Origin of the sequence: Actinomadura terrae (assembly GCF_022751215.1) — a bacterium.
GTDB lineage: Bacteria > Actinomycetota > Actinomycetes > Streptosporangiales > Streptosporangiaceae > Spirillospora > Spirillospora terrae.
Genome location: NZ_JAICDG010000001.1, coordinates 1,889,350 through 2,004,692 on the forward strand (window position 1 = coordinate 1,889,350; position 115,343 = coordinate 2,004,692).

Sequence of the window (115,343 nt, forward strand, 5' to 3'; positions counted from 1 at the left end):
CCAGGAGGTGGTTGCCCGAGATGCGCTCCAGCGCCCGCCGGACCTCGGCGGGCGTGGCGTAGAAGAACTCCCGCCTCAGGTTCACCTGGTTGACGCGCTGCTCGGCGAACGCCTGGTGGAGGCTGTTCTCCAGGCCGACCGCGTCGTCGCTGAAGATGAGCGCGTGCACGTCGAACCGGAACGGCACCGACGCGTCGCCGAGTTCGCGGACCCGGTCCATCGGCTCCAGCCGCCGCGTCATCCCGATCTTCACCATGTGCTCGCCGAACGCGCCGATGTTGGAGATGACGTACACATACCCCGCGCGGACGTTGGCGGCGCGCCCGTCGACGTCGCTGATGGCCGACTCCACGTCGGCCAGCTTGGAGCGCAGGTCCGCCGCGCCGCTCAGGTCTCCCTTCGCCTCCAGGCGGGCCAGGGCCGACTCCACGTGCGAGCGCTCCTTGAGCAGGCGTGACTTCTCCCGCTCGATCTCCTTGCGGACCTTCTCCTCCTCCCGCTGGCGTTCGCGTTCGGCCCGGATCCGCTCCTTCTCCTCCTCGGCCTTGGCGAGGTGGTCGGCGGTGAGGCGCAGTTCCCGCAGGCGGATCTCCCGGTACTTCGGGCTCACGCGGATGTCCATCGTCTTGCCCAGCCGCTCGATCGTCTGCGCGCTCTTGTCCAGCCGCTCTATGGCCGACGCCAGCTTGTAGGGGCGCATCGTCCGGACGAGGTTGTCGGCCTCGGCGTTGTAGGCGCGCAGCATCAGGCGGGAGAAGTCGCGGACCATCCTCCCGCCCTGCGCGGCCGAGCCGTTCACGGTCCAGTTCGTCGCCCCGACGACAGCCGTGCCGTTGCGGGCCATGGTCTTGATGCCGTCCTTCACGCGCGCCAGTTCGGCCTTGTAGGCGACGACGTCCGCGAGCGGATGCTGGTACTCGTACACGCCGGCCTCCTGGAGGAGTTCCAACTCCCGCGTCTCGACGACGCCCTGCCGCAGGCGCTCCAGTTCGGCGCGCGTCTCGTCCCGCTTGCGGCGCGCCTCGTCCGTCTCGGCGCGGAGCCGCTCGATCTCCTCGGCCAACCGGGGCGCCTCCAGGGCGCCGAGGCGTTCGAGCCAGTCGCGCAGTTTCGCGTTCTCGGCCTCCAGCTCCTCGATGCGCTGCTTCCTGCCGAACGCCGGGACGCCGCGGCTCCCCGTGGCCGGTGGCCGTGCCGGAGGCGGGACGTCCGGGATCCAGAAGCGCCAGCCGGGCGGTGCGGGCGGCCAGCCCGGGTCCGGCTGCCAGCCCATCGGAGGCGCCCAGCCCGGCGGTGGCGGCGGCCATGTGGGCGGCGGGTTGTAGCGCCAGCCGGACGGCTCCGGAGCCCACGTGAAGGGCTGCGGCGGCGCGGGTGCGGGTGCGGGTCGGCCGGGCGCCTGCCGGGGCGGCTCCGGCCGGCTGGGCGCGGGCCGGCTCGGGCCGGGCACGCCTGTTTCGGGTGGCGCGGGCGCGCGTGCCTCGGGTGGCGCGGGACGGGCGTGGCGCTCGATGAGGCGCCGGATGACCGGTGCGTCCCGGTCGTGCAGGTCGCCGAAGTCGGTCTCCGCCCCCGTCCCGTCCTGGACGACGAGGAACCAGCGCTCCTTGTAGGACTTGCGGGTCTCGACGGACGCGACGTCCGTCAGGAGGACCTCCTGCCGGGGGCCTTCCTTGGCGAGTTCTGCGGCCGCGAAGCCGAAAATCCTCCGGTCGGTTACGGCGACATGTGTGAGGGTCGGAAGGGCCTTGACCGTCGTCGCCAGCGCCAGGACCGTCTCCCCGTTCTTGAGGAAGAGACTCGTCAGGCGCAGAATTCGCCCGGAGTCTCCCGGATCCACCTCGGCCCCGACGTAATCCGGGTGCGTGTTCTGTGAGGTCATCGTTCCTCGCAGCGTCCCAGGCAGAACAGACCCGGCGTCCGCGTGCCGGGGCTCCGTTCCGCAGCCGACTGTGCGTGTCGAGGGGAGCACCCGACGTGCCTAGGACGGCTCGCGTGAAGCGGAGGTTTACGCGAGGTCGACGGAGAGTCGGCGGCGGGTTACAGGAGCGCGTCGCTGCCGCCGGACTCCTCCTCGCCGTCGCTGGACTGCTCCGTGGCGAGGTACTCGTCGTCGGGCCAGAGCTCGTCGGCGAGGCAGGCGAGGTACTCCTCGTCGCCGGGATCGAGTTCGGCGGTCATCGACTCGGGATGGACGGCGGGGAGGTCGGTGGACCGCGGCCCGGGCACGGGGCCGGGAGGGAGGTCGGGCGTGGGTTCAAGGACGGGGCCGGAATCGGACACTGTTCCGGGGTCAGCCGAAACGTACGGCTCGGAGGCCGGGTGCGGGTCGGGCATCGGGTACGGGTCGGTCGCCGGGCACGGGTCGGACGCGGAGGGCGCCATCGGGCGGAACAGGTTGGGCAGGCACAGGCCGAACAGGGCGACCAGTGATACGAGGACCAGGACTGTGATCACACCACCCCGTCCTTTCGCGGTCGAGTTCCACATGATTCTTGCGTAAGTAGCAAAACAGTTGAACGCTACCTGGGTGATCTGCCGTTTGGGAGCCCGACATGCGGACCGATCGGCACGATCGGCCCCCCGGCCCCCGGGGGCCGTGGCCCTCTCCAAGGCTGAACGTGATCCCCGCGCGCGGGGGCCACGACACGCGGGTGCGGCATAATCGGCCCCATGGCGCAAGCGTCCACTTACTGCCGGATCTGCGAGCCGCTGTGCGGGCTCGACGTCACCGTCGAGGACGGCGCGGTCGCCCGGATCCGCCCGGACGCGGCGCATCCGCTGTCCCGGGGGTTCGCCTGCCCCAAGGGCATCGCCATGGCGGAGGTGCAGAACGACCCCGACCGCGTCCTGTATCCGCTGCGGCGGCGTTCGGACGGCGCGTTCGAGCGCGTCGGCTGGGACGAGGCGCTCACCGACATAGCGCGCAGGCTGAACGCTCTGCGCGCGAAGCACGGCGGAGAGTCCATCGGCTGGTACTTCGGCAATCCGGCGACGTTCTCCTACAGCCATCCGGTGTGGATGCACGGGTTCATGTCCGCGCTGGGCTCGCCGCACCTGTACTCCGCCGGGTCGCAGGACGTGAACAACCGGTTCGCCGCGAGTGCGCTGCTGTACGGGGCGCCGGTGCTGGTGCCCATTCCCGACCTCAAGCGCACAGAGCTGCTGCTGATGCTGGGCGCGAACCCCCTGGTGTCGCATGGCAGCGTCCTCACCGCGCCGCGCATACGCGACGACCTCTCGGCGATCGTCCGGAGGGGCGGGCGCGTGGTGGTCGCCGATCCGCGCCGCACCGAGACGGCGCGGGCCTACGAGCACCTCCCGGTTCTGCCGGACGGGGACGCGTGGCTGCTGCTGTCCCTCCTGCACGTCATCTTCGCCGAGGGCCTGGAGGACGCCGCGTCCTGCGCCCGGCAGGCCCAGGGCGTCGGCGAGCTGCGGAGGCTGGCGGAGGCCTTCCCGCCCGAGGAGACAGCTGCCCGCAGCGGTGTCCCCGCCACGACCGTCCGGGACCTCGCGCGGGACCTCGCCACCGCCGGAAGCGCCGTCGTCTACGGCCGGACGGGCACCTGCCTCGGCCGCCACGGCACCCTCACCGCGTTCCTGATCGACGCGGTCACGCTGGTCACCGGCAACCTCGACCGGCCGGGCGGCGCGGTGTTCGGCGCGTCCCCGCTGCGGACGGAGGAGATCCTGCGGCTGTCGGGCCTCGCGTCCTACGGAAAGAACCGGTCACGCGTGGGCGGCTACCCGGATGTGCTCGGCACGTTCCCCGCCGGGGTGATGGCGGAGGAGATCACCACACCGGGCCGCGGACGGCTGCGGGCTCTGATCGTCTCGGCGGGCAACCCGCTGTCGAGCGTCCCGGGCGCCGCAGCGCTCGGCGCCGCGCTGGACGATCTGGACCTGCTCGTCTGCATCGACCTCTACGTCAGCGACACCGGCCGCAAGGCCGACTACGTCCTGCCCGCCACCACGTTCCTGGAGCGCGAGGACTTCCCCCTGCCGTTCCTGCAAACCCACCTCACCCCGTACGTGACGTGGACGGAGCGGGTCGTCCCGCCGCGCGGCGAGGCCCGCCAGGAATGGGAGATCATCGAGGCGCTCGCCCGGCGGATGGGCCTCGGCCTCGGCGCGTTCCGCGCGCAGCGGTTCGCGCACCGCCTGGGCGTCCGCCCGTCCCCCCGCTTCCTGGTGGACGTGCTGCTCCGCACCGGGCCGTCCGGCGACTGGTACGGGCTGCGGCGCGGTGGCCTGAGCCTGCGCAGGCTGAGAGGCGCGCCGCAGGGAATCGTGTTCCGGGAGCACCACCGGACGGGCACGCTGCGGCGCCGCGTCCTGCACAAGGACAAGCGGGTGCACCTCGCTCCGCAGGAGATCGTCGAAGAGGTGGCGCGGCTGAGGGAGACCCCTGGGCCGCCCGACGGCTTCCCCCTGCGGCTGATCGGTCTACGCGAGATCCGCTCGCACAACTCGTGGATGCACAACGCGCCCGCGCTCATGCGAGGCGGACGCGCGCACACGGCCCGCATCAGCCCGCCGGACGCGGCGCGGTACGGCATCCAGGACGGGACGCTGTGCCGGATCACCTCGCCGCACGGGTCGATCGAGATCCCCGCGCGGGTCACCGGCGAGATGACGGCGGGCGTGGTCGCCGTCCCGCATGGCTGGGGACATCAGGGCGGGTGGCGCACGGCCAACGCGGCCGGGGGCGCGAACGTGAACCTGCTGGCCTCGCCGGACCCGGCGGACCTGGAGCGGCTGGCGGGCATGGCATGGCTGAACGGCGTACCGATCAGCATCGCCCCGGCTCCGGGAAGAGGGGAGTCCTAGGCGGCGGTGGTCGGACGGTGCGGCGCGATCACGCGGCCGTCCGGGAGGAGCTCGCCCGTGTCCTCGAACACGACGATGCCGTTGCAGAGCAGGCTCCACCCCTGCTCGGGGTGGTTGGCGACGGTGCGGGCGGCCTCGCGGTCCAGCGCGTCCGGCGTCGGGCAGGGCGGCTGGTGCGTGCAGTCGGGGCTGGGTTGGACGGTCACGGCTTCCTCCACGTGTCCCTAGTGATTAAGGACATAGTTGAAGCCTGCCGTCGCTCGTCCGAAATATGCAAGTAGATGGGGAATTCTTTACCCTCGCTCCCGTGTGAAAGCCCACAAGATCGGGCATTCGGGGACGTTCAGTGCAGGAGTCCGCCGTCCGGTTCGTCGCCGTGGTCGACGTCCAGCCCGACGACCGATCGGCAGCCCGTGCAGATCCACTCCGCGATGACCGCCTCCGGATTGGCCGCGTGGGTGCGGTACGGGCGCTCCACGCGCCTGCGCCGCATCCCGTGCCCGCATGAGGAGTGCAGCAGCCTTCCGCATCGCGGACAGGGCCACACGTCCTCGCGGCGGAGGTTGCACTGGGGGCACAGCGGGGTCTCGTAGCGCTCGGCCGGCTCGTCCAGCTCCAGCTCAGCGAGCCACTCGTGCTCCATGTCGAGGTACTCGTCGCTGGGCCAGTGGTGGTCGGCCAGCCAGGCGAGGTACTCCTCGTCGCCGGGATCGAGGACGGCCGTCAGCGACTCGGGGTGCTCGTTCGCGGAGCGGTGTCGGCGGCGTCCGCGCCCCGCCGAGGCCAGCAGCGTCAGCAGGCCGAGGAGCGCGGCCGCGGCCAGGCCAGTCGCCAGGGGCATCGCGGCGTCCTTACATGATCTTGTGGCGGGAATGTCCGATCATGAATTCACTTCACAAAACGCTGCGAACGCTACAAGAAAGGCTCTTAACGGAAAAGTCGATCAGAAAAGATTCTTTGCCTTGATCATGGCAGGGCCGGTGACCGAAACCCTACCGCACCATGGTCCCGAACCCCCTGCGGCCAGGGCGATTTCAGCCGCGACCGCCTCGCGACCATCAAACGGCGGCGCCCTCCGATTTCACTCAGCGCTGAATCCCCTGCGTGCCGCGGGCGCGCGCGGCGGATGCTCGACCGGCGTTGGGCACCCCTTCACCCGTCCGCCACGACCCCGACACGCGGGGATGGGGGAATGTCCGCATGCGCGAGGAGATCGCCCCGCACGACGAGGTGCTCGCCCGGTTCACCGGCGCCCGGCTGTACGAGCGCGGCGACCACGGGCTCGCCTACCTCGCCGAACGCGCCGGGGTCCCGTACCTGCTGGTGCGGCCCGGCCCCGATGCGCCCGACATGCTCGTCCTCGCCTTCGAGGACGAACTGGAACGCGCCTCCTACCTGGCCACCCGCGGCCGCCCCGTCCCAGAGCCGCGCCCGCCCCTCCCACACGCACACCCCACCCCCACCCACTAGCCTCACCGCCCTCGGCGGTCCAGCGCTTCGGGACGCCTGCGCGCCGTGTCGGCATCGCGGCGCGGGGGCTGAACGCTTGGAGGCCGTTCCCCGGCGTCCTGCTGCGGCCACGGCTCGGAGTCGGTCGGCCCGTCGCAGTCGACGTCGAGCTCGGCCTCGCCGTGAGCTGGGGGTTTGCGGTCGACGCCAGGGGAGGGGGTGTGGTTTTCCGCAGGGTGGGGGTGCGGCGCGCGGCCGGTCAGGTTGGCGGTGCGCTCCATGGTGGCCGGGGCCCCGGCTTTCTAGCGTCGTACACATGATCGAGATGACGTACGTGCTGGCGTCCGGCGCGGCCGGGAACGAGCCCAGCGGGGGCATCACCGGGTGGGCGACCGACCTGATGGACCGGCTGGGCGCGCCCGGCGCCGGGCTGGCGATCGCGCTGGAGAACCTGTTCCCGCCGCTGCCGAGCGAGGTGATCCTGCCGCTGGCCGGGTTCACCGCCGCGCAGGGGCGGATGAACCTGGTCGCGGCGCTGGTGTGGACGACGCTGGGGTCGGTCGTCGGCGCGCTCGCCCTCTACGGGATCGGCGCGCTGATCGGCCGCGACCGGATCCGCCGCCTGGTGGCCCGGCTGCCCCTGGTGAAGCTCTCCGACCTCGACCGGACGGAGGCGTGGTTCGCGCGGCACGGCGGCAAGGCCGTGTTCTTCGGCCGGATGATCCCGATCTTCCGCAGCCTGATCTCGGTCCCCGCCGGGGTGGAGCGGATGCGGATGACGACGTTCCTGATCTACACGACCCTCGGCAGCCTGCTGTGGAACACGGCGTTCGTGATGGCCGGGTACGAGCTCGGCGACAACTGGCGGACGGTGGAGGAGTACGTCGGGGTCTACTCCAAGGTCGTCCTGGTGCTGGCCGTGCTGGGTGTGCTCGTGTTCCTCGGGCTCCGTATCGTGAAGGCCAGGCGGACGGGCGGCGAGCCCGGGACGCACCGGGCCGAGACAAGAGACTTCGAACGTGATCGCATTTTCTGAGGGCGTGGCCGCGCCTCCCCCGAGGCGCGGTCCGCGCGCCGCCCCCCGCGCGCTGGTGGGCCTCACCCTGGGCCTGTTCAGCGCGGGCGTCGAGATGATGCTGCTCGCCGTCGCCGCGCTGATCATGGCTCCCGCGCTGGCCCTCTCGCGCGGCCCGAGGGCGGTGCCGGGGATCGTCGCGCACGGCGCGAACCGGCTGACCGAGCTGGAGCGGCGCCGGCTCGCGACGTTCTTCGCCGAGGACGGGGCGGTCGACGTCGGCCCGCTGCGGGCGCTGTCCTACCTCCTCCTGCGGGTGCCGGTCGGGCTGCTCGGCGGCATCATTCTGCTGCTGATCGGCTACGGCGGCGCCAGCGCGATCGGGCTGCTGTGGAGCTGGTGGGTGACCGGCGAGTACCTGGACGGCATCCCGCCGAGCCCGCTGATCGTCGTCTACACGGCCGTGTTCGGCGCGGTGCTGCTGTTCGTCGCCGTCCAGGGCCTGATCGGGGTCGTGGCGCTGGAGCGCGCGGTGGCGCGGCGCTGCCTCGGCCCGAGCCCGCTGGAGGAGTACCAGCGCCGCATCGCCCAGCTGTCGGTCACCCGCGCGCAGGTGGTGGACGCGGTCGACGACGAGCGCCGCCGCATCGAACGCGACCTGCACGACGGCGTCCAGCAGCGGCTCGTCGCCCTCGGCATGCTGATCGGCCGGGCCCGCCGCGCCGGGGACGCGGCCCGCTCGACCGAACTGCTGCGGCAGGCGCACGAGGAGTCGCGCCGCGCGCTGGAGGACCTGCGGGAGGTCACCTGGCGCGTCTACCCGGCCGCGCTGGACGGCGAGGGCCTGCGGACGGCGCTGGAGACGGTCGCCGAGCGGTCCGCGGTGCCGGTGACGATCGGCTACGACGTCCCGGAGCGTCCGCCCCACGCGGTGGAGACCGCCGCGTACTTCGTGATCTGCGAGGCCGTCACCAACGCCGCCAAGCACTCGGGGGCGCGGCACGTCCGGGTGCGGGTCGCGGCGCGCGACGCGCTGATCGCCGTGCGCATCGAGGACGACGGCACCGGCGGGGCCGACCCGGCGGGCGGCGGGCTGGCCGGGCTGGCCCGCAGGGTCGCCGCGCTGGACGGCACCTTCGGCGTGGACAGTCCCCCCGGCGGCCCCACCGTGATCAGCGCGGACCTGCCATGCGGGTGATGCTCGCGGAGGACTCCACCCTCCTGCGCGAGGGCCTGATGCGCCTGCTCGCCGAGGAGGGCCACGAGGTGGCCGCCGCCGTCGGCGACGGCGACGCCCTCGTCGCGGCCGTCGCCGCGGCGCCGCCCGACGTCGTCGTCGTGGACGTCCGGATGCCGCCGACGCACACCGACGAGGGCCTGCGCGCCGCCCTGGAGATCCGCCGCCGCTGGCCGGGCGTCGGCGTCCTCGTCCTGTCGCAGTACGTGGAGAAGCGCTACGCCACCGAGTTGATCACCGCCGACACCACCGGCGTCGGCTACCTCCTGAAGGACCGCGTCGCGCAGGTCGACGAGTTCCTGGACGCGCTGGAGCGGGTCGGCGGCGGGGGCGCCGCGTTCGACCCGGAGGTGGTGCGCCAGCTCCTCGTCCGCAGCGTCCACGTCGATCCGCTGAGCCGCCTCTCCCCGCGCGAGCGGGACGTCCTCGACCTCATGGCCCAGGGCCACATCAACGCCTCGGTCGCCGCGCACCTGCACATCTCGCAGAGCGCCGTGGAGAAGCACGTCAACGCGATCTTCGACAAGCTGGACCTGGCCGACGCCGTCGGCCGCAGCCGCCGCGTCCTCGCCGTGCTGCGCTACCTGGGCTCGTGACCCCCGCCCGGCGTGGCATGGTGGGGCGCGGGAGAACGAGGGGAGAACCATGGTCGGCACACTCGACTGGACGTCCGCGGCCGCCCGCCCGGACCTGCTCGCGGAACCGGTGGCCGCCGCGATCGGCGCCGTTCCGGAGGGCGAGGTCGCCGAGATCGATCCCGAGCTGGCCGACACGGCGGCGTTCTGCGAGCGCTACGAGGTCCCGCTGGAGGTCAGCGCGAACTGCGTGGTCGTCGCGGCCAAGCGCGGCGGCGAGGTCGCCTACGCGGCCTGCATGGTGCTCGCCACCGACCGCGCGGACGTGAACGGCGTCGTCCGCAAGCACCTGGGCGCGCGCAAGGTCTCGTTCGCGCCGATGGCGGACGCGACGGCCCGCACCGGCATGGAGTACGGCGGCATCACCCCCGTCGGTCTTCCCGGCGGCTGGCCGATCCTGGTGGACGAGGCGGTCGCCGCCGCCCCGCACGTCGTCATCGGCAGCGGCCTGCGCAGGTCCAAGCTGCTGGTGCCCGGCAAGGCGCTCGTGTCGCTGCCGGACGCGCAGGTCCTAGCCCTGGCCCAGTGACGCGGCGCCGCCAGACCGCCGAGCGGGGACCGAGTCGACCGCGTAACGGGTGCCGCCGACCGCTTCGGCACGCGCGAGCAGGGCGCGGTTGCCCTCCAGCATCTCCGCCACCGGCGCGCAGCCCGGCGACGCGGTCCGCAACAGGCTGAACAGGACGGGGTCCGCGGGCGCGGCGAGCATCGGGACGTCCCCGATCCGCAGCGCCTTGACCAGCACGACCCCGCTGAGCCCGAGGTCGGCGGGAGCCATCGACGCGAGCGTCTCCTCGATCACCGCGGCGGCCCACGCACCCGGCAGGAAGACTATCCCCCACGGATGCGGCAGCGCCCACTCGCCGAGCGCGGCCAACTCCGCCACGTCGGGCCGGAGCCGGTCGGCGAACTCCAAGAAGGACAGCTCCTCAACCTCGCTGGCCCCCACCGGCACCTCACCCGCACAAGAAACACCCCCAACACCCCAGCCAGCACCCGCACGCGGGGCGACACCCCCTCGTGGGCTGGCACCCGTAGGCGAGCCAGCGCCTGCTTGTGAGCCAGCGCCTGCTTGTGAGGCGGTGCCTGCTTGTGAGCCAGCGCCTGCTTGTGAGCCAGCGCCTGCTTGTGAGCCAGCGCCTGCTTGTGGGGTGGTGCCTGCTTGTGGGCTGGCGCCCGCGTGTGAGGCGGCACTCGCTTGTGGGGCGGCGGCCGTGTGTGAGGCGGCGTCCGTGTGCGGGGTGGCAACCGCTCGTGGGATGGCGCCCGCGGGTGAGCCCGCGCCTGCATGTGGGGCGGCGTCCGTGCGCGAGTCGGCGCCCGTGTGCGGAGTGGTCCCCGTGTGCGGAGTGGTCCCCGTGCGTGGGGTGACACCCGCTTGCGGGGTGGTACTGGCTTGTGGGGTGGCGGCCGTGGGCGAACCGGTGTCCGCATGTGGGGCGGTGCCCGTTTGGGGGGCGGCGTCCGGGCGCGAGCTGGAGCCTGCGTGTGGGGCGGTGCCCGTGCGAGAAGGGGCGCCCGCGTGTGAGGCGGTGTCCGTGTGCGGGGTGGCACCTGCCTGTGGGATGGCGCCCGTGTGTGGGGTGGTGCCCGTGTGTGGGGTGGTGCCCGCTCGTGGGGTGGCGCCCGCGTGTGAGGCGGTGTTTGGGGGTGGGTTGGTGTCTCTGGGTGAGGACGTGCCTGCGTGTTGGACGGGAGTGGTGTGTTTGTGGGGGTTCAGGTGGAGGACGGCTTTGGCCTCGTAAGTCCAGCCTTCGGCGGACGGTTTGGCTTGGCCGGAGAGGTGGTCGGCGTGCACCTCGCGCTGGACGCGCAGCAGGTCCGCCGCATCCCGGCAGGGGATCGTGCAGGAGAGCACCCGGTCGGGCGCGGGGACGAGGCGCAGCGTCGCGGCGGTGATGATGCCGTGCCCGCCGAGTCCCGCCCGGACGGCGTCGAACACCTCCGGACGGACGCCGGGGGAGCAGCGCATCGGACGCCCGTCCACCACCACCTCTAGGGCGAGGACGTTCGCCGCCTGCGTGCCGTGCAGGTGCGAGGAGCCGCCGACGCCGCCCGAGGAGAGCGTCCCGCCGACGGTCACGTCAAGGAAGTCGGTCAGGACCGGTGGGGTGAGGCCGTGCGGCAGCGTCGCGTCGAGCACCTCGCGCCAGGTGGTCCCCGCGCCGACGACGGCGTGGCCCGGGCCGATCTCGTGGACGCCCGCGAGCCCGCGCATGTCGAGGCAGACGCCGCCGGTGAGGGACTGTCCGTAGGTCGAGTGGCCCGCGCCGCGCGGCACGATCTCCAGGCCCGCCGCGGCGGCCTCGCGCACGGCGGCGGCGACCTCCTCCGCGGACCCCGGACGGACGACCCGCGCCGGCGTCCGCTCGACCACGCCGCCGAAGTCGCGCACGCCTAGCGGGCTCGCAGCCGGTCGGCCACGCGGCTGAGCGCGTCCCCGAGCAGGTCGATCTCCTCCGGCGACAGCACCTCGATCAATGTCTCGCGGACGAGCTGCCGGTGCCCCGGGCGGACCCGGTCCAGCCGCTCGATGCCCTCGGGGGTCAGCTCGGCCCACACCGAGCGGCGGTCGGACTCGCAGCCCGTCCGCTTGACCAGCCCGGCCCGTTCCAGCTGCGTGACCTGGTAGGTCAGGCGGCTCTTGGAGACCATCGCCTCGCGCGCCAGGTGGGACATGCGCAGCCGGTTGCCATCGGCCATCCGCAGCCGCACGAGCACCTCGAACTCGGGGTGGGAGAGGTCGGCCTCGCGCTTGAGCTGGCGCTCGATCTCGTGGTCGATCAGGTGGCCGGCGGCCAGGAAGGCCATCCAGGCGCGCAGCTCGCGGGGGTCGAGTGGCCCTCCGGCATCGGTCATGCCGTGAATTCTAGTTGGCGGGGACACGGGTTGAACTTTCGAGATGGTCTGGATTCGCGTCACTCTGCTAACGTAGAGTTAGTTCATATTTGAACTGAACCTTCAACCAGAGGAGAGACTATGCTCCCCGCCCGCCGGTACCCACAGCTCGCCGACACGGGCCTGCTCATCGGCAGGCTGGCGCTCGGCGTGGTGTTCGTCGCGCACGGCTGGCAGAAGCTGAACGACCTTGGGCACTCCGGGGTGACGAAGATGTTCGACGGCCTCGGCATTCCGATGCCCGGCGCGGCCGCCGCCTTCGCGACCTGGGTCGAGCTCGCCGGAGGCGTCGCGCTGATCGTCGGGGCCCTGCTCCCCCTGGTGGGCCTGCTGCTCGCCGCCGACATGGCGGGCGCCTTCTGGTACGTCCATAAGGACCACGGCCTGTTCGCCGACAAGGGCGGCTACGAGCTCGTCCTGATCCTCGGCGCCCTGGCGCTCGTGCTCGCCCTGACCGGTGGGGGCCGCTTCTCGGTGGACGCGCTCATCTGGGGACGCCGCCGCGACGAGGACGCCCCCGCCCGGGAGCCCGTGAACGCCTGACCCCTCGGCCCCGCTCGGCCTCCGGCGCGGTCCACCCCGCGCGCCGGGGGCCGTTTTTCCTGTTCACAGGCGTACTCTTGACGTGAGGACCAGCCGCTGGAACGGCCGCCGGGCAGCCGCGCCACGCCCGCGCCAACGAGTGTGACGAAAGTAACTTTTCCGACAGATCGGATCGAAGGTGACGAGTTGGTAAACATCGGTCACCTGGCTCGAAAGGGATATGGCCCGCTCCAATCCCCATCCACGGACATCCCGACTTCCTGACACACGGCCTTTCCGCCACCTGGTCTTTACGTCGAAGTGACAAGATGTTCTCGATGACCGTTTCTGGGCATGGTGATCGGCAAGTGTTCCTGGAGAGGCGGTTCGCGGTGTCGCGCGGTAGTGAATTCGTGGTAGTGGCCAACAGGTTGCCGGTGGACCGGATCGTCGGACCGAACGGGGAGCCCGCGTGGCGGCGCAGCCCCGGCGGGCTGGTCAGCGCCATCGCGCCGGTGATGCGGCGCAGGCACGGTACGTGGATCGGCTGGACCGGCGCCCCCGACGAGCGGCTGGACCCGTTCGAGGAGGACGGCATGTCGCTCGTCCCCATCGAGCAGTCAGCCCGCGAGGTCGAGCTGTACTACGAGGGGTTCTCCAACGCGACGCTGTGGCCGCTGTACCACGACGTCGTCGCCCCGCCCGTCTACGACAGGGCGATGTGGGACGCCTACGTCCGGGTCAACGAGCGGTTCGCCGAGGCCGCCGCGCGCGTCGCGAGCGAGGGCGCGATCGTCTGGGTGCAGGACTACCAGCTCCAGCTCGTCCCGGCCATGCTGCGCAAACTGCGCCCTGACCTGCGCATCGGGTTCTTCCTGCACATCCCGTTCCCGCCGCTGGAGCTGTTCTGGCAGATGCCCTGGCGCCGCCAGATCCTCGAAGGGCTCCTCGGGGCCGACCTGGTCGGCTTCCAGCTACCGGGCGCGGCGGCCAACTTCGTCCGGCTGTGCCGGCGGCTGCTGGACGCGCGCTACGTCAAGCAGGATGTGGACTGGGACGGCCGCGTCGTCCGCGCCCGTGCCTTCCCCATCTCGGTGGACGTGGGCGAGCTGAACGATCTGGTCTCACGCGAGGACGTGGTGGAGCGCGCGCAGGAGATCCGCGCCGACCTCGGCGACGCGACCGTCCTGCTCGGCGTCGATCGCCTCGACTACACCAAGGGGATCACGCAGCGGCTCCAGGCGTTCGGCGAGCTGTTCGAGGACGGCGACCTCAAGCCCGGCCAGGCCGTGTTCGTGCAGATCGCCACGCCGAGCCGCGAGCGCGTCGAGCAGTACCAGCTGCTCCGGGAGGAGATCGAGCAGCAGGTCGGGCGGATCAACGGGGAGTACGGCGAGATCGGCTTCCCGGTCGTCCACTACCTGCACAGCTCCTACGACCGCGCCGAGCTGACCGCCCTCTACCTCGCCGCCGACGTGATGGTCGTCACACCGCTGCGGGACGGCATGAACCTGGTCGCCAAGGAGTACGTCGCCTGCCGCCGCGACATGCGCGGGGCGCTCGTGCTGAGCGAGTTCGCCGGTGCCGCCGCCGAGCTGAAGCGGGGCGCCTTCCAGGTCAACCCCTACGACATCGACGGGCTCAAGGGAACGCTGCTGGCCGCGCTGGACGCCGAGCCCGCCGAGCAGGCACGCCGGATGCGCTCGATGCGCAGGCGCGTCATCGAGCACGACGTGGACCGCTGGGCCCGGGAGTTCCTCAGCGAACTGGAGAACCCGGCGCGTCCAGAAGCGGTGCCGCAGGCGCTGGACGCCTGACCTTCAGGTCGAAGGCCGCCCAGACGGCCTTCCCACCGGTCGCGAGCCGCGCCCAGCCCCACGAGTCGCTGACCGCGCCGACGACGAGGAGGCCCCGGCCGCCGTCGCCGAACCAGTCCGGGTCGCACGCGACAGCCTCGGGGATGCGGCGGCCCGGGTCGGTCACCACGACGACCAGGCGCCGCGGGTGGCCGAGCAGCACGACCTGGATGGGACACAGCGGCAGCGGCTGGGGCAGCCCCTCCATGCCGTGCCGCAGCGCGTTGGTGGCGAGCTCGGAGACCGCGACGACGACGTCCTCGCGGTCTCCGGCGACGTCCCATTCCCGCAGCGTGGCCTGGGCGAATTCGCGCGCCGCCTTGGGCGCGGTGATCTCCGCGGGCAGGACGCGGCGCGCGGTGCGCGGCGCGCCCGAGTGAGGGGTCGGCCAGAGCCCGGCGAGGCCCGGCGAGGGCACCGGTCTGGCCGCCGCGGCGGGGACCGTGTGCTGGCGCGCGGGCGCGTGCGCTGGGGAGTCCGGCCAGGGCGTGTGGACGGCCGCGGCGTGCCGCGCCCGCCTGCCTCCCATGGCGGTCGGAGCTGCGACGTCGTCTGCCTGGTCAACGGTCATTGTCAAACCTCAGAGGCGAGCGGATGGGTCACCGGCGATGGTTCGCTATCTTGCTCCCCAAGTCGTGCAGATGCAAGACCGTCTGCATGAACGTATGCAAGAACGAATGCACGTGCATCTCGTACCATTGTGTGGGGTGGGGCGAGAGCGCGGCCTCCCGGCGGGAGGCCGAGACGCCTTTGAGGGGGCAAAGATGGACGGCCACCAGTTGCCGGACGTCCGACGCAACGCGCTCGTCTGGCAGAAGAGCCGGCGGAGCAACCCGAGCGGTAACTGCGTCGAGATGGCCGAACTCCCCACAGGGGAGATCGCCGTGCGCAACTCCCGTGACCCCGAGGGTGCGATCCTCGTCTACACACGCGAGGAGGTGGAGGCCTTCGTGGGCGGAGCCAAGGACGGCGACTTCGACCACATGCTCGTCTAGGACGAGCCTGGCCACGGCCACAGCCGACCCCGGCCACAGCCCAACCCGACATCGGTTCGGGCTGTGCCGAGGCAACCCGGGCTGTGCCGCGGCGATTCGCCAGGTCACCGGCCCCAGTCCAACCTGGTGGCTCGGGCCGTGACCGCCCCGCCCCCGCCCGCCCAGCATGGGCGGCGTTCCCGAGGTTCTAGCGAACGTTCCTTGCTTGGTGGCTGGGGGTGTGGTGGCGGTGCGTTGGTGCGCGCCAGCGCGAGTGACGTTCCCGGCGCCGCCACCCCCATGTCCCCGGCCCGCCGGGGACATGGGGGCCCGCGTGAGGGTGTCTGGCGGGCGTAGTGATGTGCGCGGAGCTCTTGCCTGCGGTCCTTGCCTGGTGGGGGGCGCTTTCTGTGCCGTCTCGCGGGGCTGGTGGCATGCGCCTGTGCGTTGGCCGGGGTCGGCTTGCCGGACGGGGGCTCTGATCTCGTTTCGTACGGCTCAGGGCGCGACGTGCGCGGTCCTGGCGTCCCTGGGCACGTGGTATGAGCCTCGGCGGGCCTCATCGGGGCCCAGGACGGCGAAATCCCGCTCGGGTACCCCGCGGGTTCCGAGCCCGGACCTGGAACGCGCCAGCGTCCTCCTGAGCCGCCCACCTTCGGGGCCGTCGACCACCCAACCTCCGCGCTACAACACCCGCGCGCGACGTCACGACACCGCAGCCTCCGGGCCACCCCGTTCCCGCACCACGCCGACATAAATGTGTGCCGACGCAGAGCTGATGAAGTGGCGCTGAGCTACCCCGTGCGGTGGGGTGCCGTCCTGGCGACACTCCGGTGTCGTGACCGTCATAGCGGCGTGCTGGGTGACACATGGCTGCGCCATCGTCGACTTCGAGCACGCCTCGATCTTTCCCAGCCGTTCCGTCGCGCCTATGGCATCTCCGCTCGCGGCTACCGAGAGAGCACTCACGGTTAAGCGTTGTTCACTGTGTGTCATGCGAACCGGGTCCCGGAAACAGCAGGGTTGGTTCCAGCGGGAAACGGGTCGGCGCCGCACGGCACATCGGGGGCGCGCCGTTCACCCGAACAGATTCCCAGATGACCAGACCCGCCATTGCGGCCGCGAACCTCGGCATCTACCGCCCCGCAGCGGCATCAGGAAAGGACACGGTGAACGACATGAATCCGACCAACCTCATGAGGGCAGGGAGCTCAGCCGTGCTGGCGGCGGCGCCGCTGGTGGCCGCCACCAGCGCTGTCGCAGCCACTCCGGTCGGTCACACCGTCGCCACCAAGGCGCTCTGCCCGGCGGGGAACGTGTGCGTCTATCCCCACAACGACTCCAGCGGAATCCCGACCAAGTACTACCGCTACGGCACCTACAACCTCAGGAACCAGACCGGGTGCGCCTGGGCGTCGACAACCAGACCGGCGGCGCGGCCCTGCGGCTCTGCCGCGGCTACAACGGCCGGCAGTGCGGCCCCCGCCTCGGCCGCGGCAGTTACCACCCGAACCTGACGCCCATCAACTCCATCGTCCTTGAGCGTTAGCGCGACAGGTCTTTCCCAGGCCCGGACTCGTGAGTCCGGGCCTGGGAGGCTGGTCGGTTACGGCAGTTGCCAGAACGGGCCGGTGAGGCCGCATTCGTTGAGGAGCCGCTGGTTGTGCTCCCGGGTGTGCGGTTGGAATGTGGGGTCCAGGCGGTCGCCGTACCAGGGGTCGGCCAGACGCCACACGGTCGCCGCCTCGGCGATGTAGCCGGTGCCCGGCGCGTTGTCCGCCGTCCATTGCTCGGCATGAGCACGGTCGCAGAACGTCCGGATCATCGTGCAGGTGCTGACCACGTCGTTCCACCACTGGTCGGCGGGCCAGGGGAACCGGACGGCGAGGTCCGCAGGGGGCGGCAGTTGCGGGCCCGTCTGGTAGCTGATCGGCGTGCCGCACTGCGGGCATGCGGTGTCGATGCGGACGTCGAGCTTAAGGGCGGCGCTGATGCCGAAGGAGTCCCACGCGCATCCGCCCCACCACCGTCGGTCGTCGTGCCCGTCCAACGGTGTCACCACGAACGCCATTGGCGCCGACGTGAAGGGATGGGCCATCCGCACCGCGTCCCCGTCGGCCGTCAGGACCAGGGCATGGACTTCCGCCAGGTCATGCAGGATCTTCTGTGTCTCTTCGATCGAGTTCCGTGTTGCGCGTGCCAGCTCCGCCACCGACGGTGCGCACCCTTCCGACGCGAACGTCTCGTAGACGAGATCCCGCACTTTCCGTGACTCCGGTGTCTTCACAGATACCTTCCTTGCGTCCGGGCTTTCACCCTATTCGCAAGAGGATCATGGTCTCCCGACGTCCCCGATAAGCGTCGCCGCGCACGTGGCGTCGGCGCTGGGGGGTCAGACGATTTCGGCCAGGACGCCGGACTCGATGACGATGAGACCGCCGATGGCGATGAAGACGGCGGGGACGAGCCACTGGCCGTAGCGTTCGACGATCGCGATGACCTTCCTGTGCGAGCCGAGCCAGGACCCGGCCAGACACCACAGCGCGACTCCGATGGCGAACACGCCGACGGTGACGATGGTCGGGGCCGTGCCGACGGTACGGAAGACGGGCGTGTACACCGAAATGTTGTCGGCTCCGTTGGCGATCGTGACTCCGGCGACCGGAAGCAGGCCGGTCGCGACGGCGGGCGGGGTGTCGTCTTCGCCATTGTGAGTGCGAATGGCGGCGACCAGCCCTTTGATGCCGAGTGCGAGGGGGACGAGCCCGAGAAGTCCGATCCAGTCGTCGGGCACGATCGTCAGGCCGAGCGCGGCGACTACGGACACGAGCACGAGGACCGCGACCCCCGCGTACTGACCGACCCAGATCTGCCACGGGTGGGGCCGACCGGTGGCGCGCGAGGACAGGAACAGCACCGTCAACACGATGATGTCGTCCACGTTCGTCCCAGCGAACATGCCCGCCGTCGTCGCGATGGTGCCCACGATCCCGTCCACGGCCAGGAACGTACCGGAACAACTCACCGCGAACGGCACGGTCATCTGGTGCTGCACTCGCCGACGTTCGCCTCGACGTCGCGGGCTTGCCAGAATCGGCGAATGCTGAAAGTCGGTTCGGTCGTGCTGGGTGTCTGGGACGTGCGGCGCGCGGCTGCGTTCTGGACGCAGGCCCTGGGATACGTTCCGCGCGAGGAGATGGAAGACGACTGGGTGGTGCTGGTGCCGGCGGAAGGGGCGGGGGTGCAGTTGTCGCTCGGTCTCAGCGAGACGCCGGTGCAGGAGCGTCCGCGCATCCACCTGGACCTGTACGCCGGGGACGCGGCCGACCAGGCCGCCGAAGTCGAACGATTGGTGTCCCTGGGGGCCCAGCGCGTCGACTGGAATGATTATCCGGACGACCCCGACTTCGTCGTCCTCGCCGATACCGAAGGCAACCTCTTCTGCGTCATCGACACGGGTCATCATCAGTGATCGTCACGTTGGCCTGGCATTGATATTCCCAGGCCAACGGCAGGGACATCGTCTCGGGCCGGTGCCGGTGCCGGTGCCGGTGCCGATTCCGGAGGAGGAGTGATGATGACGCCGGTGCGCTGCTCGGCGGCGGAGTAATCGATGCCCGCGCCCCAGGAGTCGCAGAAATGCCAGAGCTCGCGCCGCCAGACCACGTCGTCCACGAGCCGGGTCTCCGTTCCGAGGAGCTGTTTGATCTGGCGGAGGAAGACGCTGGTCTCCAGTTCGTGGGTGAGCTGGGCGAACTCCGCACGCTGTTCAGGGGACGCCCTGTCGAGGTGGTCCCGCAGCGTCGCGTCCCATTTTCGCTGCTCGCGCTCGTTGCGTATGATCCGCCCCCGTTCGAGCCTGGAGTTTTCCCTTTTGAACGCGTGCGCCAGATCCTGCCGTTCACGACCATGCAGTCGAGCCAGCTCTTCCTGCTGTTCTTTCGCCTGCTCCCCGAGCATGGCTTGGTCCTCGCGGTCTTGTTCCTCGACCCGCGATGTTCGTTGCCGGATCATTTCGTCCAAGCCCGTCAAGAACCCCCCGAGCGCGGTGAACCGCTCGGGGTCGTGGGAGGACGGACTGCCCCCCAGCAGGTCGGCTATGCCGTAAAGCTGATCGACGTCCGCGGGCCCGATCGGGGCGGCTCCGTCGAGCTTGGCGGGCGGCTTGAGATAAGGGACCGGATTCCAGGCGCTGAGCACCTGGTGGTCGATCTCGTCGCGGGTCCACAGATGGTCGCTGTAGGAGTCCATGGCCAGGCCGCCGCGCATCAGCGGCCGGGCGGCCCTCCGGGCCGGGACGCGATGGTGGTCGGCGGCGATGAGGATCAGCTCCCAGACATCTTCCCCGGCAGCGCGGCGGCCGAGTTCACGCGTCAGCAGCGCGCGGCGTTCGTCGCTCCAGCCGTCGAAGACCGCCTCCCCGCGGCGGACCGCGGCGGCGAGGACCGGGGCGTCGCGCCGGGAGGTGCGCAGGACCTCGTACACCTCGGCCAGGCCGCAGGCCCCTTCCAGCAGTTGGATCCGAGCCTGATTATCAGTTGTTTGATTGAGTTGTTCGATCTTTCGCAACGTCTCAGCCTCGGAGACGGCAGGAAAGACATGCACGACCAGGGTGTGCAGACGCAGGTAACGGTCACGATCTTCTGCCATTGGTGGGAGCGGGAGAGTGCACCATGCCGCGCGCGAGGTGGATATGAGCAACTCGCGCAGATCCGGGCCCGGTTCGATGCTCACGGAAGCCTCCAAGTGCTGCGTCCGTTCGACGGTCGGCAAGAGGGGGGCATCGCGGGCCTTCGCCCGCGGCGACCCTCTTCCAGCGGCCTCATCGTCCACCGCGAAAGGCGAGAGGGGTCCCTGACGGAGTTGACGTGCGCCGCCGCCCGCTCAGCGCCGCGCTCCGTGTCGGCTACGGCGTCGCGGCGTTCTGCGTGAAGCGGCCTACCGGCGCGTCGTCTCAGGGGCCGCATTCCTGTTGGCTTTGGCGTTGCGCGGCCCTGAGAGAGAGGTGTGCCGCAGTTGAGCAAGAGTGGGGGAATGACGCGGCCCTGTAACTCTGGGAGTTACAGGGCCGTGGTGTATTCGGTTCTCGCGCGGCGGGCGCACGGTTTTCGGGTTGGGCTAGTGGATGGGCATGGGGGCGTCGGCGGACGGGGTGTCCGGCTTCTTGCGCGGCAGCAGCAGGGCCGGGAGGAAGGCGAAGATCAGCAGGCCCGCCGCGTACCAGTAGGTGTGCTGGAACGCGTCCGCCATCGGCTTGGCGATCTTGTCCATGACCGCGGCAGGGATCTTCTCCGTCGAGCCGATCTCGCCGCCGCCGGAGGCGCCGAGGTTGGAGGCGAGGCGGTTGGCGAGCAGCACCGAGATCATCGCCGTGCCGAGCGAGGCCGACACCTGCTGGATGATGTTCAGCATCGTGCTCGCGCGCGGCACCTCGTCGTGGGCGAGCGTCTGGATCGCGGCCGCCATGGTGGGCATCATCGTCATGCCCATGCCGAGGCCCGTCACGAACAGGACCGAGCCGAGCACCCAGTAGGACGTGTCGGCCTCCAGGACGGAGGCGAAGCCCGCCATCGACGCGACGACGATGACCATGCCGACCAGCACGACGCGTCCGGGGCCGATGCGGTCGGTCAGCTTGCCGCCGATCGGCATCGTGATCATCGCGCCGAGGCCCTGCGGGGCCATCAGCAGGCCGGAGTGCAGCGCGCCCTGCTGGCGGACGGTCTGGTAGTACAGCGGCAGCAGCAGCATCGCGCCCATGAACGCGGCCATGAACAGCACCATCGTGCCGGACGCGGCGGCGACCGAGGGGCGCTTGAGCAGCCGCAGGTCGATCAGGGGGCTGCGGGCGGTCAGCGCGCGGGCGACGAACCCGATGACCAGCACCGCGCCGACCGCGGTGTAGATCGCCGACTCGGGCTTCAGGAAGTCCTTCAGCTCGGCGCCCTTGGCCAGGCCGTAGATCAGCGAGGCGAGGCCGGGGGAGAGCAGGAGGAGTCCGATGATGTCCAGCCGCTCGGTCCGCTGCGGCTTGTCACGCTTGAGGATCTTGGCGGCCATCAGCAGCGCCACGACGCCGATCGGCAGGTTGATGAAGAAGATCCAGCGCCACGACACGTCATCGACGAGGTAGCCGCCGAGGATCGGGCCGAGGATCGGGCCGAGCAGCATCGGGATACCGACGACGCTCATGACCTGGCCGATGCGCTGCGGCCCGGCCGCCTGGGCGAGGATCGTCATGCCCGCGGGCATGATCATGCCGCCGCCGAGGCCCTGGAGGACGCGGAAGGCGATCAGCGACTCCGCCGACCACGCCGAGCCCGCCAGCATCGAGCCGATCACGAACAGCGCGATCGAGATCATGTAGAGGCGCTTGGTGCCGAACCGGGCGGACGCCCATCCGGTGATGGGGATCACGGTGGCCAGGGCCAGGGTGTAGCCGGTGGCGACCCACTGGATCGTGGACAGGGGAGTCTCGAACTCCCGGGCGAGATCGTTGATGGCGACGTTGACGACGGTCACGTCCAGGATGGACATGATCGCGCCGAGGACGACGACCATGGCCGCCGCGAGCACGCCGCGGTCGAGACCTCCACCGGAGGCCGGGGCCTCCACCGGGCCGTCCGCCGCCTTGGGGGACGCGGGAGCGGTCAACTCACTTCCAATCGTCAAGGTCCCGGGCAGGGCATGCCGGGGCCGGGGGTCGTTGTCGGGGGATGCCGCAGCAAAATACTGCAGAGACTGACACTTTCGCGAACGATTAAACCGTGCCGCCTGCTGGAGTATTCCGTCGGGGGCTGACATTTCGCTGTCACCCCGGGCACCAGCGTCAGACCTCAACCATGGACGAGGTCAAGCGGGTGTGACGCACCCGACACGTCGCCGCAGGTCAGACGGTGAACGCCGCCTCGAGGAGGGCGAGGAAACCGGTCGTCGCCGGGGCCGGGACGTCGGTGCCCGACAGGAGCCGGTCGAGCCACCGCCGGTCGATCAGCCCGGTCGCGGCGACCGGCTCCAGCAGGCCCGGCTCGGACCGCCAGTGCGTCACGAGCGCGCGCGCCAGCGCGGAGGTGGCCGTGGCGGAGTCACCGCGCCGCGACAACCTCTGACGTGTCTTGTGGACGACCTTCGTCCCCTGGTCCCGAGCCGTCCGCACCAGCGTGAGCGGACGCGGCGCCATGAGCGCGGACGGCCGCACCCCCGTGTCCATCGGCAGCGCGGCCAGTTCGGGGTCGAGCGCCGCGACCAGCCGCGCGTTGAACCGGGAGCCGCGCTTGACGTCCGGCGGCAACGCCTCGGCGATCGCGACGAAACGCGGGTGCAGCAGCGGGTTCAGGCAGGTGTGCTCCGTGCACGAGCTCGTGATGACCGCGCCGACGGCACGGTGGTAGCGCTGCCGGTAGTAGTAGGTGTCCGTGGCGGACAGCCAGTCCCCGCCTATGCCGGTGAAGATGTCGCGCAGGCGGCGTATGGCCGCGGCTTCGGATTCACGCGCGAACTCCGGGTCCAGGCATGCGGAATCGACCGGGTCCAGGCTGAAGATGCGCCACCTCGCCAGCCGGTCGACCAGCTTGGGCGTGACGCGGGGACGCTCGCGCTGCATCGCGTAGTACATCCCGCGCGCCAGCTCGCCACCGAGACCGCTGATGCGCGGCGCGTCCCCCGTCTGCCCCTCGACCCACTCCAGCAGGCTCAGGTGCAGCGGGTTGAGGACCTGCTCGCGGCGGCGCGCCGCGTCCAGGACCAGGCGGTGCACCTCCGGGGGCTCCAGCCGCTGGATCCCGGAGGTGTCGATCACCTCGTGCCGCATCCGGTACCGCTCGGCGAGCATCGCGGCCGTGGCGGCGTCGCCGCTGTCCTCGGCGCTCAGCGTCAGCGTCTGGAGCCCGGCGCGGCGGGACGGCGGGATCGCCGCCAGCACGAGACGCGTGTCCAACCCGCCGGACAGTTGCAGGATCGCGTCAGGGTGCTCGTCCAGGCACTGCCGCATGGTCGCGCGCAACAAGTCGGCCAGCTCCCGCACCGCCTCCTCGACACGCGGCGCGTGTCCGGTACGGAAGTCGCCCGGATCGATCTCCGTTTCGGTCAGCCGACCGTCCGCGAGCGTCCAGCCGTGCCCGGCGCGGAGCGTGCGCACGCCGTCGAACGCGGTGTCCTGGTCCAGGAAATGGCCGACAAGGCGGTAGACGCCGAGGGCCTCAAGGTCCGGGCCGCGCCCGGCGAACCGGGCCAGTTCCCGTGCGGACGTCCCCGCCGCCGCCCATCCGTCCCCTCGGACGCCGTAGAGCTGCCGCATGCCGAGCCAGTCGGACGCCACCCGCACGGTGCCGTTCTCTGCGGCGGCACCGGCGAAAGGCGCGGCCAGATCCGCCAATCCCTTTCCGGTGAGGATCCGCTCGCGTAGCGTCGATGCGTCCTGGATGGCGAACGTGTGGTCGTGCGGTCGCAGGACGAGAGCGGTGGTTCCGGCCGGGCCCAGATCCGTCACCGCCTCGTCCGGTACGGGCGCCGTTTGGCCGGACGCGGCCGAAACCGCCAGCAGTCGCGAGGAAGTGCGCATGGACCATCCCGGTGGTAATGGCGGGAAGCAGTCGAAGCCTAGCTTTTCCGCACTGGACGCGACAGAAGTGGATTTTCCACATTCGGCCGCGAAATAGGGGTTATCCCCGCATTGACAGCGGTGTTTGACGCTCGGACGTTCCGGCTGGCCGGGACCGGACGTCATTTCGCGTCAACCATCCCGGGACATCTCGAACCACACCGCGTGCCCCGCGCCCCGCCGCCCGACCCCCCACCGGTCGGACACGTACTCCACGATGATCAGACCGCGCCCGCACGCCCCCAGCCCGTCCACGACCGCCAGGTGGGGAACGGTCTCCGCACCGCCGTCGTCGACGACCTCCATGCACACGATCCGCTCCGAGTGGCTCACCTCCACCCGGACATGCCCCTCCCGCCCGGACTCGGTATAGCGCACGGCGTTCGTGACCAGTTCGCTCATGCACAGCGTGGCGTCGCTGAGCGCGGGATGCTCGCCCAGCAGCCCCCGCAGCCACCGCCGCGCGCGTCCCACCGCCCGGTCCGCGCCGGGCAGGACGAGCGTGTCGAACCTCAGAGTCGGCACGGTCATCGGCCTCACTCCTTCCAGTCGCCGTCGCCGAAAGAATGAGCCGCCCACGCAATGTCACGGGAGACGTTCGCCGCCCTCGGCCCCAGATCCCCCGGCACCCTTGACCGAGTCACTTTTGACTGAGGCACTTTTGCCGACCTGGCTGAAATCGCCACCGGTCACGCATTGTCCGTGCATGATTACTCCATGGAGAACGCGCAGCGCCCGACCATGCGAAGCCGCAAGCTCGGCCAGCGCCTTCGCGCCATCCGCGAGGAGCGCGGCCTCACCCTCCAGCAGGCCGCCCGGGTGCTGAACCGCACCCCGTCCTCCCTGAGCAAGCTCGAAACCGGCAAGCGCGGCATCCGCCGCCCCGCCCTGGAGAACATGCTCGACCGGTATCAATACACCGACCCCGAGGAGCGAGAGGCCCTGTTCGATCTCGCCCGCAACGGCACTAAGCAGGGCTGGTGGCTCCGCTACGAGGGCAAGATCTCGCCTTCGATGCTGGACTACATCTCTTTGGAGGCCGAGGCCCTGTCTATCGAGAGTTTCCAGCTCCACCTACTGCCCGGGCTCCTTCAGACTGACGCGTACACGCGTGCGGTCATCGAATGCTGTTTCGATCAGGGCTTCGATCCTGATGTCGATGGCCTTACCGAAGTGCGCATGCGGCGCCAGCAAATCTTGTTTCGGGAGAAACCGCCACGCTTTCGTGCTATCGCGAGCGAGGCTGCGCTGCGTCAGCGCTTTGGTAGTCGTGAGGTGATGAAAGCCCAGCTCACCCAGTTGATAGAGCGCTCACAGATGCCAAACGTGACTCTACAGCTCCTTCCCTTTTTGGTTGGCGGCCACGGCGGTATCAACGGTTCCTTCTCGACCTTGACTACCAGGGACTTGTCTGTGGTCCTGGTCGAGAACCTGACCACCGGCTGGTATCTGGAAGAAGCCGAAGACGTGAGCCGCCACCACCTGGTCTTTGATCGTTTGAGGGAAGCGGCTCTTTCGCCATCCGACTCCCGCGCGTTGATCGAACGTATATTGTCGGAGACATGAGCATGCAGGAGTTGTTCTATTCGCCGTGGCGCAAGAGCAGTCACAGTGGGAGTGCCGGTCAGGAGTGCGTTGAAGTAGCCGCCGCGTGGCGGACGAGCAGCTACAGCAGCGGTAGCGAAGGCCAGTGTGTCGAGGTGGCGCCGCTGGCCGATCGGCTGGTGGCGATGCGGGATTCCAAGGACCCGGACGGGCCGATGCTGTCCATCGTGCCGGGGGCGTGGACGTCCCTCTTGGGCGACATCAAGGAAGGCGTGCACGACCTCGGCCCCTCCCGCTGAGCGGACGAAGAGACGGCGGTGCCGGGCTTGGTGGTGTAGGTCACATGGTCGGGTCGTCACAGGGATCGACCCGTGTGCATCTGTTGTGCGACTCGCTACACCACCAAGGAGCGCACGATGACTGTTCGTTTGGCCCTGTTCAGTAACCCGACCGCGACCGCCGCCAAGGCCGCCGGACACTTCGGTGCAGCGAGCAAGACGATTTTGCAGGAGTCAACGCTGCCGGCTGCGGTGCAGAGGCTGGTGGTGCTGCGCGCCAGCCAGATCAACGGGGACGGCTACGCCACCGACGTGTGGAGCAAGAACGCGGCGCACGCTGGGGAGAGTGCCGTCCGCATCAACCAGGTCGCCGCTTGGCGGGAGTCCACCGTGTTCACCGACGCCGAACGCGCCGCGCTGGAGGTGGCCGAGCAGGGCACCCGCATCGCCGACGCGGCCAGTGGTGTCACCGATCAGGCGTGGGCGGACGCCGCCCGGCACTACGACGAGGACCAGCTGTCGGACCTGGTGATGCTCATCGCCCTGATCAATGCCACCAACCGCATGTCGGTCATCGTCGGCCAGCGCGGCGGCGACTTCGAGCCCGGCACGATCGGCTGACCACCCCTCCCGCGTCCAGTTCGCCAACATGGCCAACTGACCCCGCCAGCCCTCATCTCACGAGATGAGGGCTGGCGACCACCGCGTGTACTGCTTTCCAGGAGCGATCGAGCGTGTCCACCACGACCGCTCGCTCGGTGAACTGACTGGCGGGTATGTCCTCGACATCACCGGCACGAGAATCGGTTCCATCGCCCGGCACGCGATGGCCGCCAAGGTGCCTGGGCAGTTCGACCGGTTGGCTGACGGCAGGCCTTTGGACGGCGCCGCGCAACGCCTGGGGTCGTGACTGGGGTGTCGGTCGGTTCCCTCAGGGCTTGATGGCGAGGCCGCCGTACATGGAGACCTGGGAGTCGTCGATCTTGCGGGCCTCGTCGTCCGGACGCCAGTGGTGGACGGGAGTGACACCGGGCTCGATCAGCTCCAGCCCCTTAAAGAAGCCCTCGATATCGGCCTTCGTGCGCGCCTTGGAGTGGATGCCGCGCGCGTTGTACTCCTTGATGGCGGTGCTGACCTGCTTGGGGGCGCTGTCGATGGCAATCGTGGAGAGGGCGAGGAAACTGCCGGACGGCAGCGGTTCCAGCAGGTTCTCGACGATGCCGTGCGCCTGCGCCTCGTCGTGAAGGAAATGCAGGACGGCGATGAGGCACAGCCCCACAGGCTGGCTCAGATCGAGCGTCTCCTGAACTTCCGGGGCCGCGAGAATGCTCTGCGGGTCGCTCACGTCGGCGTCGATGTAGCGGGACTGTCCCTCGGGCGTGCTGGTGAGCAGGGCCCGCGCGTGCACGAGCACGATCGGGTCGTTGTCGACGTAGACCACCCGGCAGGACGGATCGACCTTCTGCACGACCTCGTGGAGGTTCGGCGAAGTCGGAAGCCCCGTCCCGATGTCGAGGAACTGCCGGACGCCCCGCTCGGCCGCCAGATAGCGAGCCACCCGCACCATGAAATTGCGGTTCGCCCGGACGGACGTGCGCATGTAGGGGGCGACCTTGATGACGTCCTCGGCGGCGGCCCGGTCGGCTTTGTAGTTGTCCTTGCCGCCTAGCAGATAGTCGTAGACCCGGGCCGAGTGCGCCACATCGGTCCTGAGGTCGACCGAGGGCGGGCCGTGGTCTGGACTATCCGGCACGGTGACTCCCAAAAATCTGCGCGGTGTTACGCGTCACACACTAGCGAGACAAGCCATCTTACGGTCAACGTCGCCGCACAGTGATCTATGTCCCGAACTGGCCGCTTCCGGGCTTTCATGGCTTGTCGGAGAGTAGCCGGACGATACCGACCCGGGTTTCCGGTCCTGTCTCAACGGAGGCGAAGCTGACCCGAAATGTGCCCGGAGCAAGATCGATGAGCAGGTGGTTCTCCGGCTGCTGCTCCAGCAGCGTGCTACCGGGCCAGACCGAGTCGAACAGGACGACCGGGCCGGGGACCGTCCAGCGGACCTCGGTCTCCCACTCCGCCGTGTCAAGGGCGGCTTCCACCCCACCCAGCAGGGCGCCCTCCGACGGCGCCCACTCCCATCGGACGAACACCGACAGCTCCGGCAGGAACGTGGTCGAATCCGGCACGTCGCCCAGGACGAGCGCCTGCGCGTCGCCCACGTCCAGGACGCCGAGCGAGTCGTCCACCTTGCAGGCCCGCCCGTAGTCGCCCCACTCGGACGGATCGTTGACGTCCTGCCCCGCCGGGTCTGTATGCCAGAGCGGCAGAACGGATTGGGGCAACGCCACCAGCGGGCCGCCCAACGACTCGACCCACGTTCTCGTGTACTCGTCGTCCACACTCGGCAGGCTAGCCCCCGAAACCGTCCGACCCGCCTGGTAGACCTCGCCACATGAACGTTGAGGAGTTCCTGAAGGCCGTGCTCGCGCTTCCAGAAGTGACCGAGCGCGACGCGTTCGGTGGGATGACGGGCTTCCGGGTCCGAGACAAGGGCTTCTGCTACCTCAACGAGCCCGAGGGGACCGTCCTCCTCAAGGCCACCCGCGAAGAACAGGCCGCCCTCATCGCCGAGGCCCCGGAGACCTTCACGCCGTCCTGGGCCAGCGGCGGGCGCTTCGCCTGGCTCGAAGTCACCCTGGCCACGGTCGATCCGGAAGAACTGCGGGACCTCGTCACCGAAGCCTGGCGCCTCTCAGCCCCCAAACGCCTCGCGAAAACGCTGACGTAGCGGCCCCTGTCACCAAATCGTCCAGCGGCGTCCAAAGGCCGCTCCGCCGCGTACCTCTTGGGTTATGGGTTTCTCCACGCGCAGCTTGCGGTTTGCCGCGAGCGGACCCAGGTCGATACCGGGACTGACGCCACGCAGGCTGAGGTGTCGAAGCCTGGGCAGCCCGCTCAGGCAGGACACGTCCGTAACGTTGGGGCATTCCGTCAACCGGAGGTTTTCAAGGTTCCTCAGTTCGGCGAGTGGGCTCAGGTCGTGGACGGCCGTACCGCAGAGTTCGAGGAAGGTAAGGCCCTTGAGGGAGGCGAGCGCACCGATATCGGATTTCAGGCCCTTCAGTTCAAGGCGGAGGTCGGTGAGGGGGAGGGGGGTCAGGGAGTGCAGATTGATCTCCAGGTCGCATTCCTCGATGATCAAATGGCGAAGTAGCGGCGTCTGGGACACGACGTCCGCGAGCCCGCAATTGAGGGGGGATCCGCTCAAGCCCAAAGAGGTGAGCCCGCCGAGCGGAGGCAGCATGTCCACGTCGGTCAGGTGGTAACTGTTGAAGAGCATGAGAGTCTCCAGGCCCTGATGCCGTTTCATGGGGCTGAAGTCGATGAGGTCTTCGCATCTCGTCAGCCAGATCATCTTGAGTTCCGGCAGATCGTCCAGAAAGCGAAGGGTGTTGAGACCGGGTTGCCCCAAGGAAAGCCTGCGCAGGCGGGGGAGGTCCGGGATGCGCGTCGGCGCGGGGGCCCTGGCATCGGAATAATGGTTGAGATCCTCGATGGATTGTGCGTGGGCACCGAGGTAGGAGAAATCTACCGGTTCGCGTGTGTAAACACTCAGTAGGAGCAGGGGCGGCAGAAGGCGCAGGGCTCCTAATCTGCTCGGAGAGTAGCGGACTCGGCGTTCCGTATCTGCCGGAGCAGCGGCCAAGACCCTGGTGGCGTATTCCTCCGGGTCGAAGTATTCCCACGCTTTGGTGAGTTCGTACTGCAACGGGTATCTCGGGTCGTTGCCGTAGCGCGAGAGGACGTCGAGCGCTGCGGGGCCGTTGACCAAGCGGGCCAGGTGGATCGCGGCCTTCGCGGCGGCCATGGACACGCCGGTAAGGGTCTCCGGAAGCCGGGCCAGGGCCGGTTCGCCGACCGTGGCGAGGGAGCGGGCCGCCGCGACGCTACGCGGCGGTGACAAAGCGTCCAGGCAGCGGTCGAGGTCGGCGCGCAGATCGTCGGGGACGGACGGAAGCGTTTCCAGGCAGGACACCGCCACCAGCCGGAGCGCGCGGGCATGGCGGGGTTTCGCGGCGGCGCGGGTCAGAATTCCGCTGATCAGCTCGCGCCGGAGCGGCTCGTTCGCGTGACCGGCGGCCATGAGGACCGTTTCCCGCCAGGCGTCCAGGTGCGCGTTGTAGATGAGCAGGTCCATGTCGCCGAGGTCGGCGGCCTGTTTCGCGGCGAGGTATTCCTGAACGGTCCGGTGGACGAAGTCGATGCGTCCCGGCACCGGTTCACGGATCACACCGCTGCGCTGGAGCAGCAGTTCCAGGACGCTTCCGGCGGAGAGCCGGATCTGCGGCATCGACGCCAGCCGATCGGCGATGAGTTTTTCGACCGTCCACTTGGAGAGCTCCACGCGTCCGCTGTGCGAAAGGTGCCAGGCGAGGTCCTGGAGGATGCGCACCTTCTGGTCGCGCTCGAGCGGGCTCGGAATGCCGCGTTTGGCGTCGCGGGTTTCGAGCAGCATGTCGAGCGTGGCGGCGTAGAGGGCCATGCGGTTGCGGGGGAGGCTCTCGCGGTCCAGGTTGAGCGCGCACAGCATCGCGGCGAGAAGCGGGTTGGAGGCGAGTGTCCGCAGGTGGGGGGCCGCTTCCAAACGTCCCAGCAAACGGGCCTCATAGCCCGGGAGCCGTTCGGGGTCGCAGGGAAGATCGGCGCAGTCGCGGACGGCGCCGTGCCAGTGCTGGACGAGCGCGCGCACGTCGGACGGTCCGAGCTGCTCCAGGAAGGCGGTCGCGAACCCCTCCGCGCGGAGCCAGTCGGAGCCGGCGGCGGCCGGACGGGACGTCACGACGACCCGGATGCCGCGGAACGCCCCGAGGAGGTTCCGGAGCCACACCCGGACGGCCTGGCGCCGCGCGTCGGCGACCTCGTCCACGCCGTCCACGAGGAGGACGGCGCGGCCCGACAGCAGGCGGCGGTGCACCCAGCCGCGCGGCATGATCCCGGCGAGGTTGCCCGCGACGTGGTCGAGGAACTCCTCGGGGCGTGGGAGCGGGCCGCCTGCGTGGCTGCGGAGCTTGATGACGAACGGCACCGAGCCGTTCCAGCCGGTGAGGGGGCCGGTGAACGCGCCGCGCGCGGCGGTGACGGCGAGCCAGCGCAGTAGCGTGCTCTTGCCCCCGCCCGCCTCGCCGCGCACGAGCATCAGCTCGTTCTCGCCGAGCGCCTGCTCGACCCGGACGCTCCCCATGCCGCTGTCCTCGCGCCATTCGCTGACGGGCACCGCCTGAGGGCGGCGCGGTCGGCGCGGGGCGGAGTCGTCGGAGACGTTCAGGCTGATGTAGGCGACGCTGAGGGTGGTCTGCGGGCGGGCAAATCGCTCAAACCGGACGCCGAACAGCTCAAGCGTGTCGAGGTTCTCACTGATGGAGGCGAGGTAGCGGCGGGTGAACTCCTGGTCGTCCGTCTCGCCTTCAGGAGCCGTGAGTGACCGGACGGGCAGCCGGGACAGGACGGCGCCGATCTGGTCGGACAACCCGGTGAGTCGTTCGAGGGTCTCGACGGACGCGCGGGCCCCGAATTGGGGCAGGTGGATGAGAATGCGCGCGAGACAGTCGCAGCATTCGTCCAAGACGATCTCGTAGAGCCTCGCCCCCGCCTCGCCCAGTTCGAGTTCGGCTTCCCGGCTGGAGAGTCGCGACCTCAACGAGCGGGCGAGTTTGACCGGGTCGGCGTCGGCGGCGAAGAATGCCTCGTCGGAGAGGTCCGCCGCTTCGATTGTGCGGGTGACCTCGTGGAGTGCCGCCGCGCGGTCGCCATCGGTGAGGCCCGGGAACTCGTGGTCTGCGAAGGTCATCAAGCGTTCGGCGACCGCGTCCGCGATGCCCTCGAACTGCCGGTGGACGCGGCGCCGTTTGATCTCGTCCGGGAAGCCGGTCTTGATCAGTTCGACCAGGTCCTTGCCCGCCGCGTCCCGGGACGAGCGGGACGCCATCCAGCGTCCCGCCGCGACCTGGGCTACCGAACCGCCGATCCGTAACGCGGCCACCTCGACCGACATCGCACCCCCATGCCTTGGAAATCCAAGTATGGCGGGACGAACCGTCAGGAGGGAGGAAGTCCGAGCGCTCGGGCGATGAGCATCCGCTGCACCTCCGACGTCCCCTCGCCGACTTCCAAGATCTTCGCGTCGCGGTAGAAGCGGCCGACCGCGTATTCGTTCATGAAGCCGTAGCCGCCGAAGATCTGGGTGGCGTCGCGCGCGTTGTCCATGGCCGCGTTGGAGGAGACGAGCTTGGCGATCGACGCCTCCTTCTTGAACGGCTGACCGGCGAGCAGCCTCGCCGCCGCCGCGTAGTAGGCGAGGCGGGCGGTGTGGGCGCGGACCTCCATGTCCGCGACCTTGAACTGGATGGCCTGGTAGTGGCCGATCTGCTTGCCGAACGCCTCGCGCTCGCGGACGTAGCGCAGGCACTCGTCCACGCAGCCCTGGGCGAGGCCGACGGACAGGGCGGCGATCGCGATGCGCCCCTCGTCCAAGGTACGAAGGAACTGCGCGTAGCCCCGGCCGCGTTCGCCGACGAGGTTCTCGGCCGGGACGCGGACGTTGTCGAAGGACAGCTCGCGGGTGTCGGAGGACGACCAGCCGACCTTGGAGTACTTGCGTCCGACGGTGAAGCCCGGCGTGCCGTTCGGGACGATGATCGTGGAGATCTCGCCCTCGCCGGTGTAGGCGGTGACGGTGACGAACGCGGTGATATCGGTGCCGGAGTTGGTGATGAACGACTTGGAGCCGTTGATCACCCACGTGTCGCCGTCCAGGTGGGCGGTGGTGCGCATGCCGCCGGGCACGTCGGAGCCGCCGCCCGGCTCGGTCAGCCCGAACCCGGCGAGCTTCTCGCCGGAGGTGAGCATGGGCAGCCAGCGGGCCTTCTGCTCGTCCGTGCCGAACCGGTAGATCGGCATCGCGCCGAGCGAGACCCCGGCCTCCAGCGTCACCGCCACGGACGAGTCGACGCGCGCCAGCTCCTCCAGGGCCAGGCACAGCGCGAAGTAGTCGCCGCCCATGCCGCCGTGCTCCTCGGGGAACGGCAGCCCGAACAGGCCCATCTTGCCCATCGCCGCGACGATCTCGTACGGGAACTCGCCCTGCTCGTACAGGTCGCCGATCACCGGCGCGACGGTCTCGCGCGCGAACCGCTCGACCGTGCGGCGCAGCTCTTCCTGCTCGTCGGTCAGCTTGAAGTCGATCATGATTGCTCCGATCCGGGAGAGAGGGCCTGGACGACGCGGGACGGGCTCGGGCGGCCGAGGTGCCCGGCCATCCACTGGCTGGTCGAGACGAGCTTGCGGAGGTCGACGCCGGTTTGGACGCCGAGTCCGTCCAGCATCCAGACGAGGTCCTCGGTGGCGAGGTTGCCGGTGGCGCTCTCGGCGTAGGGGCAGCCGCCCAGGCCGCCCGCGGACGCGTCCACGACGGTGACTCCGGCCTGGAGGGCGGCGAGGGTGTTGGCGAGCGCCTGCCCGTAGGTGTCGTGGAAGTGGACGGCGAGTCGGTCGGTGCCGATGCCCGCGTCCGTGATCGCCTGGATCAGGGCGGTGACCCGGCCGGGGGTGCCGACGCCGATGGTGTCGCCGAGGCTGAGCTGGGAGCAGCCCATGTCCATCATGCGGGACGCGACGGACACGACCTGCTCGACCGGGACGTCGCCCTCCCACGGGTCCCCGCACACCATCGACACGTAGGCGCGCACCCAGAGGCCCTGGGCGCGCGCGCGTTCCACGACGGGTGCGAACATGGCGAGCGACTCGTCCACGGTGCGGTTGAGGTTGCGGCGCGCGAACGTCTCGGTGGCGCTGCCGAAGATCGCGATCTCGGTGACGCCGCGGGCGAGCGCCCGGTCCAGGCCCCGCTCGTTCGGGACGAGCACCGGGTAGCGCAGCTCGGGGGAGCGCGGCAGGACGCCGAGCAGCTCCTCCGCGTCGGCGAGCTGCGGGACCCATTTCGGGTGGACGAAGCTCGTCGTCTCGATCGTGCGCAGGCCCGCGTCGGCGAGCCGGGTCACGAACTCGGCCTTGACCTCGGCGGGGACGACCGTGTCCTCGTTCTGGAGCCCGTCGCGCGGGCCGACCTCGTAGATCGTGACACGCTCGGGAAGCCCCGGCAGCGGTGTCGCCATCATGCCTCCTCGATCACGGCCAGCACCGCGTCCAGCGCGACCTGCGCGCCCGCGCGGACCGGCAGGCTCGCCACGACGCCCGCGAGCGGCGCGGTGATGGTGTGCTCCATCTTCATCGCCTCGACGACCACGAGGGGCTGGCCCTCCTCGACGCGGTCGCCCTCGGCGGCCTTGACGGCGAGGACCGTACCCGGCATGGGGCTGCGCAGCACCCCGTCGCCGGACGCGGCGGACGCGGCGCCGCCCTCGGCGCGGACGTGCTCGGCGAGCGCCCAGGCGTGTCCCTCGCGGCCGAGCCACAGCGTGCGGCCGTCGCGGGCGGCGGCGAACGTGATCGTCCGGTCGCCGTAGGACAGTGCCAGGCCGGAGGGGGTGGCCGACAGGGCGGCGTCGACCGGCGGGTCGTCGCCGATGCGGACCTTCGCGGACGCGGCGCGCCCCTGCACGCGGACCTCGACCGGGTCGCCGCCGGACGGGGTGATGATCCAGGGCGTCCAGGCGTGGGCGCCGGGGCGCCAGCCGTCCGGGATCGCCCACGGGTCATCGAGGTCTTCCGGTTCGAGGGCGAGCATCCGTTCCAGCGCGGCGGCGGCGAACGCCTCGGGTGGGACGGCGGCGCCGGAGAGCAGGTCGTCCAGCGCGCGTTCGACCAGGCCCGTGTCGAGATCACCCGACACGACGGACGGGTGGGCGAGCAGCGCGCGCAGGAATCCGACGTTCGCCTGGACGCCGAGCAGCGTGTAGGAGGCCAGCGCGCGGTCGAGGCGGCGCAGCGCCTCGGCGCGGTCGGCGCCGTGCACGATGACCTTGGCGAGCATCGGGTCGTAGGAGCCGCCGACGTCGGTCCCCGGGGAGAGGCCGGAGTCGACGCGCGCGGCGTCCGGCTCGGTCAGGGCGAGGACGCGGCCGCCGGTGGGCAGGAAGCCGCGCGCCGGGTCCTCGGCGTAGACGCGGGCCTCGATGGCGTGGCCGTCGAGGCGGACGTCGTCCTGCGCGAGGGGGAGGGGATGCCCGGCCGCGACCTTCAGCTGGAGTTCGACCAGGTCAAGGCCGGTGACCAGCTCGGTCACCGGGTGCTCGACCTGGAGCCGGGTGTTCATCTCCATGAAGAAGAACTCGTCGGGACGGTCGGCCGAGACGATGTACTCGACCGTCCCCGCGCCCACGTAGCCGACGGACTGCGCGGCGGCGACGGCGGCGGCGCCCATCCGGTCGCGGGCGGCGGCGTCCAGCAGCGGCGACGGCGCCTCCTCGATGATCTTCTGGTGCCGGCGTTGCAGGCTGCACTCGCGTTCGCCCAGGTGGACCGCGTTGCCGTGCGCGTCCGCGAACACCTGGATCTCGATGTGCCGGGGGTTCTCCACGAACCGCTCGACGAGCAGCGTGTCGTCGCCGAACGAGCCGCGCGCCTCGCGGCGGGCGGAGGCGATGGCCTCGGGCAGGTCCGCCGCGTCCCGGACGAGGCGCATGCCCTTGCCGCCGCCGCCCGCCGACGGCTTGATCAGCACCGGCAGCCCGACCTTCGCGGCCGCCTCCGCCAGCTCCGCGTCCGACAGTCCGCTCAGCGAACTGCCGGGCACGACCGGGACGCCCGCCGCCGCGACCGTCGCCTTCGCGCGGATCTTGTCGCCCATCGCGTCGATCGCCTCGGCGGGCGGGCCGACGAACACCAGCCCCGCCTCGGCGCAGGCGCGCGCGAATCCGGTGTTCTCGGCGAGGAATCCGTAGCCGGGATGGACGGCCTGGGCGTTTGCGGTCTGTGCTGCGCTGACGACGGCCTCGACGTCCAGGTAGGACGGGACGCGCAGCGCCTCGTCGGCCTCGCGCACGTGCCGAGCGCCCGCGTCGGCGTCGGTGTACACGGCCACCGACCGCACGCCGAGGCGGCGCAGCGTCCGGAACACGCGGACGGCGATCTCGCCCCGGTTGGCGACCAGGACGCTGTCGAACATCGCCTTCTTGGGTCGGAGTGACATGGGCCCCCTCACATCCGGAAGACGCCGTAGCCGACCGGCTCCAGCGGTGCGTTCGCGGCGGCCGACAGCCCGAGGCCGAGGACGCGGCGCGTGTCGCGCGGGTCGATGACCCCGTCGTCCCACAGCCGCGCCGTCGAGTAGTACGGGTTGCCCTGCGCCTCGTACTGGTCGCGGATCGGCGCCTTGAACGCCTCCTCGGCGTCCTGCGGCCACTCCTCTCCGCGCGCCTCCATCTGGTCGCGGCGGACGGTGGCGAGGACGCTCGCCGCCTGCTCGCCGCCCATCACCGAGATTCGCGCGTTCGGCCACATCCACAGGAAGCGGGGGGCATACGCGCGCCCGCACATGGCGTAGTTGCCCGCGCCGAACGAGCCGCCTATAACGACGGTGAACTTCGGGACGCGCGCGCAGGACACGGCCGTGACCATTTTCGCGCCGTGCTTGGCGATGCCGCCCGCCTCGTACTCGCGTCCGACCATGAAGCCGGTGATGTTCTGGAGGAACACCAGCGGGACGCTGCGCCGGTCGCAGAGCTCGATGAAATGCGCGCCCTTCAGCGCGGACTCGCCGAACAGGATGCCGTTGTTCGCGACGATCCCGACCGGATGCCCGTGGATGCGCGCGAAGCCGGTGACGAGCGTCGTGCCGTACTCCTTCTTGAACTCCTGGAAGCGGCTGCCGTCCACGATGCGCGCGATGACCTCGCGGACGTCGTAGGGGGTGCGCGGGTCGGGCGGGACGACCCCGTACAGCTCGGCCGGGTCGGCGGTCGGGTCCTGTGAGGGGACGACGTCCCAGGGGCGCGGTTCGCGGGGGCCGAGCGTGCCGACGATGTCGCGCACGATGCGCAGCGCATGCGCGTCGTCCTCGGCGAGGTGGTCGGTCACCCCGGACGTGCGGGAGTGCAGCTCGCCGCCGCCCAGCTCCTCCGCCGTCACGACCTCGCCGGTCGCGGCCTTCACCAGCGGCGGGCCGCCCAGGAAGATCGTCCCCTGGCCGCGCACGATCACGGCCTCGTCGCTCATCGCCGGGACGTAGGCGCCGCCCGCCGTGCACGAGCCGAGCACCGCCGCGATCTGCGGGATGCCGCGCCCCGACAGCGTCGCCTGGTTGTAGAAGATGCGGCCGAAGTGCTCGCGGTCGGGGAAGACCTCGTCCTGCCTGGGCAGGAACGCGCCGCCGGAGTCGACCAGGTAGACGCACGGCAGCCGGTTGTGCAGCGCCACCTCCTGCGCGCGCAGGTGCTTCTTCACCGTGACGGGGTAGTACGTACCACCCTTGACGGTGGCGTCGTTGGCGACGATCACGCACTCGCGCCCGGCGACGCGTCCGACCCCGGTGATGATCCCGGCGCCGGGGGCCTCGCCGTCGTACATGCCGTCGGCCGCGAGCGGCGACAGCTCCAGGAACGGCGAGCCGGGGTCGAGCAGCGTGTCGACGCGGTCGCGGGGGAGCAGCTTGCCGCGCCCGAGGTGCCGCTCCCTGGCCCGCTCGGGTCCGCCGCGCCCGGCCCGGTCGACCCGGTCGCGCAGCTCGGCGGCCAGCGCCTCGTTGTGCGCGGCGTTGGCCTTGAACGCCTCTCCCGCGACGTCGGCGCGGGAGCCGATCTCCGGTCCGGTCATGGTCCCCTTCCCGGTTAACGTCCGTTAACAACGCCGATGTTAATGCCCATTAACAAGCCTAGTCTAGACTGCGTCCATGACCACCCAGCCCGCCGGCGCCGACGTCGCGAACCCGCGCCGCGCGGAGATCCTCGCCGCGGCGGCCGAGCTGTTCGCGCGGCGGGGCTACCACGGGGCCTCGATCGGCGACCTCGGGCGTGCCGTCGGGCTCACCGGGCCCGCCCTGTACCGGCACTTCAGCGGCAAGGAGGCCGTGCTCGCCGAGATGCTGCTGGACATCAGCGAGCGCCTCCTCGCGGAGGGGCTGCGGCGCGCGGCCATCGCCGATCCGGGGCGGGCGCTCGACTCGCTGCTGCGCTGGCACATCGCGTTCGCGCTGGACAACCCCGCTTTGATCACCGTCCACGAGCGGGAGCTGGACAACGTGCCCGAGCCGGAGCGGCATCGCGTGCGTCGGCTGCAGCGCGCCTATGTGGAGGAATGGGTGGCGGTGCTGCGCCGGCTGCGTCCCGGCCTGCCGGACGATTCGACGCGTGCAGCCGTCCACGCCTGTTTCGGGCTTCTCAACTCCACGCCCCGCAGCGCCACCGGCCTCGATCGGGCCGACATGGCGGGTCTGCTGCACGCGATGGCGCGGAATGCGCTAGAGGCGCCTTTCTGAGGCGCGCAATTGTTCGGCGTAGTCGAGCGCGCCCGCGTGGACGGCGGCGTGCACGGCGCGGGCGATCCGTGAACCCCAGGTCGAGCGCGGGCCCGCGAACGGTTCCTGCTCGCCCTTTGTCGGCGCGGACACGCAGATCGCGTCGGACGCGGTGCCCGTGCATGGGAAACCCGCTTCGAGGAGCGCCTGCGTCTTCGCCTCGGTCGCGGTGACGACCGCGTTCACCAGCGCGGCATCGCTCAGCGCGACCGGAACCGCGACGACGATGTTGATGGTTCCTGGACGCGGCGCCGGAGCCGGAACGGGCGCCGGGAGGGCGTTCCCGTGGATGGGCGCCAGTTCGGGGTCGGGCGCGCCCTCGGGGGAGGCGGCCCAGGTCGGGACCCGCAGCCCCACGGTCGCCGAGACGTGGACGCCCCGGTCGTCCCGCCGCATGGTCCGGTCGACGGACGCGGCGGTCAGCATGCCGACGCCCGGGCCGACCAGCCCGTGGGACGCCGCCAGCTCGCCGAGGTGCGCCACCGGGTCGAGGCGCGAGTACGTGCCCGCGACCTGCGCGTTCAGCACCCAGGACGTTTCGCCTATGCCGCCGCCGAGCATGGCCGAGGAGATCGTCCGGCGGCCGGGGCCCGCCCGCCAGAGGGTGGCCGCGAGCCGGGTGCCGTCCTCGTCCCGCCACACCAGTTCGAGTCTCATGGCCGCTCCAGGGAGAGGATGGGGCGCCCGTCGGGCCCGGGGAGGACCCGCACGCGCGCGTCGAAATGCTCCTCCAGCGCCTCGCGGGTCAGCACCTCGGCGGGCGTCCCGGCGGCGGCGACGCGTCCGGCGGACAGGAGCACCAGATCGTCGGCGTACTGCCCGGCGAGCGTCAGGTCGTGGATCGTCGTCACCACCGTCAGCTCGTCGGAGAGGCGGAGCTGGTCGACCAGCTCCATCACCTGCTGCTGGTGGCCGATGTCGAGCGCGGTGGTCGGCTCGTCGAGCAGCAGCACCGACGTCTGCTGCGCCAGCGCGCGCGCCAGCACCACGCGCTGCCGCTCACCGCCCGACAGGTGGTTCATGGGACGGCTCGCCAGGCCCGCGAGGTCGAGCCGGTCGAGCACCTCCGCCGCGACGGCCCGGTCGCGCGCGCTCTCCCGGCCGAGGTGGGGGATGTAGGGGGAGCGGCCGAGGAGCGTGTAGTCGAACACCGACATGCCCACCGGAAGGCTCGGGTTCTGTGGCGCGTAGGCCACCACTTTCGCGCGCTGACGCGGCTTCAGCCGTCCGAGGTCCGAGCCCGCCACGCTGATCTCGCCGTCCGACGGCAGCAGCCCGAGGACGGCGCGCAGCAGCGTCGACTTGCCCGCGCCGTTCGGGCCGATGATCGCCGTCCAGGACCCGGCGGGCACGTCCAGCGACACCTTCCTGAGCACGGGACGGCCGCCGAGCGCCACGTCCAGGCCCCGCACCTCGACCGTCACGTCTCCACCTGCCGGCGGCTCGCGCGCAGCACCAGGACGAAGAACGGTCCACCGACGAACGCCGTGACGACGCCCAGCGGCAGCTCACCCGGCTTGATCACCGTCCGCGCCACCAGGTCGGCCAGCTCCAGGAACGCCGCGCCGCCGAGCAGTGACAGCGGCAGGACGATCCGGTACGAGCCGCCCGCGAGCCGCCGTACCGCGTGCGGCACCACGATCCCGACGAACCCGATCAGACCGCTCACCGCGACCGCGCACGCCGTCGCCAGCGACGCCGCGACCAGCACCGTCAGCCGCACCCGCGGCGCCGACAGGCCGAGCGCGGCCGCCTCGTCGTCGCCGACGCTCAGCACGTCCAGCAGCCGCCCGTGCGTCAGCAGCACCACCGTCGACACCAGCGAGTACGGCGCGACCAGCGCGAGCTGGTGCCAGTCCGCCGAGCCGACGCCGCCGAGGATCCAGGAGAAGATCCGCTGCAACTCCTCCGCCTTCATCTGCTGGAGGAACGTCTGCACCGCCGCCAGGAACGACGACACCGCGACCCCCGCCAGCACCAGCGTCGCCACGCCGTTCCCCTGGCCCGCCGTGCTGCCCAGCGCGTAGGCGAGGAAGACCCCGGAGATCGCACCGACGAACGCCGCCAGCGGCACCCCGTACCCCGGGTCGCCCGGCACCAGCACGATCACCAGCGTCGCCCCGACCCCGGCGCCCGCCGCCGCGCCGAGCAGGTACGGGTCGGCCAGCGGGTTGCGGAACACGCCCTGGTAACCCGCCCCCGCCAGCGCCAGCATCCCGCCGACCAGCGCCGCCATCAGCGCCCTCGGCACCCGCAGCTCGAAGAGGATGTTCTCCTCGATGACCCCGAGGCCCGAGTCGACGTGCACGAACGGCAGCCGGTCGGCGAGCGCCTTCAGCACCCCGAGCGCCGGAAGGTCCGCCGCCCCCACCAGTAGCCCGGCCAGCAGCGTCGCCGCGAGCAGCGTCACCGCGACCGCGAGCGGCACGGCCCGCAGCCGCGCCGCCTGGTTCCGGTTCGAGGGCGGGTCGCCGGGATCGGGACGGGACGTGGCGGGACGCGGCGCGGCGCTCACCGCCGGACGTCCGGCACGACGTCCGTCACCGCGTCCTCTGGACCGCGTCGCCGATCGCCTTGACGAACTGGGGAAGGCGCGGGCCCCAGCGCGAGGCGATGTCGTCGTCCAGCGCGACCACGCCCTGCCCCTTGACGGCCTTCAACGCCTGGAATCCGGGACGCTTGGCGACCGCGGCGGCGCTCTGGCCGCAGCACTTGGTGTCGGCGAGGAAGATCAGGTCGGGGTCCTGCTTGAGGAGGACCTCCCGGGACAGCTGCGGGTACCCGCCGCTCGCCTTCTCCGCCTGGTCGGCGATGTTGCGCAGGCCGAACAGGCCGTACACCTGCCCGAGGAAGGTCTTGGACGTCGCCGTGTGGAGCTGGTTGTCCAGCTCGTGGTAGTAGCTGCGGCCCTTGCCCTGGGACGACGTCGACACCGTCTGCTGGATGCTCGTCCGCATGTCGCCGGAGAGCTTCGTCGCCTCGGCCGCGTGCCCGGTCGCCCGGCCGAGGTCGTTGATCTCGTCGTACGCCTCGTCCAGGGTCTTGGCCGACGGCTCGAACAGGACCGGCACCTTGATCTTCTCCAGCGCCGCGACGATGCCGTCCATGTCGTCGGACACGACCACGAGGTCGGGCTTGTACCCGATGACCGCCTCGGCGTTCGGCTTGAAGCTCGACAGCTTCGTCCGGGGCGCGTTGGCCGGGTAGTTGGAGTAGCCGTCGACCGCCACGACCTGCGATCCGGCGCCGATGGCGAACAGCGTCTCGGTGTGCGTGGGGGACAGCGACACGATCCGCTTCGGCTTCTCCGGGACGGTCACCGCGCCGTTCGCGGCCTGCACGGTGACGGACGCGCCGCCGCCCTTGCCCTCCGACGGCGAATCGTCGTCGCCGCATCCGGCCGCGAGCGTCACCAGGCCGATGACGAGGGCCGCGCCGAGGGCACGTACGGGTCTCACTGGAGCCTCCTGGATGCCGGGAAGCCGCGCCCGTCCATGACGGATCGCCCTTCCACGAGGTCGACGTTCGTCGGCGCGCGGAGGAGGCGACCTGGCTCGGCCACTCGGGGGAGGGGCACCACAGTTGCGGGACAGCGCCGGGATCGCACCGGACTTCGCTCCTGGGCGCGCTCGATCCGCAACGTTATCAGCAGCGGAGTCCGGTTCCGCCTCGCACTTCGGAGTGAGTGCTCACTCCATACTTGACGGAGTGAGTACTCACTCCGTACCGTGGACGGCATGACCCGACGCCGAGCCCCCGGGATGAGCCCCGAACAGCGCCGCGAAATGATCATCCGGACCGCCCTGCCCCTCGTCGCCGAGCACGGCGCCGCCGTCACCACCGGCCAGATCGCCCGCACGGCGGGCATCGGCGAGGCGACGATCTTCCGCGTGTTCGCCGACAAGGACGAACTCCTCGACGCCTGCGTGGCCGAGGCCGTGCGCAGCGACCACGTCCTGGCCGAGATCGCGGAGATCCCGCTCGACCAGCCGCTGGCCGCCCGCCTCGCCGAGGCGTCCGCCGCGATCGAGGCCTACCTCGCCCGCATGGGCATGGTCATCGGCGCCCTGCACGCCACCGGCCGCGTCGGCGGCGGCCGCGGCGCCCACCCGCCCGGCGAGCGCGACAACGCCATGACCCGCACTCGCGACGCCCTGGCCGAACTCTTCGAACCCGAACGCGACCGCCTCCGCCTGCCCCCCGACCAGGTCGCGGGCATGTTCATGGGCATGGCGTTCACCCGCGCCCGTCCCCCCGCCGGACCCGACGCGCCGAGCCCCACCCTGGAAGACACCCTGGACGTCTTCCTGCACGGCGCGCTCAAGGAAGGAGCCCCCGAATGACGATCACGCTGAACCACACGATAGTTCCCGCCGCCGACAACGACGAGGCCGCGCGCTTCTTCGCCGGTGTCATGGGCCTCGACTACACCGGCCCGCACCCCCATGCGCGCCACTTCGTCCCTATCAAGGTGAACGACGCGCTGACCCTCGACTTCCTGACGGTGGCCTTCCCGCAGGGCCACCACCTGGCCTTCGACGTGGACGCCACGACCTTCGACACCGTCCTCGGGCGCCTCGACGACCGCGAGATCCCCTACGGCGACAACCCCGCCCGCCCGGACAACGGCAAGATCGACCCCGCCCACCCCCTGGGCGGACGGGGCGTCTACTTCTCCGACTCCAGCGGCAACCTCTACGAACTGATCTCGCCCTGAGAGCGGGGATCACGTGAGGCCCGCTCCCTCCCCTCCACCAGGAAGCCGTGCAGCTCCGCCGCGTCCCTCATCCGCCTCACGGGACGCGTCGCGCCGAACGGCGCGTCCCAAAAAGTGCCCTCGCGCGGTTCCCACGGCGCCACATAGACATAGGGCTCGGCCAGATAACTGTCACCGGCCGATACGCCGTAGTTGACCTCGTCCACGGTGATGCCGAGGTCGAAGTGCTCGGGCCAGAGCACCGGTTCTTCCGCGGGCGCGAACCGCAGCAGAGCCTCCTGCCCCCGCGCGAACGACTCCACGATGTGCGCGGCGGCCGCCCCGTCCACCCCGAGCGTGTCGTCCGGCCCGACCCCGCTGGTGTCCCCGTAGAGCCCCTCGGGCCCACCCGCCTCGACGCCCGCCGCCGTGGCGAGTTCCCGACATGTCGTCCCATTGAGGGGAATCGCCCGATCACCCGCGACCAGTTCCGTCACATTGACCCGCAGCGCCGGTGCCCGCACCGTCTCGAACCCACCCTGGACCACCCTGAGCCGGATCGTCCCGCTCTCCCTGTACTGCGGCCCGGCGAGCACCAGTTCCGCCACCCCGTGCAGAGCACGGCGGGTCCCCTCCAGATTCTCCAACCCCACGACGCTGCCACCTCTCCCGATAGGACTCTCGCAACCTTGCCCGGCCTCGTCCCCCGGCTTCAAAGCCGCTCTTCCGGCGGGTACTCGTCCGCGAGCTCCCGATCGTGGGCCGCCCACCACCGATGCCGCGCGGCCGACCGCTGATGCGCCTCGGCCTCCTCGGGATGCGCCTCCGCCATCCCCTCCAGCAACGCGGCAGCCCGATCATGAGCCTGCGCAGAAGCAATCATGGCCAGCCACGCATACCCCCCACCAAGCACCGGCCTCCTACGACGACCCCCCGCAACCCCCGCCCCATGCTGCACCACCCCGTCCCCGTGGGACACCACGCTCTCAAGCCCACTCCCGTCCTCCCACAGACCACCACCCTCAAGAACGTCCCCGCGAGAACCGGCATCACAACCAGCCGCCCCTTCCCCCCAAGCACCGTCCCCGCCCGAACCACCCCCACCCCACCGCTCGTCCCCACCCACGCCCTCGCCCGGGCAGAGCACTTCGCCCGGTTCCGTGGCTTCGCCCACACGCGCAACGCTTTTCGCCCGCGCGACGCCCGCTCGTTCAGCACCACTCCCGGTCCTGGGCCCACCTCCGCGCGTATCCCCGTCCTCACCCTCAGAACCGCCCTCCCTCTGCACGGCAGAGCCCGCAGCAATAGCCGAACCTCCATGCAAAGCGCCCTTCCGAGGCGAAACATCACCCTCCCGAATGCCCCCATTCCCAGCACCATTCCGTGCGTCGCCCCGAAGCGCGCCCCCCTCGCCCGCCCCAGTACCACGTCCCTTCAGCCCCTCGTCCTCGCGAACACCCCGCCTTCCAGATGCGACACCCCTCGCCCGAGCACCCCCGCCCCCGCGCGCCGCCCCACCCCCACGCCCACGACCCCCCTCCTGCGCAAGGACGGACGCCTTCCCACGCCCACCACCGTCCTCCCGGACGACACGCCCGCCCCCTACGGCACCGCTCGTCCGAACAGCCCCACCCCCGCGCGCGGACCCACCTCCACGCGCCCCTCCGCGTTCGCGACCCCCCTCGCCCTCACGCATGGACGCGTTCCCGCGCGGATCACCGCCCTCGCGGACGACATGGCTCCCTCCTGCGGCACCCCCCACGCGTGCTGGCTCGCCTTTGTGCGCGCGTCCACGTTCGCGGTCGCCCGCCCTCTCAGATGCGGACGGCTTTCCCCGTGGGCTGCCGTTTCGGCGGGTGACGTGGCTTTCTCCCGCGGTGCTGTCCTTCCGAGCGGCCCCGCCCTCCAGCGTTGGCTCACCCTCCCGCTCGCCTCCGCGTTCGCGGACGGCCTCACTCACACGGTCGGACGCGCTTTCCCGCGGGGCGCCGTTTCCCTGGACGGCCTCACTTCTGGGCGCCGCCGCGTCCTTAAGCGGGACGGCGCCCTTACGTGCGGCGCTCTTCCCATGCGCGGCCCCGGCCTCGCGTCGACCCCCGTCCTCCTGTGCAGACCCCTCCTTACGCGAGGGCCTACCCCCACCTATGGCCTGGCCCTTGCGCGAGGTGCCGTTCTTGCGTGGGCGCCCAGCTTCGTGCCGGGCCGCCTCCCCGGGCGCAGCATGTGGTTTGCGCGGGGGCTTGCCTTTGCGGACGGCGTTGTCCTCACCCGCCGGCCGATCCTTCCGCACTGGAACGGCGTCGCGCCCGCGCTGGGGTCGGTTTCCTCGTGTGGAGCGACCCACACGGGCAGGAGTCGGCGTCGCCCCAGAGGCGGCTCCTCCACTCCCCGCGCCGTTAGCGGCCGAGCCCGCTTCAGGAGGGACTTCAGCGGCCGATTCGCCGTCGCTCTGCGACGCCTTTCCTCTAGGGGGCTTACCTACCTTCCGGGCCTTGCGCTGCCCAGCAAGTTGGCCCGCAGGTCTCACAGGGCCGTCGTCCGCGCAGGTCTCGACCTCCCGTCCGCCCCGGCGTGCCGTGGCGGGCAGCTTTTTCGGACCTTTCGCACGGAGCGCGCGTTCCGGGCCGCTCATACCAATCGGCCTGACTTCCGGGCCCGCCGAACTGCCAGCCGTTCCGACACGTTCAGCTATCTACCCAGTGACAACACTGTTCAGCCCCAGTAAAGGACCAAAGCCCCAGGCGGGCATATGACGGCACGCTCGGTTAGTCCGACCTGGGCGAAACATCCCGAATGGCGATGCTCCATCATGGATGTGTGCAGTCTCTGGAGCCCCTCACCCTCTACACCGCGGACGACGTCCGGATCGACGCGGGACATCTACGCGGCGGGTCCGAGCTGTGCTTCGTCCTCGCGCACGGATTCACCTGCTCGTGGCGGCAACCAGCGCTCCGGCGCATCGCGGCCGTCCTCAACCGCTTCGGAGGGGTGGTCGGGCTCGATTTCCGCGGCCACGGACGATCCGGCGGGCATTCGACCGTCGGCGACAAGGAGGTTCTGGACATCGAGGCGGCGGTGGCGGCGGCCCGCCGTCGCGGTTACAAGCGGATAGCCCTCACGGGATTCTCCCTGGGCGGTGCGGTGGCCATCCGGTATGCGGCGCTGTACGGCGGCGTCGATGCCGTGGTCACGGTCAGCGCGCCCGCTCGCTGGTACTACCGCGAGACGGTTCCGATGCGGCGCGTCCACTGGGTGATTGAAAAGCGGGTGGGACGGCTGATGGTGCGGCTTGCCAGGGGCACCCGGATCGCGGCCAAGGGATGGGACCCCGTACCCGAGGCACCTCACGAGGTAGCCGGACGGATCGCACCGACGCCGCTCCTGATCGTCCACGGTGACGCGGACCCGTTCTTCCCCCTCGACCACGCCCACCAGCTCCACGACGCGGCCCACGACCCGCGCGAGCTGTGGATCGAACCGGAGTTCGGACACGCGGAGACGGCCGCCTCCCCAGACTTGATCAAGCGCATCGGTGCCTGGACCTCCGCAGCCACCGCACGCCCTCGATCCGCTCGCTGACCGAGGTCGGGCAATGCGGACAACCCGGTCCCCGAGTCTCTGCCGACCAGGGTCACGGCATAGTCGACAGGCTCTTGACCTGCAAGAACACAGAGTTATCCACATTGTCACGACCCTCTTCCGGGGGACGTCCGTGTCCCACCATCATCAAGGCCATGGACGCACCCACACTCTCCTGGACGCGGGACACCGACGGGTCGATCACCCCCACCGGTCCCGGAATCCCCGTCGCTTCGCCGATGGGCGCTTCCCTCATGGCGCGGGCTAGAACGCTCAGCGAGCTATTACCGGAGGAGGCCGTCGTCGCCCGTCGCGCGGCGGCGTGGATCTGGGGATTGGACGTCCTCCCACCGGGCGTCAACGAAGCCGACTGGGCGGTCGAGCTGATCACTCCCGGCCCGCCCCAGGACCCCACACACCCCCCAGTCACCGCGGACCACGTAGACCTGCCGCCCGAACACGTCCGTGAGAAGGCAGGCGTCCGCCTCACCAGCCCTCCCAGAACGGCACTGGACTGTGCCCGCTGGCTTCCCCGTCCCGAGGCGGTCGCCGCCTTGGACCAGTTCCTCCGTCTGGGTGTAAAGGCGGCGGAACTCACCGCAATGGCGCGCGGCCTACCTGGTTACCGGGGTAACAAACGACTGCGAGAGATCCTGCGTATCGGCGACCCCGGCGCGGCCTCACCCGGTGAGAGCTGGACACGGGCCGCGATCATGCGGGCGGGCTTTCCCCACCCGTCCACCCAAGTGCCGGTCCCAGGGCCACAAGGCCGATGGTTCTACGTCGATCTCGGCTACCCGGAGTTCCACGTAGGAATGGAATACGACGGCGAACGCCACCACACCGGCCCCACAGCCCGCGCCCACGACGACCGCCGCCGCCGATGGCTGGCGAAGGAACAGGGCTGGGAGATCATCCCCGTCACCAAGGACTTCTTATCCCGCCCCGGCCCCTACCTCGAAGCCTTACTGACCGCGCTACTGACACACGGCTGGAAACCCGCCGACGCCACGATGGAGAAGATCGCCGCCCACCTGTCCACCCGCACCCGCCGCCACTGACCGCCACCGCAAGACGACCAACGGTCGAAAGTCAGCGAAGCCGCCTCTCCCACCATCGCCGTCCCCTGCCCCCGCCGCCCGCCCATACCAGGAACCCACAACCACCCGCGATACAACGAGGCCCGTCAACGCAAGGAGCGCACAACCACATCTACCGCCCCCGCTCGCCTCGTTTGCTCCGCCACCTGGTCCGGGCCGAGGCGCCATCAACCGCTCGCGATACAGCCGAGGCCCCCTAGCCCAGCGAGTGCACAAGGCGTACTGGCCGTCCCGGCTGGACTCCCACAGCCCGACACCGGACCCGAAGCCCAGAGACCGACCAACTGCTCGCGACACTGCGAGCCCGCTTACTCAGGGAGGCGCCCAAGACACATCACCCGGTCGCCGACGTCCCCGCCGCCCTCCCCAGCCAGCGCGCCGGGCTGCAACACGTCATGACCCATAGCGGCGGCCGAACAAGGCAATCTGCCGCGTCGGGCAACGCGTCGTGGCCGCTGGCGCTAGCCGACCAGGGCAACCTGCCGTGTAGGGCTGCCATGCGTCGTAGCCGTCCGCAGTGGTCGGCCAGGGCAGTTCATCGTGTTGGGTTGCGGGGGCTCGCGTCTGCTGGCGGTGGCCGGCAAGGGCAACCCGGCGTGTTGGACTGCGGTGGGTCGCGGCCGCTGGCGGTAGCCGAGCAGGGCCGACCTGGCGTGTTGGACTGTGATGTGTCGCGGCCGTCGGCGGCGGCCGATCAGGGCAACGCGCCGGTTTGGTCGCCGGTCGCTGACGTCCCACCATGCTTCCCGACGGGCGCATGCGGGCTGCAACACATCATGATCAAGCGTCCGCGGCTGTCACGTCGGCGTCCTCTCCCGCCGCGCCATGAATCACTCGCTCATGTCAGGTGCCTCGGACCGCGCGCCGCAACCTGCCGCGATGAAACGCGCGGGCCTCAGGCTTGCGGCGAGGCTCTCGTGGGGCAGGCGTTGGTGTCCCCGCTGCCTCGCTGACTTGACTGGCGCGTGGGCTGTGACGCGTTGTGGTCGGCTGCGGCTGTACAGGGCACATCCGCTGGTTGGCCGCCGGTCGCTGGCGTGCCCAGTGCCCTCTTCCGACCGGTGCATTGCAGGCTGCAATGCATCCAGCCCGCCGTCCGCCGTCCGCTGCCTGTGGCCGTCGCGTGGCGTTATATCTGCTCGCGCCACGGACTACCCGCGCACGGGGGGTTTCGGCTACGGCGGGCAGGTGTGGCGCATCCTGTGGCGCCGGGACGCGTGAGGTCTCAGGCTTGCGGCGAGGTGCTCGTGTGTCGGTCGCTGGTGTTACCGCCGCGCTCCCTGAGCGGCGTGCGGGGGTGTGAGGCGTGTGGTGGTCGTCGGTCGCTGCACGGGGCACCTCGGCCAGTCGGTCGCTGGTCGCTGGTGTCCTCGTTGTCTTCTCTCGAGTGGTGCATTGCAGGCTGCAATGCACCATGGCCGTTGGGCCGTTGGGCCGTTGGGCCGCTGGGCCGCTGGGCCGCTGGTGTCGCGGGGCGTCGTATCTGCTCGCACCATGGACTATCCGCGCACGGCGTTGCCAGCCACGGCGGGTAGGTGTGGTGGATGCTGCCGCGGTGGGACGCCGAGGTCTCAGGCTTGCGGTGAGGTGCTCATGTGACGGTCGCTGGTGTTCCGCCGTCCTCCTAGCTGGCGCGTTGGGCTGTGACGCGTTGTGGTCGGCGGCGGCCGCACGGGGCACATCTGCTGGTCGGCCCCCGGTCGTTGGTGTGCCCGTTCCCCCTCCGGACCGGTGCGTCGCAGGCTGCAATGCGTCATGGCCACTGGCTGCGGGCGTCGCGTTGTGGCATATCTGCTCGCACCACGGACTACCCGCGCTCGAGGGTTCCGGTCGTGCGGGTAGGCGTGGCGCACCCTGCCGCGATGAAATGCGCGGGCTTCAGGCTTGCGACGGCGCTCTCGTGCGTCGCCGCTGGTGTTCCCCGCTGCCTCCCTGACTGGCGCGTGGGCTGTGACTCGTTGTGGTCGGCAGCGGCTGAACAGGGTCACATCGGCCACCCGATCGCCGGTCGCTGGGGGCCCGCCCCCCCTTCGACCGATGCATTGCAGACTGCAATGCATCATGGCTGCTGCTCGCTGGCCGCTGCTCGCTGGCCGCTGCTCGCTGGCCGTGGCGTGGGGTCGTATCTGCTCGCGCCACGGACTATCTGCGCGGGACGGGTCTCGGTTACGGCGGGTAGGTGTGGTGCATGCTGCTGCGGCGGGACGCGTGGGGGTCTCAGGCTGGTGGTGAGGTGGTCGTGTGTCGGGCGCTGATGTTTCCGCCGCGATCCTGACTGGCTCGTTGGGCTGGGACGCTTTGTGGTCGGCGGCGGCTGCTCGGGCACATTCGCCGGTTGGCCGCCGGTCGCTGGTGTCTCCCTTGGCCTCTGTCGACTGGTGCATTGCAGCTGTAATGGGGCGTGGCCATTGGCTTTGGGCGTCGCGTGGGGGCGTGTCCCTTCGCGCCGTGAACCAGCGCGCATGCGAGCTGGTCGGGGCGGGGTGCTGCTTGTGGGCGGGCGTTGGGCGGCGCCTCCCAGGTCATGGGGGTTGTTCCTCGTCGGCTGGTCATTGCGGGGGAAGAGGGTGGGAGCGGGCTCATGGGCTGCTGGGCTCAGGGTGCGTCGGTCAGGCGGCGTAGGGTGAACGGCTCGGCGAGGATCTCCTCCAAGACCTGGGCGACGTGCTTGAAGTGCGGCAGCGTGAAGTGGTGGTCGAGCGCGGCGCTGTCGGTCCACTCCTCGATCATGATCATGCGGTTCGGGTGGTTCGGGTCGACGTACGGCTGGTAGCTCAGGCAGCCTTCCTCGGCCAGGGACGGTGCGACCATCGCGTTCAGTTCGTCCCTCAGGCGCTGCTCCTGCCCGGGCTTGGCGACGAAACCGGCGACGATGGTGAGGGTGTTCGGCACGGCGGAGACTCCTGGTCCTCAGTGGTCGATGTGCTGTGTTGCGTTCGCTGGCGAACGGTGTCCATCTTGCGGGGCCTGACCTCGGCCGCCCAGTGCTCCGTTCAGCCTGGGTTTGGCAGGACCAGGCAGCGGGGATCGCGGAGTGCGCCTCGGGGGTCGATGGCTTCTTCAAGGCTTGGTGTGGTTGCTCGCGCCCTGATGTGAGGGCGCCGAAGGTGATTCGGCGGATGGTGGGCGGGGGAGCAGAGACTGCCGCGCGGGCAGGGTTGTGACGCGTTGTTAGTGCTGGGGGCTTGGGCGCGGTCTGCCTGAGCGCCTATTTGTGAGCTGGCCGAGGGCAGCAGCGGGGTTGGACGTCGATGGCAGGGACTGGATGTCCACGGTGATGGTTCGTGGCAGGGGTCAGGGCCAGCGGGTGATGATGTCGTGGCCTTGCGGGATGACCAGGTCCAGGAGGCCGGGGAAGCGGGCGTCGAGATCGGCGCGACGTAGTCGGTTCAGTCGTCGCGTGCCTTCGTCTCGTTGGTGGATCACTCCTGCCTCGCGCAGGGTTTTGAAGTGGCCGCTTTGGGTGGACTTGCTGACCGGTAGCTCGAAGGTGGCGCAGGCCAGTTCGCCCTCGGGTTCGACGTCGGCGAGCCGAGCGACGATCGCCAGTCGGACGGGGTCGCTGAGTGCGCTCATCACGGTCGTGAACTCCAGCTCGGCCCGTTGCGGGTGCACAAGCCTGGTCGCGGTGCGGCTAGCCATGTCTCCATCGTATCCGGCATGTTCGGAGATGGCGAACATGTGTTATGTTCGCGATCTCCGAACATGAGGGGGAGTGCATGTCGAACGATCTCGTCGCGTCGGAAGCGGTGCGCTCGTGTAGGCGGGAGGCGTCGGGGCGGAGCGGTTCTGGAAGCGGGTGGCGGTTCTGGGCCACGGCGTACACGCTGCTGATCCTGCTGGCCGGGACGAACCTGCCTACGCCGCTGTATCGGAGTTATGGAGAGCGGTTCGGGTTCTCGCCCTTTGTTGTCACGCTGATCTTCGCCGTGTACGTGGTCGTGCTCATTCCGGCTCTGCTGGTGGCCGGGCCGCTGTCGGACGCGATCGGGCGGCGCCGGGTGCTCCTGCCCGCCCTCGCGCTGGCGGGGCTCGGGGCGCTGGGGTTCGCGCTCGCGACGGACACGTGGTGGTTGTTCGCTGCACGGATATTGCAGGGCCTTGCTGTCGGTGCGGCATCGGGTGCGTTGACCGCCGCGTTGAGCGAACTCGAACCGTCGGGCAGTCGTCGCAAGGCCGCCTTGGTCTCAACCGTGGCGTCTGTTGGCGGGCTGGGGCTCGGTCCTGTTGTGGCGGCGTTGCTCGCCCAATATGTCGCGGTGGCGCCGGACGTGGTGCCGTTCGTTGTTGAGATCGTGTTGCTGATCCCGGCCGCCGTCGCCGTCATGGGGCTGCCGGACTCGCGGGGGATGAGCCGGTGGCGGCCTCGCCGGCCCGAGATGCCAATGGAGATGCGGGCGGTGTTCGCGACCAGCGGGACGGCCAACTTCCTGGCATTCGCGGTGATCGGCCTTTTTCTCACCCTTATTCCGACCTATGTCGCCGCACTGACGAACAGCGCCAACCTGCTGTTCGGCGGAGGAGTCGCGGCGCTGTTGCTCGCCTCCTCGGCAATCGTCCAAATCCTCAGTTACGGGAGGTCGGCCCGCTGCCTCCAGTTGTTCGGTTTGCCGTTGTTGGCCTTGGGCCTCGATCTGCTTGTGGGGGCCCAATCTTCGCTCGGGCTGCTTCTGGGGGCGACCGTGCTGGCAGGCGGTGGTCACGGGCTGGTGTTTCTCGGTGGGCTCACCACGGTCAACAACGCCGCTCCGAGCGGCAGTCGAGCCGAGGTGTTGTCCAGCTTCTACGTCATCGTCTACCTGGGCGTCGGGTTGCCCGTCATGGGGGTCGGCGTTCTCGCTACCGCTGTCAGCCTCACCACGGCTGTGAGTTGGTTCACCGGGGCCGCGGCCGTCGTCTCACTGCTCCTGCTGGTTGTGTTTGGGTGGATCACCCGCCGGGCCCTCGTCTAATAACCGTCTGCCGTGAGGGTGGGCGCGCGGGTTTGTTCCGGAGGTCGGCTCTGGAAATGGGTGGGGTGAGTCGTCTTTGTGGGAGCTGGCTTATTTTGTGCGGATGCTTTCCAGGAGGTCGTTCAGGGCGCCTCGGCGGCGGGCTGAGGAGATGTGGTCTATGTAGTCGTGGGAGGCGATGATTTTGCCGTCCCGGACGCGGAGGACGAAGATGCAGGGGACGCGGAACGAGTCGCCGTTCTCGGTCGTTCCCCGGTACTCGAACTCGGCGACGATCACTTCGGGGTCCGTGGTCTCGTGCACGGTGATGTTGGCCGGTTCCTGGCGGAGGGGCGGGAGGCGCTTTCCGGCTGAGAAATGCTCGCGTAGTTCTTCGTGGGTGCGCATCGGTTTGTCTCCGGTCGGTGCGAACGGGTGCTCGACCAGGGTCTCTTCCGCGTACAGGTCGGGCAACTCGTCCCAGCGGCCTTCGGCGACCCCCCATACGAGCTTGTGGAACACCTCGCGTGGACTGAGCGTCATGATGCCTCCCGGCTGTGCGGTAGTGTACCGAAGTGGTGACTCCGAATATATGGAGTGGAGACTTCGGATGTCAATGGAACCCACACGCGCCGATGCCCGGGACAACCGGGCCCGGATACTGGAGGTGGCGGAGGACGTCTTCGCGCGGGGCGGCTCGGCGGCCTCCACCGAGGAGGTCGCCCGGCTCGCCGGGGTCGGCATCGCCACTGTCTTTCGGCATTTCCCCACGAAGCGGGAGCTGCTGGAAGCGGTTCTGGTGAAGCACTTCGACGGTCTGTGCGAGCGGGCGCGGGGGCTTGTCGAGGCAGATGATGCCGGGGCCGCGTTCTTCGACTTCTTCGGCCGGTTGGTGGACGACGCGGCGGGCAAGCTCGCCATCATCGAGGCGTTCACCGACGCCGGTGGTGACGCGGCGGGCAAGGCGGCCCAGAGGCCACGTGAGTTGCGCGAGGCCGTGGGTGTGCTGCTCGTGCGCGCCCAGGAGGCGGGAGCGGTGCGCGCGGACGTTCGTCTTGAGGAGGTCTACGCGCTTCTTGTCGGCATCGCGCGTGCCGGTGCCCACCTTCACCTTGACGCGACCGTCCGCGCTCGGACGCTCGGGATTGTTTTCGACGGTCTCGCCGCCCGCAGCGGCGATTAGTGCGGGCCTCGTCGTTCGAGGGGGCGATGGCGGCGGCTAACGTGGAGGTCGTATCGAGGGTCGGCGGTGATGCTGTCGCCGACCTTTGTGTTTGAAAGGATTCTCCGTGCTCGCGCGGCTTCCCCTCGGCTATTTGCTGCTCATGGCAACGTTCGCCACTTCTCTTCTTTGCCTCGCGGTCGATCGGTGGATGCGGGAACGCAAGGCGACGGCAGCGTTCGTCATCATGTCCGTGGTGTGCTGCCTTGGAATGGTCGTGGTCGGGGCGCTTCAGGCGGAGCATTGGAACGTCCGGCAGATGTTGGTCTGCTATTCCTTCGCGTGGCTCGGCCTCACGATCGGGTTGTTCCCGGCGCGGAAGCTGTTCCGGGAGTTCGCCGACGAATGGCGTCGTGGTGTGAGGCGTGACGAGTACAAGCTGCCTGTTCGCTACCGGGTCGCCCCGGTCGTCTCTGTCACGGTGTCGGGTTTCCTGGCGTACGCCCTCGCGGGTTGACGTCAGGGGCGTGACCGTTCGAGTGCCTGCGCCATTCCGGCGATGGTCGGGGCCTCGAACAGGGAGCGCATGGACGGCGGGTCGCCCAGCAGATCGCCCGCGCGCCAGATGAGCTGCACGGCCACCAGTGACGAGCCGCCCAGGGCGAAGAAGTCGTCCTCGACTCCGATGGTGTCGACGCCGAGGACCTCGGCCCACAGGCCGGCGAGCGCGGCTTCCAGTTCGGTGCGCGGGGCGACGTAGGCGCCGAGGGCGGAGCGGTCCGACGGGGCGGTCAGGACGCCGTCACGGGCTTTCACTGATCGGCGGTCGGCCTGTCGTGCCCGGGTGACGATGTCGTCGATGGGGACCGCGCTGACGACGACCTGCGGGCCGAGGTCGGCGGCCAGGAGGCGACGCAGGGCTTCGGCGCCGTCCGCCGGTGTGATGCCCGGGCGGTCGTTCGGCACGGCGGGTTCGGAGGGCCGGGGCGGGTCGGCAGTGAATTCGCGGAGGATCACGTTGTCGATCGACAGTATTTCGGTGCCGGAATCGTCGAGGACGGTGACGTCCATGACGCGCACGCCGTCTGTTGTTTCGGGCTGGTGGCGAATGTGGCTGTAGATGCGGGTGGGCAGCGGGCCGTGGATGATGACGCTGCCGTAGCCGACCGGTAGGTAATCGCCGTGGTGGCGGTCGGCGTCGGCCGCTATCGCCTCGTCCAAGAGGGCGGGGTGGAGGGGGAGGGCGTCGGTCGCGACCAGTTTCGAGGCGGACAGGGTCGCCAATGTTTCGCCTGGGGCTGAGTGGGTCGTGACCACGCTTGACCAGCGCTGACCCAGGGTTACTGCGCCTCGGTCGCCTGCGGGTTTGTTTTCCTGCGTGCAGCGGGCGCGGATGGCCTCTATGTCGCGGGGTGGGGCCGGGGGAGGGGCGGCCGCGATTCCTGTCGCGTGTGCGTGGTCGATGGCGCGGCCGGTCGCGTCCAGGCTGCGGACGGTTATCCGGCGTGTTCCGGTCCCCGCGCCTACCACGATCTCGATGTTCACTGTTTCGCCGTCGGGGACGGAGAGTGGGGTGGCGAATGTGACGTCGCGCAGTTCCACCGCGCCCGCTTCGCGCCTTTCCGAGGCGAGGAAGGCCGCGCGCATCAGGTCGAGATGGGCCGTGCCGGGGAGGACGGATGTGCCCGCCACCCTGTGCTCGTCCAGCACCCAGTGGGTCGCGGGCGCCATCGAGCCCCGGAAGTGGGACGGGCCGGACGGGTCGTCGCGGCGCGCGGTGAGCCACGGGTGCGCGTCGGACGCCGTCCACCCGTGGGCATGGGGGACGCCGACCTCCGCCGCCATGCCGACGTCGAGCCATTCGCCCCAGTTCACCGAGACGACCGGGGCGGCGATGCGGCGGGGGCTGCGCGCGTAGGCGTCCATGAAGGCGTTGGCGGCGCAGTAGTCCACCTGTCCGAGGCCGCCCGCGATCGCGGTGACCGAGGAGCACAGCGCGAAGACGTCCAGGGGAGCGTCGGCGAAGACCTCGGCGAGCGCCAGCGTGCCCGCGATCTTGGGGGCGAGGACGGCCCGTGCCGCGTCCGCGCTCTTGACCTCGATCAGTCCGCCGCCGGGGACACCGGCCGCGTGGACGATGCCCTCGACGTCCCCGAAACGCTTCGCGATCACGTCCCTGACCTGGCGGAGCGCGGCGGGGTCGGTCACGTCGGCGGAGAACACCTCCACCTCGGCACCGGCCTCCTCCATCCGGCGTATCGCGTGGATCGCGCGGGATGTCCGGTCGCCGGGTTCGTGCTCGGCGAGCCACGCATCCCACGAGGCGCGGTCGGGGAAGCCGGACCGCCCGAGCAGCGCGAGGCGGGCGCGGGTCTCGCGGGCGAGGTGTTCGGCGATCGAGATCCCGAGGCCGCCCAGCCCGCCCGTGATCAGGTAGACGCCCTGGTCGCGCCAGGCGAGGTCCGGGGCCTGCTCCAGCCGGACCCGCGACATGGTCGGCGTCCAGCGCCGTCCGTTGCGCAGGGCGACGACGGGCACCGCGTCGTCCGCGCCCAGTTCTGTCGCCAGCCGTTCCAGTGTCCGCGTGCCGCCGAGGTCGGTGTCGATGTGGCGGCAGGTGACGTGCGGCAGCTCCTGTGGGAGGACGCGGCACACCCCGGCGACCGTCGCGAGTTCGGGCCTGAGCAGGTCCGTTCCGTGGACGTCCTGGGCGTGCGCGGTGACGACGTCCAGCGCGAGCGGGGACGCGGCGTTCTCCGCCAGCGCCTGGGCCAGGGCGAGCAGGCCGAAGAACGTCCGGTCGGCGTCGGCCGGATCGGGCGGCGTCGCGGGGGCGGGCGGCGGGCGCAGGCCCCAGGCGGCGATGATCCGCCCGGGTGTCCGGTCGGCCTCGGCCAGCGCGTCCAGGACCCGGAGGTGATCTTCGCGGCTGGACGGGTCGACCGTGAACGTGTCCTCGTCCCGGCGTGCGTAGCCGGGGCCGGGCAGGACGCTCACCACGGCGCCGCCGCGGTCGCGGAGCCGGGCCGCGAGTGCCCGACCTGGCCCGTCCCCGTCGTGAAGCACGAGGCAGGGACCCAGGGCGGCGGCCGGACGCGGGACGGGCGCCGCCTGCCGCCAGCCCGGCACCTCGTACCAGTCGTCCACCGTCGGACGCCGCGCCTCCGGTGCCGTTCCGGCGTCGGGCGGCGCGTCCACCCAGAAGCGGCGGCGTTCGAACGGGTAGGTCGGCAGCGGCACCCGGCGGCGGCCCGGTCCGGACACGGCGGCCCAATCGACGGGAACGCCGCGCAGCCACAACCCGCCGACCGCGCCGAGCAGGGTGGCGACGTCCTCGTCCCCGGACAGGAGGGTGGGCAGGACGCCGTGCGGGCGGCACAGTTCCGTCAGCGTGCGCCCCGGGCCTACCTCGACCGCCGCCCGGTCACTGGCCCCGAGCAGGCGTTCCGCGCACGCGCCGAAGCGGACGGGCGCGCGCAGGTGGCGGGCCCAGTACGCCGGGTCGGTCGCCTGCTCCGGCGTGATCCAGTCGCCGGTGACGCAGGACAGGAACGGGACGTCCGGACGGTTCCGCGGCGCCTTCGCGACCAGATCGGCGAACTCGTCCAGCACCGGGTCCATCATCGCGGAATGGAAGGCGTGCGAGGTGCGCAGTCTCCGGCTGGGTGTGCGGCGCGCGGCGAGCGTCGCGGCGAACGCCTCCACCTCTTCGGTCGGCCCCGCCACGACGCATTCGCCGGGCCCGTTGACCGCCGCGACCGACAGCGCGTCCGGCAGGATCGCGGCGACCTCGTCCTCGGGCAGCGGTACCGCGAGCATCGCCCCGGCGGGCATCCGGCCCATGAGGCGGCCGCGCGCGGCGACCAGCGCGAGGGCGTCGGGCAGCGCGAAGACCCCGGCGAGGCAGGCGGCGGTGAGTTCGCCGACGCTGTGCCCCAGCATCGCCGCGGGCCGGACTCCCCACGAGCGCAGAAGTTCCGCGAGCGCGTACTGGACGGTGAACAGCGCGGGCTGCGCCAGCTCGGTCCGGTCGAGGGGGCGCGGGGAGGCGGCCACGAGGTGATCGCGGATGTCCAGGCCCAGGTGCGGTTCGAGCAGGTCGGCGCACCGGTCGACGGCGGCGCGGAAGACGGGGTGCGCACCGTGGAGGCCCTTGCCCATGCCCGGGTACTGCGCGCCCTGGCCGGGGAAGAGGAAGGCGGGCGTGGCGGCCGTGTCCTGGATGAAGCCGGTGCGGACGCGGTCGGAGGTCAGCGCGAGGGCCGCGTCCTGCGCGTCGCGGGCGACGACGACGGCGCGGTGCGGATGTTCGGCGCGTCCGACCTGGAGGGTGTGGGCCACGTCGGCGAGGTCCGGGCCGTCGTCGGAGGCCAGGTGGGCGCCGAGGTTCGCGAGCATGTCGTCGAGCGCGGCCCCCGTCTTCGCCGACAGCGGCAGCAGCTGCCACGGCGAGCGCGGCGGCTCCGCCGGACGCGGCGCCGGGGCCTCCTCGACGATCACGTGCGCGTTGGTCCCGCCGATGCCGAACGCGCTCACCCCGGCGCGCCGGGGCTGCCGGCCGCGCGGCCACGGGGTCAGCGTGTCGACGACGCGGAAGGGGCCGTCCGCGAAGTCGATCCGGGGGTTCGGCCGCTCGAAGTGGAGGGTGCGCGGGATCAGTTCCTCGTTCAGCGCGAGCACGGTCTTGATGAGCCCCGCGACGCCCGCCGCGCTGATGAGGTGCCCGATGTTCGACTTCACCGAGCCGATCCCGCACCACTGACGGACGGCCGCCCCGCCTGCGCGGTCCACGCCGCCCGCGCCGTACGCGCGGCTGAGCGCCTCGACCTCGACGGGGTCGCCGAGCGCGGTCGCCGTGCCGTGCGCCTCCACGTAGCCGACGCTCCGCGGGTCGACGCCCGCCCTGGCCAGCGCCCGCGCGGCGACGGCGGCCTGGCCGTCGACGCCCGGCGCGGAGAAGCCGTCCTTGGCGGAGCCGTCGTTGTTGACCGCCGAGCCGAGGACCACCGCGTGGACGGTGTCGCCGTCGGCGAGCGCGGCGGACAGCGGTTTGAGGACCACGACCCCGGCGCCGCTGCCCCAGATCGTCCCGCGCGCGTCGGCGTCGAACGGGCGGCAGCGGCCGTCCGGGGAGACGACCCCGCCGTCCTGGTACAGGTAGCCGTGGCCGTGCGGGATCACGATCGAGGACGCACCGGCCAGCGCCATGGCGCAGTCGCCGCGGCGCAGCGCCTCGGCGGCCAGGTGCACCGCGACCAGCGACGTCGAGCACGCCGTCTGGACGGTCATCGACGGCCCGCGCAGGTTCAGCCGGTGCGACACGAACGTCGCGAGGAAGTCGGGGTCGTTCGCGGACGAGACGGCCAGCGTGCCGACGCTCTCCACCACCGCGCGGTTGGCGCGGACCAGCTCGAAGCCGTAGGTGCCGCGTCCCGTCCCCGCGTAGAGGCCGATGTCGCCCGCGTACCGGCCGGGGTCGTATCCGGCGTGTTCCAGCGCGGCGTGCGCGGTCTCCAGGAGGAGGCGGTGCTGCGGGTCGCGGATCTCCGCCTCGCGCGGGGTGAGGCCGAAGAACGCCGCGTCGAAGCGGTCGGCGCCGTCCAGGACGGACGCGGCGGGCACGAACGCCGGGTGCCGCGCGACGTGCTCGGGGACCCCGAGCGCGGTCTGCTCGTCCGGCGTGTAGCGGCGGATCGACTCCACCCCGCCGATCAGGTTCTGCCAGTACGCGTCGAGGTCGTGCGCCCCCGGGAAACGCCCGCTCATTCCGATGATGGCGATCGGCTCGTCCGGGGGGACGGCCGCCGGTTCCGGACGGAGGTCGCGTGCGATGGACGCGAGCAGTTCCCGGCGCGCCGAATGCAGGAAGAAATGGTCGCCGGGGAGAACCCGAAGGGTGAAGTCCGCGGACGTGTGCGTCTGCCATCCGGACATCTCACCGGGACCGGCCATGGCGTCCGCGTCGCCCGCGAACGCGGTCACGGGAAAGTCGAACGGCGCCTCCGCCGTGTAGCGGTAATCGTCGGTGAAGGCGAAGTCGGAGCGCAGGATCGGAAGCCAGACGGCGCGCACGGCCGGGTCGTCCAGCACCTCGCGCGGGGCGCCGCCCAGTTCGGCCAGCCAGGCGGTCAGCTCGCCGTCGGGCATGTCGGCGACGCGCGGCCGCGACAGCGGGACGTGCGGGACGGGCGAGCCGCTCACGAACAGCCGCGCGGGCGGGGGAGCGCCGAGGCGCCGCAGCCGCCTGCACAGCTCGAACCCCAGGAGGCCGCCCATGCTGTGGCCGAACACGGCGTACGGGCGGTCGGTCAGCGGCAGGGCCGCGCGGGCGAGGGCGTCGACGTCGACGGTCGGCGGCTCGTCGGCGCGGGCCTCGCGTCCGGGCAGCCGCACGGGCACGACCTCCACGTCCGGGAGGAGTTCGGCCCAGCCGTGGAAGGCGCTCGCGCCGCCCCCGGCGTAGGGCAGGCACAGCAGCCGCGTCCGCGTGCCGGAGCGGGGGGTGTCGGTCGCGAACCAGCTCATCGGCTTTCCGTCTCGGTTCGGCGCATCAGGTCGGCGACGAGCATTCCGCGGCGCGCCTTTCCGGTGAGGCCGCGCGGTATCTCGGAGAGTCTGACGAAACGGTGCGGGAGTTTGTGCGGCGACAGCAGCGCGGCCAGGCCACGGCGCAGTTCCGCATTGGGCACGTCTCCGTCGGTCACCACGAAGGCCACCATTTCCTCTCCGCCCGGCCCGGGTGTTCCCGCGACGACGCAGTCGGTGACGCGGTTGATCATCCGCAACGCCTGCTCGACCTCGTGCGGATCGACCCTCCGCCCGCCGATGTTCATCAGCTCCCCGCGCCGCCCGGTGATGTGGAGGCGGCCGTGGTCGTCGAGGCGGCCCAGGTCGCCGGTCCGCCGCCACGGCGTCCCGTCCGCCCACGCGTGGCGGGCCATGATCTCGCCGGACGCGTCGACCGTCAGCTCGACGCCCTCCAGCGGCGCGCCGACCCCCTCGCCGGGGTCGCCGCGTCCGAGTGTCAAGGAGCCGTCCTCGGTCGTGCCGTAGGCGGGCAGCAGCGGGAGCCCGGTCACCGCACGCCATCTCTCGCGCAGGTCGTCGGGCAGCGGTTCGCCTCCCGCGACGCAGGCGCGCAGGGCCCAGCTCTGGACGACGTCCGGCTCGCCGGCCAGCCGCTCGATGTAGCCGCGATACAGGAAGGGGATCGTGAGCAGGACGGTCACCCGCTCGTCCCGCAGCGTCCGGTGGAACTCGGCCGGGCCGAGCAGGCCCGAGCGCATCACCACGGTCGCGCCGGTGAGGAGCCCGGCGAGCAGGCTCCGGTCGAGGCTCATGCGGTGCGGCATCGCGGCGGTGCTCCACACGACGTCGTGCTCGCCGAACCGCAGCGCCCGCGCGCAGGCCCGCGCGTTCGCGAGCAGCTCCGCCCAGGGGGTGTCGACGATCTTGGGCAGGCCGGTGGTGCCCGAGGTGCACAGGCCGAGCACGGGCGCCCGGTCCCTGCCGCCGGGCCGGCCGCCGGCCCCCTGGAAGAGCCCACGCGCGCGCTCGACCTCCCAGTCCGTGGCGGCGGCGTCGAGCAGCAGGACGTCGTGCCCGCCGCAGGCCAGCCGCAGCAGCTCGACGGCGTCGTCCACGGTGCCGGACACCCGCAGCACCCGCCGGTCGCCCCCGATGTCAGGCGAGGCCAGCCGGTCGGCCAGGTCGCCGTAGCCGATCTCGCCGCCCGCGCCCCGGAGCGCGGGACGGCCCGGCGCCCGGCGCGCCGCCGCCCGCACCGCGTCGACGAGCGCCTGCGGACCCGGTGGGCGTCGCATCCGATGTCCATCCCCGAAAAGGACGCGGGGGGCCCGCCGCACGGCGAGGCCGCCCCGCTGATCTTGGTCGTACCTCGTATATCACGCTCCCGCCCGGAATCGCACGGTACGGCGCCCGCGAACGGCGCCCACGGACGGCGCGGGCCGCGGCGACATCACCGCGCGGCACGGCGACGGCCGAGGGGAACGGACGCTAACCCTGGTCGAGAAGTGCGGACAGGCGTTTAGGAGCGATCAGCCGGTAGCTGTCCTCGACCAGTTCGCCGATCTCGTCCCAGTCGTGGTCGACGTCGAGCCGGATGCCCACCCAGCCCTTGCTGCCCACGTACTTCGGGACGAAGAACCGCTCGGGCGACTCGGCGACGAGGGCCTCCTGCACCCCCGGACCGGCCTTGAACATCGCCGAGAGGCCGTCCTCGCTCGTCATCAGGAAGAGCTTGTCGCGGACCCGGAACGAGGGCGCGGTGTGGCCGCCGAAGGGCTTCTCCGTCGCCTCGGGAAGGGACAGGGACATCTCGCGGAGCCGTTCCAACACGTCCATTTCGGTGCCTCTCTCGCCGCCGGGGGTGCCGTCAGCCGATGCTAGCCACCGCCCCCGACAAACCCCAGGTCACCAGCGGGGTCACCGCGAGGAGCGCCGACCCTCGGGCCGCAGCGACGGCTCGCGCACATAGTGCTGGACGCCCGCGATGTCGGTGCCGGGCGGCACGACCTCGTCGATCGCGTCCAGCGTCGCGGCGTCCAGCCGGACGTCGGCGGCGGCGAGCAGGTCGTCGAGCTGCTCGACCGTCTTCGGGCCGATGATGGTCGAGGTGATGGCGGGGTGCTCGGCGACGAAGGCGAGCGCGAGATGCGTCAGCGAGAGCCCGGCCTCCTCGGCGATCTTCGTGAGCCGTTCGACGGCGTCGAAGCGGACCTCCCGGGCCGGGTCCTCGTCCACCGACGGGTGCCACGAGGTGGTGGTGGCGTAGCGGGAGCCGGCCGGGGCCTGCGCGTCGCGGCGGTACTTGCCGGTCAGCCAGCCCCCGGCGAGCGGGCTCCAGGGGATCACGCCCATGTCGTGCCGGAGGCACGTGGGCAGCACCGCCTGCTCCACCGACCGGGCGAAGATCGAGTACTGCGGCTGCTCGCACACGTACCGCTCGGTTCCCCGGCGCCGCGCGGCCCACTGGGCCTCGACGATCCACTCCGCCGGGTAGGACGACGAGCCCAGGTAGAGGATCTTGCCCTGCCGGACGAGGTCGGTGAGCGCCCCGAGCGTCTCCTCCAGGTCGGTGCCCCAGTCGTGCCGGTGCGTCTGGTACAGGTCGATGTGGTCGGTGCCGAGCCGGCGCAGGCTGTCCTCGACGGCGCGGACGATCCACCGCCGCGACGCGCCGCGCGCGTTGCGGTCCTCGCGCATGGGGTTGAAGAACTTGGTCGCGAGGACGACGTCGTCCCGCCGCCCCTTCAGCGCCTTTCCGACGACCTCCTCGCTGCCGCCGAGGAAGTAGTAGTCGGCGGTGTCGAGGAAGTTGATCCCCGCGTCCAGGGCACGGTGGATCGCGCGGACTCCGTCGGCGTCGTCGGCCTTGCCCTGCTCGCCGAACATCATCGCGCCGAGGCACTGGGTGCTCACCTCGACGCCGGTGCGTCCGAGTTTGCGGTAGCGCATTCAAGCTCCTTGTGGGTCGTTGACTCGAGACGTTAGGAGCTGGAGCGCGCTCCAGGTCAACACCGGATTCGCCCGGAAACAGCGAATTTGTCGAGGGATCGGACGCTCTCTAGGGTTCCTGTCCAGGACCACGACCGGGGGGTGGCATGGGACGGCCCGAACGTCCGCTGGATCCGGAGGCGGGCCCGGTCGAGCGGCTGGCCTGGGAGCTGCGGCGGCTGCGGAACGAGGCGGGGCGGCCGAGCTACCGCGAGCTGGCGCGGCGCGCGCACTTCTCCCGGAGCACGCTGGCGGAGGCGGCGACGGGCGTCCGGCTGCCGACGCTGGAGGCCACGCTCGCCTACGCGGGCGCGTGCGGCGGCGACCGGGACGAGTGGGAGCGCCGCTGGCGGGAGGTGGCGGCGGAGGTCGAGCGGGACCGGCGGCGATGCCCCTACCCCGGCCTCGCGCCCTTGCAGGAGGGCGACGCGGACCTGTTCTTCGGCCGCTCCGAGCTGGTCGAGGACCTGCTTGAGGCGGTGGAGCGGGCGCCGCTGACGGCGGTGTTCGGCGCGTCCGGCAGCGGCAAGTCCTCGATCCTGCGCGCGGGGCTGCTGCCGGGCCTCGCCGGGACGGGGACGCCGACCGTCCTGCTGACGCCGGGGGAGCACCCCCTGGACGAGCTGGCCGCCGCGCTCGCCCCGCTCGCCGGCTCCGACCTCGAAACGGCCTTGGCCGCCGACCCGCCCGAACCGCCGGTGGAGCGCGCGTTCGTGGTCGTCGACCAGTTCGAGGAGGTGTTCACGCTCTGCGCGGACGAGGAGCGCGACCGCTTCCTCGACGTCCTCACCGCGCTCGCGGGGGACCGGCTGAGGTTCGTCATCGGCGTCCGCACCGACTTCTACGGGCACTGCGCGCGCCACCCCGGGCTCGTCGCGGCGCTGCGGGCGGGCGTGCAGGTGCCGGTCGGCCCGCTGACCGACGAGGAGCTGCGCGACATCGTGGTCGAGCCCGCCGCGCGGGTGGGCCTGACCGTGGAGCCCGACCTCGTCGCGACCGTGGTCGCGGAGGCGGCGGGCCGGCCCGGCGCGCTCCCGCTCGTCGCGCACGCGCTCCGCGAGACGTGGAGCCGCGCGCCGGGCCCGGTGCTGCGGCTCGCCGACTACGAGGCGACCGGCGGGGTGCGGGAGGCGATCGCCCGGACCGCCGAACGCGTCCACGAGGACCTGGACCCGCCCCGCCGCGCGCTCGCCCGCGCCGTGTTCCTGCGCCTGACCGCGCTCGGCGAGGGCACCGAGGACACCCGCCGCCGGATGGACCGGGACGAGCTGACCGGCGTCGGCGAGCCGGGCGAGGTGGACGCGGTCCTCGACGTGCTCGCCGCCGCCCGCCTCGTCGTCGTGGACGGCGACACCGTGGACGTCGCGCACGAGGCGCTCATCCGGGCCTGGCCGCGGCTGCGGGGCTGGCTGACCGACGACCGCGAGGCGCTGCTGCGGCACCACCGGCTCACGGCGGCGGCCGCCGAGTGGGACCGGGGAGGCCGCGACGAGGAGTTCCTCTACCGGGGCGGGCGGCTCGCGGAGTGGGACGGCGCCACGGTCCCGCTGAACGAGCTCGAACGCTCGTTCCTCGCCGCCGGGCGGGAGCGCGAGGAGCACCGCAGGGTCGCCGCGCGGCGCCGCGTCCGGGCCGGGTTCGGCGGGCTCGGGCTGGTCGCGGCGGTGGTCGGGGTGCTGGCCGTCGTCGCGTTCGTCCAGGCGGACCGGACGGCGCAGGAGCGCGACCGCGCGCTGTCCCGGCAGCTCGCCGCCAACGCGCGGCGGCAGCTCGACATCGACCCCGAGCTGGCGCTGCTGCTCGCGACCCGCGCCTACGAGGTGGAGGCGACGCCGGAGGCCGACCTGGTCCTGCGGCAGGCCGTGCGCGACGCGCGGCTGCGGCGCACCGTCCCGCTTCCGGGCATGAGACCGAGCAGCGACGGCGCGATGGTGTCCAGCCCCGACCGGCGCCGGGTCGCGATCTGGGACCAGAACGGCCTCCAGGTCATGGGCTGGCGCGGCGCCGACCTCGTCCCCGGCGGGGGCTTCAACGCCGCGCGGCTTCCCGGCGCCTGGACCGCCGCCGCGTTCAGCCCCGACGGCCGGTGGCTCGCGACCGGCGACGTCAGCGGCCGGGTGAAGCTGTGGGACGGGCAGCACAGGACGACGGGGAGGCAGCTGCGAGGCGAGGGCGGGCCCGGCGTCGGCGGGCTCGACTTCAGCCCCGACGGGCGCAGGCTCGCCGGGACGCGCGGCAACGAGGTCTGGATCTGGGACCTCGCGGGGAAGCGCGAGCCGGTGGTCTTCCGCGTCCACGAACGGTTCGCGGTGAGCGCGGTCGCGTTCAGTCCCGACGGCAGGTGGCTCGCCACGGGCGGGATCGGGACGTCGGTCCGGATCTGGGACGTGACCGGGAACCGCCCCAGGGTCGTCCGGGACGCGGCGCGCGGCGGCCCGGACGAGCGCGACGGGGACGCCGTCGCCTTCAGCCCCGGCGGGACGATGCTCGCCGCCGTCGACCGCGGCAAGGCGAAGGTGTGGAGCGTGCCCGGCCGGCCCGAGCGCGGCGGGTGGGAACCGCAGGCCGTGCTGGACGGCACGGGCCAGGGCGCCGTCAAGGGCCTCACCGTCAGCGCCGACGGGCGCCGGATGGCGACGTTCGGGCTCGACCGGGTCGTGCGGGTCTGGACGATGGGCGCGGACCTCGGGCCGCTCACCCTCCGCGTCCCGGTGGGCGCGCAGGTCGGCGCCGCGTTCAGCCCCGACGGCCGATCGCTGGCGACGGTCTCCACCGACGGCACCGCGCGGATCTTCGACATCGCGTCCGGCGGCGTGGCGACGTCCGGGACGCCGTTCACGGGCGAGGCGGCGGTCGGCGCGATCCGCGCGACCAGCGCGGACGGGCGGACGGTCGCGACGACGCCGCTCGGCGGCGACACCGTCCGGGTCTGGGACACCGCGCGCGGCGGTGCCCCGCGCGTCGTGGCGGGCCCGGCTGGGTCGACGCGGGCCGTCGCGCTGAGCCCGGACGGGCGGTGGCTCGCCTACGGCGGCGACGGGCACGCCGTCCACCTGGTCGACCTGCGGGACCGCGCGGCGCCGCCGGTCACGGTGGATACCGGCCACCTGACGGTGTGGGCGCTCGCGTTCGGCCCCGGCGGGCGGCGCCTCGCGGCTACCGGCTACGGCACGGCCCCGGCCCAGGTGTGGGACGTCGGCGCGCGCGGCGGCCTCACGCCGTTGCCGGGCTGGGGAGCCAGGCCGGGTCAGCCCGGTGCCCTCGGCCGCGCGGCGGCCCCCGCGTTCAGCCCCGACGGGCGTTTCCTCGCGGGCGCCGCCGAGGGGAACGCCGTGGGCATCTGGGACCTGACCGGCAAGCGGAAGCCGACGATCCTGCGCGGCCTGCGCGACGACGCGGAGACGATCGCGTTCAGCCCGGACGGGCGGCGCCTCGCCGTGGCGTCCGACGACGGCTCCGTCCGCCTGATGGACACCGGCGGGCGCGGCGCGCCCACGGCCGTCCTCCCGGGCGACGACACGATCGTGACGCGCGACCTCGCGTTCAGCCCGGACGGAGCGTGGCTCGCCACCACCGAGTCCGACGGCTCCCTGCGGCTCTGGCGCACGGCCGGCGGCACCGACCCCGTCGTGCTGGACGGGTTCGGCGGCACGGTCGTCCGGCCCGCGTTCGCCCCGGGCGGGCGGCTGGTCGCCCCGCTCGGGTCGGCGTCGGTGCTCACGGGCGGGAGGTGGCGGCCCACCGGCATCACCGGACGGTTCGTCCGGACGTGGGACTGCGAGGTCTGCGGGCCCGGCGCGAAGGTCCTGGAGCTGGCGCGGCGGCGCGCCGTCCGGGAGCTGACCGGCGAGGAGAAGCGGATCTTCCCGGGCTCCTAGCGGCGCGGGCCGGAGGTCAGAACAGTGCGGGCGGCTCCGCCGGGGGCGGCTCGGGCAGCGGCTCGACCTCCGGGACCAGCCCCCTGACCTCGTCGTGGAACCGGCGCGCGAGCGTCAGCGCCTCGGCGTTGTCGGGCGTGTGGACGAACACGGTCGGCGAGCGGCCCTCCCGCAGCCAATCGGCGACGGTCGCCGCCCACTCGTGCCAGCCCTCGACGGTCGCGGCGGTGTCGTCGCGGCCCAGGTAGCGGACCATGGGATGGCCGGTCAGCGCCCGCGAGCGGCGGGGGAGGCGCGGCTTCCTCGTCCAGGCGTCGCGCTCGGCGTCGGTCGTCGGCGGCTTCTGGAACAGGACGGTCGTGTCGAACGGCACCCACTCGGCGCCGGTCGCGGCGAGGGCGCGCTCCAGCAGGTCACCGGCCCGCGCGTCCTCGAAGAAGGCGCGGTGCCGGACCTCGACCGCCTGCCCGTACCGGCGGGGGAGGCGGCGCAGGAACCGGGCGAGCGTGCCGACGTCGGCCGGGCCGAACGACGCCGGGAGCTGCACCCACAGCGCGTGGACGCGCGTTTCGAGCGGCTCGATCGCGGCCAGGAACGCCCGGACCTCGTCGTCGCCGCCCGCGAGGCGGTGGTGGTGCGTGACGGGTTTCGGCAGCTTGGGCACGAACCGAAAGTCGGGCGCGGTCTGCGCCGCCCACGACTCCACCGAGCTCCGCGGCGGCGTGGCGTAGAAGGTCGTGTTGCCCTCCACCGCGTTGCACCACGTCGCGTACGCGCGCAGGCGCTCCTTCGGGGGCAGCGGGTGGGGGAGCAGGCGCCCCTGCCAGGGCGCGTGAGTCCACATCGCACATCCCACGTGAAGCCGCACGAACGCTACGTTACCGCGCCCCACGCACCGTTCCGGAGGCATGGCGGGACGGGAGGCCGCGCGTAGCCCTGGCGCGGCCTCCCGTCCCCGTTCGGGGGTCGGCTCACGGACGCCGCCCGATCACGGCGCCGTCAGCCGGGGGACCTCAGCCGAAGTCGAGGTCCGAGCACTGGTAGAAGGCGTTCTCGGTGTCGGCGATGTCCCAGACGGCGAGCAGGATGTGCCGGCCGTGCCGCTGCGGGAGCGTGCCGTTGTGGACGGTCGGGTTGGAGGGCTGACGGCCGCCCATGTTCTGCTGGATGAACGGCGTCGAGTCCAGCGCGGCCCGGGTCAGCGGCTGCGTGCTGTTCCAGCCGTCCTTGGTGAGGAAGTAGCGGAACGACGAGGTCGAGTGCGCGGCGGTGAAGTGCCAGCTGATGCTGAACGCCGATCCGGAGGTCACCTTCGTCGCGGGCCATCCGGTGCCGCCGCGCTGGTCGTCGAGCGGGGACCAGCGCCCGTCGGCGCCGGCGCAGATCGTGCCGTCGCGCGGGCCGGACTTCGGGAACCCCTTCGGGCCCTCGACGCCGTCCGGGTCCCACTGGACCTGGCCGCAGTTGTTCACCTTGTGCTGCCCGCACAGGTAGCTGCGGCTCGCGGGGGAGGTGGTGTAGCCGTGCGACCATGCCGGCACGGCGAGCGCCAGCGGGAGTCCGACGGTCACGGCGGCGGCGACGGCGAGGCTTGACTTCCTGGGCATCTGCTTCTCCTTGGCGGGGAGGCACCGCGGTGCCTGGAGCGGAGCGAGCCGGCCCGGCAAAACCAACTCAAAGGAAACTTTCCTGTCAGTAAGGTGACGCGTCGGCGGCGCTCAGTCAACCCCCACGGCGACGAAGTGGTCACTGGGACGCATGTTCTTGGCAGGCCATGCCTAGGCCGGTGCCCGGCCCGGGAATACTCTCCGGGCAAACCCAGAGGAAGGTGCCCCGCCATGGAACACACCACGACCGACACCGAGCAGGAGCGGTCCGCAGCGATCGCGTGGACGACGCCCGACTACGAGGTCGTCGAGACGTCCCTTGAGGTCACGGCCTACTTCGGCGCCGGGATCTGACCCGCGGATGCGGCTGCTGGTGCTCGGCACCGCGGCGGGCGGCGGCGTCCCCCAGTGGAACTGCGCGTGCCCCGGGTGCGCCGCCGCCCGCGTCGAGCCGGGCCGGCGGCGCCGGCACGCCTCGATCGCCGTCGAGGCGGGCGCGGGACGGTGGTACATCGTCAACGCGACGCCCGACATCGGCGAGCAGATCGAGGAGTGCGGGCCGCTGCACCCCGGTCCGGAGCGGCGCGCCACCCCGGTCGCCGGGGTGATCCTCACCGACGCGGAACTCGACCACACGCTCGGCCTGCCGCGCCTGCGGGAGGCCGAGGCGGTGCGGATCGTCGCGACCGGCGCCGTCCGGGGCGCTCTGTCCGCAGGCCTCAGGCTCGACCGGGTTCTCGCTCCCTATACCCGGCTGACCTGGACGGACCTCGCCGTGACGGCGCCCGGACCGCTGGAGGAGGGCGGGCCGCTGGAGGTCCAGGGGATCAGGGTCTCCGGCAAGCGCCCCCGCTACGCGGTCGACCTGCCCGGCGCGCCGGGCGACGACGGCGCCTGGGTGGTGGCCCTGCGCATCCGCGACCGGCGGGACGGCAGGGCGGTCGTCTACGCGCCCGCCCTCGGCGTCTGGCCGGACGAACTGGACCGTGCCGTCAAGGACGCCGACTGCGTCCTCGTCGACGGCACGTTCTGGGACGATGAGGAGCCCCGCCGCACGGGCTGCTCCAGCCGGACGTCCACGGAGATGGGCCATCTGCCGATCACGGGTCCCGGCGGCACGGCCGAGCGGCTCGCGGACGTCCCCGCCGCGCGGCGCCTCTACACGCACCTCAACAACACCAACCCGCTCGTCGATCCCGACGACGCCGGGCACCGCCGCCTCGCCGCGTCCGGGATCGAGGTGGCCCGGGAGAGAATGGTGATCGAACTGTGAGCGCGACCCTGCCCGACGGAGGGCCCGACGGAACCTCCAATGGAGCGCCCAACGGGCGGCCCGGCGGGTCGCTGGAGGACCGGCTCCGCGCGCTGGGGGAGCGGCGGTACCACCACCGGCACCCGTTCAACCTCCGCATGCACGAGGGGACGCTGACCCCGGACGAGCTGCGCCGCTGGATCCTCAACCGCTTCCACTACCAGCGCCACATTCCGGTGAAGGACGCGCTGATCCTCGCCAAGCTCGGCACGCGCGAGCTGCGGCGCTCCTGGATCCGGCGCGTCCACGACCACGACGGCCCGCCCGACGCTCCGCCGGGCGAGGGCGGCATCGAGCGGTGGCTGCGGCTCGGCGAGGCCGCCGGCCTGGACCGCGACCTGCTGCTGTCGGGCGAGGGCGTGCTGCCCGGCGTCCGGATGGCGGTGGACGGCTACGTGAACTTCTGCCGGAACGCGACCGTGCTGGAGGCCGTCGCGTCCTCGCTGACCGAACTGTTCGCGCCCGACCTGATGGCCACCCGGATCGCCGCGTGGGAACGCCACTACCCGTGGGTGGAGCCCGAGGGGCTGCGCTACTTCCAGGTACGGGTCGGGCAGGGCCGCCGCGACTCCGGCGAGGCGATGGACCTCGTCCGCGCCTGGACGCACTCGCGGGCCGACGAGGAGCGGGTCCTCGCGGCGTTCACGTTCAAGTGCGAGGTGCTCTGGTCGCTGCTGGACGCGGTCGAGCACGCCGGCCGCACCGGCGCGGAGGTGCCCGATGCCCGGTGAAGACGCGTGGCGTCCCGTCCTGGACGGGTCGGTCCTCCTGCGGCACGACCGCGTCCGGGGCGGCGACCTGCTGCTGATGCCCGAGCGCGCGGTGCGGCTCAGCGGCTCGGGCGGGCGCATCCTGCGGCTGTGCGACGGCAGCCGCACCGTCGAGGGCATCATCGCCGAGCTGCGCGGAACGTTCCCGGACGCGCCGCTCGGCGAGGAGGTGCCCGCGTTCCTGGAGCGGATCCGGGCGGAGGGCTGGCTGCGATGACCGTCCCGCCGGCGCCGTGGGCGCTGCTCGCCGAGGTCACCCACGCGTGCCCGCTGCACTGCCCGTACTGCTCGAACCCCGTGGAGCTGGTGCGCCGGAGCAGGGAGCTGGCCACCGCCGACTGGGAGCGGGTGTTCGGCGAGGCCGCCGACCTCGGCGTCGTCCAGTCGCACGTGTCCGGCGGCGAGCCGCTGCTGCGCCCCGACCTGGCCCGGATCGTCGCGGCCGCGCACCGCGCGGGCGTCTACACCCAGCTCGTGACCAGCGGCGTCGGCCTCACCGAGGCGCGGCTGGACGAGCTGCTGAAGGCCGGGCTGAACAGCGTCCAGCTCTCGGTGCAGGACGCCCGCGCGCCCGGCTCCGACCTCATCGCGGGCCGCGTCTCCTACGCCGACAAGGGACGGGCCGCCGGGGTGGTCCGCGCCGCCGGCACGCCGCTCGGGCTGAACGTCGTCCTGCACCGGCACAACCTCGACCACCTGCCGGAGATCATCGCGCTCGGCGCCGCGTGGGGCGCCGAGCGGATCGAGCTCGCCAACGTCCAGTTCTACGGCTGGGCGCTGCGCAACCGCGCCGCGCTGCTGCCCACCCGGGAGCAGCTCGACCGCGCGAAGGCGACCGTCGCCGCGCACCGCGACGCCCACCGGGACGGCGGCCCCGAGCTGGTGTGGGTCATGCCCGACTACTACGAGGGCGTGCCCAAGCCGTGCATGGGCGGGTGGGGGATGCGCTCGATCACCGTCGGCCCGGACGGCACCGCCCTGCCCTGCCCCGCCGCGTACGCGATCGAGGGGCTGGCGCCGCCGAACGTCCGCGACCGGTCGCTTTCGTGGATCTGGACGGAGTCGCCGGCGTTCGCCGCCTACCGGGGCACCGGCTGGATGACCGGACCGTGCGGCACCTGCCCGCGCCGCGAGACCGACTTCGGCGGCTGCCGCTGCCAGGCGTACGCCCTGACCGGCGACGCCGCGCGCACCGACCCCGCCTGCTCGCTGTCCCCCGACCACCACCTGATCCGGGACCTGGTCGAGGGCCTGGACGGGACCGCCGTGGGCGGTGACGGCGAAACCGCCGTGGCAGGTGACGAAAGCCGGACGGCCGCGCCGTCCGGCTTCGTCTACCGCCGTCCCACCTGAGCGGGCGGGACGGTCGGCCCTCGTCAACGCTCCGCGTAGACGAGGGCCAGTTCGCTGGAGAAGTACTCGGGCAGGCCGTCCCACGGGTTGGCGCCGGTCCGGTCGGTGACGTACACGACGCCCGCGTTGCACCGCTCCGCGCGCGCCAGCGCGCGGGACAACACCGGACGCGGCGCCGCGTACACCAGGTGGCAGAACCGCTCGGCGGGAAGCCGCCGCGCCCACGCCGGGACGCGGAGGTGCCGGTAGGCCGACCAGGGCCCCTCGAAGGTGACGAGGAGGTCCGCGAGCCCCGAGTACGCGGCGTCGGGGTAGGTGCCGTGGTTGAGGACGATGCGGGTCATGCCCCGTCCCCGCGCGCCCGCCGTGATCCGCCGGTACCGCAGCACGTGCCCCGGTTCGGCGGACACCTGGTCGAGGAAGGCCATGCGGATGCCGTACCAGGTCCGGTACCGCACCAGCTCGTCCTCGACCTCGCAGGCGGGACGCCCGCCGTAGGCGGTGTCGACGTACCCGGCGAGCCGCACGCCCGCGTCGGACGCGCGGCTCGCCACCTCGGCGAAGGCGCGGTCGCGGACGGTGCCCGCGCCGCTGTCGACGTTGAGGACGACGACGCCGAGGCGGGCGTCGGCGAGCGCCGCCCAGTCCACCGCCGCGGGGTGGAAGTAGGCGGGCACGGCGACCGCCCCGACCCGGCCGTTCAGCCCGGGCACGCGGTCTCCGCCCAGAGGTCCCGCAGGGACGTGGCGAGGTCGGTCGCGGGGGCCCAGCCGAGGGCGCGCCGGATCGCGCCGATGTCGGCCTGCTGCCAGGCGACGGCCGACGAGCGCTCCGAGCCGGACGCGGCGGCCTCCAGCACCCGCCGCCGCGATCCCGTGACGCGCAGGAGCAGCGCCGCGAGGTCGCGCAGCGGCGTCGCCCGCCCGCTGCCCACGTTGAGGACGGGTGGCAGCGGGCCCGGGGCGAGCGCGGCGGTGAGCACGGCGTCCGCGACGTCGCGGACGTCCACGAGGTCCCGGCTCGCGGTGAGCGGGCCGACATGGACGTCCTCGTCGGAGTCGTCCGTCCGGCGCAGCTCCCCGGCGAGCCGTCCGGCGAGCGTCGACCCGGGCGAGCCCGGGCCCACCGGGTTGAACACCCGCAGCACGACGGCGTCGGGCGCGCCGCCGGCCAGCTCCGTCCCGGCGAGCTTCGTGACGCCGTACAGGCTGTGCGGGCGCGGCTGCGCCGACTCGGTGACCGGCGTCCCGTGCTCCACCGCCCCGTACTCGGCGGCGGAGCCCAGATGGACGAGCCGTGCCTTGCGCCCCGCCTCGGACAGCGCCGTCACCAGGTTCGCGACCGCGACGACGTTGCCCCGGACGAGCTCGGCCGGGGTGCCCGAGGTGACGCCGGCGCAGTTGACGACGACGTCCGGCTCGATCTCGCGGAGCGCGTCGCCGACCGGCGCCGCCCCGGCCGCGAGGTCGAGCCCCCGGACGCCCGGCTCCGGCGACCGCGACGCCGCGACGATCTCGACCCCCGTCGCGGCCGCCCGTGCCCGGACGTGCCGTCCCACGAAACCCGTGGCGCCGACCAGCAGGATCCGGCTCATCGCCGGCTCGCCGGCGCCCGGCGCGGGGAGGGCTCCCCGCACCCCGCGGCCGCCACCCGGACCGGGCCCTCCAGCAGCTGCGGGCGCAGGTGCGGGAACTCGGCGTTGGCACGGTCGTAGTCGTCGGGGCGCCCGATGTCGAGCCAGTACCCCTCGAAGCGGTACTCGCGGGGGTGCCGGCCCTCCGCGAGCAGGTCCAGGACCAGCTCGTCGAAGCCGAGCGACAGCCCCGCCTCGTACTTGGCGATGCAGTCCCGCGAGACCCCATAGACGCCCATGCTGACCTGGTAGTCCAGCGTCGGCTTCTCGCTGAACTCGATGACCTGGCCGTTCCGGGTCGTCAGGACGCCGAAGTCGATCGAGACCTGCCGCGCGTAGGTCGCGACGGTCAGCGGCGGGCGGGTCGCGTTGTGCTCCTCCAGCAGGTCGGCGAAGTCGAGGTCGGTGAGGACGTCGCCGTTCATCACGAGGAAGTCCTGCGGGAGCCGGTCGCGCATCGTCAGCAGCGGCCCGATCGTGCCGAGCGGCGCCGTCTCGGACGCGTAGTCGATGCGCAGCCCCCAGCGGCTTCCGTTGCCGACGTAGGAGCGGATGAGGTGGCCGAGGTGGCCGATGGCCAGTGTCACCGACCGGAACCCCTGCCGGGAGAGCTGGTGGAGGAGGATCTCCAGGATGGCGTACTCGTCACCGATCGGGACGAGCGGCTTGGGCAGCGTCGTCGTGTACGGCCGCAGCCGCACCCCTTTGCCGCCAGCGAGAATAACGGCGTGCATTTTGCCCCTCCGTGCCTAGATGTTGTACATGGACGGCCGGTAGCGCGCGAGGTTGAGCGGGTCGAGGAACCACTCGATGGTGTCCTTCAAACCCTCCTCCAGCGTGTACCGGGGGCGCCAGCCGGTGTCGCGGCGCAGCCGGCCGCTGTCGCACACCAGCCGCATGACCTCCGAGCGGGCGGGGCGCTCCCGCGCCGACTCGGAGCGGAACTCGGTCTCCGCGCCCATCAGGTCGGCGATCGTCCGGGCGAGCCGGCCCATGGAGATCTCCTGACCGGTCCCGGAGTTGAACAGCTCCCCGGCGACCGCGTGCTCGGGCGCGGTGCCGAGGGTGTAGAAGGCTTCGGCGGTGTCCTTGACGAACGTGAAGTCGCGGGTGGGCTCCAGCGCGCCGACCTTCACGACCTCGCTCTTCGCGGCGATCTGGCTGATGACGGTGGGGATGAAGGCGCGCGCCGACTGGCGCGGCCCGAAGGTGTTGAACGGGCGCAGCGTCACCACCGGCAGCCCGAACGACGCGTGGTAGCTCTCGACGAGCTTGTCGGCCGAGATCTTGGTCGCGGCGTAGGGGGACTGTGCCTGCAACGGGTGCGTCTCGGCGATGGGGACCTCGCGGGCGGTGCCGTAGGTCTCGCTGGTCGAGGTGTGCACCAGCCGCGGCGTGCACAGGCTCCGCACGGCCTCCAGGACGTTCAGCGTCCCGAGGACGTTGGTCTCCACGTAGGACTGCGGAGCCTTGTAGGAGTAGGGGATCGCGATCAGCGCGGCCAGGTGGTAGACGACGTCGGACTTGTTGACCAGGTCGTACACCGACTCGGGGTCGCGCACGTCGCCCGGGACGACCTCGACGGTGTCGAGGACGCCCGGGGGGAGGGAGTCGAGCCAGCCCCAGGAGCCGAACGAGTTGTACTGGACCATGGCCCGGACGCGGTGACCGCGTTCCACGAGCAACTCGACGAGGTGGGAGCCGATGAATCCGTCGGCTCCCGTCACGGCGACCATGCTCTTCATCGGAGGGTGCCTTTCGACGGGGGGACTTTCGGAGGACTTGCGGGAGACTTCTCGGACTTTCGGGAGACTTCTTGATGCGGGGGAGACTTGGTCGTTCGGAAGACTTTCTGTGCGGCTGATCGGTGCGAGTTATCGGTGCGAGGTCGCGCGCGCGAGGACCGCGCCCGCGTAGGTCGTGAGGACGAGCAGGAGTCCGGCGGCCACCACCAGCTGGACCGTCCCCGGGTCCAGGCCGGGGACGCCGGTGGCGGAGGCGGCCTCGGCGAGCAGCGCGGACGCCGAGGCGGCGAGCACGACGCCGACCCGCCCGCACGCTTGCAGGACGAGCGCGATGAAGAACGCGCCGCCGAGGCCGACGTATCCCAGCAGGATCCGCAGCGTCGCGGCCGTGAGCGGCACCCCGGCGAGCGGCGCGATGGCCGCGACGAGCGCGGTGAGCGAGGCGATGTAGCGGGCGAGCGCCCCGGCGAGCGCGGCGCGGGCCGCCCGCGCGAAGCCCCCGATGTCGGTGTGCACGCGGAGCAGGTCGTGGACGCGCCTGCGGTAGACGTACAGGATCCACTCCGCGACGCCCATCGACAGCGACAGCGCCAGGACGGCCACCGTCGTGGCGCCGGACGGCACGGGCCGCCCGGCGATCGCGCACAGCAGCGTGAACGTCAGCAGCCCGCCGGTCAGCAGGCCGAACACCGCGAACGGCAGCGCCGAGACGACGTCGCGCAGCGTCGCGACGCGGCCGGCGGGCCGTCCCGCCCCCGACGTGCACACGATCGCGAGCGCGACCGTGGCCAGCAGCGTCGTGAGCCAGGACCCCCAGACCCACGGCGGCACCGTCTGCGGCGTCCCGAGCCCGTGGAGGGCGAGGTAGACGATGACGGAGACCGCGCCCGGCATCAGCGCCAGGAACAGCCGCCGCTCCCCGCTGTGCACCTGCACGACCATCGCCGACAGCAGGTAGCCGCACAGCCCGATCGCGAGCGCCGTCGCCGCCGTCCCCGCCGCGAGCACGGCCCCGGCCAGCGCCGTCACGGGCATCACGACGAGCACCCCGGCGGCGAGGCCGTAGCGCAGCACCCGCGCCGCCGCCGCCCGGTTGCCGAGCCCCAGCCGGACGTAGCCGAGGTAGGCCGTGCCCTGGCTCAGCGTCCACGACAGCAGCAGCGACAGCACGAGCAGCACCCCGGCGGCCGACCGCGCGAGCACCGGCTCGGCCGCGAAGAAGCACAGCCCGGGGAGCCCGAACAGCACGCCGCGCAGCAGGTGCCGCCAGGGCACCGCCCGCCATGGGGCCTCGTCCGCGTCGGGCACCGGCGGGCGGCGCGGCGTCTGGTCGTAGAGGTCCTCGGCGAGCGCGAACACGTCGCCGTGGCCGTAGCGGCGCGCCCCGTCGTCGTTGATCCCGTCGGCCTCCAGGCCGGCGGTGACCTCCAGCGGGTCAACGGCGTTCTGGCACAGTTCCGCCATGCGCTCCTGGAGCTCCCCGAACGCTTCCTGGACGGCGGTGGTCATGCGAGCCTCGCTTCGGCGGGACGGGTTCCGGACGGCCCCGGCTCGGCCAGCCCGGAGTAGATCGCCCGGAACGCGTCGACGGCACGGTCGACGGTGAACAACTCCAGTGCCCGGTCGCGGGCGGCGTGGCCGAGCCGCCGCCGCGACACCTCGTCCCCGAGCAGCCGGAGGCACGCCTCCGCCATCGCCTCGGGGTCGCGCGGCGGGACGACGAGCCCGGTGTCGGCGACGGCCTCGGTGACGCCGCCGACGTTGGTGGCGACGGTCGCGCGCCCGCAGGTCATCGCCTCGATGAGCGTGTAGGGGAAGCCCTCGGAGATGCTGGACAGCACGACCACCGAGCCCGCCGCGTAGGCGTCCCGGATGTCGTCGACCCGCCCCTCGAAGATGGCGCGGTCGGCGACGCCGAGGTCGGCGGCGAGCGCCTCGCAGCGGGTGCGGTACTTCTCGCCGCCCTTCGGCGTCCCGCCGAACATCCGCAGCCTGGTCTCCGGCATCTTCTCGGCGACCAGCGCGAACGCGCGGATGAGCGTCTCCAGGTCCTTGATCGGGTCGACCCGTCCGGCCCAGCTGATCGTGGGGACGGCCGGTTCCGCGCCCGCCGCCGGGAACGCGTCGGGATCGACGCCGTTGTAGACGGTCTCCATGTTCTCGGGGTCGGCGCCGCACCGGATCTGCCAGCGCTGGTTGTAGAGGTTGGACGGCGTCACCAGGTCGGCGGCGCGGTATCCGGCGGAGCACAGCAGCCGCATGAACCCGAGCAGGGCCGCCTTGACCGGCCACGCATACGGTGACCGGCCGAACCCGATGTAACGTTCCCGCAGGTAGATGCCATGTTCGGTGAGGCAGAGCGGTGTCTGGTAGGTCCATTTGGCGGCCAGGCAGGGCAGCACGGGGATGCCGTTGGACACCGCGTGCGTGACGTCGCCGACCGGCGCGGGCCGCATCAGCGGCCGCAGCTGGTGCTCCAGGAGGTCGATCGTGGTCAGGGCGTCGTGGACGCTCGGCCGGACCCCGATCCGCTCGTACTCCTCCTTGTGGGCGGCCCACTCGTCCATGAGCCACCGCACCGGGCCCTCCATGCGCATGGCCGCCTGGAGGTCGGCCTCCCGCCCGAACTCGAAGAGTCCGCGGAGGATGTGGGGGAAGACTTCGGCCTCCGGCCCCGAGGGGGCGAGGATCGCGTGGAGGAAGGCCCGGCACAGCTTCTCGAACCGGCGGGCGAGCCCGCCGGACGGGGGCCGCCCGCCGGGCGGCCCCCACATCGGCACCGACTCGGCGGTGACATGTCCGGGGAGGTCCCACACCACCGGCTCCGAACCGGAGGCGGTGATGGCGAGGACGTTGAAGGCGTGCTCGGGCATGCCCCGGACGAGCTGGTCGCACCAGACACTGACACCGCCGAAACTGTGCGGATAGGTTCCCTCTGTCACAAGGGTGATGTCCAAATCAGGTCCCGGGCGGAGTGATCGTGAAGTCACCCGCCTTGTAGGCGGACCGCTCACCGGCGTACGCCTGTCCGAACGGGTCGGAGCCCTGCCGCGTACCCTCCGGCGCCGTCACCGGCACGTCGAGCCCGCCGGGTGCCTTGACCGTCACCGTCCCGTCCTGGAGGTAGGCGGTCACCTCGCCGCTCTCGACGGCGCCCGCGCCCAGCGCGCCGCGCCAGGCGGCCTGCCGGCGCAGATCGTTGCCGAGCGAGGCCATGTCGTCGTTGATGAGGGGGGCGTTCTCGACGAACGTGGCGCGGTAGGAGGTCAGGATGCTTTCGAGCAGCGTGTAGAGAATCCTGTCCTCGGTGATGTTCGACTGGTGGGCGTAGTGCGGGCGGGGGTCGTTGCTGACGATGTGCGACAGCGCGATCCGCGTGTCCACCGGGACGATGTAGGAGGTGTAGCCCGTGTCGGCGTTGAGCGGCTCGATGCACGTCACCGTGGACGGGTTGTCCTCGCAGATGCCGCTGCCGCCGTCGGCGCGCTTGGTGTAGATCCAGTTGTACTCGTCCACCTCCTCGGCCTCGGTGCCGACGTTGAAGAACACGTTGAACGGGTGCCGGGGGACGGTGCGCACCCCGCTCAGCGAGCGCTGCTGCGGGTCGCGCGAGGCGTCGCCGGCCAGCCACTTGACGCCCGTGCCCTCCAGGCCGGGGACGAGGTTCGGGTTGTCGTCGGGCTGCTGCGGCAGGATCCGCAGGCCGGAGTGCTCGCCGGTGACCAGCTCGGCGGGGTCGAGGGTGATACCGCGCGCCTTCGCCCACGCGATGTTCTTCGCGACCTCCTGGTTGATGTCCTCGGCCTTGACCCAGACCGGCTTGCCGGTCTGCGGGTCGGTCACGCACTTCCACGGCCGGACGGAGTTGTCCTGCACGCAGCCGAGGTAGCTGTGCGCGTAGGTGTGGTTGATCCAGCGGAACCTGTCCCGGGCCTCGACGAAGGCGTCGGTGAGCGGGTCGTCCCCGTTCTTCCTGATCTCCTCGTCGCTGCCGGCGGCGTTGAAGGCGAGGTCGATGGCGTAGCCGTGCTGCCGCTGCCAGGTGTTGGCGTACTCGACGTCCTCGGGCTCCATGCGGATGGGCTGGGTCGTCGTGCCGTCCTGGCAGTCCTCGCCGGGCGTGCAGTCGTCCTCGACGCTCCAGCGTGAGTCGGGCAGGAAGACGTCGTCGACGTGGACGCCGAAGTAGTTGCGGTTCTGGCCGAGGTGGACGCCCTTGGTGAGCCAGGTGACCAGGCCGTGCGCGACCGTCCGGAACTGCCACTGCTCGTTGTTGGCCGAGTAGGTCAGCAGCAGTTCGCTGCGCCCGTCGTGGGTGTAGACGCCGGCGAGCGTCCCGGTGACGTTCTTGACGGTCGCGGTGATAAGCGGCTGGAAGGACTTGCCGTGCGCCGGGTCGTCGGGCAGGGGGTTCGCGAGGAAGCCGTAGCTCTCCGAGACGTCGGCGGCGAGGTCGTCGAACTTGAGCGGGCCGCGCAGGTAGCGGAACGTGTCGGCCTTCCCGGCGGCGGTGACCTGGGCCTGCGTGCCGTCCAGCGTGCCGGAGTAGCCGGGCGGCTTCATCCCGACGTTCGTCCCCGGGTACACGTAGGCGTCGAGCTGGCGGATCCCGAACTTGGCCTCGTAGGCCGCGATCGCGGCCATCTCGGCCTGGTGCGCCTGGTCGAACGGCGCCGCGTTGGGCAGGACGATCGCTTGGTACTTGGCGCGGGGCACCCCGTCGACGGTGTCGGACAGGAAGGCCGCGTCGATCACCGGCCGGTCGGCCCGGCGCAGGTCGACCGTCCGGTACGGGACGCCCTCGCTCTTCAGCTGGGCGGCGACCGCCTCCACCGAGGAGCTGCCGTTCGTCACGACGAGGACCTGGAGGTCGACACGGGGGCCCACGGCCGAGGCGCTCACCTGCGGGCAGACGGTCAGGGCGGCCGCCGTCAGGACGCCGAAAACGGCGCCGAGGACGGGACGGCGGGCCTGGCTCACGACGCAACTCCGGCGCGTTCGAGGAATTTCACAGCGCTTCACATCCACATTCGAATTGAATTGAGGGGGGACGGGAACTCGGCTACCAGAGCATGCGGCACGCCGATGTTCAAGTAAAGGCGGGGCGGGGCCCAACTTGACGTGGGCCCGGTCCTAGGACTGTCCTGTACAGGGGTTATCCGGTTGGAACTCGCCGGTAACCGGTTTTATGACCGGCCGGTGCCATCCCCGGTGACTGCCGAATTCAATTCTCGCCAGCGGATGATGGCATGCTCCCTGCCGTCGGCCTCCAGCCGCTTATAGATCTGATGGGCGTGGTTCTTGACGGTCTTCTCGGAGATGACGAGGTGCCGCGCAATCTGCCGGTTGGTCAGCCCGGCGGCGATCAACTCGATGATCTCCACCTCGCGGGGGGTGAGCGCGGGGGCGTTCCGCGCCCGCTCCGGGCGCCCGTCGTGCACCCACCGGACGAGCGCCGTCGCCGCAGGTGGCGACAGGTGCGACTCGCCCCGGTCGGCGGCCAGCACCACCTCGGCGAGGCCCTGCGGCTCGAAATGGCCGTAGACGAGGCAGCAATGGGCGCCCGCCATGAGCGTCTCGACGAGCACGGCCGGGTCGTGCTCGGCGGTCACGACGATGATTCGGCCGCCATGACCGGCCCGGCCGAGCGCGCCGATATCGGCGGCGGGCGGCGGGGTGGCGTCCAGCAGCACCACATCGGGGGCGAGCCGGCGGGCCTCCGCGGTGGAGTTGCCGAGCCCGCCATTGCCGACGACATCCAACATCGGGGCCGACCGCAGCAACGCGTGCAACCCGATGCGCACCACCGGATTATTGCTGACAATCAGCACCCTGACCGCGTGGGAACGCTGTTCCATGGTGGCGTCGGACCTCATGGGAGATCATTGTCCCAATCCTTTGACTTGCAATTCCAGTGTGAATTACACATCGTCCAAAGTTGGCGTCGATGGCGCGGCGTTCGTGCAGCGAGACGGGATGGTCACGCTGTGCGCCGGTGCTCGGAGGCCCACTCGAAGGGCCACATGTGGTCATCATCGGCGCGGGCGAAATGGTGCGGACCGCCGTCTGACCCGGTGGCCACGAAGGCGGGTCCGCGACCGCGGGGGATCGGAGCCGGCGCGTTCTCGCGACGGGGCTGAAACCGGGGGACGATGTCTGATTTGTCAAGAAAGTCTTCATGATCGACAATCCCGATCATCGGGCCGGGGGGCCCAGCGGTCAGACAACGCGATCACGGACTCGTACTGACATCGAGGGAGATGTGAGCACGTGACACAGGGTTCGGGGTCGGGCGCGCCGGCGCGCGCGCACGAGATCATCGAGGACCGGGCATCCCGCGCGCCCGAGCGGACCGCCGTCGTCGCCGGTCCGCACCGGTCGAGCTACGCCGAGCTGGAGCGCCGGGCCGGCGCGCTCGCCCGCGCGCTCGCGGACCGCGGGATCGGCCGCGGCGACCTGGTCGGGATCTGCCTGGAGCGGGACGAATGGCTGGTCCCGGCGCTGCTCGGGGTCTGGAAGGCGGGGGCGGCGTACGTGCCGCTCGACGCGGCCTACCCCGCCGAACGGCTGCGGTTCATCGGCGCCGACGCGGGGTTCCCGGTTGTGCTGACCAGCGCGGCGCTCGCCGCGACAGCCGCCGCGACCGGCGCCGAGCCGCTGCTCGTCCAGGACGTGCCGCAGGGCGCGCCGGATGGCGCCGAGCCGCCGCGTGTGCCCGGCGACGGCACCGACCCGGCGTATGTGATCTACACGTCCGGCTCGACCGGGCGCCCCAAGGGCGTCGTCGTGGAGCACCGCAACACGGTGAACCTGCTCGCCTGGGCCGATGGCTTCTACTCGCGGGAGGAGACGGCCGGCTACCTCGCCGCCGCCTCGATCTGCTTCGACGCCTCGATCCTGGAGATCGTGGTGCCGCTGGCCGCCGGGGGCACGGTGATCCTGGCCGAGAACCTGCTGGCGCTGCCCGAGCTGCCCGCGCGCGAGGAGGTCACCGCCGTCCACGGCGTCCCGTCCGTGCTCGCCGCCGTGCTCACCCGGCCGCTGCCGTCCGGGGTGCGCGTGGTCGGCACGGGCGGGGAGGCGCTCACCGCGTCGCTGGCCGCGCGGATCTGGGCCAACCCCGGCGTGCGCCGCGTCGTGAACACCTACGGGCCCACCGAGTGCACCACGCTCTGCACCGCCTACGAGCTGCGCCGCGGCGAGACCGGCACGCCGCCGATCGGGTATCCGGTGACCGGCGCGGTCACGTCGGTGCGGGACGAGCACGGCGCCCCCGTCCCGGACGGGCGGCCCGGCGAGCTGTGGGTGTCGGGGCCGTGCGTGGCGCGCGGATACCTGGACCGCCCCGCGCTGACCGCGCGGGCGTTCGCCGGGGGCGCCTACCGCACCGGCGACCAGGTCCGCTCCGTGGACGGCGTCCTGCACTTCCTCGGCCGCGCCGACGACCAGGTGAAGATCCGCGGGTTCCGGGTGGAGCTGGGGGAGGTCCACCACGCGCTGACCGGGCATCCCGCCGTCCGCAACGCCGTCGTGCTCGCCCGCGCCGACCACCTCGTCGCTCATGTCGAGGCCGACACCGATATCGAGGACGAGCTGCGGACGCACCTGGCGCGGCTGCTGCCGGAGTACATGGTGCCGTCCAGGATCGGCGTGCTCGACCGGCTGCCGACCGGCCCCACCGGCAAGCTCGACCGGGACGCGCTGCCCGAGCTGGGCGCGCCGCGTCCGCCGGGTTCGTCCGCCGCCGCGAAGCCCCGCACGGACGCCGAGCGGGAGGCGGCCGAGGTGATCGCGGACGTGCTGGGCCTGCCGGAGGTCGGGCTCCACGACGTGTTCGCCGACCTCGGCGGGCACTCCCTCCAGGCCGCCCGCGTGGTGAGCGAGATGTCCCGGCGGCGCGGGCACCTCGTCCCGCTGGCGGCGTTCCTGGCCGCGCCCACGGCGGCGGGCCTGGCGGCGGCGGGCCCCTCCGGCGCCGCGCCGCTGGTCCGGCACGCGGGCCGCACGACCGTCCCGCTCACCGACGCGCAGCGCGAGTTCTGGACGCTGCGGCAGCTCCACCCGGACCGGCCGGTCACGACGCTGCTGCTCCGGTTCTGGGTCCGCGGCCTCACCGACGCCGCCCCGCTGCGCGAGGCGCTCGACGCGGTGGTGCGCAGGCACGAGGTGCTGCGCAGCACGGTCGTCACCGGCGAGGACGGGATTCCGGTGGCCGTCGTGCACCCGCCGGTCCCCGTCCCCTTCACGGAGCGACCGGTGGACGCCGACGCGGCGCGGGGCGCGGCGCACGTGTTCGACCTCGGCTCCGAGGTGCCGCTGATCCGCGCCGACCTGGCCTGGCGGGGCGACTCCGACGCCGAGCTGACCGTCAGCGTGGACCACATCGCCTTCGACGGCGCCTCCGTCGGGGTGCTCATGGACGAGCTCGCCGCCGGGCTGGCCGGTCGCGCGGTCCCCGAACCGGCGGTGCAGGTCGGGGACGTCGCCGCCGCGCAGGCCGCGGAGCCCGTCCCCGGCGCGCACCGCGAGTTCTGGCGGGCGGAGCTGGACGGCGCGCCCGTCCCGGCGCCGCTCGGCGCCGACCCGTCGGCCGGACGCGTCGGCCGGCCGCTGCCCTGGGAGGTGGAGCCCGCCGTCGCCGCGCTGGCCCGCGAGTGCGGCGCGACGCCGTTCGCGGTGTACCTGGCCGCGCTGGTCCTGCTGTCGGGCGAGGCCGACCCGCTCCCCAGTGGGGGGACGTCCCGCCACACCCCCCGGAACGGCCCCGTGATCGGGGCGGCGGCGGCGCGCCGGGCCAGGCCCGAGCTGGCGGGGCTGATCGGCCCGCTGGTGGACGCGCTGCCCGTGCGGGTGCGCCCGGACGGCGCGGAGGGCTTCCGCGCGCTGGTGCGGCGGGCCGCCTCCGCGACCGCGCGGGCCCTCGCGCACCAGGAGACGCCGCCCGCCGCGCTGCCGCGCGTGCCGGTGATGCTGGCCGTCCAGCACGGCGAGGTGCCGATGGAGGTGACCGGCGGCGGCGTCCGGATCGAGCTGCTGTCCGACCCCGGTTCGGGCGCGGCGGCGCAGGAGCTGAGCTGGCTCGTCAACCGGACCGTGGACGGCCCCGAGATCCAGCTCGAATACTCCACCGCCCGCTACGGCCGGGACTGGGCCGAGGCGGAGCTCGACCGGTTCCTGCGGGTCCTGCGCGCGGCGCTGGCCGACCCGGGCCGCCCGCTGGCGGAGTACGAGCTGGTCAGCGCCGAGGAGCGGGAGACCCTGCTGGCGTGGGCCGCCGGGCCGGAGCTGCCGGGGTTCCCCGCGACCGTCCCCGAGGCGCTGCCGCGTACCGGGGGCACGGCGGTCGTCGGCCCGGACGGCGCGTCCCACGACTACGCGGAACTGCACGCCGAGGCCGCCCGCGTCGCCGCCGCGCTGCGGGCGCGCGGCGCCGGGCCGGGCGCGCTGGTCGGCGCCCTGCTGCCCCGCGACCACCGGCTCCCGGCGGCGCTGCTCGGAGTGTGGCGGGTGGGCGCGGCGTACGTGCTGCTCGACCCCGACCACCCGCCGGAGCGCTCCCACCTGCTCGCCGAGGACGCGGGGGCGCGGCTGGTGCTCGTCCGGGGCGGGGCGGACATCCCCGGCGTGGAGACGCTCGACCTGGACGACCTTCCGCCCGTCGCGGACGATCCGCCCGAGCCGCCGCCGCCCCTGCACGCGGACGATCTCGCCTACGTCCTCTACACCTCGGGCTCCACCGGGCGGCCGAAGGGCGTGGAGATCACCCACGGGAACCTGGCCGCGTTCGTCGCCGGCTCGATCGAGGTGATGGGGCTCGGGCCGGACGAGGTCATGCTCGCCGCCGCGCCCGTCACCTTCGACATCTTCGCCGAGGAGGTGTGGCTGCCGCTGTGCGCGGGCGGCACCTGCGTCCTCGTGGCCCGCGCGGACGCCGTGGACGGCTACGCCCTCGCCGCGCGGCTCCACGACAGCGGCGCGACGCTGGTGGACCTCGTCCCGACCACGCTGCGGATGCTGCTGGAGGCCGGGTGGGAGGGCGGCCCCCGGCTCCAGGTGATCAGCGGCGGGGAGGCGCTCGACCCGGCGCTCGCGGCGCGGCTCGCGCCCCGCGTCCGGCGGCTGTGGAACGGGTACGGCCCGTCCGAGGCGACGGTCGGCTCCACGATGCACCTGGTCGTCCCCGGCACGGTCGGGCCCGCCGCGACGACGGTGCCGATCGGCACGCCCATGGCGGGCGAGCGCGCGTACGTGACCGACCCCTGGCTGCGGCTGCTGCCCCCCGGCGCGCTCGGCGAGCTGGTGCTCGGCGGTGCCGGGGTCGCGCGCGGCTACCGGGGCCGTCCCGACCTGACCGGCGCCGCGTTCTCCGCCGACCCCCACCACCCCGGCGGGCGCCGCTACCGCACCGGCGACCTCGCGCGCTGGCGGCCGGACGGGACGCTGGAGTTCCACGGCCGCCGCGACCACCAGGTGAAGGTGCGCGGCTACCGGATCGAGCTGGGCGAGATCGAGGCCGTCCTGCACGAGGTGGCCGACGGCGTCGTGACGGCCGCCGGGTCCGGCCCGGAGGCGCACCTGGTCGGCCACGTCGCCCCCGCCGACGTCGACCTCGACGTCGTCGAGAAGCACCTGCGCGCCCGGCTGCCCGAGCACATGGTGCCGCGCCGCTGGTCGGCGCTGCCGGTGCTGCCGCGGCTGCCGAGCGGCAAGGCCGACCGGTCCGCGCTGCCCGTGCCGGCGGCCCCCTCGGTCGCGGACCGCCCCGCGCCGGGCACCGACGCCGAGCACCTGGTGGCCGACATCTGGTCGGCGGTGCTGGAGCTGCCCTCCGTCTGGGCCGACGACGACTTCCTCGCGCTCGGCGGGCACTCCTTCGCCGCCACCCGCGTGACCGGCCGCCTCCGGGAGGCGCTCGGCCTCGCGGTCCCGGTCCGGCTGCTGTTCGACCGGCCGGTGCTCGCCGACTTCGCGGCGGCGCTGGAGGAACTCCTGCTGGCCGAGCTCGCCGCCACCGATACGACGGGCACGACGGGGGACGCGTCATGACGGAGACGAGCCAGGACCGCCTCGCCGCACTCGTCCGCTCCCGGCTCGCCGCCGCGAGGGCCGAGGTGCGCTCGTCCGCCACCGGTATCCCCGCGCTGGGCGCGACCGAGATGGAGCTTTCCCCGGCGCAGGCCAGGCTGGCGTTCCTCGCCCAGCTCGAACCGGACAGCGCCGCCTACAACGTCCCGGTCGCGCTGCGGCTGGACGGGCCGCTGGACACCGGCGCCCTCCGCGCGGCCGTCGGCGCGCTCGCCGAACGGCACTGGATCCTGCGCGGCGTGATCGACGGTGGAACCGTCAGCCCGGTCGGCGAGGTGCCGGTGCCGATGGGCGCGTTCGACGACGCCGCCCTCGCCGACCACGCCTGGCGGCCGTTCCGGCTGGACGCCGAGCCGCCCATGCGCGCCGCCCTGTTCCACGTCGCCGACGACACCCATGTGCTGGCGCTGACGTTCCACCACATCGTCACCGACGCCTGGAGCGAGGGCCTGCTGCTGGAGGAGCTGTCGGCCCTGTACGCGGCGCGGCTCGGCCTGGCGCCCGAGCCGGAGCCGCCCGCGCTGCACTACGCCGACGTCGCCGCCTTCGAGGCCGGGCGTCCCGACACCGACCCGGTCCCTGGTGGGGGGACGACCCCCCACACCCCCCGGAACGACCTGGACTGGTGGACGGAGCGGCTGGCGGGCCTGCCGCCCGTGCTCGACCTGCCCACCGACCGGCCCCGCCCGGCGGTGGCGTCGTGGCGGGGCGCGTCGGTGCCGGTCGCGCTGCCCGCCGCGCTGTCGGCGCGGGTCCGCGCGGTGCCCGACGCGACGCCGTTCATGGTGCTGCTGGCCGGGTTGCAGGCGCTGCTGGCCCGGCTGTCGGGCGAGACCGACATCGCGGTCGGCGTCCCGCACGCCGGACGCCACCACCCCGACGCCGAGCGGGTCGTCGGGCCCTTCGTCAACACGCTCGTGGTGCGGGGCGACACCTCGGGCGACCCGTCCGGCGCCGAGCTGGTGCGGCGGGCGCGCGACGCCGCGCTGGACGCGTTCGCGCACGCCCGCACCCCCTTCCAGGACATCGTGGAACGGCTGCGCCCCGACCGGAGCCTGTCGTCCACGCCGCTGTTCCAGGTGATGCTCAACGTCTACGACGGCGGCGCGCGGACGACGCTGCCGGGCGTGACCGTGCGCCCGGAGCCGCTGCCCGCGCCCACCGCCAAGTTCGACCTGAACCTCTCGCTCGCCGACGACGGGGAGCGCTTCTCCGGGCAGCTGCTGTACCGGGCCGACCTGTACGACGAGGCCACCGTCGAACGCATGGTGGCCTGGTACGTCGCGCTGCTCGACGGGATGCTGGCCGACCCGGCCGCGCCGGTCCGGCTGCCCGAGGGCGACGATCTGCGCGGCCCGGTCCGCGACGTCCCGGTGGACGCGCCGCTGCACGCGCTCGTCGAACGCGCCGCCGACGCCGCGCCCGAGGTGCTCGCCGTCGGCACTCTCTCCTATGCCGAGCTGGACCGCCGCGCCAACCAGGTCGCGCACTGGCTCCTCGACCGCGGGACCGCGCCCCAGGAACCGGTCGCGGTGCTCATGGAGCGGAGCCCCGAGCTGGTGGTGGCGCTGCTGGGCGTGCTCAAGGCGGGCGCCGCCTACCTGCCGCTCGACCCCGTGTACCCGCGGGCCAGGACCGAGGCGGTGCTGGCCGACTCGGGTGCCCGGACCGTCCTCACCGAGGCGGAGGTGGCCGCGGCGGCGGACCGTCCCGTCCACCGGCCGGACGTCGCCGTGCCGCCGGACCACCTCGCCTACGTGGTCTACACGTCCGGCTCCACGGGCGAGCCGAAGGGCGTCGCCGTCGAGCACCGGCACATCGCCCACTACCTGGGCGCGGTCGGCGCGCTGATCCCGGACGGGGTGGCCTCGTTCGCGCTGGTCTCGACCGCGTCGGCCGACCTCGGCCTCACCAACCTGTGGGGCGCGCTGGTCCGCGGCGCCGCCCTGCACATGATCGGCCACGAGACCGCCACCGACCCGGACGCGTGCGCCGCCTACCTGGACGAGCACCCGGTGGACGCGATCAAGATGGTGCCGAGCCAGCTGGAGCTGCTCGGCATGCGGTGCCTGCCGCGCCGTCTGCTGATCCTCGCGGGCGAGGCGGTGCCGGGCGAGTTGCTCGCGCGGGTGCGCGCGGCGCGCCCGGACCTCGCGGTGCAGGTGCACTACGGCCCCACCGAGACGACCGTGTCGGTGCTGGCCTCCGAGGTGACGGACCTGTCGCATGGCGTGGCGCCGCTCGGGCGTCCGCTGGTGAACGTTGCCTGCCGCGTCGTGGACGCGACCGGACGCGCCGTCCCCGCCGGGGTGCCCGGCGAGCTGTGGATCGGCGGCCCGAGCGTGGCGCGCGGCTACCTCGGCCGCACCGAGCTGACCGCGCGGCGGTTCGCGGGCGGCTGGTACCGCACCGGCGACCGGGTGCGGGTCGGCCCGTCCGGGCTCGTGGAGTTCCTCGGACGGCTGGACGACCAGGTGAAGGTGCGCGGCTTCCGGGTGGAGCTGGGCGAGGTCGGCTCGGCGCTGCGCGCGCTGCCGGAGGTGGCCGAGGCGTTCGTGCTGCCCGTCGGCGACGGCGCGGCCCGCCGCCTGGCGGCCTGGATCACCCCGTCGGGGGAGGGGCCGCTGGACGTGGCGGCCGTGCGCGCCGCACTGCGGGAACGACTGCCCGACCACATGGTGCCCGCCGCGATCGCCGTCCTCGCCGCGCTGCCGCTCACACCGAACGGCAAGGTGGACCGGGCCGCGCTGCCCGTCCCCGAGACCGCCGCCGAGGGCCGCAGGCCGCTGGCCACCCCGCAGGAGCTGCTGGTCGCCGAGGCGTGGGCCGAGGTGCTTGAGGTCGGCGCGGTGGCGGCCGACGACGACTTCTTCGCGCTCGGCGGGCACTCCTTCGCCGCGACCCGCGTCGCCGCCCGGCTGCGGGAGGAGCTGGGCGCGGCGGTGCCGGTGCGGCTGCTGTTCGAGCATCCCGTGCTCGCCGACCTGGCCGCCGCGCTGCCCGTCGCCGGGACGGCCGACGACGTCGTGATCCGTCCGGTGAGCGACCGGCTGTCGCCCGCGCAGGCGCGGCTGTGGTTCCTCGCGCAGCTCGAACCGGACAGCACGGCCTACAACGTTCCGCTCGTGCTGCGGCTCACCGGCCCACTGGACGTCGCGGCGCTGCTCGCCGCCGTCCGCGACCTGGCCGAGCGGCACACGGTGCTGCGCAGCGTGATCGACGACTCCGGACCCGAGCCGGTGCTCGTCGCGCGTCCCGCCGAGGCGGTGCCCGTGGAGGTCAGGCGGACGGGCTCGGCGGCCGAGGAGCTGGCCCGCCCGTTCGCGCTCGACGTCGAACCCCCGATGCGCGCCGCGCTGTTCGTTGAGGACGGCGACAGGGCAGTTCCGGGGGGTGTGGGGGGTCGTCCCCCCACAAGGGACAGGCACATACTCGCGCTGACGTTCCACCACATCGCCACCGACGTCTGGACGCGCGGCCTGATCCAGCGCGAGCTGGCCGAGCTGTACGCGGCCCGGCTCGGGCTGCGCGGCCCGCTGGAACCGCCGCCTTACCAGTACTCGCAGGTCGCGCCCGCCGAGGACGAGGCCGGGCTGGACTGGTGGGAGCAGACGCTGGCCGGGCTGCCGCCGGTGCTGGACCTCCCGGCCGACCGTCCCCGCCCGCCCGTCGCGGCGGACGCCGGGGCGGCGGTCGAACTGGAGCTGCCCGCCGCGCTCAGCGACCGGGTCCGGGAGGTCGCGGCGGCGCACCGGGCGACGCCGTTCATCGTCCTGATGGCGGGCCTCCAGGCGCTGCTGGCCCGGCTGTCGAACGGCACCGACATCGCGGTCGGCGTGCCGGTCGCCGGGCGCGACCACCCCGGCACCGAGGACGTCGTCGGCTGCTTCCTCAACACGGTCGTGGTGCGCGGGGACCTGTCCGGCGACCCGACCGGACGGGAGGTGCTCGACCGGACGCGGCAGGCCGCGATCGGCGCGCTCACCCACGCCCGCACCCCGTTCGAGTGGATCGTGGACCGGCTCCGCCCCGAACGCAACCTCGCCGCGACGCCGCTGTTCCAGGTGCTGCTGAACTGCTACCCGGCGCCGCCGCCCCCGGCCCTCAGCGGCCTGGAGGTGACCGAGCTGCACCTCGCCGAGGACAGCTCCAAGTTCGACCTGAACTGGCACGTCGTCGACTCCGGCGCCGGGACACCGCTGCGGGGCGGCCTGTCCTATCGAGTAGACCTGTTCGACGACGGCACCGCCGCCCGGTTCGCCCGCTGGTTCCTCACGCTGCTGGACGGCATGCTCGCCGATCTGGACGCTCCAGTCGGCGCGGTGCCGCTGGAGCCGGTGACCGGCCCCGCCCTCGCGGGCCCGACCGCGACGCCGGTCGACGTCCCCGTGCACCGGCTCATCGAACGCTGGGTCGACGAGGCCCCCGACGCGCCCGCCGTCGTCGGCGCCGACCGCGCGCTGAGCTACGCCGAGTTGGAGGAACGCGCCAACCGCGTCGCGGGCGGCCTGCTCGCCGCAGGGGTCCGCCCGGACGAGCCCGTCGGCGTGCTGCTGGAACCGGGCGCCGACCTGGCCTGCGCGCTGTTCGGCATCGAGAAGTCCGGCGGCGGCTACCTGCCGATGGACCCCGCCTACCCGCCCGCGCGCATCCACGCGATGATCGCCGCCGCCGGGGTGCGGACCGTGGTCGCCGCGCCCGAGTTCACCGGCCTGCTGCCGCCGGAGGTGACCGCGCTGGTCCCGGACGCGCTGCCGCCCGCGGCCCGGCCGGACGTGGACGTCCGCACCGACCACCTGCACCATGTGATCTTCACGTCGGGGTCCACGGGCACGCCGAAGGCCGTCGCGGTGGAGCACCGCAGCGTCACCGGCTACCTCGCGGGCATGCTGCCCGCGATCGACGTGCCCGGCGGCTCCTTCGCCGTCGTGTCCACGCCCGCCGCCGACTTCGGCCTCACCTGCGTGTTCGGCGCGCTGACGACCGGCGGCACCGTGCACCTGGTGGCGCGCGAGACCGCCATGGACCCCGCCGCGTTCGCCGGATACCTGCGCGAGCACGCCGTGGACGTGGTCAAGTGCGTGCCGAGCCACCTGGAGCTGCTCGCGTCCGGCGGCGACCTCGCCGCCGTGCTGCCCCGCACGCTGCTGGTGCTGGCGGGCGAGGCGTGCCCGTGGGACCTGGTCGAGCGGGCCCGCGCGGCGCGGCCCGGGCTGCGGATCCAGAGCCACTACGGGCACACCGAGTCCACGATGATCTGCCTGGTCTGCGACACCGCCGAGGTCCCGCCCGAGCGCCGCACCGGGATCGTTCCGCTCGGCCGCCCGCTGCCCGGCGTGTACGGCCACCTCGTGGACGCGGCGCTGCGGCCGGTGCCGCCCGGCGTCCCCGGCGAGCTGGTCGTCGGCGGGCCCGGCGTCACCCGCGGCTACATCGGCCTGCCCGAGCTGACCGCCGCGCGGTTCGTCGCCGACCCCGTCACCGGGGAGGGCCGCTGCTACCGCAGCGGCGACCTGCTGCGGGTCGCCGCCGACGGCACCGTGGAGTTCCGCGGCCGCGTCGACGACCAGGTCAAGGTGCGCGGCTACCGGGTCGAGCTGGGCGAGGTCACCGCCGCGCTGCGGGACCTCCCCGAGGTGGACGAGGCGGTCGTGCTGCCGGTCGGGGAGGGGCGCTCGCGCCGCCTCGCCGCCTGGCTCACCCCGGGAGGCGTGGACGTCGCGTCCGTCCGGGCCGCGCTGCGGGACCGGCTGCCCGACTACATGGTCCCGGCGCAGTTCGTCCCGCTGGAGCGGCTCCCGCTCAATCCCAACGGCAAGATCGACCGGGCCGCGCTGCCCGCGCCGCGGGTCGAGGCGACCCGGTCGCGGCCGCCCGGCACGCCGTCGGAGCACCGCGTGGCGGCGGCGTTCGCTGCCGTCCTGGAAGCGGACGGCGTCGGCGCGGACGACGACTTCTTCGCCCTCGGCGGGGACTCGTTCGCCGCCGTCCGCGCGGTGAAGGAGATCGGCGGCGGGCTCCGGGTGATCGACCTGTTCACCCGTCCGACCGTCGCCGGGCTGGCCGCGTTCCTCGACGCCCGCGACACCGGCGGCACGGGGCTCCTGCACAAACTGGGCGGCGGGCGGCGGCCCGAGTTCACGCTCGTGTGCGTCCCCTACGGCGGCGGCTCGGCGGCCGTCTACCATCCGCTCGCGCAGGCGCTCGGCGACGCGGTCGAGGTGCTCGCGGTGGAGCCGCCCGGCCACGACCCCGCCCGTCCGGACGAGGCGCCGATCCCGATCGCCGAGTTGGTGGACCGGCTCGCACCCGAGGTCGCGTCCGCCGCGTCCGGCCCGGTCGTGGTGTACGGGCACTGCGTCGGATCGGCGCCCGCCGTCGCGCTCGCCCGCCGTCTGGAGGCCGACGGCGTCCCGGTGCTGGGCGTGGTCGCGGCGGGCAGCTTCCCGGCCGCGCGGCTGCCGGGCCTCGCGCAGCGGCTGTTCCGGGGCGAGCGCCTCGTGTCGGACCGGATGTTCCGGGACGCGCTGCGCGCCACCGGCGGGCTCCTCGACGATATGGACGAGGCGGCCAAGGAGGCCGCCGTGCGCGCCATGCGGCACGACGCCGAGCAGGCGCGGTCCTGGTTCGGCGCCGAGCTGGCCGAACCCGGGCGCGCGCTGGACGCGCCGATCCTCTGCCTGGTCGGCGAGCGCGACCGCGCGACCGAGCTGTACCAGGAGCGCCACGCCGAATGGGCCGTGTTTTCCCCGCGCGTTGACCTCGCCGTCCTGCCCCGGGCCGGGCACTACTTCCTGCGGCACCAGGCCGAGCCGCTCGCCGCCGTCCTCGCCGAGCACGCGCGCCGCTGGAAGGCCGGGCACCTGCCGGAACCGGTGCGCCGCGACGAGCGCACCGGCCTGCGCCCCTTCTACACGGTGGCGGCCGGGCAGTTCGTGTCCGTCGTCGGCAACGCGCTCAGCTCCTTCGCCCTCGGCGTGTGGGCCTACCAGCGCAGCGGCCGGATCGTCGACCTCGCGCTCGTGGTGATGCTCGCGCAGATCCCGACCGTCCTGCTCAGCCCGCTCGGCGGCGCGCTCGCCGACCGGGTCGACCGGCGGCGGATCATGCTCGCCTGCAACGCCGTCTCCGGTGTCGCGATGGCCGCGCTGGTGCTGCTGCTCGCGACCGACCACCTGGCGTTGTGGAACGTCTGCCTCATCGTCGGGCTGACATCGCTGGTCACCGCGTTCCACGAGCCCGCCTACCTCGCCGCGATCGCCCAGCTCGTCCCCAAGCCGTACCTGCCGCAGGCGAACGCGCTCGCCAATGCCGGGTTCGGCATCGGCAACGTCGTCGCGCCGCTGGTCGGCGGCGCGCTCATCGGCCTCGTCGGGCTGTCCTGGGTCGTCGCGATCGACGTGGCGTCGTTCGCCATCGGCGTGCTGACGCTGGCCGCCGTCCGCTTCCCCGACCGGCTGTTCCACCGCCGCGAGGAGACCTTCGCCGCCGCGCTCGCCGGGGGCTGGCGGTTCCTGCGCCACCGCCGCCCGCTGCTGGTGATGGCGGGCTACTTCGCCGTCGTCAACTTCTGTACGGCGATGATGTGGGTGCTCATCACCCCGATCGTGCTGGCGATCGGGTCGCCCACCGCCCTCGGCCTCGTCACCGCCGTCGGCGGCCTCGGCGCCGCCGCGGGCACGGCCGTCGTGCTGGTCTGGGGCGGGACGAAGCGCCGCGCCACCGGAATGATCGGGTTCGTCGTCGGCTCCGGGATCGGCGTCGTCGCGATGGGCGCCTGGCCGGTCCTCGGGCTGGTCGCGGCCGGCCTGTTCGTCCGGCTGGCGTGCATGAGCATCGGCAACGCGCACTGGCTGTCGATCCTCCAGGTGAAGGTCGGGCCCGAGCTCCAGGGCCGCGTCATGGCGATCAACATCATGCTCGCCACCGCCATGCAGCCGCTCGGGTTCCTGTCCGCCGGATGGCTCGCCGACTGGGCCCAGCCGCACACCTCCGGTCCCGGCCGCGGCGCCGCGCTCGTCCTGCTGGCCAGCGGCGTGCTGCTCGTCGGCTGGGGCCTGCTCGGGCTCCGCTACCGGCCGCTGCGCCACCTGGAGGACCTCGTCCCGGACGCGGCGCCCCCGCCCGAGGCCGACGCCGACCTCGACGCCGTCCAGAACCGGGTGCTGGCCGCATGAGCCTGGTCACCCTCGCCGACATCGAGCAGGCCGCGCACCGCATCGGGCCGCACATCCGGCACACCAAGCCCCGCCGCGTGCCCGGCGAACGCCTCTGGGTGGCGCCGGAGAACCGCCAGCCCACCGGCTCGTTTAAGGTGCGCGGCGCGCTCAACGCGGTCGCCCGGCTCGCCGAGCGCGGCGTCGCGCACGTCGTCGCGCAGTCCTCGGGCAACCACGCCCGCGCCATCGCCTACGCCGCGTCCCGGCACGGGCTGCGCGTCACCGTCGTGCTGCCCGACACCGCGCCCGAGGTCAAGGTCACCGCGGCGCGGGAGCAGGGCGCGGAGGTGGTGATCGTGCCGCCCGCGCTCCGCGCGGAGACCTGCGCCGCGCTCGCCGGCCACCTCGGCGCGACGATCGTCGGCTCCGACGACTTCGACGTCATCGCGGGCCACGGCAGCGTCGGCCTCGACCTCCCGGCGAGCGGCACCGTCCTCGTCCCGGTCTGCAACGGCGGGCTGCTGGCCGGGGTGGCGGTGGCGGTGAAGGCGTGCGCGCCGTCCGTCCGCGTGGTCGGGGTGGAGCCGGAGCTGGCCGCCGACGGGGCGGCGAGCTTCCGCGCGGGCCGCCGCGTCGCCTGGCCCGTGGAGGAGACCTACCGCACGATCGCCGACGGGCTGCGCGCCCCCTCGCTCGGCGCGCTCGCCTGGCGGCACATCCACCGCTACGTCGACGACATGCTCACGGTGGACGAGGCGACGATCGCCGAGGCGGCGGGCCTGCTCCACGCGTCGCTGTCCGAACGCGCCGAGCCCAGCGGCGCCGTCACCACCGCCGCCTACCTCCTCCACCAGGACGCCCTCCCGCCCGGGCCGGTGACCGCCGTCCTGTCGGGAGGCAACTTCTGACCCGGGCCGGGTCGCCGTCAGGTGACCTGGCAGCGGGGGACGACCTGGGCGTCCGCGCCGACGCACACCGACGAGCCCGCCCGCTGCAAGATCCGGCGGGCGTCGTCGCCGGCGAGGAAGGTCAGGAACGCCGCCGCCGGGCTGCCGTTCGGCGGCAGCCCGGCGGTGTAGAAGACCTCCGGGGCGACGAACGGGTAGGAGCCCATCGCCGGAGGGCCCCCGGCCCTCCGGCCGTCCAGCGTGAGGACCCGGACGTTCGGGTAGCGGCGCGTGTCCCCGGCAACGTGCAGCTCCGCGTACCCGATCGTCCCGGGGACCGAGTTGACCGTGTCGAGGACCTGCCCCTGGCTGCTGCGCTCGCACCGGATGATGCGGTAGCTCGCGCGGATCTCGTCCTTGCGCCGGCAGTCGCCCGACGACAGGTCCGGCTCGGGCTCGTCGAGCAGCCGCTCCTCGAAGATCCCCCGCGTCCCCGAGCCCTCGGTCCTGCTGACCAGCCGGATCGGGACGTTCGCGCCGCCCGGGAGCTGCCTCCAGTTGGTGGGCCCGGAGTCCCGCGCGTAGATGGACTTCAGCTGCTGGACGGTCAGCCCCGTCACGTTCGTGTCCTTGTTGACGATGATCGCGAACCCGACCAGCGCCACCGGGAACCCCCGGAACCCCCGCTGCCGGATCTCGTCGGAGTCGGGCCTGAGGTGCCCGTCGTGCATCGCGACCGCCGTGCCCGCGTTGTCCCGGGTGAGCACCCGGACACCCTCGTTGGAGCCGATGGCCTCCACGCTGACGCGCGCGTCCGGGCACAGGTCCTCGTAGCCGCGCCGCAGGGTGATCGCCGTCCGCTCGAACGCGGTGGAGCCGACCAGCCGCAGCGTCCCGGCGAAGCACACCGGCGCCTCGGCCGACGACCCGCTCCGTCCGAGGACCGCGCCCGTCCCGGCGCCGGCGGCGAACACCAGCACCGCGACGGCCGCCACCGTCCGCCGCCGCCGAAGGCTCCACGGTCCGCGCGCGCCGGACGCCTCCTCTGGGTCGGGCTTCGCCGGCGCGTCCTCGGGGGCCTGCTCCGTCTGCGCGATGAGCCGCTTCCGCAGCTTGTCCGCCTCGGCCTGGGCGGCGGCCACCTTGGACCGCAGCTCGGCTGCCTCCGCGCGGGCCATCGCCAGGTCGTCCGGCGGCGGGACGTGCCGGACGCGCTCGTACGCCTCGACCCAGCGCGTCACCTCCGTCCGGGGGAGCCCGCAGGCCGCCGCGAAGTACCCGACCCGGACGAGGTCCCGGTCGCTGGGCGTCCGCCAGCGGTCCTTCTGGAGCATCGCACTGATCGTGGCGTCCGGCAGCGCCCCCCACGAGCGCTTCTCGATCTCCGACTGCCGCGGCGAGCCCGCCCAGACCCGCAGCTCCCGCAGTAAGGCGTAGAAGTCCCGGATGTCCTTGGCCGCCGCCGGGTCGGGCAGCCTGCGGCCGGTCCCGAACGTCGGCTCGACCCACGGCCTGAACGTCACCGGCACCCGCGCGGTCAGCCGCCGCCAGGGCACCTCCCGCTGGTGCGCCTCGACGAGCCGCGCCGGCTTGGCGTGCCCGTTCTGCTCGAACGCCGCGCGCAGGGCGTCGCCCCGCTCGTCCCACATCGCGTGCTCGACCGCCGCCCACCGGCGCCGCGCCTGCCCCACCTCCGCGCTGTCGACGCCCGCCGCCGCCAGGCACGCGCTGACGACCTCCCACGACAGGAACTCGCCGTCGAGCAGCGCCCGCGCCGTCACCTCCAGCAGGCCGGTGCTCCGCGCCAGCGCCGCCGCGCCGCTCTCTCCCAGCCTGCCGACCAGATAACGGTGGAAATCCGCTTTCTGGTCGAGATAGGAGTCCAACACCCGCTCCATCCAGTTATGCCCCACCTCGGCACCACAACGAGGCGAACACTTACGATGCAGCCCGAACGGGCACAAGATCCCTGAGTTCCCCAGAAGTTCGCGTACTGGTGGCCGACTGGTCGGCGCCCGGCCCCGTCTTGGACGCTTCCAGATCGGGCCACGGGTTCCTGGAAGCCACCAGGAACCCCCGAATCGCACCAGGACGGCTCCCGTCCACCGCTACGCCGGGGTAACCCGCAACGCTGGCAACCATGAGACGAGGACGCAGCCCACGCTCCGTTTGCTACGCCGACCTCGCGCTCGGCCGGTTCCGGGACTGGCCGTTGACGGCCTGCCGCGCCGACTGCCCGCCCGGCCGCGCGCTGGCCGCCCACGGCCGGCAGATCGTCCATCTGCACCAGGGGAACATGGCCGAGGTGCTCCTCACCGAGCGGATCGCCCGGCGGATGACCGATGCCCTCACCGCGACCAATCGTGTCATCATCCCCCCTGACTCCGGCTGGGTCCAGGTGCAGCTGGACACCGACAACGACCTGTTCCTCCTCCAGTCGCTCGTCAGCCTGGCCATCCAGGCCAACGACTCCGCCCGGGGCCCGTACCGGCACGGCGTCAGGGACTGCCCGAACGCGCGTCCCGCCGTCCGGCAGCGGCGGATCCTCGCCCGCGACGGCGCCCCGCCCGCCCGCAGGATCGAACCGGTCTCCCTCGACATCCCCTGGAGACTGGACGTCCAGGCGCATCCCTAGCCGGCGGACCGGCCGGACGGTGCGCGCTTTGGAACGTCCCAGCATGCCCGTGATAGCAGCCCACCGGCGCCCCCGGCCGCCGCGTGGACCGCCGACAGCGCCTGACCGGCCGACCCGGTCCCCCACCAGGTGAGCGCACTCTGGTCTTCGCTCGCGCGTCGTTCGACGACGCCACGGGCGTGATCCGCCGTGCCCGTCCATGACCCCGGGACCATGGTGGATCTCCTGGAGGCGCTGCGGAGCGGAGGCTGGACGGTCCCGCGGGGGTGCTCTCCCAGCGCATCGCCGCCTACGCCCCCGCACACGATGCCGCTGACGTAGCCGACGCCCTCAACGCGTTGAAGCGGATCGCGGCGCACGAGGAGGCGGAGAAGTACGCCGGACGGGTGATCGCCGAGTTCTCCGGCTCCGGACCGGCGACGGTGGCCCCCTTCTGGTGCGTGCTGCTCAGCGCGGGAATGCCGACGCAGGCGCTGGAACTCGCCCAGCGCAGCGATGAGGGGAGCGGGTCGGCAGTTAATGGCCGTGGATTGCGCTGGTCATTCAACGGATTGACGTTTCCAGGTACAGCCTCCTGTACCGCGGATCGACGCGTGGGCTGGATCGTTCGCGCGGTCCTCGACTTTTAGCGTCGGTAGCGGTCATCAAAGGAGGAGGAAACATGACTCCGAAAACGTTCTTCACCGGGGGCGCCATCGCCCTGGGGCTGCTGCTGGGGTCCGCCACGTCCGCCGTCGCGGACACCGGCGCGGCGCCGGAGGACGCCCAGTACGTGGCGACCTTCAACGTGAGCGGCGAGAGCTACAAGGTCCGCCTGGTGGACCAGGACGACATCGACCAGGCCGAGGCGCTGCTCAACGGCGGCTCCGGTCCCAGCATTCCGAACGGGAAGATCAACTGGGGCGTGACCGACGTGAACTCGCCCTACCAGTGGTCCATCGACCCGAACAACTTCGGCTTCGCCGACGCGACCACGGAGGTCTGCGACGGCAGGCCGTCCTATGTGGACGGGCCGAACTGGGGCGCCGGATACTTCTGCCCCTGGGACGCGGTCATCACCTCGCTCGACCCGATCTCGCACTAGCGCGACAGGACGCCCCGGGACGGTCGCCGTCCGTCCCGGGGCGTTCGCGTAGCCCATCGGCTAATCGTTTGGCCGTTCGGAGGGCTCCGGTCCGGTGATTCCGCTGGTTGGCTTTCCGGGCATGAGCCGATCATTTCGATATCGAGGCACGGCGCTCACCGCGCTCGCCGTCCTGCTCGCGGGCGTCCTGTCCGGCGGCGCGGACGCGGCGGAGGACGACCCCGTCGTGCGCACGTCGGCCGGGCTGGTGCGGGGCAGCGCGGACGGACGCGTCGTCCGGTTCCGCGGTGTTCCCTACGCGGAACCTCCCACCGGGGCGCGCCGGTGGCGCCCGCCCGCGCCCGCCCTGCCCTGGCGCGGGATTCGCCAGGCCACCCGGTCCGGGCCGCCGTGCCCGCAGGGGTCCGGCTCCGGGACCGCCGAGGACTGCCTGCACCTGGACGTGACCGCGCCGCGCGCGCCGGCCCGGCGCGGCGGCCGGCCGGTGATGGTGTGGCTGCACGGCGACGGGTTCCAGGGCGGTTCGGCGGGCGAGATCGACCCGGCGCGGCTGGCCGTCCGGGGCGATGTCGTGGTGGTGTCCGTCGACTTCCGGCTCGGCGTCTTCGGGTTGTTCGGCGTGCCCGGCATGCCCGGCGCGGGCACGTTCACGTTGCGGGACCAGCAGGCGGCGCTGCGCTGGGTGCGGGCCAACGCCGGGGCGTTCGGCGGCGACGCCCGCAACGTCACGCTGTTCGGGCAGTCCGGTGGAGCGGTGGGCGCGTGCGCGCAGCTGACGTCTCCGGGAGCGGCGGGCCTGTTCGACAAGGTCGTGTTGCAGAGCGGGTCGTGCGGGGTCTCCTGGCCCAAGGGCGGGCAGGGGGAGAAGGACCCAGAGGCCGGGTCGTTCTACACTCCGCTGGGCGCCGTCCTGCGGGCGGGACGGCGGGCGGCCCGCGAGTGGGGCTGCGACCGGGGCGGGACGTCCGCGCGGATGGAGTGCCTGCGCGCCCTTCCCGCGGGGAAGGTGCTCGGGCTGAACGACCGTTTCACCGCCGTCGCGACCGGCACCGCGACGCTGCCCTCCCACCCGGCCGCCGCGGTCGGGGCGGGACGGTTCCACCCGGTGCCGGTGATCTCCGGGCACACGCGCGACGAGCTGCGGTTCCTGGCCGGGCTGATGCGCAGGTGGGAGATTCCGCTGACACCGGGGCAGTACCACGACCGGCTCGTCCTCGGTTTCGGGGACGCCGGGGCCCGGCGGGTCGAGGCGCTGTACCCGCCCGCCGCCGAGGGCGACTCGTGGGTGAGCCTCTACACGGTCTACAGCGACCGGATGTTCGTCTGCCCGCAGATCCGCACGGCCGACGCGCTGTCGCGCCGCGTCCCCGTCCACTCCTACGAGTTCGCGGACGAGCACGCGCCGCCCTACTCGCCGGTGCCCGCCGGCTTCGACGCGGGCGCCTCACATGCCGCCGAGCTGCTCTACCTGTTCGACATCAAGGGCAAACCGGTCGACTTCGACGGACGGCCGCTGGCGTACACGGCGGCGCAGCGGCGGCTCGCCGACCAGATGATCGACTACTGGGCGCACTTCGCCCGGACGGGACGTCCCGGAGACGCGCGCGTGCGGCCGTGGCGCCGGGCCGCGCCGGGGCGCACCGCGTCGCCGGAGATCGCCCTCGCCCCCGGACGGGGAGGGATCCGGCCCGTCGACGGCGCCGCCGAGCACCACTGCGGGTTCTGGCGGTCCCTGCCCGACGCCTGATCTGCCCGCTGCCTGACCCGGTCAGCGGGCGTCGTGGACCAGCAGCGCCAGCCGGGTCCGGTTCTCCAGGTCGAGCTTGCCGAGCGCGCGCGACAGGTGCAGCTTGACCCCGGCGACGCTGATGTAGAGCTCGGCGGCGATCTGGGCGTTGGTCAGGCCGCGCGCCACGCCCGCCGCGACGGCGCGCTCCCGCTCGGTCAGCCGGTCGAGCAGGTCCCGCGCGCGGCGCCGCTCGTCCTGCCGGGCGGGCTCGGCGACCTGCCGGATCAGCCCGCGCAGCGCGTCCGGGGACAGGACCGGCTCCCCGGCCGCCGCGCGGCGGATCGCGCCGACGATCTCCGCCGGCGGGGTGTGCTTGGTGACGAACCCGCCGGCGCCCGCGCGCAGCGCCGCGAGCACGTTCTCGTCGGCGTCGAACGCGGTCAACACGATGACCTGCGGCGGGTTCGGACCGCCGCGGATCGCGCCGGTGGCGGCCAGGCCGTCCACGCCGGGCATGCGCAGATCCATCAGGACGACGTCGGGCGCGTGCTCGGTGACCAGGGCGGCGGCCCCGGCGCCGTCCGCGGCCTCGCCGACGACCTCGATGTCGGGCAGGCCGCCGAGCATCGTCGCCAGCCCCAACCGGACGAGCGCGTCGTCGTCGACGATGGCGACGCTGATCGGCGGGGTCACGCGTCCCAGGGTAGCCAGGCCGACAGCCGGAAGGTGCCGTCCGGGCGCGGGCCGTGCTCCAGCCGCCCGCCCGCCAGCTCGACCCGCTCGGCGAGCCCCACCAGTCCGAAGCCGCCCGGCGGTGGAAGGGAGGGCGGCCCGAGGGGATTCTCCACGGTGACGCGCAGGCCCCCGCCGTCGCGTCCGATCCGGACCGTGACCGGGAGGCCGGGGGCGTGCTTGCGCGCGTTGGTCAGCCCCTCCCGCACGACGCGGTGGGCGTCCCGCTGCACCGGCTCCGGGACGCCGTCCGCCGGGTCGGGGAACCGGTCGAGCGCCACCTGGTCACCGGCCTGCCGCGCCTCCTCCACGAGCGCGCGGACCGCCGCGAGCGTGGGACGCGGCCCGTCCGGCTCCGCGTCCCGCCCCCGCAAGACGCCGATCACGTCCTTGAGCTCCACCATCGCGGCGTGCGAGGCGGACCGCAGGATCTCCGCCGAGCGCGCGACCTCCTCCGGGGGCGCGTCAGGACGGAACGCCAGCGCCCCCGCGTGCAGGCTGATCACCGAGATCCGGTGGCCCAGGGCGTCGTGCATCTCCCGGGCGATCCGCACGCGCTCGCCGTGCCGGGCCTCCTCGGCACGGCGGCGCTGGTCGCCCTCCGCGCGCAGCGCCCGCTCCCGCAGCGCCAGCACCAGGTCGCGCCTGGCCCGCGCGAACAGCCCGGCCATCAGCGTCGCCGCGCACACCAGCGCGACCACCGCGATCATCGGGGCGCCGCCGATCCCGTCCTGGCGGAGGACGATGTCGCCCAGTGCGCCACATGCCGTCAGGGCCGCGACGGCGACCGCCGTCGACGTCCGGCAGCGCAGCGCCACCCCGAACGCCGCCGCACCGGCCGGGAACCCCGCCGTCCGCGCCACCGCCGACGCCGCCACCAGCCCGACCGCCACCAGCACCGGACGGCGGCGCCGGAACACCAGCGCCACCGGCGCCAGCACCCCGGCGGCGGCGTCCAGCGCGAGCCATCCCACCGCCGGACGGGCGGTCGTGAAGTACTCCCCGGCCAGCGTCGCGGCCGCGATGGCGAGCGCCGCCAGCGTGACCGCCGCGTCCACGCACCAGTCGCGGACGGACCGCCGCGTCCCCGCGCCGGCGCGCAGCGCCGACGGCAGCAGCGGCGACCGTTCGGCGGGACCCTCGGCCAACGAGGTCACCGGGTCACTTGCGCCAGGAACGCCTCCAGATTCGACCGGACGCGCGCGACCTTCTCCTCCACGGTGAGGGTCTCGTCGAGGTCGCCGCCCGCGACCGACTGCTTCCGGCCGCGCACGTACAGGGAGCAGTCGAGGTCGCCGCACAGGTAGTGGCCGACCGAGTCGCCCTGGCGGCCCGCCTCGCCGGTGCGGCGCGCCGTCATCAGCGCCACGCCGCCGCTGGTGCGCGTGGTCAGGCACAGCGAGCACATGCTGCGCGCGGTGAAGCCGCGCTTGGCGCCGGACGTGCCGCGCAGCGCGACGCCGACGAGGCGCCCGCCGCGTTCGGCGACCAGGTAGGCGCGCTCGGGGGCACCGGGGTCACGCCAGCCGAGGAAGTCCAGGTCGTCCCAGGGCAGTTCCGCGAAGTCCCGGGGGAGACGCAGCCGCTTGGCCTCGCCCTTGGAGCAGTTCACGAACGACGTGCGGACGTCGTGCTCGGTGAGCGGTCTCATGCGCGGCGAGGCTAGTCTTCCTAATAGGATTAGGCAAATACCTTAATACCCTAGGAAGGGTGGCCCATGGCACGCGCGGGGCTGACGGCCGAGCGGCTGACCAGGGCGGCGGCGGAGCTCGCCGACGAGGCCGGTGTCGAGGCCGTGACCGTCGCGGCGCTGGCGCGCCGGTTCGGGGTGCGGGAGGCCAGCCTGTACTCGCACATCAAGAACGCGCGCGACCTGCGGACCCGCGTCGCGGTGCTGAGCCTCGCCGAACTCGCCGACCGGGTCGCGGACGCGGTGGCCGGGCGCGCGGGCAGGGACGCGCTCGTGGCGTTCGCGAGCGCCTACCGCGACTACGCCAAGCGGCATCCCGGCAGGTACGCCGCCATGCAGGTGTGGATGGACCGCGAGACCGTGGTCGCGAGCGCGGCGGGGCGGCACTCGGAGATGACCCGGGCGATCCTGCGCGGCTACGGCCTGCCGGAGCCCGCCGAGACCGACGCGGTGCGGATGCTGCACAGCACGTTCCACGGCTACGTGAGCCTGGAGACCGCCGGCGGGTTCCGGCACAGCCCGCACGACGTGGACGCCTCGTGGGCCAGGACGCTGGACGCCCTCGACAGCGCCCTCCGGCACTGGCCCCCGGGCTGAGGGGCGCGCCGCGAATTCCACGGCCGTCGGTAACGCGAATATTGCTCAAAATAGAAAGGACCGTTCCCGGGCGGGCCGCATCCGGTCAGGGAAATTGCGGCGCCGTCTCGCGGTGCTGGGCGGATACCGGCCGCACAGGTCCACAAGTGGACACTATGCATGTCGATCACCGAAATCGCCTATTGCGCGCACCTCGCTTGATCACTGACCATTCGGTGCGGTGTCGCCCCGGAAACGCCGGGGGAGCACCCGGTTGAGGAGGAACTCATGCGTCGTCTGATGATCAAGATCACGCTCATGGTGGCCGCCCTTGCACTGCTGGGCTCCGTCACGCCCGCAGGCGCGTCCGTCACCACGGACCGTTTCAGATTGGTGACCGAGGCGAATTCGCCTTTCGGTAAGGGGCTCGCCGGTTGTTGCACCCTCGTGTCCGACGCCAACGGCATGTTCGTGTCGGCCGAGCTGGGCTACGGCGGCGGCGACTACGGGATGCTGCGTGCGCGGGCGAGCGCCGCCGACGCCTGGGAGAAGTTCGCGCTCAACGGGGTCGACACGACCTGGACGCTCAAGTCGGAGGCCAACGGCAAATACGTCTCGGCCGAGCTCGGCTATGGCGGCGGCGACTACGGGATGCTGCGCGCGCGGGCGGATGTCGCCGACGCGTGGGAGAAGTACGACCTGTACTACAACGAGGCCCAGAACCTGTACGCGCTCAAGTCCCAGGCCAACGGCAAGTTCGTGTCGGCGGAGCTCGGCTACGGCGGCCGCGACTACGCGATGCTCCGCGCCCGCGCGGCCGACATCGGCGCCTGGGAGAAGTTCCGGCTGGGCAATTCCTGAGCTCCTCCGTCCGGCGGTGACGCAACCGTTTCCGGGACGACTCCTTCGTGGGCGGAGCTGTCCCGGAAACGGCCTGCCGCCAAGGCCGTAATGCCCAGCACGAGCAGCAGCACGACGACTCTCCCGGCCTCCCCGTCCGTCACCAGGGCGTCGAGGCGCGACCGCGCAGGACGTCCAGCATCTCGCGGCGGCGGGGGCGGTCGGCGGTCATGGCCCTCTTCGACCGGCTGGTGCTGCTCGGCGGCGGGCTGGAGCGGCCGGACGTGATCGTCGGACTTCGGTGCGACATCAGAAACGCCACCGGCCGCCACCACCCGCCCGGCGCGATCCCGATCGCGAAGCCGCGCGCAGAATCCGGGAGAACGCGGGAGTGAAACATCGTGCAGGGTGGCTGGCGGCCGGTGGCCCGGACGCGAAAGGACTTTCCGGCACCTCAGAAGTGCCGTGGCGGGCGCGCTGCTAGCAGTGCTTCACCGTGCCCTGGATGATTTTGATGTAGCGGGCCGAGGAATATTCCCGCCGCTCGGTCCGCAGCCGGTACCACTTGTCGTTGCCCTTGATGTCCTGTCCCCTCACGAAGCACCTGATACCGACGACCTGGCCCCGCTTCAGCCAGTACAGGGGCTTGTTGTGCGTGTTGGGCCTGGGCCTGACCGCCAACCGGTGGGCGGTGACCTTTCCCTTGGCGTGAACGGCGGCGGCTGGCGCGGCCGGTGCCGGTGCTTTCGCGCGGTGACCCGGGTCCGCGAGCGCCGGCGACACCACGGCGCCTCCGGCGCCGACCACCCCCGCCAGGACGATCGCCGCGACCTTGTGCTGTTGTTTCATCGAAGTCCCCCGAATGAACCAGAATCCGGCGGCGACTCGAACGAACCCGGGCCGCCGGCGAGCCTGAGGCTCGGCCCTGGCGATGCCCGGCCCGGCCCGCTTCGACGCCCCGTCCACCTGATCTTCGCGACGAACGGCCCGCGACCTGCGGCCAACGGCCCGGGGCGGGCACCGGGCGCCCGGAATCGGCGTTACCAGCGGTGGGCCGAGAAATCGACCGGGGTGGGACGGAGGTCCCGGGCGCGTCCGGCCAGGTCCTTCATCCGCCGCGACATCTCCTCGGCGGGCAGCCGCCTGCGGTCGCCGTGGCCGGGCAGCAGCCATTCGAACCGGAGCCGGTCGACCGTGCGGGACAGCGAATCGGCCAGGACCTCGATGGAATACCAGGTGACATGCTCGGCGACCTCGATGTCGCCGGTGCCGCGCGACCAGTAGAAGCTGTCGCCGCTGAAGCAGTGGCGCTCGTCGGCGACGTAGACGACGCTGCCCCGGGTGTGGCCGGGCAGCGGATGGGCGACGACGCCCGCGACGATCTCGACGGGGTCGAGGCCGCGCAGGACGTGGTCGGCGTCGGGCGCCGCGTCCAGGTCGCCCTCGTGGATCCACAGCCTGGCGCCGTAGTGGTCGGCGTACCTCCGGCCGTGGGCGGCGTGGTCGCGGTGGGTGAGCAGGATGTCGGTGACCGGCCCGAGTTCCCGCCAGCGCGCGGCCAGTGCCGCGCTCCATCGCGGCGTGTCGAACATCAGTACGGTGCCGTCGGGGCGGCGCAGCAGGTAGGCGTTGGCGGCGGCGGTCTGCTGGGAGTTGTGGCCGCAGAAGTAGACGCCGTCGTCCAGCATGAGCGGGAAGGGGTCCAGCGCCGGGTCCAGCGTCCCGGACGGCGGACGGATCGAGCGCGTGTGGCACGCGTGCGCCGTCAGGTGCAGCAGCCGCCGCTCGGCCTCGTCGCGCGGCTGGCGGAGCAGTTCCGAACGGCCGTTCACCTCCACGATCAGATCGGGCGCCAGCTGCCGTGCGACATCGCAGTTCGTGCAGCGGTCGTCCACGAACCAGCCGTTCTCCTGCGAACGCGCCTCGCGCATGTGCGGGTCTCCTTCGGCTTTCGGATTCCTTCCGCACAAGGGTCGCCTCCGCGCCCCGGAAAGTGGAAGGGGGCCGCCACCTTGTTATTCGATGGGCATTCCTATCTCTCGACCGCGTGTTGATCTTTCTGGATTGGCGGCGCGGCCCGGCCGGGGCGAATGCGGAAGGCACGGAATGGCGGCGCGGAAGTCCGGCGGCGTGTGGCGTGGCCGCGTTCCGGTGGCCGTGCCGATGTCCGACCGATCGGCACGGCCACCGGCCCCCGCAGCTCCTTTCTAGACCGGCCGGGCGCCCGGTGTCCGCATCCCGGGTGCGAGGGCGCGGGCACAACCGCGCGGGTGCGCGGTACCGCGCACCTGTACACGCGGCGGCGCGCGGCACACGATGGGGCGATGGACGCCCGACCGCCCACGCTGAAGCAGCAGCTGCCCTATCCCTACGACCAGGACCTGTCGGTGGTCTTACGGCGGCTGGACCGGCGGACCCCCGCCAGCCGCGCCCGGCTGGCCAACGACCCGGTCACCGCCGCCTACCTCGCGGCGGGCGTGCGGCTGATCGAGAACCATCTCGGGCCGGGCGCGGTGCGCACCCTGGCGGACCCCGAGGACGACTCGTCCCTCCAGCGCCCGCTGCTCGCCTTCCTGTCGCAGCGGACCGTGGCCGCCGAGGTCGGCCGCAACCCCGCGCCCTTCCCCCGGGTGGGGAGCGTCTCGACGCTGCGGTCCACCTGGGCCAACCATTCGGACTACATCGCCGACCTGCTGCGGTTCGGCCTGTGGGCCTACCACCCGAGCCACTGCGACGCCGCCGACGCCATCGACATCATCGAGGACATCCAGGACGGCCCCCTCCTGGTGGACGCGCTCCACCGCTTCGGGTACTGGAACCTGCTGACGCTGGTCGACCGGCCGCGGTTCCGGCTGGAGCTGTTCGCCACGGCGGCGGCCGAGGGCGACCCGGTGATCCAGAAGGCGATGGCCGAGAACTACCGCGAGGTCCTAGAGCCGTGGAAGGAGATCTGCGCCGACCTGCTGGAGGCACGGGGGCTGCGGCTGCGCCGCGGCGTCTCGATCGGCGATCTCGTCGACCTCATCACCGCCGTCATGGAGGGCGTGGCGCTGCGGAACCTCGCCGACCCCGGGGCCGGCGTGATCGACCGGGACGGCGAACGCTCCCTCGCGGGCACCGGCCTGCTCGCCCTCTTCCGGGGCTGCGTCGAGCGCGCGGACGACGCCGACGGGCTCACCCTCGACGAGGCCGTCCACGCGATGGTCTACGGCACGCCGGCGCCGTCCGGACGAGGCGCCCGGGTCACTCCGCGAGGGTCGGGTTCGAACGGAGCAGCTGCCGGCGCGAGGTGATGTCGAGCTTCTGGAAGATCTTCGACAGGTGGTACCGGACGGTGCTGGAGCTGATCGACAGGCGCAGCGCGATCTCGGGGTTGGTCAGCCCCTCGCTGGCGAACCGGGCGATCCGCAGCTCCTGCGGAGTGAGGCGGGTGACGGCGCCCGGCACGCCGTCCCCGGCGGACGGGCGCGCGTACCCGGTCGCGCGCAGCTCGGCGGACGCCTGGTCGAGCCACGGCTCGGCGCGCAGTGCGGTGAAGGCGGCGACCGCCGCGTGCAGGTGCCGCCGCGCGTCCTTGATCCGCCGCTGCCGGCGCAGCAGCTTGCCGAGCTGGAGTTCCGCGCGGGCCCGCTCGAACGGGCACTCCCTGGAGTGCAGGATCGCCTCGTCCAGCAGCCGTTCGGCGTCCTCCGCGCGGGACGCCAGCAGCGCGCGGGCCCGGAGCAGCGGGCCGAGCAGGTGGGGGGCGGCCTCGTCCAGGCGCCACTCATCGGCGGACTCCAGCAGCGCGCGGGCCTCGGCGAGCTGCCCGGCCATGACGTGGCATTCGACGAGGTCCGGGAAGGCGAGGAACGCGATCAGGTAGTGGTGCGCGTCGTCGTCCGGTGAGGTGATCCGGGTGTAGTGCGGGATGGCGGAGTACGGGTCGCGCGCGCTCAGCGCCGACCGTCCGAGCGCCCAGTGTCCCATCGCGCGGGTGGCGCGGTCGTGGCCGGGGGCGGAGTCGCGCAGGGCCGCCTCCACCAGCTCGCGGCAGCCGCCGGGGTCCCGCGCCGCCGCCGTGAGGGCGAGCATGACGCGGATCCGGGCGGTCATCGGCCGCTGGCCGGTCTGGTCGGCGAGCGCCAGCGCCTCCGCGCCGAGGGCGGCGGCCTCGTCCCACCGTCCGGCGAGGTGCTCCAGGGCGATGAGCGGGACGGCGGCGAGCGGCAGCGTGCCGGCGGCGCCCTGCGACCGCAGCTCCCGCACCGTCTGGGCGAAGGCGTCGCGGGCGGCGGCGCCCATCGCCGGGACGTGCGGCGGCACGGCGGGCCAGGTCACGGGCTCGCCGGTCGAGGTCAGGCGCAGCAGCCCGGCCGCCGTCGCGTCGATGTCGCCCGCGTGCCGCAGGTCCCGGTCGGCGACACGGCGCAGCGCGGCGCCGAACCGCTTGGCGGGGTGCCCTGCCTCCAGCGGCAGGTCCAGGAGCCGCCCGCCGATCTCGGCGAGGTGCCCCCGGTGCCCGGTGTCCAGTGCGGTGCGGGCCGCCGTGACCAGCAGCCGCGCGGCGAGGACGGGGTCGGCGCGCGCGGTGTCCAGCGCGCTCGCGAGCAGGGCGCGGTGCCCGGCGCCGGCTCCCGTGGCGGCCTCGGCGTGCGCGATGGTGCCGCGCAGCAGCCGCGCCGCCGCGAGCAGGCGCGGGTCCCCGGCCGGAGGGGCGATCTGCCGCTCCAGCGCGCGGGCGCGCACCGGCAGGCCGGCCTGCCACGCGCAGCTCGCGGCGTCGATGAGGAAGCGGGTCCGGGTCGCCGGGTCGCGACTCAGCGTGGCGGCACGTTCCACCACGTGCAGTGCGGAGACCATGCCGTCGACCCGCCGGGCGTGGCCCGCGCCCTCGCTGATCTGCCGGGCCATCGCCTCGTCCGGCTCGTGCGCGGCCGAGGCGAGGTGGTGGACCCGGCGGTGCGGGCTGGCGGCCGTCGCCTCGGCCAGCGCCCCGTGCGCGGTCTTCCGCTCGGCGACGGTGGCGTTGCGGTAGACGACGGTGCGCAGGAAGGGCGGCTGGAACGACAGCTCGTCACCGTCCACGGTCGCCAGCATCGACCGCTCGGCCGGGGCCAGCTCGCCCGTGCCGAAGCCGAGCATCGCGGCCGCCGACAGCGTCGTGCCCAGGTCGTCCTTGTCGTTGGCCGCCGCGATCAGCAGCAGCCAGCGGGTCGGCTCGGGCAGCTCGGCGACCAGGTCCCCGAAGGTGGCGCGCAGCCGCGGGCTCGGCGGTATCCCGGACGCGCCGTCCGGCCCGCCCGCGGCGAGCGCGGCGGCCAGCTCGACGGCGATGAGCGGGTTGCCCGCCGACTCCCGGGCGATGTGGTCGATCCAGGAGCGGTCGTAGCGCGGCGCCCCCCGAACGGCGGCTTCGGTGACCTTCGCGATGAGCAGGCACGTGTCGGTGGGGGAGAGCGGTTCCAGCCGCGCCTCGGGGAGGCCGTGCAGGTGCGGGGAGCGGGGCCCGTGCTCCCGGGTCGCGAAGATCATGGCGACCGGCAGGTTCCGCAGCCGCCGCGCCACGAAGGCGAGCGCGTCCAGCGACGCCTCGTCCAGCCGGTGGGCGTCGTCCACCAGGAGCAGCAGCGGCGCCCGCTCGGCGGCCAGCGCGAGCAGGGCCAGCGCCGCACAGGGCGCCGACAGCCGCCCCCGGGGCGGCTCTGAGACACCGAAGACGCCGTTGAGCAGGGCGATCTGCGTGCCCGGCAGGCGGTCCAGGTGGTGGCGCAGCGGGAAGAGGAGCTGGTGCAGCCCCGCGAACGGGATGGTCCTCTCGGCGGGGGTGCCCGAGCAGCGCAGGACGGTGCAGGCGGACGGGGCCCGCCTGCCGATCTCCTCCAGCAGCCGGGTCTTGCCGATGCCCGGCGCGCCCGCCAGCACGACGCTGCCGCCGCGCTCGTGCGCGGCCGTCCGGTCGAGGAACCGGTCGACGGAGCGCAGCTCGGCGTCGCGCCCCACCAGCGGCGGGGTGGCCAACGAGGGGTCGTCGAGGAGGGAGCCGGGCCTGCCGGCGGCGACGCCGTCCAGACGATCGCCCCACCGGTCCGAAGGGAACTTGGTCTTCACTCGCACACGCTCCGGAATCGTCTGCCATCTGCGCGTTGAAAAGGGAGCTGCTCGGCGACCTCCCCGAGGCCGGCCATTTATGGCGCAGCATGAGCCCAGGTGGGGGTGGAGTCATGCTCCGCACGGAACGCCATCGTCGGCGGTGGCGGAAATATGTCCAGATCTGTTGCGCGAGTAAGAAAGTGAGTCGAAATCCTGTTGGCAAGGGATGTCAACTCTGGCAAGTATGCACCGGGCCCGGCACGGACACAATCCACGCGAGGTGGTGCGGCGAACACGACGGGTGATCACCGCTGCGACCGTCTCGGACGAATGGCCGATGTGACCACATCCGGCGGGGCGCCCGGACGGACGGGCGGACGATGGCGCCGCCGTCCACCGACGGCCGGGCCTGTCCGGGTGTCAGATGCCGGTCCGGGCACCGTGGGGGAGGCTCGGTCGCGGACAGGAAAGCCGAATGCGCGGGGGGAACGAGCCGTGGGCACTGCACGAGCGTTCGACTTCGTCATCGTGGGCGCGGGCGCGGCGGGCTGCGTGCTCGCGAACCGCCTCAGCGCGCGAGAGGGCGTGAGCGTCCTGCTGCTGGAGGCGGGGCCGGACGCCGCGTCTGACCCCCGGGTCGCCGACCCCGACCGGTGGGCCGGGCTCCAGGGGACGGAACTCGACTGGGCCTTCCAGACCCCGCCGCAGCCCGGGCTCGGCGGCCGCGAGATCCCGGTGCCCCGGGGCCGCGCGCTCGGCGGCAGCACGGCGATGAACGCGATGGTCTGGCTGCGCGCGGACCGGCGCGACCTCGACCGGTGGGACGTGCCCGGCTGGTCGGCGGACGAGCTGCGCCCCGCCTTCGACCGCGCCGAGACCCGCGACGGCACCGGGACCGGCGTGGACGTGGCGAAGCTGACCGGCGAGCATCCGTGGAGCCGCGCGTTCGTCCAGGCGGCGCTGGACGCGGGCCATCCGATGACCGGCGACTTCAACCGCGACGGGACGTCCGGCACCGGCTACTACACCGTCAGCCGCCGGGCGGGCCGCCGCCGCGGCGCGCAGGACGGCTACCTCGATCCGGCGCGGGGACGGCCCGGCCTGACCGTGCTGACCGGCGCCGAGGTCCGCGGGCTGGTCCTCGACGGCGGCCGCGTGACCGCCGTGGAGTACACCAGGGGCGGCGCGTCCGAGAAGGCGCTGGTCACCGGCGAGGTCCTGCTGGCCGCCGGTGCCGTCGGCAGCCCGCAACTCCTGTGGGCCTCGGGCGTCGGCCCCGCCGCGACGCTGCGCGACCTCGGCGTGCCCCCGCGGGTCGAGCTGCCCGGGGTGGGGGAGAACCTCCACGACCACATCGCGGTCTCGGTCACGTTCACGGCGGCGGAGCCCGACCCGTCCGCGTCCCGGTCGGGGCTCGGGGAGGCGGGGCTGTTCACCGGCGACGGGGCGGGCACGCGGTTCCACTTCTGGCTCGGCCCCAGCACCGACCCGGCCGGACGCACGTTCTCGCTGGCGGTGGGCCTCACCCGGCCCGCGAGCCGGGGGCGCCTCGGCCGGGGCGGGGACGGCCGTCCGCTGCCCGACCCCGGATACCTGACCGCCCGGTCGGACCGCGACGACCTGGTCGAGGCGCTCTCGGTCATCGGTGACCTCGCCAATGGCCCCGCGCTGCGGGCGCTCTGGGACGGCCCGCCGCCCGAGGTGCTCAAGTCGGGACGCGCGGTCGCCGCCGACCATGTGCGCGACACCGCCGGAACCCAGTTCCACCTCGTCGGGACCTGCCGGATGGGCACCGACGACGCGGCGGTCGTGGCGCCGGACCTGCGGGTGCGGGGGCTGGAGAACGTCCGGGTCGCCGACGCCTCGGTGCTGCCGGAGATCACGACCGGCGGTCCGCAGGCGACGGTCTACGCGCTCGCCGAGCACGCGGCGGGCCTCGTCCTCGGCGCGGCCGACGGCCGCTGACCCGAGCAGAAGTCCCGAGGGGGAGTCGCGATGACCCTGGTCAACGAACGGTCCGAGGCCGGCCTGTACGAGCTGGCCACTCCGGATCCGGCGGATTTCGACGAGCTCGCCGCCGCGATCCACCGCGCCTACGGCGGGTTCCCCGACCCGCCCGAGGTCGAGGCGATGAACCGGGAGATCTTCGAGTTCAACCGGGCGGTGGTCGTGCGGCACGCCGGACGGGTCTGCGCGACCGCGACCGTCTACTCGCTGGAGATGACCGTCCCCGGCGGGCCGCGCCCGGTCGCGGGCGTCGGCTACGTCAGCGTCATGCCCGACCACCGGCGCCGCGGCCTCATGCGCCGCATGCTGCGCCACCAGCTGGAGACCCTCCACGAGACCGGCGCCGAGCCGGTCGCCGCGCTGAACTCGACGGAGGCGGGGATCTACGGCAGGTTCGGGTACGGCATGGCCAGCCAGGTCGCGCGGCTCACGATCCCCCGCGGCGCGCGGGCGCTGCTGCCGGACCGCCCCCGCGACCCGGCGCTGCGGGTGCGGGCGACCGAGCCCGCGCTGATCGCCGACCTGGTGGCGCCCTGCTACGACGCCAACGTGGCGGGCCGCCCCGGGATGCTGCGCCGCGACGCGACCTGGACGCGCCGCGCGCTGATGGACCCGCCCGAGGCCCGCGGCGGCGCGGCGCCGCTCCAGGCGCTCGTCGCCGAGGACGGTGCGGGCGGCGCAGGTGGCGAGGGCGGTGCGGGCGCACGCGGGTACGCGCTCTACACCGTCCTGTCCCACTGGGAGGACTCCTCGCCCCGCAACATCGTCGTCGTCAAGGAGATCTACGCCGTCGACGACGCCGCGTACGCGGAGCTGTGGGCGGTGCTGCTCGACCTCGACCTCACCGCGACCGTCACCGCCGAGCCGAGGCCGGTGGACGACCCGGTGCTGGCGATGCTCGCCGACTTCCGCCGCGCCGTCCCGACCGTCCGCGACCAGCTCCACGTCCGGCTCGTGGACGTGGACCGGGCGCTGGCTTCCCGCACCTACGCCCGCGACGTCGACCTGGTGCTGGAGGTCGAGGACCCGCTGTGCCCGTGGAACCGCGGCCGGTGGCGGCTGCGCGGCGGCCCGGACGGTGCCGAGTGCCGCGCCACCGGCGACCCCGCCGACCTGGCGGTGTCCGTCCGCGCGCTGGGCTCGGCCTACCTCGGCGGCGTCTCGCTCCGGCAGCTCGCCTCGGCCGGCGCGGTCGCCGAACGGCGCGCGGGCGCGCTCGGCGTCGCCGCGGTGGCGTTCCGGCACGACCCCGCGCCGTACTGCCCCACGATCTTCTGACCGCCCCTCCGACCCTCAGGAGCGCCTGTGCCCGGCCCCGGCTTCGCATTCATGGACGACGCGGAACGCGACAACGTGCTGGAGGTGCTGGCCCACTGGCACGAGCACCGGCTCGACTTCGACGACCCCGGCTCCACCTCCATGGTGCGGCGGTTCGAGGACGCGGCGGCGGCCCGGTTCGGGGTCCCCCACTGCGTCCCCGTCAACAGCGGGACGTCCGCCCTGCTGGTCGCGCTCGCCGGGCTCGGCGTCGGGCCCGGCGACGAGGTGATCGTGCCCGGCTACATGTTCGTCGCGTCGATCGGCGCGGTCATCGCCAGCGGCGCCACGCCGGTGCTCGCTGAGATCGACGAGTCGCTCACGCTCGACCCGGCGGACGTGCGGGAGCGCCTCACCGCCCGCACCCGCGCGATCATGGCGGTGCACATGCTCGGCGCGCCGTCCGACATGACCGCGCTGCGGGCGGTCGCCGACGAGCACGGCCTCGCGCTGCTGGAGGACGCCGCGCAGGCGACCGGCGGCACCTACCGCGGCGAGCCGCTCGGCACGCTCGGCGCCGCCGGGGCGTTCTCGCTCAACCCGTTCAAGGTCGTCACCGGCCTGGACGGCGGGTTCCTGCTGACCCGCGACCCGCGCCTGTTCCAGCGGGCGCACTCCTTCCACGACCAGGGCTGGTTCCCGCACCGCCAGGAGACCGGCGAGGGCGAGCTGGTCTTCGGGCTCAACCTGCGGCTGAGCGACCTGAACGCGGCCGTCGCGCTCGCCCAGCTCGGCAAGCTCGACACCGTCCTGGAGCGGACCCGCGCGGTGAAGCGGGACCTGCTGGCGCGGATCCCCGAGCGTCCCGGGATGCACCGCCGCCTACTCCACGACCCCGACGGCGAGTGCGGGACGCTGGCGGTGTTCGTGTTCGACTCCGCCGAGTCCGCCGCCGCCGTCGCCAAGCGGGTCCGCTGCAAGCCGCTGGTCGACTC

General features: G+C 72.6%; 94 protein-coding genes and 1 pseudogene (2 of these 95 only partly in view). 45 read left to right on the plus strand and 50 right to left on the minus strand.

What is annotated here, in order from left to right; all coding sequences use genetic code 11:
- Together K2F47_RS08480 and K2F47_RS08485 are read right to left on the minus strand one after the other, a co-directional pair.
- On the minus strand, positions 1-1,882 hold the 5' portion of the coding sequence (locus K2F47_RS08480) for an SNIPE associated domain-containing protein (protein WP_242902199.1). It extends 59 nt beyond the left edge of the window; 1,882 of the gene's 1,941 nt are visible here — the first part of the coding sequence; its start codon is at positions 1,880-1,882; its stop codon lies off the left edge, out of view.
- 158 nt (positions 1,883-2,040) lie between these two features.
- Positions 2,041-2,457: a hypothetical protein gene (locus tag K2F47_RS08485; protein ID WP_242902200.1), complete on the minus strand. Its 417-nt coding sequence runs from the start codon at positions 2,455-2,457 to the stop codon at positions 2,041-2,043.
- A 216-nt stretch (positions 2,458-2,673) separates the two neighbouring features.
- Here K2F47_RS08485 and K2F47_RS08490 point away from each other — a divergent pair, with 216 nt between their 5' ends.
- Positions 2,674-4,833: a molybdopterin-containing oxidoreductase family protein gene (locus K2F47_RS08490; protein WP_242902201.1), complete on the plus strand. Its 2,160-nt coding sequence runs from the start codon at positions 2,674-2,676 to the stop codon at positions 4,831-4,833.
- Here K2F47_RS08490 and K2F47_RS08495 read toward each other — a convergent pair.
- Both K2F47_RS08495 and K2F47_RS08500 read right to left on the minus strand, forming a co-directional pair.
- Positions 4,830-5,039 carry a DUF5999 family protein gene (locus K2F47_RS08495; RefSeq protein ID WP_242902202.1) on the minus strand — a complete coding sequence of 70 codons (210 nt, stop codon included), beginning with the start codon at positions 5,037-5,039 and terminating at the stop codon, positions 4,830-4,832. The two genes, K2F47_RS08490 and K2F47_RS08495, sit on opposite strands and share 4 nt — an antisense overlap.
- Before the next feature lie 137 nt (positions 5,040-5,176).
- Positions 5,177-5,674 carry a hypothetical protein gene (locus tag K2F47_RS08500; RefSeq protein ID WP_242902203.1) on the minus strand — a complete coding sequence of 166 codons (498 nt, stop codon included), beginning with the start codon at positions 5,672-5,674 and terminating at the stop codon, positions 5,177-5,179.
- 359 nt (positions 5,675-6,033) lie between these two features.
- Between K2F47_RS08500 and K2F47_RS08505 the strand changes: the two genes are divergently transcribed.
- The 5 genes from K2F47_RS08505 to K2F47_RS08525 all read left to right on the plus strand — a co-directional run bounded on the left by K2F47_RS08505 (position 6,034) and on the right by K2F47_RS08525 (position 9,698).
- Positions 6,034-6,303 (plus strand): hypothetical protein, encoded by a 270-nt coding sequence (locus K2F47_RS08505; protein WP_242902204.1) that lies wholly within the window; start codon positions 6,034-6,036, stop codon positions 6,301-6,303.
- 295 nt (positions 6,304-6,598) lie between these two features.
- Complete coding sequence (locus tag K2F47_RS08510) at positions 6,599-7,318, plus strand: DedA family protein (protein WP_372490826.1); 720 nt, start codon at positions 6,599-6,601, stop codon at positions 7,316-7,318.
- The gene (locus tag K2F47_RS08515; RefSeq protein ID WP_242902205.1) at positions 7,302-8,495 is read left to right on the plus strand and encodes a sensor histidine kinase; all 1,194 of its coding nucleotides are present in this window, start codon (positions 7,302-7,304) and stop codon (positions 8,493-8,495) included. The genes K2F47_RS08510 and K2F47_RS08515 overlap by 17 nt, the downstream gene beginning before the upstream one ends.
- Positions 8,486-9,130 carry a response regulator gene (locus tag K2F47_RS08520; RefSeq protein ID WP_242902206.1) on the plus strand — a complete coding sequence of 215 codons (645 nt, stop codon included), beginning with the start codon at positions 8,486-8,488 and terminating at the stop codon, positions 9,128-9,130. The genes K2F47_RS08515 and K2F47_RS08520 overlap by 10 nt, the downstream gene beginning before the upstream one ends.
- A gap of 49 nt (positions 9,131-9,179) precedes the next feature.
- Positions 9,180-9,698, plus strand: coding sequence for a YbaK/EbsC family protein (locus K2F47_RS08525; RefSeq protein WP_242902207.1), 519 nt, complete (start codon positions 9,180-9,182; stop codon positions 9,696-9,698).
- Here K2F47_RS08525 and K2F47_RS41290 read toward each other — a convergent pair.
- Positions 9,681-10,118, minus strand: coding sequence for a hypothetical protein (locus K2F47_RS41290; RefSeq protein WP_242902208.1), 438 nt, complete (start codon positions 10,116-10,118; stop codon positions 9,681-9,683). The genes K2F47_RS08525 and K2F47_RS41290 overlap by 18 nt on opposite strands.
- A gap of 822 nt (positions 10,119-10,940) precedes the next feature.
- Here K2F47_RS41290 and K2F47_RS08535 point away from each other — a divergent pair.
- The gene (locus K2F47_RS08535; protein ID WP_242902209.1) at positions 10,941-11,168 is read left to right on the plus strand and encodes a hypothetical protein; all 228 of its coding nucleotides are present in this window, start codon (positions 10,941-10,943) and stop codon (positions 11,166-11,168) included.
- A 45-nt stretch (positions 11,169-11,213) separates the two neighbouring features.
- On the opposite strand, the pseudogene K2F47_RS41665 reads toward K2F47_RS08535, so the two are convergent.
- Positions 11,214-11,564, minus strand: a pseudogene (locus K2F47_RS41665) (FAD-binding protein); the annotation flags it as partial.
- Between the two features lie 2 nt (positions 11,565-11,566).
- On the minus strand, positions 11,567-12,028 hold the full coding sequence (locus tag K2F47_RS08545; RefSeq protein WP_242902211.1) for a MarR family winged helix-turn-helix transcriptional regulator: 462 nt from the start codon (positions 12,026-12,028) through the stop codon (positions 11,567-11,569).
- Positions 12,029-12,148: 120 nt separating this feature from the next.
- Between K2F47_RS08545 and K2F47_RS08550 the strand changes: the two genes are divergently transcribed.
- Both K2F47_RS08550 and K2F47_RS08555 read left to right on the plus strand, forming a co-directional pair.
- Complete coding sequence (locus tag K2F47_RS08550) at positions 12,149-12,610, plus strand: DoxX family protein (protein ID WP_242902212.1); 462 nt, start codon at positions 12,149-12,151, stop codon at positions 12,608-12,610.
- Between the two features lie 371 nt (positions 12,611-12,981).
- Positions 12,982-14,406 (plus strand): alpha,alpha-trehalose-phosphate synthase (UDP-forming), encoded by a 1,425-nt coding sequence (locus tag K2F47_RS08555; protein ID WP_242902613.1) that lies wholly within the window; start codon positions 12,982-12,984, stop codon positions 14,404-14,406.
- On the opposite strand, the gene K2F47_RS08560 is transcribed toward K2F47_RS08555, so the two are convergent.
- Entirely contained in the window at positions 14,348-15,016 is a 669-nt protein-coding gene (locus K2F47_RS08560) for an ATP-binding protein (protein ID WP_242902213.1), read from the minus strand. The two genes, K2F47_RS08555 and K2F47_RS08560, sit on opposite strands and share 59 nt — an antisense overlap.
- A 193-nt stretch (positions 15,017-15,209) precedes the next feature.
- Between K2F47_RS08560 and K2F47_RS08565 the strand changes: the two genes are divergently transcribed.
- Together K2F47_RS08565 and K2F47_RS08570 are read left to right on the plus strand one after the other, a co-directional pair.
- A complete protein-coding gene (locus K2F47_RS08565; protein WP_242902214.1) occupies positions 15,210-15,440 on the plus strand; it encodes a DUF397 domain-containing protein in 231 nt (76 codons plus the stop codon).
- A 1,076-nt stretch (positions 15,441-16,516) separates the two neighbouring features.
- The gene (locus K2F47_RS08570) at positions 16,517-16,936 is read left to right on the plus strand and encodes a hypothetical protein (protein WP_242902215.1); all 420 of its coding nucleotides are present in this window, start codon (positions 16,517-16,519) and stop codon (positions 16,934-16,936) included.
- Between the two features lie 89 nt (positions 16,937-17,025).
- On the opposite strand, the gene K2F47_RS08575 is transcribed toward K2F47_RS08570, so the two are convergent.
- Positions 17,026-17,706 (minus strand): alkylmercury lyase family protein, encoded by a 681-nt coding sequence (locus K2F47_RS08575; protein ID WP_242902216.1) that lies wholly within the window; start codon positions 17,704-17,706, stop codon positions 17,026-17,028.
- 105 nt (positions 17,707-17,811) lie between these two features.
- A complete protein-coding gene (locus K2F47_RS08580) occupies positions 17,812-18,417 on the minus strand; it encodes a cadmium resistance transporter (protein ID WP_242902217.1) in 606 nt (201 codons plus the stop codon).
- Positions 18,418-18,519: 102 nt separating this feature from the next.
- Between K2F47_RS08580 and K2F47_RS08585 the strand changes: the two genes are divergently transcribed.
- On the plus strand, positions 18,520-18,891 hold the full coding sequence (locus K2F47_RS08585; protein WP_242902218.1) for a VOC family protein: 372 nt from the start codon (positions 18,520-18,522) through the stop codon (positions 18,889-18,891).
- Here K2F47_RS08585 and K2F47_RS08590 read toward each other — a convergent pair.
- From K2F47_RS08590 to K2F47_RS08605, 4 genes are all read right to left on the minus strand, one after another.
- Entirely contained in the window at positions 18,885-20,153 is a 1,269-nt protein-coding gene (locus tag K2F47_RS08590) for a hypothetical protein (RefSeq protein ID WP_242902219.1), read from the minus strand. The two genes, K2F47_RS08585 and K2F47_RS08590, sit on opposite strands and share 7 nt — an antisense overlap.
- A gap of 384 nt (positions 20,154-20,537) precedes the next feature.
- Positions 20,538-22,073, minus strand: coding sequence for a DHA2 family efflux MFS transporter permease subunit (locus K2F47_RS08595; protein ID WP_242902220.1), 1,536 nt, complete (start codon positions 22,071-22,073; stop codon positions 20,538-20,540).
- A 235-nt stretch (positions 22,074-22,308) separates the two neighbouring features.
- The gene (locus K2F47_RS08600; RefSeq protein WP_242902221.1) at positions 22,309-23,979 is read right to left on the minus strand and encodes an asparagine synthetase B family protein; all 1,671 of its coding nucleotides are present in this window, start codon (positions 23,977-23,979) and stop codon (positions 22,309-22,311) included.
- A gap of 171 nt (positions 23,980-24,150) precedes the next feature.
- A complete protein-coding gene (locus K2F47_RS08605; protein WP_242902222.1) occupies positions 24,151-24,549 on the minus strand; it encodes an ATP-binding protein in 399 nt (132 codons plus the stop codon).
- A 186-nt stretch (positions 24,550-24,735) separates the two neighbouring features.
- On the opposite strand from K2F47_RS08605, the gene K2F47_RS08610 reads away from it, so the two are divergent.
- The 4 genes from K2F47_RS08610 (at position 24,736) to K2F47_RS08625 (ending at position 26,751) form a co-directional block, all read left to right on the plus strand.
- Positions 24,736-25,584, plus strand: coding sequence for a helix-turn-helix domain-containing protein (locus tag K2F47_RS08610; RefSeq protein ID WP_242902223.1), 849 nt, complete (start codon positions 24,736-24,738; stop codon positions 25,582-25,584).
- Entirely contained in the window at positions 25,581-25,862 is a 282-nt protein-coding gene (locus K2F47_RS08615; protein ID WP_308198383.1) for a DUF397 domain-containing protein, read from the plus strand. The genes K2F47_RS08610 and K2F47_RS08615 overlap by 4 nt, the downstream gene beginning before the upstream one ends.
- Positions 25,863-25,979: 117 nt before the next feature.
- Positions 25,980-26,462 (plus strand): carboxymuconolactone decarboxylase family protein, encoded by a 483-nt coding sequence (locus K2F47_RS08620; protein WP_242902224.1) that lies wholly within the window; start codon positions 25,980-25,982, stop codon positions 26,460-26,462.
- A gap of 64 nt (positions 26,463-26,526) precedes the next feature.
- Positions 26,527-26,751, plus strand: coding sequence for a hypothetical protein (locus tag K2F47_RS08625; RefSeq protein WP_242902225.1), 225 nt, complete (start codon positions 26,527-26,529; stop codon positions 26,749-26,751).
- A 21-nt stretch (positions 26,752-26,772) separates the two neighbouring features.
- Here K2F47_RS08625 and K2F47_RS08630 read toward each other — a convergent pair whose 3' ends face one another.
- Positions 26,773-27,594, minus strand: coding sequence for an SAM-dependent methyltransferase (locus tag K2F47_RS08630; protein ID WP_242902226.1), 822 nt, complete (start codon positions 27,592-27,594; stop codon positions 26,773-26,775).
- Positions 27,595-27,709: 115 nt separating this feature from the next.
- On the minus strand, positions 27,710-28,243 hold the full coding sequence (locus K2F47_RS08635; protein WP_242902227.1) for an Imm21 family immunity protein: 534 nt from the start codon (positions 28,241-28,243) through the stop codon (positions 27,710-27,712).
- 53 nt (positions 28,244-28,296) lie between these two features.
- Between K2F47_RS08635 and K2F47_RS08640 the strand changes: the two genes are divergently transcribed.
- The gene (locus K2F47_RS08640; protein ID WP_242902228.1) at positions 28,297-28,632 is read left to right on the plus strand and encodes an MmcQ/YjbR family DNA-binding protein; all 336 of its coding nucleotides are present in this window, start codon (positions 28,297-28,299) and stop codon (positions 28,630-28,632) included.
- 9 nt (positions 28,633-28,641) lie between these two features.
- Here K2F47_RS08640 and K2F47_RS08645 read toward each other — a convergent pair whose 3' ends face one another.
- Genes K2F47_RS08645 through K2F47_RS08665 form a run of 5 tightly spaced genes read right to left on the minus strand, consistent with a single transcriptional unit; the run spans position 28,642 to position 37,613 of the window.
- Positions 28,642-31,896, minus strand: coding sequence for an NACHT domain-containing protein (locus tag K2F47_RS08645; protein ID WP_242902229.1), 3,255 nt, complete (start codon positions 31,894-31,896; stop codon positions 28,642-28,644).
- A gap of 44 nt (positions 31,897-31,940) precedes the next feature.
- Complete coding sequence (locus tag K2F47_RS08650; protein ID WP_242902230.1) at positions 31,941-33,089, minus strand: acyl-CoA dehydrogenase family protein; 1,149 nt, start codon at positions 33,087-33,089, stop codon at positions 31,941-31,943.
- Complete coding sequence (locus tag K2F47_RS08655; protein WP_242902231.1) at positions 33,086-34,018, minus strand: hydroxymethylglutaryl-CoA lyase; 933 nt, start codon at positions 34,016-34,018, stop codon at positions 33,086-33,088. The genes K2F47_RS08650 and K2F47_RS08655 overlap by 4 nt, the downstream gene beginning before the upstream one ends.
- Positions 34,015-35,967, minus strand: a complete 1,953-nt coding sequence (locus K2F47_RS08660; RefSeq protein WP_242902615.1) for an acetyl/propionyl/methylcrotonyl-CoA carboxylase subunit alpha — start codon at positions 35,965-35,967, stop codon at positions 34,015-34,017. The genes K2F47_RS08655 and K2F47_RS08660 overlap by 4 nt, the downstream gene beginning before the upstream one ends.
- A gap of 32 nt (positions 35,968-35,999) precedes the next feature.
- Complete coding sequence (locus K2F47_RS08665; protein ID WP_242902232.1) at positions 36,000-37,613, minus strand: carboxyl transferase domain-containing protein; 1,614 nt, start codon at positions 37,611-37,613, stop codon at positions 36,000-36,002.
- Between the two features lie 76 nt (positions 37,614-37,689).
- Here K2F47_RS08665 and K2F47_RS08670 point away from each other — a divergent pair, with 76 nt between their 5' ends.
- Entirely contained in the window at positions 37,690-38,274 is a 585-nt protein-coding gene (locus K2F47_RS08670) for an SACE_7040 family transcriptional regulator (protein WP_242902233.1), read from the plus strand.
- Here the strand turns inward: K2F47_RS08670 and K2F47_RS08675 are convergent.
- From K2F47_RS08675 to K2F47_RS08690, 4 genes are all read right to left on the minus strand, one after another.
- Positions 38,257-38,970 (minus strand): adenosylcobinamide amidohydrolase, encoded by a 714-nt coding sequence (locus tag K2F47_RS08675; RefSeq protein ID WP_242902234.1) that lies wholly within the window; start codon positions 38,968-38,970, stop codon positions 38,257-38,259. The two genes, K2F47_RS08670 and K2F47_RS08675, sit on opposite strands and share 18 nt — an antisense overlap.
- Complete coding sequence (locus K2F47_RS08680) at positions 38,967-39,737, minus strand: ABC transporter ATP-binding protein (protein ID WP_242902235.1); 771 nt, start codon at positions 39,735-39,737, stop codon at positions 38,967-38,969. The genes K2F47_RS08675 and K2F47_RS08680 overlap by 4 nt, the downstream gene beginning before the upstream one ends.
- Positions 39,734-40,750 carry a FecCD family ABC transporter permease gene (locus tag K2F47_RS08685; protein WP_242902616.1) on the minus strand — a complete coding sequence of 339 codons (1,017 nt, stop codon included), beginning with the start codon at positions 40,748-40,750 and terminating at the stop codon, positions 39,734-39,736. The genes K2F47_RS08680 and K2F47_RS08685 overlap by 4 nt, the downstream gene beginning before the upstream one ends.
- Positions 40,751-40,853: 103 nt before the next feature.
- Positions 40,854-41,771 (minus strand): ABC transporter substrate-binding protein, encoded by a 918-nt coding sequence (locus tag K2F47_RS08690; RefSeq protein ID WP_242902236.1) that lies wholly within the window; start codon positions 41,769-41,771, stop codon positions 40,854-40,856.
- Positions 41,772-42,050: 279 nt separating this feature from the next.
- On the opposite strand from K2F47_RS08690, the gene K2F47_RS08695 reads away from it, so the two are divergent.
- Together K2F47_RS08695 and K2F47_RS08700 are read left to right on the plus strand one after the other, a co-directional pair.
- On the plus strand, positions 42,051-42,656 hold the full coding sequence (locus K2F47_RS08695) for a TetR/AcrR family transcriptional regulator (RefSeq protein WP_242902237.1): 606 nt from the start codon (positions 42,051-42,053) through the stop codon (positions 42,654-42,656).
- Positions 42,653-43,030, plus strand: a complete 378-nt coding sequence (locus K2F47_RS08700) for a VOC family protein (RefSeq protein ID WP_242902238.1) — start codon at positions 42,653-42,655, stop codon at positions 43,028-43,030. Before K2F47_RS08695 ends, K2F47_RS08700 begins: the two co-directional genes overlap by 4 nt.
- Here the strand turns inward: K2F47_RS08700 and K2F47_RS08705 are convergent.
- Complete coding sequence (locus K2F47_RS08705) at positions 43,009-43,662, minus strand: hypothetical protein (protein WP_242902239.1); 654 nt, start codon at positions 43,660-43,662, stop codon at positions 43,009-43,011. The two genes, K2F47_RS08700 and K2F47_RS08705, sit on opposite strands and share 22 nt — an antisense overlap.
- A gap of 2,140 nt (positions 43,663-45,802) precedes the next feature.
- Here K2F47_RS08705 and K2F47_RS08710 point away from each other — a divergent pair.
- Positions 45,803-46,588: an alpha/beta hydrolase gene (locus K2F47_RS08710; protein ID WP_242902240.1), complete on the plus strand. Its 786-nt coding sequence runs from the start codon at positions 45,803-45,805 to the stop codon at positions 46,586-46,588.
- Positions 46,589-46,743: 155 nt separating this feature from the next.
- Positions 46,744-47,649 carry a type IV toxin-antitoxin system AbiEi family antitoxin gene (locus K2F47_RS08715; protein ID WP_242902241.1) on the plus strand — a complete coding sequence of 302 codons (906 nt, stop codon included), beginning with the start codon at positions 46,744-46,746 and terminating at the stop codon, positions 47,647-47,649.
- 2,634 nt (positions 47,650-50,283) lie between these two features.
- Here the strand turns inward: K2F47_RS08715 and K2F47_RS08720 are convergent.
- Positions 50,284-50,580, minus strand: a complete 297-nt coding sequence (locus K2F47_RS08720) for a putative quinol monooxygenase (RefSeq protein ID WP_242902242.1) — start codon at positions 50,578-50,580, stop codon at positions 50,284-50,286.
- A 402-nt stretch (positions 50,581-50,982) separates the two neighbouring features.
- Positions 50,983-51,330 carry an ArsR/SmtB family transcription factor gene (locus K2F47_RS08725; protein ID WP_242902243.1) on the minus strand — a complete coding sequence of 116 codons (348 nt, stop codon included), beginning with the start codon at positions 51,328-51,330 and terminating at the stop codon, positions 50,983-50,985.
- 77 nt (positions 51,331-51,407) lie between these two features.
- Between K2F47_RS08725 and K2F47_RS08730 the strand changes: the two genes are divergently transcribed.
- On the plus strand, positions 51,408-52,640 hold the full coding sequence (locus K2F47_RS08730) for an MFS transporter (RefSeq protein ID WP_242902244.1): 1,233 nt from the start codon (positions 51,408-51,410) through the stop codon (positions 52,638-52,640).
- Between the two features lie 90 nt (positions 52,641-52,730).
- Here K2F47_RS08730 and K2F47_RS08735 read toward each other — a convergent pair whose 3' ends face one another.
- Complete coding sequence (locus K2F47_RS08735; protein WP_242902245.1) at positions 52,731-53,162, minus strand: nuclear transport factor 2 family protein; 432 nt, start codon at positions 53,160-53,162, stop codon at positions 52,731-52,733.
- A gap of 67 nt (positions 53,163-53,229) precedes the next feature.
- Between K2F47_RS08735 and K2F47_RS08740 the strand changes: the two genes are divergently transcribed.
- Both K2F47_RS08740 and K2F47_RS08745 read left to right on the plus strand, forming a co-directional pair.
- Complete coding sequence (locus tag K2F47_RS08740; protein WP_242902246.1) at positions 53,230-53,802, plus strand: TetR/AcrR family transcriptional regulator; 573 nt, start codon at positions 53,230-53,232, stop codon at positions 53,800-53,802.
- Positions 53,803-53,908: 106 nt separating this feature from the next.
- Positions 53,909-54,298 (plus strand): hypothetical protein, encoded by a 390-nt coding sequence (locus K2F47_RS08745; protein ID WP_242902247.1) that lies wholly within the window; start codon positions 53,909-53,911, stop codon positions 54,296-54,298.
- A 2-nt stretch (positions 54,299-54,300) separates the two neighbouring features.
- On the opposite strand, the gene K2F47_RS08750 is transcribed toward K2F47_RS08745, so the two are convergent.
- The 4 genes from K2F47_RS08750 to K2F47_RS08765 all read right to left on the minus strand — a co-directional run bounded on the left by K2F47_RS08750 (position 54,301) and on the right by K2F47_RS08765 (position 63,258).
- Positions 54,301-60,306 (minus strand): type I polyketide synthase, encoded by a 6,006-nt coding sequence (locus tag K2F47_RS08750; protein WP_242902248.1) that lies wholly within the window; start codon positions 60,304-60,306, stop codon positions 54,301-54,303.
- Entirely contained in the window at positions 60,303-61,604 is a 1,302-nt protein-coding gene (locus K2F47_RS08755) for a class I adenylate-forming enzyme family protein (protein ID WP_242902249.1), read from the minus strand. The genes K2F47_RS08750 and K2F47_RS08755 overlap by 4 nt, the downstream gene beginning before the upstream one ends.
- Positions 61,605-61,797: 193 nt before the next feature.
- Positions 61,798-62,145, minus strand: coding sequence for an MmcQ/YjbR family DNA-binding protein (locus tag K2F47_RS08760; RefSeq protein ID WP_242902250.1), 348 nt, complete (start codon positions 62,143-62,145; stop codon positions 61,798-61,800).
- An 81-nt stretch (positions 62,146-62,226) separates the two neighbouring features.
- On the minus strand, positions 62,227-63,258 hold the full coding sequence (locus tag K2F47_RS08765; RefSeq protein ID WP_242902251.1) for an aldo/keto reductase: 1,032 nt from the start codon (positions 63,256-63,258) through the stop codon (positions 62,227-62,229).
- A gap of 146 nt (positions 63,259-63,404) precedes the next feature.
- On the opposite strand from K2F47_RS08765, the gene K2F47_RS08770 reads away from it, so the two are divergent.
- Positions 63,405-67,175: an nSTAND1 domain-containing NTPase gene (locus K2F47_RS08770; protein WP_242902252.1), complete on the plus strand. Its 3,771-nt coding sequence runs from the start codon at positions 63,405-63,407 to the stop codon at positions 67,173-67,175.
- A 16-nt stretch (positions 67,176-67,191) separates the two neighbouring features.
- On the opposite strand, the gene K2F47_RS08775 is transcribed toward K2F47_RS08770, so the two are convergent.
- Both K2F47_RS08775 and K2F47_RS08780 read right to left on the minus strand, forming a co-directional pair.
- The gene (locus K2F47_RS08775) at positions 67,192-68,085 is read right to left on the minus strand and encodes a DUF72 domain-containing protein (protein WP_504912238.1); all 894 of its coding nucleotides are present in this window, start codon (positions 68,083-68,085) and stop codon (positions 67,192-67,194) included.
- 103 nt (positions 68,086-68,188) lie between these two features.
- Positions 68,189-68,782: a lytic polysaccharide monooxygenase auxiliary activity family 9 protein gene (locus tag K2F47_RS08780; RefSeq protein WP_242902254.1), complete on the minus strand. Its 594-nt coding sequence runs from the start codon at positions 68,780-68,782 to the stop codon at positions 68,189-68,191.
- A 231-nt stretch (positions 68,783-69,013) separates the two neighbouring features.
- On the opposite strand from K2F47_RS08780, the gene pqqA reads away from it, so the two are divergent.
- The 5 genes from pqqA to pqqE are packed head-to-tail and all read left to right on the plus strand — an operon-like array spanning position 69,014 to position 72,217.
- The gene (gene pqqA, locus K2F47_RS08785; protein WP_242902255.1) at positions 69,014-69,136 is read left to right on the plus strand and encodes a pyrroloquinoline quinone precursor peptide PqqA; all 123 of its coding nucleotides are present in this window, start codon (positions 69,014-69,016) and stop codon (positions 69,134-69,136) included.
- Between the two features lie 7 nt (positions 69,137-69,143).
- Positions 69,144-70,055, plus strand: a complete 912-nt coding sequence (gene pqqB / locus K2F47_RS08790; protein ID WP_242902256.1) for a pyrroloquinoline quinone biosynthesis protein PqqB — start codon at positions 69,144-69,146, stop codon at positions 70,053-70,055.
- Positions 70,052-70,825, plus strand: coding sequence for a pyrroloquinoline-quinone synthase PqqC (gene pqqC, locus K2F47_RS08795; RefSeq protein WP_242902257.1), 774 nt, complete (start codon positions 70,052-70,054; stop codon positions 70,823-70,825). Before pqqB ends, pqqC begins: the two co-directional genes overlap by 4 nt.
- The gene (pqqD, locus tag K2F47_RS08800; protein WP_242902258.1) at positions 70,815-71,081 is read left to right on the plus strand and encodes a pyrroloquinoline quinone biosynthesis peptide chaperone PqqD; all 267 of its coding nucleotides are present in this window, start codon (positions 70,815-70,817) and stop codon (positions 71,079-71,081) included. The genes pqqC and pqqD overlap by 11 nt, the downstream gene beginning before the upstream one ends.
- Positions 71,078-72,217 carry a pyrroloquinoline quinone biosynthesis protein PqqE gene (pqqE, locus tag K2F47_RS08805; RefSeq protein WP_242902259.1) on the plus strand — a complete coding sequence of 380 codons (1,140 nt, stop codon included), beginning with the start codon at positions 71,078-71,080 and terminating at the stop codon, positions 72,215-72,217. Before pqqD ends, pqqE begins: the two co-directional genes overlap by 4 nt.
- Before the next feature lie 23 nt (positions 72,218-72,240).
- Here the strand turns inward: pqqE and K2F47_RS08810 are convergent, their stop codons facing one another.
- The 8 genes from K2F47_RS08810 to K2F47_RS08845 form a co-directional block, all read right to left on the minus strand.
- Positions 72,241-72,930 carry a spherulation-specific family 4 protein gene (locus tag K2F47_RS08810; protein WP_242902260.1) on the minus strand — a complete coding sequence of 230 codons (690 nt, stop codon included), beginning with the start codon at positions 72,928-72,930 and terminating at the stop codon, positions 72,241-72,243.
- On the minus strand, positions 72,918-73,811 hold the full coding sequence (locus tag K2F47_RS08815) for an NAD-dependent epimerase/dehydratase family protein (RefSeq protein WP_242902261.1): 894 nt from the start codon (positions 73,809-73,811) through the stop codon (positions 72,918-72,920). Before K2F47_RS08815 ends, K2F47_RS08810 begins: the two co-directional genes overlap by 13 nt.
- Positions 73,808-74,584, minus strand: a complete 777-nt coding sequence (locus tag K2F47_RS08820; protein WP_242902262.1) for a sugar phosphate nucleotidyltransferase — start codon at positions 74,582-74,584, stop codon at positions 73,808-73,810. The genes K2F47_RS08815 and K2F47_RS08820 overlap by 4 nt, the downstream gene beginning before the upstream one ends.
- Before the next feature lie 15 nt (positions 74,585-74,599).
- Positions 74,600-75,595, minus strand: a complete 996-nt coding sequence (locus tag K2F47_RS08825) for a GDP-mannose 4,6-dehydratase (protein ID WP_242902263.1) — start codon at positions 75,593-75,595, stop codon at positions 74,600-74,602.
- A gap of 129 nt (positions 75,596-75,724) precedes the next feature.
- Positions 75,725-77,104 (minus strand): hypothetical protein, encoded by a 1,380-nt coding sequence (locus tag K2F47_RS08830; protein WP_242902264.1) that lies wholly within the window; start codon positions 77,102-77,104, stop codon positions 75,725-75,727.
- The gene (gene pelF / locus K2F47_RS08835; RefSeq protein WP_242902265.1) at positions 77,101-78,537 is read right to left on the minus strand and encodes a GT4 family glycosyltransferase PelF; all 1,437 of its coding nucleotides are present in this window, start codon (positions 78,535-78,537) and stop codon (positions 77,101-77,103) included. The genes K2F47_RS08830 and pelF overlap by 4 nt, the downstream gene beginning before the upstream one ends.
- A 16-nt stretch (positions 78,538-78,553) precedes the next feature.
- A complete protein-coding gene (locus tag K2F47_RS08840) occupies positions 78,554-80,575 on the minus strand; it encodes a hypothetical protein (RefSeq protein WP_242902266.1) in 2,022 nt (673 codons plus the stop codon).
- 206 nt (positions 80,576-80,781) lie between these two features.
- A complete protein-coding gene (locus K2F47_RS08845) occupies positions 80,782-81,471 on the minus strand; it encodes a LuxR C-terminal-related transcriptional regulator (RefSeq protein ID WP_242902267.1) in 690 nt (229 codons plus the stop codon).
- 394 nt (positions 81,472-81,865) lie between these two features.
- On the opposite strand from K2F47_RS08845, the gene K2F47_RS08850 reads away from it, so the two are divergent.
- Genes K2F47_RS08850 through K2F47_RS08860 form a run of 3 tightly spaced genes read left to right on the plus strand, consistent with a single transcriptional unit; the run spans position 81,866 to position 95,747 of the window.
- Positions 81,866-86,641, plus strand: a complete 4,776-nt coding sequence (locus tag K2F47_RS08850) for a non-ribosomal peptide synthetase (RefSeq protein ID WP_242902268.1) — start codon at positions 81,866-81,868, stop codon at positions 86,639-86,641.
- Entirely contained in the window at positions 86,638-94,857 is an 8,220-nt protein-coding gene (locus K2F47_RS08855; RefSeq protein WP_242902269.1) for a non-ribosomal peptide synthetase/MFS transporter, read from the plus strand. Before K2F47_RS08850 ends, K2F47_RS08855 begins: the two co-directional genes overlap by 4 nt.
- Entirely contained in the window at positions 94,854-95,747 is an 894-nt protein-coding gene (locus tag K2F47_RS08860; protein WP_242902270.1) for a threonine ammonia-lyase, read from the plus strand. The genes K2F47_RS08855 and K2F47_RS08860 overlap by 4 nt, the downstream gene beginning before the upstream one ends.
- A 17-nt stretch (positions 95,748-95,764) precedes the next feature.
- Here K2F47_RS08860 and K2F47_RS08865 read toward each other — a convergent pair whose 3' ends face one another.
- Positions 95,765-97,624 carry a substrate-binding domain-containing protein gene (locus K2F47_RS08865; protein WP_242902271.1) on the minus strand — a complete coding sequence of 620 codons (1,860 nt, stop codon included), beginning with the start codon at positions 97,622-97,624 and terminating at the stop codon, positions 95,765-95,767.
- Between the two features lie 242 nt (positions 97,625-97,866).
- Between K2F47_RS08865 and K2F47_RS08870 the strand changes: the two genes are divergently transcribed.
- From K2F47_RS08870 to K2F47_RS08885, 4 genes are all read left to right on the plus strand, one after another.
- A complete protein-coding gene (locus K2F47_RS08870) occupies positions 97,867-98,361 on the plus strand; it encodes a luciferase domain-containing protein (protein ID WP_242902272.1) in 495 nt (164 codons plus the stop codon).
- A 266-nt stretch (positions 98,362-98,627) separates the two neighbouring features.
- Positions 98,628-98,990 carry a hypothetical protein gene (locus tag K2F47_RS08875; protein WP_242902273.1) on the plus strand — a complete coding sequence of 121 codons (363 nt, stop codon included), beginning with the start codon at positions 98,628-98,630 and terminating at the stop codon, positions 98,988-98,990.
- A gap of 32 nt (positions 98,991-99,022) precedes the next feature.
- Complete coding sequence (locus K2F47_RS08880) at positions 99,023-99,445, plus strand: BP74-related protein (RefSeq protein ID WP_242902274.1); 423 nt, start codon at positions 99,023-99,025, stop codon at positions 99,443-99,445.
- 121 nt (positions 99,446-99,566) lie between these two features.
- Positions 99,567-101,192 carry a carboxylesterase/lipase family protein gene (locus K2F47_RS08885; RefSeq protein ID WP_242902275.1) on the plus strand — a complete coding sequence of 542 codons (1,626 nt, stop codon included), beginning with the start codon at positions 99,567-99,569 and terminating at the stop codon, positions 101,190-101,192.
- Between the two features lie 21 nt (positions 101,193-101,213).
- On the opposite strand, the gene K2F47_RS08890 is transcribed toward K2F47_RS08885, so the two are convergent.
- Genes K2F47_RS08890 through K2F47_RS08900 form a run of 3 tightly spaced genes read right to left on the minus strand, consistent with a single transcriptional unit; the run spans position 101,214 to position 103,557 of the window.
- Entirely contained in the window at positions 101,214-101,876 is a 663-nt protein-coding gene (locus tag K2F47_RS08890; RefSeq protein WP_372490838.1) for a response regulator transcription factor, read from the minus strand.
- Positions 101,864-103,063: a sensor histidine kinase gene (locus K2F47_RS08895; protein WP_242902276.1), complete on the minus strand. Its 1,200-nt coding sequence runs from the start codon at positions 103,061-103,063 to the stop codon at positions 101,864-101,866. Before K2F47_RS08895 ends, K2F47_RS08890 begins: the two co-directional genes overlap by 13 nt.
- Positions 103,060-103,557 (minus strand): FBP domain-containing protein, encoded by a 498-nt coding sequence (locus K2F47_RS08900; RefSeq protein ID WP_242902277.1) that lies wholly within the window; start codon positions 103,555-103,557, stop codon positions 103,060-103,062. The genes K2F47_RS08895 and K2F47_RS08900 overlap by 4 nt, the downstream gene beginning before the upstream one ends.
- A 66-nt stretch (positions 103,558-103,623) precedes the next feature.
- Here K2F47_RS08900 and K2F47_RS08905 point away from each other — a divergent pair, with 66 nt between their 5' ends.
- The 3 genes from K2F47_RS08905 (at position 103,624) to K2F47_RS08915 (ending at position 105,407) form a co-directional block, all read left to right on the plus strand.
- The gene (locus K2F47_RS08905; RefSeq protein WP_242902278.1) at positions 103,624-104,193 is read left to right on the plus strand and encodes a TetR/AcrR family transcriptional regulator; all 570 of its coding nucleotides are present in this window, start codon (positions 103,624-103,626) and stop codon (positions 104,191-104,193) included.
- A gap of 267 nt (positions 104,194-104,460) precedes the next feature.
- A complete protein-coding gene (locus K2F47_RS08910) occupies positions 104,461-105,033 on the plus strand; it encodes a fascin domain-containing protein (RefSeq protein ID WP_242902279.1) in 573 nt (190 codons plus the stop codon).
- A gap of 47 nt (positions 105,034-105,080) precedes the next feature.
- Positions 105,081-105,407, plus strand: a complete 327-nt coding sequence (locus K2F47_RS08915) for a hypothetical protein (RefSeq protein WP_242902280.1) — start codon at positions 105,081-105,083, stop codon at positions 105,405-105,407.
- Positions 105,408-105,492: 85 nt separating this feature from the next.
- Here the strand turns inward: K2F47_RS08915 and K2F47_RS08920 are convergent, their stop codons facing one another.
- Positions 105,493-105,861 carry a hypothetical protein gene (locus tag K2F47_RS08920; RefSeq protein ID WP_242902281.1) on the minus strand — a complete coding sequence of 123 codons (369 nt, stop codon included), beginning with the start codon at positions 105,859-105,861 and terminating at the stop codon, positions 105,493-105,495.
- Between the two features lie 191 nt (positions 105,862-106,052).
- Complete coding sequence (locus K2F47_RS08925) at positions 106,053-106,943, minus strand: MBL fold metallo-hydrolase (protein ID WP_242902282.1); 891 nt, start codon at positions 106,941-106,943, stop codon at positions 106,053-106,055.
- Positions 106,944-107,336: 393 nt separating this feature from the next.
- Here K2F47_RS08925 and K2F47_RS08930 point away from each other — a divergent pair, with 393 nt between their 5' ends.
- On the plus strand, positions 107,337-108,305 hold the full coding sequence (locus K2F47_RS08930) for a hypothetical protein (RefSeq protein ID WP_242902283.1): 969 nt from the start codon (positions 107,337-107,339) through the stop codon (positions 108,303-108,305).
- On the opposite strand, the gene K2F47_RS08935 is transcribed toward K2F47_RS08930, so the two are convergent.
- On the minus strand, positions 108,256-111,102 hold the full coding sequence (locus K2F47_RS08935; protein WP_242902284.1) for a helix-turn-helix transcriptional regulator: 2,847 nt from the start codon (positions 111,100-111,102) through the stop codon (positions 108,256-108,258). The two genes, K2F47_RS08930 and K2F47_RS08935, sit on opposite strands and share 50 nt — an antisense overlap.
- Before the next feature lie 477 nt (positions 111,103-111,579).
- On the opposite strand from K2F47_RS08935, the gene K2F47_RS08940 reads away from it, so the two are divergent.
- The 3 genes in view from K2F47_RS08940 to K2F47_RS08950 are tightly spaced (at most 51 nt apart) and all read left to right on the plus strand, a layout consistent with a single transcriptional unit that may run on beyond the window.
- Positions 111,580-113,049, plus strand: a complete 1,470-nt coding sequence (locus K2F47_RS08940) for a GMC family oxidoreductase (protein WP_242902285.1) — start codon at positions 111,580-111,582, stop codon at positions 113,047-113,049.
- 30 nt (positions 113,050-113,079) lie between these two features.
- Complete coding sequence (locus K2F47_RS08945) at positions 113,080-114,369, plus strand: GNAT family N-acetyltransferase (RefSeq protein WP_242902286.1); 1,290 nt, start codon at positions 113,080-113,082, stop codon at positions 114,367-114,369.
- Positions 114,370-114,420: 51 nt separating this feature from the next.
- A protein-coding gene (locus K2F47_RS08950; RefSeq protein ID WP_242902287.1) for a DegT/DnrJ/EryC1/StrS aminotransferase family protein crosses the window boundary here: on the plus strand, positions 114,421-115,343 show its 5' portion. 286 nt of this gene lie beyond the right edge of the window; the window shows 923 of its 1,209 coding nt (coding positions 1-923); it begins with the start codon at positions 114,421-114,423; its stop codon lies off the right edge, out of view.

Coding starts and splice junctions, on each gene's coding strand:
- K2F47_RS08695 (WP_242902237.1), top strand. CDS start 42,051: ATGACCCGACGCCGAGCCCCCGGGATGAGCCCCGAACAGCGCCGCGAA.
- K2F47_RS08655 (WP_242902231.1), bottom strand. CDS start 34,018: ATGATGGCGACACCGCTGCCGGGGCTTCCCGAGCGTGTCACGATCTAC.
- K2F47_RS08510 (WP_372490826.1), top strand. CDS start 6,599: ATGATCGAGATGACGTACGTGCTGGCGTCCGGCGCGGCCGGGAACGAG.
- K2F47_RS08925 (WP_242902282.1), bottom strand. CDS start 106,943: ATGCGCGAGGCGCGTTCGCAGGAGAACGGCTGGTTCGTGGACGACCGC.
- K2F47_RS08930 (WP_242902283.1), top strand. CDS start 107,337: ATGGACGCCCGACCGCCCACGCTGAAGCAGCAGCTGCCCTATCCCTAC.
- K2F47_RS08815 (WP_242902261.1), bottom strand. CDS start 73,811: ATGAGCCGGATCCTGCTGGTCGGCGCCACGGGTTTCGTGGGACGGCAC.
- K2F47_RS08600 (WP_242902221.1), bottom strand. CDS start 23,979: ATGCGCACTTCCTCGCGACTGCTGGCGGTTTCGGCCGCGTCCGGCCAA.
- K2F47_RS08650 (WP_242902230.1), bottom strand. CDS start 33,089: ATGATCGACTTCAAGCTGACCGACGAGCAGGAAGAGCTGCGCCGCACG.
- K2F47_RS08625 (WP_242902225.1), top strand. CDS start 26,527: ATGAGGGCTGGCGACCACCGCGTGTACTGCTTTCCAGGAGCGATCGAG.
- K2F47_RS08760 (WP_242902250.1), bottom strand. CDS start 62,145: ATGGACGTGTTGGAACGGCTCCGCGAGATGTCCCTGTCCCTTCCCGAG.
- K2F47_RS08660 (WP_242902615.1), bottom strand. CDS start 35,967: ATGTTCGACAGCGTCCTGGTCGCCAACCGGGGCGAGATCGCCGTCCGC.
- pqqA (WP_242902255.1), top strand. CDS start 69,014: ATGGAACACACCACGACCGACACCGAGCAGGAGCGGTCCGCAGCGATC.
- K2F47_RS08550 (WP_242902212.1), top strand. CDS start 12,149: ATGCTCCCCGCCCGCCGGTACCCACAGCTCGCCGACACGGGCCTGCTC.
- K2F47_RS08900 (WP_242902277.1), bottom strand. CDS start 103,557: ATGAGACCGCTCACCGAGCACGACGTCCGCACGTCGTTCGTGAACTGC.
- K2F47_RS08700 (WP_242902238.1), top strand. CDS start 42,653: ATGACGATCACGCTGAACCACACGATAGTTCCCGCCGCCGACAACGAC.
- K2F47_RS08880 (WP_242902274.1), top strand. CDS start 99,023: ATGACTCCGAAAACGTTCTTCACCGGGGGCGCCATCGCCCTGGGGCTG.
- K2F47_RS08610 (WP_242902223.1), top strand. CDS start 24,736: ATGGAGAACGCGCAGCGCCCGACCATGCGAAGCCGCAAGCTCGGCCAG.
- K2F47_RS08740 (WP_242902246.1), top strand. CDS start 53,230: ATGTCAATGGAACCCACACGCGCCGATGCCCGGGACAACCGGGCCCGG.
- K2F47_RS08910 (WP_242902279.1), top strand. CDS start 104,461: ATGCGTCGTCTGATGATCAAGATCACGCTCATGGTGGCCGCCCTTGCA.
- K2F47_RS08545 (WP_242902211.1), bottom strand. CDS start 12,028: ATGACCGATGCCGGAGGGCCACTCGACCCCCGCGAGCTGCGCGCCTGG.
- K2F47_RS08855 (WP_242902269.1), top strand. CDS start 86,638: ATGACGGAGACGAGCCAGGACCGCCTCGCCGCACTCGTCCGCTCCCGG.
- K2F47_RS08605 (WP_242902222.1), bottom strand. CDS start 24,549: ATGACCGTGCCGACTCTGAGGTTCGACACGCTCGTCCTGCCCGGCGCG.
- K2F47_RS08905 (WP_242902278.1), top strand. CDS start 103,624: ATGGCACGCGCGGGGCTGACGGCCGAGCGGCTGACCAGGGCGGCGGCG.
- K2F47_RS08735 (WP_242902245.1), bottom strand. CDS start 53,162: ATGACGCTCAGTCCACGCGAGGTGTTCCACAAGCTCGTATGGGGGGTC.
- K2F47_RS08570 (WP_242902215.1), top strand. CDS start 16,517: ATGACCAGACCCGCCATTGCGGCCGCGAACCTCGGCATCTACCGCCCC.
- K2F47_RS08755 (WP_242902249.1), bottom strand. CDS start 61,604: ATGCGACGCCCACCGGGTCCGCAGGCGCTCGTCGACGCGGTGCGGGCG.
- K2F47_RS08765 (WP_242902251.1), bottom strand. CDS start 63,258: ATGCGCTACCGCAAACTCGGACGCACCGGCGTCGAGGTGAGCACCCAG.
- K2F47_RS08730 (WP_242902244.1), top strand. CDS start 51,408: ATGTCGAACGATCTCGTCGCGTCGGAAGCGGTGCGCTCGTGTAGGCGG.
- K2F47_RS08670 (WP_242902233.1), top strand. CDS start 37,690: ATGACCACCCAGCCCGCCGGCGCCGACGTCGCGAACCCGCGCCGCGCG.
- K2F47_RS08830 (WP_242902264.1), bottom strand. CDS start 77,104: ATGACCACCGCCGTCCAGGAAGCGTTCGGGGAGCTCCAGGAGCGCATG.
- K2F47_RS08825 (WP_242902263.1), bottom strand. CDS start 75,595: ATGAAGAGCATGGTCGCCGTGACGGGAGCCGACGGATTCATCGGCTCC.
- K2F47_RS08525 (WP_242902207.1), top strand. CDS start 9,180: ATGGTCGGCACACTCGACTGGACGTCCGCGGCCGCCCGCCCGGACCTG.
- K2F47_RS08945 (WP_242902286.1), top strand. CDS start 113,080: ATGACCCTGGTCAACGAACGGTCCGAGGCCGGCCTGTACGAGCTGGCC.
- K2F47_RS08505 (WP_242902204.1), top strand. CDS start 6,034: ATGCGCGAGGAGATCGCCCCGCACGACGAGGTGCTCGCCCGGTTCACC.
- K2F47_RS08615 (WP_308198383.1), top strand. CDS start 25,581: ATGAGCATGCAGGAGTTGTTCTATTCGCCGTGGCGCAAGAGCAGTCAC.
- K2F47_RS08775 (WP_504912238.1), bottom strand. CDS start 68,085: ATGCCTCCGGAACGGTGCGTGGGGCGCGGTAACGTAGCGTTCGTGCGG.
- K2F47_RS08750 (WP_242902248.1), bottom strand. CDS start 60,306: ATGAGCTGGTTCGCGACCGACACCCCCCGCTCCGGCACGCGGACGCGG.
- K2F47_RS08675 (WP_242902234.1), bottom strand. CDS start 38,970: ATGAGACTCGAACTGGTGTGGCGGGACGAGGACGGCACCCGGCTCGCG.
- K2F47_RS08645 (WP_242902229.1), bottom strand. CDS start 31,896: ATGTCGGTCGAGGTGGCCGCGTTACGGATCGGCGGTTCGGTAGCCCAG.
- K2F47_RS08665 (WP_242902232.1), bottom strand. CDS start 37,613: ATGACCGGACCGGAGATCGGCTCCCGCGCCGACGTCGCGGGAGAGGCG.
- pqqB (WP_242902256.1), top strand. CDS start 69,144: ATGCGGCTGCTGGTGCTCGGCACCGCGGCGGGCGGCGGCGTCCCCCAG.
- K2F47_RS08770 (WP_242902252.1), top strand. CDS start 63,405: ATGGGACGGCCCGAACGTCCGCTGGATCCGGAGGCGGGCCCGGTCGAG.
- pqqE (WP_242902259.1), top strand. CDS start 71,078: ATGACCGTCCCGCCGGCGCCGTGGGCGCTGCTCGCCGAGGTCACCCAC.
- K2F47_RS08870 (WP_242902272.1), top strand. CDS start 97,867: ATGAGACGAGGACGCAGCCCACGCTCCGTTTGCTACGCCGACCTCGCG.
- K2F47_RS08920 (WP_242902281.1), bottom strand. CDS start 105,861: ATGAAACAACAGCACAAGGTCGCGGCGATCGTCCTGGCGGGGGTGGTC.
- K2F47_RS08620 (WP_242902224.1), top strand. CDS start 25,980: ATGACTGTTCGTTTGGCCCTGTTCAGTAACCCGACCGCGACCGCCGCC.
- K2F47_RS08490 (WP_242902201.1), top strand. CDS start 2,674: ATGGCGCAAGCGTCCACTTACTGCCGGATCTGCGAGCCGCTGTGCGGG.
- K2F47_RS08865 (WP_242902271.1), bottom strand. CDS start 97,624: ATGGAGCGGGTGTTGGACTCCTATCTCGACCAGAAAGCGGATTTCCAC.
- K2F47_RS08640 (WP_242902228.1), top strand. CDS start 28,297: ATGAACGTTGAGGAGTTCCTGAAGGCCGTGCTCGCGCTTCCAGAAGTG.
- K2F47_RS08725 (WP_242902243.1), bottom strand. CDS start 51,330: ATGGCTAGCCGCACCGCGACCAGGCTTGTGCACCCGCAACGGGCCGAG.
- K2F47_RS08780 (WP_242902254.1), bottom strand. CDS start 68,782: ATGCCCAGGAAGTCAAGCCTCGCCGTCGCCGCCGCCGTGACCGTCGGA.
- K2F47_RS08585 (WP_242902218.1), top strand. CDS start 18,520: ATGCTGAAAGTCGGTTCGGTCGTGCTGGGTGTCTGGGACGTGCGGCGC.
- K2F47_RS08500 (WP_242902203.1), bottom strand. CDS start 5,674: ATGCCCCTGGCGACTGGCCTGGCCGCGGCCGCGCTCCTCGGCCTGCTG.
- K2F47_RS08885 (WP_242902275.1), top strand. CDS start 99,567: ATGAGCCGATCATTTCGATATCGAGGCACGGCGCTCACCGCGCTCGCC.
- K2F47_RS08520 (WP_242902206.1), top strand. CDS start 8,486: ATGCGGGTGATGCTCGCGGAGGACTCCACCCTCCTGCGCGAGGGCCTG.
- pqqD (WP_242902258.1), top strand. CDS start 70,815: ATGCCCGGTGAAGACGCGTGGCGTCCCGTCCTGGACGGGTCGGTCCTC.
- K2F47_RS08710 (WP_242902240.1), top strand. CDS start 45,803: ATGGCGATGCTCCATCATGGATGTGTGCAGTCTCTGGAGCCCCTCACC.
- K2F47_RS08820 (WP_242902262.1), bottom strand. CDS start 74,584: ATGCACGCCGTTATTCTCGCTGGCGGCAAAGGGGTGCGGCTGCGGCCG.
- K2F47_RS08565 (WP_242902214.1), top strand. CDS start 15,210: ATGGACGGCCACCAGTTGCCGGACGTCCGACGCAACGCGCTCGTCTGG.
- K2F47_RS08560 (WP_242902213.1), bottom strand. CDS start 15,016: ATGACCGTTGACCAGGCAGACGACGTCGCAGCTCCGACCGCCATGGGA.
- K2F47_RS08715 (WP_242902241.1), top strand. CDS start 46,744: ATGGACGCACCCACACTCTCCTGGACGCGGGACACCGACGGGTCGATC.
- K2F47_RS08845 (WP_242902267.1), bottom strand. CDS start 81,471: ATGAGGTCCGACGCCACCATGGAACAGCGTTCCCACGCGGTCAGGGTG.
- K2F47_RS08860 (WP_242902270.1), top strand. CDS start 94,854: ATGAGCCTGGTCACCCTCGCCGACATCGAGCAGGCCGCGCACCGCATC.